The sequence below is a fragment of the Actinoplanes sp. NPDC021490 genome (assembly GCF_055562135.1).
This window is the reverse complement of record NZ_JBVHFW010000001.1, coordinates 113497-228839: the sequence shown is the minus strand read 5'-3', so window position 1 is coordinate 228839 and position 115343 is coordinate 113497. Positions and strand designations below refer to the sequence as shown.

107 protein-coding genes, 1 tRNA gene and 1 pseudogene (2 of these 109 only partly in view) are annotated in these 115343 nt (G+C 70.7%); 36 read left to right on the top strand and 73 right to left on the bottom strand.

The features are described from left to right. From ACZ3I4_RS01075 to ACZ3I4_RS01050, 6 genes are all read right to left on the bottom strand, one after another. Positions 1-726: the 5' portion of an HAD family hydrolase gene (locus ACZ3I4_RS01075; protein WP_465380437.1), read on the bottom strand. Its footprint begins 15 nt before the window's first position; 726 of the gene's 741 nt are visible here — the first part of the coding sequence; it begins with the start codon at positions 724-726; the stop codon falls past the left edge of the window. 90 nt (positions 727-816) lie between these two features. Next, positions 817-1326, bottom strand: a complete 510-nt coding sequence (locus tag ACZ3I4_RS01070; RefSeq protein WP_465379797.1) for an ATP-binding protein — start codon at positions 1324-1326, stop codon at positions 817-819. 69 nt (positions 1327-1395) lie between these two features. Next, complete coding sequence (locus ACZ3I4_RS01065) at positions 1396-2280, bottom strand: hypothetical protein (RefSeq protein WP_465379796.1); 885 nt, start codon at positions 2278-2280, stop codon at positions 1396-1398. 134 nt (positions 2281-2414) lie between these two features. After that, complete coding sequence (locus tag ACZ3I4_RS01060; protein ID WP_465379795.1) at positions 2415-3713, bottom strand: ABC transporter ATP-binding protein; 1299 nt, start codon at positions 3711-3713, stop codon at positions 2415-2417. Positions 3714-3846: 133 nt separating this feature from the next. Then, entirely contained in the window at positions 3847-6000 is a 2154-nt protein-coding gene (locus ACZ3I4_RS01055) for a bifunctional glycosyltransferase/CDP-glycerol:glycerophosphate glycerophosphotransferase (protein ID WP_465379794.1), read from the bottom strand. Next, positions 5997-7907: a DUF5941 domain-containing protein gene (locus tag ACZ3I4_RS01050; protein ID WP_465379793.1), complete on the bottom strand. Its 1911-nt coding sequence runs from the start codon at positions 7905-7907 to the stop codon at positions 5997-5999. Before ACZ3I4_RS01050 ends, ACZ3I4_RS01055 begins: the two co-directional genes overlap by 4 nt. A 212-nt stretch (positions 7908-8119) precedes the next feature. On the opposite strand from ACZ3I4_RS01050, the gene ACZ3I4_RS01045 reads away from it, so the two are divergent. Then, on the top strand, positions 8120-8302 hold the full coding sequence (locus tag ACZ3I4_RS01045; RefSeq protein WP_465379792.1) for a PspC domain-containing protein: 183 nt from the start codon (positions 8120-8122) through the stop codon (positions 8300-8302). 89 nt (positions 8303-8391) lie between these two features. Here the strand turns inward: ACZ3I4_RS01045 and ACZ3I4_RS01040 are convergent, their stop codons facing one another. From ACZ3I4_RS01040 to pdxH, 7 genes are read right to left on the bottom strand one after another with little or no spacing between them, the layout of a single operon-like run. Beyond that, the gene (locus tag ACZ3I4_RS01040; protein ID WP_465379791.1) at positions 8392-9150 is read right to left on the bottom strand and encodes a DUF4230 domain-containing protein; all 759 of its coding nucleotides are present in this window, start codon (positions 9148-9150) and stop codon (positions 8392-8394) included. Positions 9151-9192: 42 nt separating this feature from the next. Next, positions 9193-10359 (bottom strand): acyl-CoA dehydrogenase family protein, encoded by a 1167-nt coding sequence (locus ACZ3I4_RS01035; RefSeq protein ID WP_465379790.1) that lies wholly within the window; start codon positions 10357-10359, stop codon positions 9193-9195. Beyond that, the gene (locus tag ACZ3I4_RS01030; RefSeq protein ID WP_465379789.1) at positions 10359-10652 is read right to left on the bottom strand and encodes a type II toxin-antitoxin system VapB family antitoxin; all 294 of its coding nucleotides are present in this window, start codon (positions 10650-10652) and stop codon (positions 10359-10361) included. Before ACZ3I4_RS01030 ends, ACZ3I4_RS01035 begins: the two co-directional genes overlap by 1 nt. A gap of 53 nt (positions 10653-10705) precedes the next feature. Continuing rightward, positions 10706-11314 (bottom strand): nitroreductase family protein, encoded by a 609-nt coding sequence (locus tag ACZ3I4_RS01025; RefSeq protein WP_465379788.1) that lies wholly within the window; start codon positions 11312-11314, stop codon positions 10706-10708. A gap of 7 nt (positions 11315-11321) precedes the next feature. Next, positions 11322-12242: an aldose 1-epimerase family protein gene (locus ACZ3I4_RS01020; RefSeq protein ID WP_465379787.1), complete on the bottom strand. Its 921-nt coding sequence runs from the start codon at positions 12240-12242 to the stop codon at positions 11322-11324. A gap of 10 nt (positions 12243-12252) precedes the next feature. Beyond that, positions 12253-13554 carry an MFS transporter gene (locus ACZ3I4_RS01015; RefSeq protein WP_465379786.1) on the bottom strand — a complete coding sequence of 434 codons (1302 nt, stop codon included), beginning with the start codon at positions 13552-13554 and terminating at the stop codon, positions 12253-12255. Next, positions 13551-14177, bottom strand: coding sequence for a pyridoxamine 5'-phosphate oxidase (gene pdxH, locus ACZ3I4_RS01010; RefSeq protein WP_465380436.1), 627 nt, complete (start codon positions 14175-14177; stop codon positions 13551-13553). Before pdxH ends, ACZ3I4_RS01015 begins: the two co-directional genes overlap by 4 nt. Before the next feature lie 211 nt (positions 14178-14388). Between pdxH and ACZ3I4_RS01005 the strand changes: the two genes are divergently transcribed. The 4 genes from ACZ3I4_RS01005 (at position 14389) to thpR (ending at position 21782) form a co-directional block, all read left to right on the top strand. Beyond that, complete coding sequence (locus tag ACZ3I4_RS01005; RefSeq protein ID WP_465379785.1) at positions 14389-15495, top strand: citrate synthase 2; 1107 nt, start codon at positions 14389-14391, stop codon at positions 15493-15495. After that, positions 15492-16613 carry a phosphoserine transaminase gene (gene serC, locus ACZ3I4_RS01000; protein ID WP_465380435.1) on the top strand — a complete coding sequence of 374 codons (1122 nt, stop codon included), beginning with the start codon at positions 15492-15494 and terminating at the stop codon, positions 16611-16613. Before ACZ3I4_RS01005 ends, serC begins: the two co-directional genes overlap by 4 nt. Positions 16614-20220: 3607 nt before the next feature. Continuing rightward, positions 20221-21306, top strand: a complete 1086-nt coding sequence (gene sepH, locus ACZ3I4_RS00995; RefSeq protein WP_465379784.1) for a septation protein SepH — start codon at positions 20221-20223, stop codon at positions 21304-21306. Continuing rightward, positions 21255-21782: an RNA 2',3'-cyclic phosphodiesterase gene (gene thpR / locus ACZ3I4_RS00990; RefSeq protein ID WP_465380434.1), complete on the top strand. Its 528-nt coding sequence runs from the start codon at positions 21255-21257 to the stop codon at positions 21780-21782. The genes sepH and thpR overlap by 52 nt, the downstream gene beginning before the upstream one ends. A 49-nt stretch (positions 21783-21831) precedes the next feature. Here the strand turns inward: thpR and ACZ3I4_RS00985 are convergent, their stop codons facing one another. The 5 genes from ACZ3I4_RS00985 to ACZ3I4_RS00965 form a co-directional block, all read right to left on the bottom strand. Beyond that, entirely contained in the window at positions 21832-22629 is a 798-nt protein-coding gene (locus tag ACZ3I4_RS00985; protein ID WP_465379783.1) for a class I SAM-dependent methyltransferase, read from the bottom strand. 34 nt (positions 22630-22663) lie between these two features. Beyond that, entirely contained in the window at positions 22664-23113 is a 450-nt protein-coding gene (locus tag ACZ3I4_RS00980; RefSeq protein WP_465379782.1) for a hypothetical protein, read from the bottom strand. Between the two features lie 59 nt (positions 23114-23172). Beyond that, positions 23173-24486, bottom strand: coding sequence for an MFS transporter (locus ACZ3I4_RS00975; protein WP_465379781.1), 1314 nt, complete (start codon positions 24484-24486; stop codon positions 23173-23175). 68 nt (positions 24487-24554) lie between these two features. Beyond that, positions 24555-25001: a MarR family winged helix-turn-helix transcriptional regulator gene (locus ACZ3I4_RS00970; protein WP_465380433.1), complete on the bottom strand. Its 447-nt coding sequence runs from the start codon at positions 24999-25001 to the stop codon at positions 24555-24557. 68 nt (positions 25002-25069) lie between these two features. Then, positions 25070-26494 (bottom strand): NCS2 family permease, encoded by a 1425-nt coding sequence (locus tag ACZ3I4_RS00965; protein ID WP_465379780.1) that lies wholly within the window; start codon positions 26492-26494, stop codon positions 25070-25072. A gap of 171 nt (positions 26495-26665) precedes the next feature. Between ACZ3I4_RS00965 and ACZ3I4_RS00960 the strand changes: the two genes are divergently transcribed. Next, positions 26666-26878, top strand: coding sequence for a DUF2530 domain-containing protein (locus ACZ3I4_RS00960; RefSeq protein WP_465380432.1), 213 nt, complete (start codon positions 26666-26668; stop codon positions 26876-26878). 8 nt (positions 26879-26886) lie between these two features. On the opposite strand, the gene ACZ3I4_RS00955 is transcribed toward ACZ3I4_RS00960, so the two are convergent. Then, positions 26887-27714, bottom strand: coding sequence for a DUF3027 domain-containing protein (locus ACZ3I4_RS00955; RefSeq protein ID WP_465379779.1), 828 nt, complete (start codon positions 27712-27714; stop codon positions 26887-26889). Positions 27715-27818: 104 nt separating this feature from the next. Here ACZ3I4_RS00955 and ACZ3I4_RS00950 point away from each other — a divergent pair, with 104 nt between their 5' ends. From ACZ3I4_RS00950 to ACZ3I4_RS00940, 3 genes are all read left to right on the top strand, one after another. Further along, positions 27819-29852, top strand: coding sequence for an MFS transporter (locus tag ACZ3I4_RS00950; RefSeq protein WP_465379778.1), 2034 nt, complete (start codon positions 27819-27821; stop codon positions 29850-29852). Then, on the top strand, positions 29849-30475 hold the full coding sequence (locus tag ACZ3I4_RS00945) for a futalosine hydrolase (RefSeq protein ID WP_465379777.1): 627 nt from the start codon (positions 29849-29851) through the stop codon (positions 30473-30475). Before ACZ3I4_RS00950 ends, ACZ3I4_RS00945 begins: the two co-directional genes overlap by 4 nt. A 71-nt stretch (positions 30476-30546) precedes the next feature. Beyond that, entirely contained in the window at positions 30547-31359 is an 813-nt protein-coding gene (locus tag ACZ3I4_RS00940; RefSeq protein ID WP_465379776.1) for a 1,4-dihydroxy-6-naphthoate synthase, read from the top strand. Positions 31360-31362: 3 nt separating this feature from the next. Here the strand turns inward: ACZ3I4_RS00940 and ACZ3I4_RS00935 are convergent, their stop codons facing one another. The 3 genes from ACZ3I4_RS00935 to ACZ3I4_RS00925 are packed head-to-tail and all read right to left on the bottom strand — an operon-like array spanning position 31363 to position 32622. Then, on the bottom strand, positions 31363-31749 hold the full coding sequence (locus ACZ3I4_RS00935; protein ID WP_465379775.1) for a cold-shock protein: 387 nt from the start codon (positions 31747-31749) through the stop codon (positions 31363-31365). Positions 31750-31798: 49 nt separating this feature from the next. Then, positions 31799-32422, bottom strand: coding sequence for an HAD family hydrolase (locus ACZ3I4_RS00930; RefSeq protein ID WP_465379774.1), 624 nt, complete (start codon positions 32420-32422; stop codon positions 31799-31801). After that, positions 32419-32622: a hypothetical protein gene (locus tag ACZ3I4_RS00925; protein ID WP_465379773.1), complete on the bottom strand. Its 204-nt coding sequence runs from the start codon at positions 32620-32622 to the stop codon at positions 32419-32421. The genes ACZ3I4_RS00930 and ACZ3I4_RS00925 overlap by 4 nt, the downstream gene beginning before the upstream one ends. Positions 32623-32710: 88 nt before the next feature. Between ACZ3I4_RS00925 and ACZ3I4_RS00920 the strand changes: the two genes are divergently transcribed. Both ACZ3I4_RS00920 and ACZ3I4_RS00915 read left to right on the top strand, forming a co-directional pair. Next, positions 32711-35140 carry a helicase-associated domain-containing protein gene (locus ACZ3I4_RS00920; RefSeq protein ID WP_465379772.1) on the top strand — a complete coding sequence of 810 codons (2430 nt, stop codon included), beginning with the start codon at positions 32711-32713 and terminating at the stop codon, positions 35138-35140. A 131-nt stretch (positions 35141-35271) separates the two neighbouring features. Continuing rightward, positions 35272-36933, top strand: a complete 1662-nt coding sequence (locus ACZ3I4_RS00915) for a DNA repair helicase XPB (protein ID WP_465379771.1) — start codon at positions 35272-35274, stop codon at positions 36931-36933. A 41-nt stretch (positions 36934-36974) separates the two neighbouring features. On the opposite strand, the gene ACZ3I4_RS00910 is transcribed toward ACZ3I4_RS00915, so the two are convergent. From ACZ3I4_RS00910 to ligD (ACZ3I4_RS00895), 4 genes are all read right to left on the bottom strand, one after another. Continuing rightward, entirely contained in the window at positions 36975-37385 is a 411-nt protein-coding gene (locus tag ACZ3I4_RS00910; RefSeq protein WP_465379770.1) for an HAAS signaling domain-containing protein, read from the bottom strand. After that, a complete protein-coding gene (locus ACZ3I4_RS00905) occupies positions 37382-37726 on the bottom strand; it encodes a PadR family transcriptional regulator (protein WP_465379769.1) in 345 nt (114 codons plus the stop codon). The genes ACZ3I4_RS00910 and ACZ3I4_RS00905 overlap by 4 nt, the downstream gene beginning before the upstream one ends. 73 nt (positions 37727-37799) lie before the next feature. Further along, positions 37800-38711: a non-homologous end-joining DNA ligase gene (gene ligD, locus ACZ3I4_RS00900; protein ID WP_465379768.1), complete on the bottom strand. Its 912-nt coding sequence runs from the start codon at positions 38709-38711 to the stop codon at positions 37800-37802. Next, positions 38701-39651 carry a non-homologous end-joining DNA ligase gene (gene ligD / locus ACZ3I4_RS00895; RefSeq protein ID WP_465379767.1) on the bottom strand — a complete coding sequence of 317 codons (951 nt, stop codon included), beginning with the start codon at positions 39649-39651 and terminating at the stop codon, positions 38701-38703. The genes ligD (ACZ3I4_RS00900) and ligD (ACZ3I4_RS00895) overlap by 11 nt, the downstream gene beginning before the upstream one ends. Positions 39652-39743: 92 nt before the next feature. Here ligD (ACZ3I4_RS00895) and ku point away from each other — a divergent pair, with 92 nt between their 5' ends. The 3 genes from ku to ACZ3I4_RS00880 are packed head-to-tail and all read left to right on the top strand — an operon-like array spanning position 39744 to position 42498. Beyond that, entirely contained in the window at positions 39744-40697 is a 954-nt protein-coding gene (gene ku / locus ACZ3I4_RS00890; protein WP_465379766.1) for a non-homologous end joining protein Ku, read from the top strand. 13 nt (positions 40698-40710) lie between these two features. Beyond that, a complete protein-coding gene (locus tag ACZ3I4_RS00885; protein WP_465379765.1) occupies positions 40711-41199 on the top strand; it encodes an NUDIX domain-containing protein in 489 nt (162 codons plus the stop codon). Positions 41200-41208: 9 nt separating this feature from the next. Continuing rightward, the gene (locus ACZ3I4_RS00880) at positions 41209-42498 is read left to right on the top strand and encodes an MFS transporter (protein WP_465379764.1); all 1290 of its coding nucleotides are present in this window, start codon (positions 41209-41211) and stop codon (positions 42496-42498) included. 5 nt (positions 42499-42503) lie between these two features. Here the strand turns inward: ACZ3I4_RS00880 and ACZ3I4_RS00875 are convergent, their stop codons facing one another. Genes ACZ3I4_RS00875 through ACZ3I4_RS00860 form a run of 4 tightly spaced genes read right to left on the bottom strand, consistent with a single transcriptional unit; the run spans position 42504 to position 45122 of the window. After that, a complete protein-coding gene (locus ACZ3I4_RS00875) occupies positions 42504-42758 on the bottom strand; it encodes a hypothetical protein (protein ID WP_465379763.1) in 255 nt (84 codons plus the stop codon). Continuing rightward, a complete protein-coding gene (locus ACZ3I4_RS00870) occupies positions 42755-43999 on the bottom strand; it encodes an MFS transporter (protein WP_465379762.1) in 1245 nt (414 codons plus the stop codon). The genes ACZ3I4_RS00875 and ACZ3I4_RS00870 overlap by 4 nt, the downstream gene beginning before the upstream one ends. Further along, a complete protein-coding gene (locus tag ACZ3I4_RS00865; protein ID WP_465379761.1) occupies positions 43996-44565 on the bottom strand; it encodes a TetR/AcrR family transcriptional regulator in 570 nt (189 codons plus the stop codon). Before ACZ3I4_RS00865 ends, ACZ3I4_RS00870 begins: the two co-directional genes overlap by 4 nt. Continuing rightward, complete coding sequence (locus tag ACZ3I4_RS00860) at positions 44562-45122, bottom strand: sugar O-acetyltransferase (protein ID WP_465379760.1); 561 nt, start codon at positions 45120-45122, stop codon at positions 44562-44564. Before ACZ3I4_RS00860 ends, ACZ3I4_RS00865 begins: the two co-directional genes overlap by 4 nt. Positions 45123-45161: 39 nt before the next feature. Here ACZ3I4_RS00860 and ACZ3I4_RS00855 point away from each other — a divergent pair, with 39 nt between their 5' ends. Beyond that, positions 45162-46283, top strand: a complete 1122-nt coding sequence (locus tag ACZ3I4_RS00855; RefSeq protein WP_465379759.1) for a geranylgeranyl reductase family protein — start codon at positions 45162-45164, stop codon at positions 46281-46283. On the opposite strand, the gene ACZ3I4_RS00850 is transcribed toward ACZ3I4_RS00855, so the two are convergent. From ACZ3I4_RS00850 to ACZ3I4_RS00830, 5 genes are all read right to left on the bottom strand, one after another. After that, on the bottom strand, positions 46280-46801 hold the full coding sequence (locus ACZ3I4_RS00850; protein WP_465379758.1) for a DUF6226 family protein: 522 nt from the start codon (positions 46799-46801) through the stop codon (positions 46280-46282). The genes ACZ3I4_RS00855 and ACZ3I4_RS00850 overlap by 4 nt on opposite strands. Positions 46802-46858: 57 nt before the next feature. Then, positions 46859-47053, bottom strand: a complete 195-nt coding sequence (locus tag ACZ3I4_RS00845) for a DUF397 domain-containing protein (RefSeq protein WP_465379757.1) — start codon at positions 47051-47053, stop codon at positions 46859-46861. Positions 47054-47337: 284 nt separating this feature from the next. Then, positions 47338-47532 carry a DUF397 domain-containing protein gene (locus tag ACZ3I4_RS00840; protein ID WP_465379756.1) on the bottom strand — a complete coding sequence of 65 codons (195 nt, stop codon included), beginning with the start codon at positions 47530-47532 and terminating at the stop codon, positions 47338-47340. 63 nt (positions 47533-47595) lie between these two features. After that, entirely contained in the window at positions 47596-48585 is a 990-nt protein-coding gene (locus ACZ3I4_RS00835; RefSeq protein ID WP_465379755.1) for a helix-turn-helix domain-containing protein, read from the bottom strand. Positions 48586-48640: 55 nt separating this feature from the next. Further along, positions 48641-49093 carry a DUF6232 family protein gene (locus ACZ3I4_RS00830; protein ID WP_465379754.1) on the bottom strand — a complete coding sequence of 151 codons (453 nt, stop codon included), beginning with the start codon at positions 49091-49093 and terminating at the stop codon, positions 48641-48643. A 672-nt stretch (positions 49094-49765) separates the two neighbouring features. Between ACZ3I4_RS00830 and ACZ3I4_RS00825 the strand changes: the two genes are divergently transcribed. Continuing rightward, positions 49766-50224, top strand: a complete 459-nt coding sequence (locus ACZ3I4_RS00825) for a DUF2231 domain-containing protein (RefSeq protein WP_465379753.1) — start codon at positions 49766-49768, stop codon at positions 50222-50224. A 17-nt stretch (positions 50225-50241) separates the two neighbouring features. Here the strand turns inward: ACZ3I4_RS00825 and ACZ3I4_RS00820 are convergent, their stop codons facing one another. The 7 genes from ACZ3I4_RS00820 to ACZ3I4_RS00790 are packed head-to-tail and all read right to left on the bottom strand — an operon-like array spanning position 50242 to position 56973. Continuing rightward, on the bottom strand, positions 50242-51072 hold the full coding sequence (locus ACZ3I4_RS00820; RefSeq protein ID WP_465379752.1) for a M55 family metallopeptidase: 831 nt from the start codon (positions 51070-51072) through the stop codon (positions 50242-50244). After that, positions 51069-52049: a N(4)-(beta-N-acetylglucosaminyl)-L-asparaginase gene (locus ACZ3I4_RS00815; protein WP_465379751.1), complete on the bottom strand. Its 981-nt coding sequence runs from the start codon at positions 52047-52049 to the stop codon at positions 51069-51071. Before ACZ3I4_RS00815 ends, ACZ3I4_RS00820 begins: the two co-directional genes overlap by 4 nt. A gap of 30 nt (positions 52050-52079) precedes the next feature. After that, positions 52080-53072, bottom strand: a complete 993-nt coding sequence (locus ACZ3I4_RS00810; protein ID WP_465379750.1) for an ABC transporter ATP-binding protein — start codon at positions 53070-53072, stop codon at positions 52080-52082. After that, positions 53069-54112 (bottom strand): ABC transporter ATP-binding protein, encoded by a 1044-nt coding sequence (locus tag ACZ3I4_RS00805; RefSeq protein ID WP_465379749.1) that lies wholly within the window; start codon positions 54110-54112, stop codon positions 53069-53071. The genes ACZ3I4_RS00810 and ACZ3I4_RS00805 overlap by 4 nt, the downstream gene beginning before the upstream one ends. Beyond that, positions 54109-55122, bottom strand: coding sequence for an ABC transporter permease (locus ACZ3I4_RS00800; RefSeq protein ID WP_465379748.1), 1014 nt, complete (start codon positions 55120-55122; stop codon positions 54109-54111). Before ACZ3I4_RS00800 ends, ACZ3I4_RS00805 begins: the two co-directional genes overlap by 4 nt. Before the next feature lie 8 nt (positions 55123-55130). After that, a complete protein-coding gene (locus tag ACZ3I4_RS00795) occupies positions 55131-56141 on the bottom strand; it encodes an ABC transporter permease (protein WP_465379747.1) in 1011 nt (336 codons plus the stop codon). A gap of 1 nt (position 56142) precedes the next feature. Beyond that, positions 56143-56973, bottom strand: coding sequence for a M55 family metallopeptidase (locus ACZ3I4_RS00790; RefSeq protein ID WP_465379746.1), 831 nt, complete (start codon positions 56971-56973; stop codon positions 56143-56145). A 216-nt stretch (positions 56974-57189) separates the two neighbouring features. On the opposite strand from ACZ3I4_RS00790, the gene ACZ3I4_RS00785 reads away from it, so the two are divergent. From ACZ3I4_RS00785 to cuyB, 3 genes are all read left to right on the top strand, one after another. Next, positions 57190-58899, top strand: a complete 1710-nt coding sequence (locus ACZ3I4_RS00785) for an ABC transporter substrate-binding protein (protein ID WP_465379745.1) — start codon at positions 57190-57192, stop codon at positions 58897-58899. A 135-nt stretch (positions 58900-59034) separates the two neighbouring features. After that, on the top strand, positions 59035-60120 hold the full coding sequence (locus tag ACZ3I4_RS00780) for a P1 family peptidase (protein WP_465379744.1): 1086 nt from the start codon (positions 59035-59037) through the stop codon (positions 60118-60120). Next, a complete protein-coding gene (gene cuyB, locus ACZ3I4_RS00775) occupies positions 60120-60896 on the top strand; it encodes a cysteate racemase (RefSeq protein WP_465379743.1) in 777 nt (258 codons plus the stop codon). Before ACZ3I4_RS00780 ends, cuyB begins: the two co-directional genes overlap by 1 nt. Here cuyB and ACZ3I4_RS00770 read toward each other — a convergent pair. Both ACZ3I4_RS00770 and ACZ3I4_RS00765 read right to left on the bottom strand, forming a co-directional pair. Beyond that, positions 60864-62336 (bottom strand): PucR family transcriptional regulator, encoded by a 1473-nt coding sequence (locus ACZ3I4_RS00770; protein WP_465379742.1) that lies wholly within the window; start codon positions 62334-62336, stop codon positions 60864-60866. The two genes, cuyB and ACZ3I4_RS00770, sit on opposite strands and share 33 nt — an antisense overlap. 266 nt (positions 62337-62602) lie before the next feature. Continuing rightward, positions 62603-62676 (bottom strand) — tRNA-Thr (locus tag ACZ3I4_RS00765). A 110-nt stretch (positions 62677-62786) separates the two neighbouring features. Between ACZ3I4_RS00765 and ACZ3I4_RS00760 the strand changes: the two genes are divergently transcribed. Next, positions 62787-64511 (top strand): metallophosphoesterase, encoded by a 1725-nt coding sequence (locus tag ACZ3I4_RS00760; RefSeq protein ID WP_465379741.1) that lies wholly within the window; start codon positions 62787-62789, stop codon positions 64509-64511. A gap of 20 nt (positions 64512-64531) precedes the next feature. Here the strand turns inward: ACZ3I4_RS00760 and ACZ3I4_RS00755 are convergent, their stop codons facing one another. After that, positions 64532-65368: a PSP1 domain-containing protein gene (locus tag ACZ3I4_RS00755; RefSeq protein WP_465379740.1), complete on the bottom strand. Its 837-nt coding sequence runs from the start codon at positions 65366-65368 to the stop codon at positions 64532-64534. A gap of 161 nt (positions 65369-65529) precedes the next feature. Here ACZ3I4_RS00755 and ACZ3I4_RS00750 point away from each other — a divergent pair, with 161 nt between their 5' ends. Further along, positions 65530-67485 (top strand): hypothetical protein, encoded by a 1956-nt coding sequence (locus tag ACZ3I4_RS00750; RefSeq protein ID WP_465379739.1) that lies wholly within the window; start codon positions 65530-65532, stop codon positions 67483-67485. A 339-nt stretch (positions 67486-67824) separates the two neighbouring features. On the opposite strand, the gene ACZ3I4_RS00745 is transcribed toward ACZ3I4_RS00750, so the two are convergent. From ACZ3I4_RS00745 to ACZ3I4_RS00735, 3 genes are read right to left on the bottom strand one after another with little or no spacing between them, the layout of a single operon-like run. Next, entirely contained in the window at positions 67825-68436 is a 612-nt protein-coding gene (locus tag ACZ3I4_RS00745) for a hypothetical protein (protein WP_465379738.1), read from the bottom strand. Continuing rightward, complete coding sequence (locus tag ACZ3I4_RS00740) at positions 68436-68756, bottom strand: hypothetical protein (protein WP_465379737.1); 321 nt, start codon at positions 68754-68756, stop codon at positions 68436-68438. Before ACZ3I4_RS00740 ends, ACZ3I4_RS00745 begins: the two co-directional genes overlap by 1 nt. 1 nt (position 68757) lies before the next feature. Continuing rightward, complete coding sequence (locus tag ACZ3I4_RS00735; RefSeq protein WP_465379736.1) at positions 68758-69084, bottom strand: YbaB/EbfC family nucleoid-associated protein; 327 nt, start codon at positions 69082-69084, stop codon at positions 68758-68760. Positions 69085-69247: 163 nt separating this feature from the next. Here ACZ3I4_RS00735 and ACZ3I4_RS00730 point away from each other — a divergent pair, with 163 nt between their 5' ends. Beyond that, the gene (locus ACZ3I4_RS00730) at positions 69248-70441 is read left to right on the top strand and encodes a DNA polymerase III subunit delta' (RefSeq protein WP_465379735.1); all 1194 of its coding nucleotides are present in this window, start codon (positions 69248-69250) and stop codon (positions 70439-70441) included. Positions 70442-71016: 575 nt separating this feature from the next. Here the strand turns inward: ACZ3I4_RS00730 and tmk are convergent. Then, positions 71017-73203: pseudogene (gene tmk / locus ACZ3I4_RS00725) on the bottom strand (dTMP kinase); the annotation flags it as partial. Positions 73204-73431: 228 nt separating this feature from the next. Here tmk and ACZ3I4_RS00720 point away from each other — a divergent pair. Further along, positions 73432-74637, top strand: coding sequence for an amino acid deaminase/aldolase (locus ACZ3I4_RS00720; protein WP_465379734.1), 1206 nt, complete (start codon positions 73432-73434; stop codon positions 74635-74637). 4 nt (positions 74638-74641) lie between these two features. On the opposite strand, the gene ACZ3I4_RS00715 is transcribed toward ACZ3I4_RS00720, so the two are convergent. Further along, the gene (locus tag ACZ3I4_RS00715) at positions 74642-75271 is read right to left on the bottom strand and encodes a TetR/AcrR family transcriptional regulator (protein ID WP_465379733.1); all 630 of its coding nucleotides are present in this window, start codon (positions 75269-75271) and stop codon (positions 74642-74644) included. A gap of 114 nt (positions 75272-75385) precedes the next feature. Here ACZ3I4_RS00715 and ACZ3I4_RS00710 point away from each other — a divergent pair, with 114 nt between their 5' ends. After that, positions 75386-76687 (top strand): D-arabinono-1,4-lactone oxidase, encoded by a 1302-nt coding sequence (locus ACZ3I4_RS00710; protein ID WP_465379732.1) that lies wholly within the window; start codon positions 75386-75388, stop codon positions 76685-76687. A gap of 6 nt (positions 76688-76693) precedes the next feature. On the opposite strand, the gene topA is transcribed toward ACZ3I4_RS00710, so the two are convergent. From topA to ACZ3I4_RS00680, 6 genes are all read right to left on the bottom strand, one after another. Continuing rightward, a complete protein-coding gene (topA, locus tag ACZ3I4_RS00705) occupies positions 76694-79537 on the bottom strand; it encodes a type I DNA topoisomerase (protein ID WP_465379731.1) in 2844 nt (947 codons plus the stop codon). Between the two features lie 196 nt (positions 79538-79733). Further along, positions 79734-80633 (bottom strand): hypothetical protein, encoded by a 900-nt coding sequence (locus tag ACZ3I4_RS00700; protein WP_465379730.1) that lies wholly within the window; start codon positions 80631-80633, stop codon positions 79734-79736. Position 80634: 1 nt separating this feature from the next. Further along, a complete protein-coding gene (locus ACZ3I4_RS00695; protein WP_465379729.1) occupies positions 80635-81165 on the bottom strand; it encodes a hypothetical protein in 531 nt (176 codons plus the stop codon). Between the two features lie 92 nt (positions 81166-81257). Next, positions 81258-83600, bottom strand: coding sequence for a sodium-translocating pyrophosphatase (locus ACZ3I4_RS00690; RefSeq protein WP_465379728.1), 2343 nt, complete (start codon positions 83598-83600; stop codon positions 81258-81260). A gap of 275 nt (positions 83601-83875) precedes the next feature. After that, positions 83876-84316: an ATP-binding protein gene (locus ACZ3I4_RS00685; RefSeq protein WP_465379727.1), complete on the bottom strand. Its 441-nt coding sequence runs from the start codon at positions 84314-84316 to the stop codon at positions 83876-83878. Continuing rightward, positions 84313-84666 carry an STAS domain-containing protein gene (locus ACZ3I4_RS00680; protein ID WP_465379726.1) on the bottom strand — a complete coding sequence of 118 codons (354 nt, stop codon included), beginning with the start codon at positions 84664-84666 and terminating at the stop codon, positions 84313-84315. The genes ACZ3I4_RS00685 and ACZ3I4_RS00680 overlap by 4 nt, the downstream gene beginning before the upstream one ends. Before the next feature lie 140 nt (positions 84667-84806). Here ACZ3I4_RS00680 and ACZ3I4_RS00675 point away from each other — a divergent pair, with 140 nt between their 5' ends. Continuing rightward, a complete protein-coding gene (locus ACZ3I4_RS00675; protein ID WP_465379725.1) occupies positions 84807-87134 on the top strand; it encodes a DEAD/DEAH box helicase in 2328 nt (775 codons plus the stop codon). Here the strand turns inward: ACZ3I4_RS00675 and ACZ3I4_RS00670 are convergent. From ACZ3I4_RS00670 to ssd, 7 genes are all read right to left on the bottom strand, one after another. Then, the gene (locus tag ACZ3I4_RS00670) at positions 87116-87472 is read right to left on the bottom strand and encodes an Rv3654c family TadE-like protein (protein ID WP_465379724.1); all 357 of its coding nucleotides are present in this window, start codon (positions 87470-87472) and stop codon (positions 87116-87118) included. The two genes, ACZ3I4_RS00675 and ACZ3I4_RS00670, sit on opposite strands and share 19 nt — an antisense overlap. Then, positions 87466-87825, bottom strand: coding sequence for a TadE family type IV pilus minor pilin (locus ACZ3I4_RS00665; protein WP_465379723.1), 360 nt, complete (start codon positions 87823-87825; stop codon positions 87466-87468). The genes ACZ3I4_RS00670 and ACZ3I4_RS00665 overlap by 7 nt, the downstream gene beginning before the upstream one ends. Next, the gene (locus ACZ3I4_RS00660; RefSeq protein WP_465380431.1) at positions 87822-87950 is read right to left on the bottom strand and encodes a DUF4244 domain-containing protein; all 129 of its coding nucleotides are present in this window, start codon (positions 87948-87950) and stop codon (positions 87822-87824) included. Before ACZ3I4_RS00660 ends, ACZ3I4_RS00665 begins: the two co-directional genes overlap by 4 nt. A 116-nt stretch (positions 87951-88066) precedes the next feature. Then, a complete protein-coding gene (locus ACZ3I4_RS00655) occupies positions 88067-88765 on the bottom strand; it encodes a type II secretion system F family protein (RefSeq protein ID WP_465380430.1) in 699 nt (232 codons plus the stop codon). A gap of 5 nt (positions 88766-88770) precedes the next feature. Continuing rightward, the gene (locus ACZ3I4_RS00650) at positions 88771-89478 is read right to left on the bottom strand and encodes a hypothetical protein (RefSeq protein ID WP_465379722.1); all 708 of its coding nucleotides are present in this window, start codon (positions 89476-89478) and stop codon (positions 88771-88773) included. Further along, on the bottom strand, positions 89475-90698 hold the full coding sequence (locus ACZ3I4_RS00645; protein WP_465379721.1) for a TadA family conjugal transfer-associated ATPase: 1224 nt from the start codon (positions 90696-90698) through the stop codon (positions 89475-89477). The genes ACZ3I4_RS00650 and ACZ3I4_RS00645 overlap by 4 nt, the downstream gene beginning before the upstream one ends. After that, the gene (gene ssd, locus ACZ3I4_RS00640) at positions 90695-91768 is read right to left on the bottom strand and encodes a septum site-determining protein Ssd (RefSeq protein ID WP_465379720.1); all 1074 of its coding nucleotides are present in this window, start codon (positions 91766-91768) and stop codon (positions 90695-90697) included. The genes ACZ3I4_RS00645 and ssd overlap by 4 nt, the downstream gene beginning before the upstream one ends. A 213-nt stretch (positions 91769-91981) precedes the next feature. Here ssd and ACZ3I4_RS00635 point away from each other — a divergent pair, with 213 nt between their 5' ends. Both ACZ3I4_RS00635 and ACZ3I4_RS00630 read left to right on the top strand, forming a co-directional pair. After that, entirely contained in the window at positions 91982-92344 is a 363-nt protein-coding gene (locus ACZ3I4_RS00635) for an STAS domain-containing protein (protein ID WP_465379719.1), read from the top strand. Positions 92345-92661: 317 nt separating this feature from the next. Beyond that, a complete protein-coding gene (locus tag ACZ3I4_RS00630; protein WP_465379718.1) occupies positions 92662-93462 on the top strand; it encodes an HAD family hydrolase in 801 nt (266 codons plus the stop codon). A 762-nt stretch (positions 93463-94224) separates the two neighbouring features. On the opposite strand, the gene ACZ3I4_RS00625 is transcribed toward ACZ3I4_RS00630, so the two are convergent. Together ACZ3I4_RS00625 and ACZ3I4_RS00620 are read right to left on the bottom strand one after the other, a co-directional pair. Next, entirely contained in the window at positions 94225-94698 is a 474-nt protein-coding gene (locus tag ACZ3I4_RS00625; RefSeq protein WP_465379717.1) for a PH domain-containing protein, read from the bottom strand. Between the two features lie 69 nt (positions 94699-94767). Beyond that, entirely contained in the window at positions 94768-95499 is a 732-nt protein-coding gene (locus tag ACZ3I4_RS00620; RefSeq protein WP_465379716.1) for a Fic family protein, read from the bottom strand. Positions 95500-95712: 213 nt separating this feature from the next. On the opposite strand from ACZ3I4_RS00620, the gene acs reads away from it, so the two are divergent. The 3 genes from acs (at position 95713) to ACZ3I4_RS00605 (ending at position 99340) form a co-directional block, all read left to right on the top strand. Beyond that, positions 95713-97698 (top strand): acetate--CoA ligase, encoded by a 1986-nt coding sequence (acs, locus tag ACZ3I4_RS00615; protein ID WP_465379715.1) that lies wholly within the window; start codon positions 95713-95715, stop codon positions 97696-97698. Positions 97699-97825: 127 nt separating this feature from the next. Continuing rightward, entirely contained in the window at positions 97826-98323 is a 498-nt protein-coding gene (locus ACZ3I4_RS00610) for a hypothetical protein (protein ID WP_465379714.1), read from the top strand. A 93-nt stretch (positions 98324-98416) separates the two neighbouring features. Further along, positions 98417-99340 carry an alpha/beta fold hydrolase gene (locus ACZ3I4_RS00605; protein WP_465379713.1) on the top strand — a complete coding sequence of 308 codons (924 nt, stop codon included), beginning with the start codon at positions 98417-98419 and terminating at the stop codon, positions 99338-99340. Here ACZ3I4_RS00605 and ACZ3I4_RS00600 read toward each other — a convergent pair. The 4 genes from ACZ3I4_RS00600 to ACZ3I4_RS00585 all read right to left on the bottom strand — a co-directional run bounded on the left by ACZ3I4_RS00600 (position 99337) and on the right by ACZ3I4_RS00585 (position 104137). Beyond that, the gene (locus ACZ3I4_RS00600) at positions 99337-99702 is read right to left on the bottom strand and encodes a hypothetical protein (RefSeq protein WP_465379712.1); all 366 of its coding nucleotides are present in this window, start codon (positions 99700-99702) and stop codon (positions 99337-99339) included. The genes ACZ3I4_RS00605 and ACZ3I4_RS00600 overlap by 4 nt on opposite strands. Further along, positions 99699-103163 carry an SseB family protein gene (locus ACZ3I4_RS00595; RefSeq protein ID WP_465379711.1) on the bottom strand — a complete coding sequence of 1155 codons (3465 nt, stop codon included), beginning with the start codon at positions 103161-103163 and terminating at the stop codon, positions 99699-99701. Before ACZ3I4_RS00595 ends, ACZ3I4_RS00600 begins: the two co-directional genes overlap by 4 nt. A gap of 338 nt (positions 103164-103501) precedes the next feature. Then, entirely contained in the window at positions 103502-103798 is a 297-nt protein-coding gene (locus tag ACZ3I4_RS00590; protein WP_465379710.1) for a WXG100 family type VII secretion target, read from the bottom strand. 18 nt (positions 103799-103816) lie between these two features. Beyond that, a complete protein-coding gene (locus tag ACZ3I4_RS00585; protein ID WP_465379709.1) occupies positions 103817-104137 on the bottom strand; it encodes a WXG100 family type VII secretion target in 321 nt (106 codons plus the stop codon). 313 nt (positions 104138-104450) lie between these two features. On the opposite strand from ACZ3I4_RS00585, the gene eccE reads away from it, so the two are divergent. From eccE to rarD, 4 genes are all read left to right on the top strand, one after another. Then, positions 104451-106304: a type VII secretion protein EccE gene (eccE, locus tag ACZ3I4_RS00580; protein ID WP_465379708.1), complete on the top strand. Its 1854-nt coding sequence runs from the start codon at positions 104451-104453 to the stop codon at positions 106302-106304. Positions 106305-106768: 464 nt separating this feature from the next. After that, positions 106769-107149, top strand: a complete 381-nt coding sequence (locus tag ACZ3I4_RS00575; RefSeq protein WP_465379707.1) for a phage holin family protein — start codon at positions 106769-106771, stop codon at positions 107147-107149. 414 nt (positions 107150-107563) lie between these two features. Continuing rightward, complete coding sequence (locus tag ACZ3I4_RS00570) at positions 107564-108001, top strand: GNAT family N-acetyltransferase (protein ID WP_465379706.1); 438 nt, start codon at positions 107564-107566, stop codon at positions 107999-108001. A 51-nt stretch (positions 108002-108052) separates the two neighbouring features. Then, positions 108053-108994 carry an EamA family transporter RarD gene (rarD, locus tag ACZ3I4_RS00565; RefSeq protein ID WP_465379705.1) on the top strand — a complete coding sequence of 314 codons (942 nt, stop codon included), beginning with the start codon at positions 108053-108055 and terminating at the stop codon, positions 108992-108994. Between the two features lie 15 nt (positions 108995-109009). On the opposite strand, the gene ACZ3I4_RS00560 is transcribed toward rarD, so the two are convergent. Both ACZ3I4_RS00560 and ACZ3I4_RS00555 read right to left on the bottom strand, forming a co-directional pair. Continuing rightward, on the bottom strand, positions 109010-109729 hold the full coding sequence (locus ACZ3I4_RS00560; RefSeq protein WP_465379704.1) for an anti-sigma factor: 720 nt from the start codon (positions 109727-109729) through the stop codon (positions 109010-109012). An 88-nt stretch (positions 109730-109817) separates the two neighbouring features. Continuing rightward, entirely contained in the window at positions 109818-110612 is a 795-nt protein-coding gene (locus ACZ3I4_RS00555; RefSeq protein ID WP_465379703.1) for an IclR family transcriptional regulator, read from the bottom strand. Between the two features lie 152 nt (positions 110613-110764). Here ACZ3I4_RS00555 and ACZ3I4_RS00550 point away from each other — a divergent pair, with 152 nt between their 5' ends. Together ACZ3I4_RS00550 and ACZ3I4_RS00545 are read left to right on the top strand one after the other, a co-directional pair. Further along, positions 110765-111991: an MFS transporter gene (locus ACZ3I4_RS00550; protein WP_465379702.1), complete on the top strand. Its 1227-nt coding sequence runs from the start codon at positions 110765-110767 to the stop codon at positions 111989-111991. 612 nt (positions 111992-112603) lie between these two features. After that, the gene (locus ACZ3I4_RS00545; protein ID WP_465380429.1) at positions 112604-113602 is read left to right on the top strand and encodes a polyprenyl synthetase family protein; all 999 of its coding nucleotides are present in this window, start codon (positions 112604-112606) and stop codon (positions 113600-113602) included. An 81-nt stretch (positions 113603-113683) separates the two neighbouring features. On the opposite strand, the gene ACZ3I4_RS00540 is transcribed toward ACZ3I4_RS00545, so the two are convergent. Both ACZ3I4_RS00540 and nuoN read right to left on the bottom strand, forming a co-directional pair. Continuing rightward, positions 113684-113806 (bottom strand): hypothetical protein, encoded by a 123-nt coding sequence (locus ACZ3I4_RS00540; RefSeq protein ID WP_465379701.1) that lies wholly within the window; start codon positions 113804-113806, stop codon positions 113684-113686. 265 nt (positions 113807-114071) lie between these two features. Then, positions 114072-115343, bottom strand: the 3' portion of a protein-coding gene (gene nuoN / locus ACZ3I4_RS00535; RefSeq protein WP_465379700.1) for an NADH-quinone oxidoreductase subunit NuoN. 261 nt of this gene lie beyond the right edge of the window; the window shows 1272 of its 1533 coding nt (coding positions 262-1533); its start codon lies beyond the right edge, outside the window; the stop codon is at positions 114072-114074.

The window sequence follows — 115343 nt, the reverse complement described above, 5'->3', positions numbered from 1 at the left end:
TTCGGACAGGTCGGTGACGACGATGTCGGCACCGTTGTCCAGAAGGGCCTGAGTTTGGCCCACCCGGTCAACCCCGATCACGATCCCGAACTGGCCCGCACGCCCGGCGGCCACACCAGCCTGGGCGTCCTCGTAGACGGCACAGCTGGCCGGCGGAAGGCCGAGCTGCGCGGCGGCGTAGAGGAACGTGTCGGGAGCGGGCTTGCCCGGCAAGTTTTGCTCGCGGGCGGTCACACCGTCCACGCGTACCTCGATGAGGTCCGCGATGCCGGCCGCCTCCAGAACGTCCTTGCAGTTGGCACTGGCCGACACGACGGCGCGGCGCAGGCCGGCTTCCTTCGCGGCCTTGAGGTAGTCGACCGATCCGTCGTAGACCTGGACGGCGCCCTCTTTGATCTTCTGCAGGACGAGGAGGTTCTTACGGTTGCCGAGGCCGTTCACGGTCTGCAGGTCGGGACCGTCGTCCGGGGTGCCCTCGGGAAGGGTGATGTTCCGAGAGGCCAGGAAGGTGCGAACGCCATCGGCGCGTGGGCGGCCGTCGACATAACTGTGATAGTCGGCGCCGGGGTCGAACGGCACGAACGCTTGCCCGTGCTGCGCCGACCACGCCTCGAGGAAGGTGTCGAACGTCTGCTTCCACGCAGCATTGTGCACGAGAGCGGTCTGCGTGAGCACGCCGTCAAGATCGAAGAGGCATGCTGTTACTTGAGGAGGTAGTCCGAGCACGCGCCCAATGTAGCCGCACCCGGACACCGATGAGTCCCGAAGGGCACCTTCACATTTCGACGGCGCGTTTACCAGCAGTTCAAAGTGCTATTACCGGCTTGTGTCGACCGGCTCGGCGATCAGGATCCGCAACCCGATCGTGGTACCGATCGGGCCGGTCGCCATGGTGACCTCGTCGCAGAGCTGATAGGCCAGCCAGATGCCGCGACCGCCCACCTCGTACGCCTCGGGGATCTCGGGAGTTGTCAGGTAACGCGCGGGAATGCCGGGGCCGGAGTCGGTCACCGAGCACCAGGCCGAACCGCCGGCCAGCCAGACCACCACCCGGCCGCCGCCCCCGGCGTGCAGCACGACGTTGGTGACCACCTCGTTGACCGCGAGGACGAAGCCGGACAGCCGGTCGCCGCCGAGGCCCACCGCATTCAGCCGGGACGACACCTCATGACGCACAAGGGTGATCTCGTCACGGCCGAAACGGCGGTCGAGCAGCCGGCCGGAGACCGCGGACACCGCCTCGGCGAGGACCCCCGGGGAGACACCAGCCTCCGCCGGCTCCGCGCCCGGAGCCGGTCGCACACCCTGTCGCACTCTGTCCTCCACCGTGGTGCAGCCTACGCGGTTGTGCCACCTCAGTGGCACCACGCGTCCACGATATTGGGCAGTCGGCCTTCAGAACAGGTCGGCGATGGTACGGAAGATTTCGGCGTAGAAGTTGCCGTCGATGTCGCGGTACAGGCTGAAGTCCATGTTCGGGCTGCCGAAGAACGGCCGCAGCGTCCAGGCCAGCTGGGTGCCCACGAAGCCGAAGAGCAGGATCCAGATGTAGAGCAGCGTCATGCTGGGCGGCGTCGGCTGGCTGACCGGGCGCGGCTGCGGGCGGAGCGCGTGCGGGTGGTGCCCGTACGCGGGCGGGATCTGCACCGGTGCGGGCGCGGCGCCGTTGGCCGGCGGCGCACCCTCGGCCGGCGCCCCGGCGGTCACGAGCTCCTTGGCCGGTTCGGCCGCGGGGACGGCGGGCGGGGCCGCGGGGGCGGCCACCTCGGCCGCCTTCGGCGCGAGCAGGCCGTGCTCGTTCAGCACCCGCATGCCGCCGGTCAGGAACCGCAGGCCGACCAGCGCCGAAAGGGCGAGGATGACCACGTTGAGCAGCTTGAAGAACGCGTAGTCGGGCGCGGTGATCAGGAAGAACAGGCTGATCGGCGCGAACGCCAGCGCCAGCATGGCGGTCACGGTCAGCGCGACCATCACGAGGGACAACGACTGCCGGATCGACAGCCGGGCCCCGAAGACCAGGTTGAAGAGGTAGAGGGTGGGCAGGCAGATGGTCAGGGTGGCCAGGAAGAGCAGCGGCAGCTTGCCCGCCGAGGTCAGTGCCATCAGCACGCTGTGGAAGGAACCGAGCACCGCGCCGTAGACGGCCAGGGCCACCACCGAGCTGGCCAGCATCTGGCCGGTGAGCCGGGGCAGGTCGCGATCCTCCACGATCTGCTGCCAGATGCCTTGTCGGTCGCGCAGGATGCGTTCGATTACCAGAAGCCCGGACGCGTTCGCCACGTTCCTACCTCCAGAGGTCGGGTCCGTACCGTCGATACGCCATCGCACCGACGTGTGGGCGGAACGGTACGCCATGGAGGCAAACGGGGGAAGGCCCGCGCTTGCGCACGGGCCTTCGGGTCATGCGAACGGGTTCAGCGCCAGCCGATGTCGATCCGGTCGCCGCGCTCGTCGAAGAAGTGCAGCGCGTCCATCTTCACCGCGACCGAGAGCGGGTGCCCCGGCGAGACCGGCGGGTACGGCGCCAGCCGTACCCCCAGCTCGGCCGGTCGGCGGTGGTGGCGCCCGGGGTCGTTGAGCACGCTCGGGCTGTCGGTCTCGCGGGTCTGCACGGCGGTGCCGTTGGCCCGGCCGGTGAGCCGCTGCAGGGCCCCGCCGAACCGCTTGAGCGCCCCGGCCGGCTCCTCGTCCTCGCGCGCACGGCCGCTCATCTCGTCGACGACGATCGCCGTCGCGCCGATGTCCAGATATGCCAGCGACTCGTGCCCGTGGTGCTCCAGATAGCGGATGCGGCCGCGCAGCACGTCACCCGGCTGGTCCGGCGCGACCGGGGTGAGCGCCTCGGCCCGCATCCCGACCACGATCCGCTCGCCGTGGTAGTGCGCCACCGCGCGCGCCCGGATGTCGTTCCAGGGCAGATAGAGCGCCTGCTCGCCGAAGTTGAGCTCGATGTAGCGCTCGAGATGCACGTAGACGGATGCCTCGAGCAGGTTCATCCGCGGCGCACCCAGGAACGCCGCGACATATAGGGTGGCCGGCCGGCCGTACACCTCGGTCGGCGTGCCCACGTCCTGCAGGACGCCCTTGCGCATGATCGCGACCCGGTCGGCCATGGTGAGCGCCTCGGCCTGGTCGTGCGTCACGTACATGGTGGTGACGCCCAGCTCGCGGGTCAGGCTCGAGATCTCGGCGCGCAGCTCGGCGCGCAGGCCGCTGTCCAGGTTGGAGAGGGGCTCGTCCATCAGGAAGAGGCCGGGCCGCCGCACGATCGCGCGTCCCATCGCGACCCGCTGGCGCTGGCCGCCGGAGAGCTGGCTCGGCTTGCGCCTCAGCACATCACCTATGCCGAGCGCGTCGGCGACGTCACCGACCCGCTCGCCGCGCGGCGCCGGCTCGATCCCCGACAGCTTGAGCGGAAAGCCGATGTTGTCGCCGACCGTCATGTGCGGATAAAGGGCGAAATCCTGGAATACCATCGCGATGCTGCGGTCGCGGGGCGCGAGCTCGAGAACCGGGTCGCCGTTGAGGAGAATGTCGCCTTCGGTGGGGTCCTCGAGCCCGGCGATCATGCGCAAAATCGTGGACTTTCCGCAGCCCGACGGTCCGAGGAGGACCAGAAACTCACCGTCGTCGACGTCGAGGCTGACGTTGTTGACGGCTACTGTGCCGTCGGGCCAGACCTTCGTAACGTCCTTGAGCGAGACGGTCGACACCGCCTACCTCCCCTGCCGGGCAACATCAATGTGATCCCGGTCCCACGACGGCCGGCGATCGGCCTAATTTGACGAGGAGTATCGATGTCACGCCATCGGGTGAACGTGCCATTTGCGCTAAGTGACCGCGTAGTTACGGATTTTTGTCAAGAAATACACGCCGAACGATGCGCTCCGCGGCCTGACCATCGTCGAGATAACAGAAACGCTCGCGGAACACCGCCCGGACATTCCCGGACACTTCATCGGCATACGCCCCGCTGCGGAAGACATCGACCAATGACGTGAAGTCCGTGGCGACCGCGCCCGGCGGCGTGGCCAGAAGATCGAAATATGTGCCTCTCAGATCACGATAGACCGGCCAGTCCGGGGCGAACACGACAATCGGCCGATCCAGTACGGCAAAATCGAACATCGCCGATGAGTAGTCGGTGAGCAACACGTCGGCCGCGAGGTACAGATCCTCGACCACCGGATGCTCGGAAACGTCGACGACCCGAACGTCGTCCGACAGTTCGACGTCGGCCGAGAAGTAATGCCGGCGGACCAGCAGCACGGTGTCCGGCCCGAGCGCCTCGGCCAGCCGTTCGACGTCGATCACCTGCTGCCCGGCCGGCAGCCACTCGCGGTGGGTGGGCGTGTAGAGCACGACCCGCCGGTCGGCCGGGATGCCGAGCTGCTCGCGGGCCGCGGCGCTGTCGGCGGCCGTCGCGCGAGCCAGCCGGTCGTTGCGCGGGTAGCCCACCTCGAGCGTCTCGTGCGAGGTCGGATAGGCCGACTCCCAGGCGATCGTGGTGTGCGCGTTGGCGGTCACGCTGAAGTCCCAGCGGTCGGCCCGCCGCATCTGACCGCGGATGTCCTGGTCCCGTACGCCCGCCGGGTGGTCCACCTGGTCGGCGCCCATCTTCTTGAGCGGGGTGCCGTGGTGGGTCATGACGTGCGTGGTGCCGCGCCGCTTGACCATCCGGTTCGGCCAGTTGACGTTGTTGATCAGATAGCGGGCCCGGGCCAGCGCCCGGTAGTACGGCAGCGTGCCGGCCACCACGTGGTCGGTGCCGGGCGGCAGCGACTTCGCGCGGGCCGGGCCGACGACCCAGACGTGGCGCACCTCCGGCGCCAACTCGGCCGCTTTCCGGGCGATCGCGGCCGGGTTGCAGCTGACCCCGCGGTACCAGTACGCGGCGTAGAGCGCGAGCGACCGGTCGACCGGCATCCGCAACTGCACCCGGTAGTAGAGGTGACCGAGGGCCTGGCGGCCGCGGCGCTTGACGAACCCGCCGGCCCGGCGGGCCAGCCTCTTGACGCGGCGCGCCCGGCCCACGGCGAAATCGAACAACCGCATCGACCGGTAGGAGCCGCGGGCCACCATCCGGTAGCGGACCCCTTCACCGCGCGCGGGCATCGGATAACCGGCGGGCGGAAGGTGCTGCCGGTACATCTCGTGCATCCGCCGGAAGAAGCGGGCCCGTGAGCCGCGCGGCACCCGGGCGTCGTGCCGCAGCACCCGCAGGAAGTGCCAGATCATCCGGCGGAACAGCATGCCCCGCACCTCGTCGCCGGGCGAGGCGTACTTGCCGGCCAGGGCCAGCGCGTGGTCCCAGTGGTCGAAGACCTCGAAGTGCCGGTCGCCCACCGTCCGGGTGATCGCGCCGGTGCGCCGCTGCCGGTAGTGCACGCACGTCCGCGACAGGGTGGTGATCCGCGGGGCGGCCAGCATGACCGGGAAGGAGAACGAGACGTCCTCGTACCACCCGGCCTCGAAGACGAACCCGAGACGCAGCAGGAACTCCCGCCGGACGACCTTGTTCCAGGCCACGTGCAGGATGTTGAGCACCCGCGGCCACTGTTCGACCGAGAACACCGTGGGCGCCTCGGCGAAGACCTTGCGGGCCGATCCGGGCTGCACCCGGCCGTCCCAGTGCACCCGATCCCAGCCGACGATCAGCAGGTCGGCCTGGGTCGAGCGGAGCCGGGCGGCCACCGCGGCCAGCGAACCGGGCGCGAGCCAGTCGTCGGAGTCGACGAACCAGACGTACTCGCCGGTGGCATGCTCGAGGCCCAGATTGCGGGCGCGGCCCAGACCGAGATTCTCGGGGGCGGTCACGACCCGTACGCGGGGATCGCGGGCGGCGTATTCGGCCAGGATCGCGCCGCTGTGGTCGGGCGAGCGGTCGTCGACGGCGACCACCTCGAAGTCGGTGAACGACTGGCTCAGCAGCGAGTCGAGACACTGCCGCAGGTATCCCTGCACCTTGTAGACCGGCAGAACGATGCTCAGGAACGTCACGAGCGGGTGCCACCTGTCCGCCAGTCGGCGATCGCCTTGACTCCGAACATGCCGCCGACCAGCACGGCCAGGACGACCACGCCGAGGGTGGGCACCCCGGCCAGGGCGGCCACGGTCAGCAGCAGCACCCGGCCGTCCCAGCCGAGCGGATCGCCACCCGACCGGCCCGCCGGTGCGCCCTTCTCCATCCGCGCGACCAGGTCGTAGTGGTGCAGGGTCAGCATGAAGAGCAGCAGGAAGGTGACCGGGGTCGGCACTGCGCCGGACGCCCCCACGGCCACCACGGTCAGAAACTCGGCCGCGCGCAGGGCGGCCGGGATCAGCCAGTCGAGCGGGCCGCCGTGCCGGGACCGGGCGGGCATTCCGGCCCCGAGCACGAGCACCGCCGACAACGCCACCGCGACCTTGGCCGGCGGGTCGATCCACCCGGCCAGCAGGGCGACCACCAGGGCCAGGGGCGCCACGGCGGCCAGGGCGGCGAAGGGCAGCGGAGCCGGCAGCCCGGCCCGGCTCAGCCCGGCGCGTACGAGAAGGCCGTCGTCACGGAAGCGGGCGGTGTCGACCTTGTCGAGCACGCCGACGCGCATGCTGATCGCCCGCAGCGACCGCAGGGCCAGCGTGTACGCCGCCGCGAAGAGCCCGCAGACCACCATGGCGGCCAGCGCGATCCGCCCGTTCGTGAAGATCGCCAGCACGGCCATCAGCGCCCAGCGCTCCCCGATCGGGAACACCACGATCCGCTTGAGCCAGTACGCCACCGAGCCCGTGTCGCCCTGCACCCGGGTCGACGCCGCGCTCAGCCGGGCGCCCACTCCCCCGGCGGCCTGCGGACGCGGATGGGCGGCGGCCTCGTCGTGCAGCGCGCCGTACCAGGCGTCGGTCATGTGCCGCACGGTCTGCAGCACGATCGCGGTGATGGCCAGCGGCCACGCGTACGGCAGACCGATGCGCTCGGCGCCCGCGGCGAGCCCGGCGTAGGCCGCGTACTCCTTGGCCCGGTCGGCCATCGTGTCGAGCCAGCCGCCGAACGCGCCGAACCGCCGGGTGTACCGGGCCAGCTGGCCGTCCACGCAGTCGAGCACGAAACCCAGGTAGAGCAGGATGCCGCCGGCGATCATGGCGGGGCGCGACGCCTGCCAGAACGCGAGGGCGGCCGCGACCGCGAACAGCACCGAGATGGCCGTGACACCGCTCGGGGTCAGGCGGAGCCGGGCCGAGGCCTTCGTGACCAGCGGCGACCAGGTGCTCACGGCGTACGTGGTGAAGAAGTCGTCCTTCTCCTTCACGGCCATCCGCAGGCGGGCCCGGTCTTCGTCGACCGCCGCGACCTGCTCGCGGGCCCGGGCCAGTTCGGCGGTGTCGTGCACGAGATCGGCCTTGAGTAGCCGCAGCGGGGTCGCGACCGGCACCAGACCGGCCTCGAGCAGCGCGGGCAGCAGCTCCTTCTCGTCGGTCTCGGCCACGGCGGCGAGCAGCGGCAGGTCGGCCGGGGCCACGCAGATCGCGCCGAGGTAGCGCACGTTGCCCGGCCCGTCCGTCGCCGGGAGCAGCTTGCCGCGGTCTTCGCGCAGGTCGCCGGCGGGGTCGGGGACGACCAGCGCGGTGCTGCGCCCGGCCGGCTCGGTGGCCAGCATCCACAGCAGACTGGGATGCGCGACCAGGTTGCCGGCACAGATCAGAACCGGCTCGTGAGCGCGGCGGGCGACGTCGCGCAGGGCGTCGGGGCCGGACTCGACGGAGCTTGCGCCGGCCGCTCGCAGGGCCGCGGACAGCTCGGCGGCGAGCCGTTCCGCGTCGGCGGGGTCGAGGGCGTTGCCGGTGCCGGCGTGCAGGACGGCCAGCGTCACCGGGATGTCACCGACTGCCTCCTCGTCGCCGCACGGCCGCCTCGGGGCGAAACCGTCCATCGGCATAACTCAACCCGCCACGCCTCCGAGGCGGGCGGCTGGAAATCGGACCCAGGTTAACAGCGGGAGGCGTACGGGTACGGGTCACCCTTACGGGAGCTGAGCCGTCCTTCTCCACCTGCGGACCGAGGGCGGACGGTCACCGCGTGCTTACCGTTGAACAGGAAGCCGGTGATCAAGCCGGCTCCCGAAACAGAAGGAGTGAAGTCACTGTGGCTCGCCGCCTCGCTCGCCCCCGGGACAACCGCTGGATCGCCGGTGTCTGCTCCGGCCTGGCCCGCCGCTTCGGCATCTCGCCGAACATCATGCGGCTGATCTTCGTGCTCTCCTGCCTTCTGCCCGGGCCCCAGGTCCTGATCTACATCATCCTCTGGGTGATGCTGCCCAACGAGTGACGCGTTGACCTCCGGCGACCTCTCCTGACGCGCCGATGATCGCCGGACGCCGCCGTCCCCGCCCCCGGGCCGGCGGCGTCCGGTTCCCTTTACGGCGCGCTGAACGTGACCGTCACCGTCTGGTAGCCGAGGCGGGTGAACAGGCTCTCGAGCATTCGCTGGGTGTTCTGCTTGGCGCGCTCGTCGAGGCCGCTGGCCCGGGCCGCCTCGGTGATCCGCTGCTGGGCCAGCGCGTACACCTGTTGCTGTTTGGCCGGATCGCTGCGGAAGGCGTCGCCGATGCGGTTGAACAGACCGCGCTCCTCGGCCACGACGTAGCTCTTCTGCATGTCGAGGTTGGCCGTGCCCTGCTGCGGCGGCGGCAGGCTGATGGTCACCGTGTTCTTCTCGTCGTCGACCTTGAGAGCGTCCTCGGCGAGCGAGCCGAACTCGACGTACTCCTCCACCGTGCCCGAGCCGACGAACAGCGTGCGCCGGTTGACCAGGAAGTCGGGGATGTTCTCCTTGTTCTCCTGCAGGTCGACGATGACCTGGAAGGTGCCGTCGGCCGCCACGTAACGGCTGAGGTCGCGCATCGACTGCAGCAGCACCGGCTGGCTGCGGTCGGTGGTCTTGTCGGAGAACGGGTTGTCGAAGCCGGGGAGCACGTTTACCGCGCGCAGGCCGAGGCAGGCCGCGACCATCAGCGCGAAAACGAAGAACGTGAAGATCAGCAGGCGGGCGAAGCCGCTGACCCGGGACGCGCGCTCCGGCGGGGCCGGGGGCTGTTCCGGCGCGGACGGGTATTCACGCGTCGGGTCGTCGACAGCCGGCGTGACGTCGGAGGAGACGTCCGGTGACTTGGCCATGACATCAAGGTACGAGGCGGGTACGACATTCGCAGCGAACGCTCAGGCGAAAGCGTTCAATCCGGTCAATTTCTGGCCGATGACCAGCTGATGGATCTCGGAAGTTCCCTCGTAGGTCAGGACGCTCTCGAGATTGTTCGCATGGCGCATAACCGGATATTCCCCGCTGATGCCGTTGCCGCCGAGGATCGTCCGGCACGTCCGCGCGATCGCGATCGCCTCGCGCACGTTGTTGAGCTTGCCGATGCTCACCTGCTCGGGCCGCAGCGAGCCGGCCGAGTCGCGCAACCGGCCCAGGTGCAGGGCCAGCAGGAAGCCCTTCTGCAGCTCGAGCGACATGTCGGCCAGCTTGGCCTGGGTCAGCTGGAACCCGCCGATCGGCCGGCCGAACTGCTCCCGCGTGGTCGCGTAGTCGATCGCCACCCGCAGGCAGTCGCGGGCGGCGCCCATCGAGCCCCAGATAATGCCGAACCGGGCCTCGGTCAGGCAGGACAGCGGCGCCTTGAGCCCGCGCGCCTCGGGCAGCCGGGCCGCCTCGGGAAGGCGTACGCCATCGAGGCTGATCTCGCCCGTGCTCGAGGCGCGTAGCGACATCTTGTGCCTGATCTCGCGCGCCGAGAAGCCGGGCGTGTCGGTCGGCACGGCGAACCCGACCACGCCCTCCTCGGCGCGGGCCCAGATCACGGCCACGTCGGCCAGCGGCGCGTTCGTGATCCACATCTTGCCGCCGTCGAGGATCCAGTCGTCGCCGTCGCGGCGGGCGCGGGTCGACATGTTGGCCGGGTCGGAGCCGTGGTCGGGCTCGGTCAGGCCGAAACAACCGATCAGCTCGCCGGCCGCCATGCCGGGCAGCCAGCGTTGCTTCTGCTCCTCGGAGCCGTACTTCCAGATCGCGTACATCGCGAGCGAGCCCTGCACGCTGACCAGCGAGCGGACCCCGGAGTCGGCCGCCTCGAGCTCCATGCAGGCCAGCCCGTAGGACACGGCCGAGGCGCCGGCACAGCCGTACCCCGTCAGGTGCATGCCGAGCAGGCCGAGCTTGCCGAATTCGAGGGCGAGATCGCGGACCGGCGTGGTGCCGGTCTCGTACCAGGTGGCGACGTCGGGGCGCACCCGCTCGTCGGCGACGCGGCGCACCACCTCGCGGATGTCGCGTTCCTCGTCGTTGAGCAGGGTGTCGACGTCGAGAAGGTCGAGCGGGGCGGCCATCAGTCGACCACCAGCACGCGTGCGTGGATCTGGTTGCGCTGCTGCAGGGCCGCCCGCAGCGCGCGGTGCAGGCCGTCCTCCAGATAGAGGTGGCCGTGATATTCGACGACGTGCGGGAAGAGGTCGCCGTAGAACGTCGAGTCCTCGGCGAGCAGCTTGTCCAGCGCGAGCTCGCGTTTCGTGGTGATCAGATCGGCCAGCCGGATCGGCCGCGGCGGGATCTCGGACCACGCCTTGAGCGTGGTGTGATGATCGGGATACGGGGCCCCGTCCCGGACCGCCTTGAAGATCACGGCCGATCCCCCTCTCCGAACCTGTCGTGCCGCACAGCGTTGCCAGCCTAGCCCTATTCCGACGCGGCCCATCGGCCATGATGCACCACATCGTCCACCGGGCGGTGTCCGCGCTTGAGTGACGGAGACCTCTTGTCCGGTGCCCGATAGCCCACGGTGAGCACACCGATCGGGCTGAACTCGGCCGGAACACCGAACGCGTCCTTGAAGCCGGGGATGGCCGGCACCGGGATGCCGAAGAAGCACGATCCCAGTTCCTCGTTGACCGCGCTGAGGTGCATGAGCAGCGCGGCGAAGCCGGTGTCGATGTCCCAGTACGGCACCGGCCAGCGCGCCTCGTCCCGGTCCGTCCAGCCCTTGTCGGGCTGGGCGTAGCGCTCGAGATAGGCCGACTTGTTGGAGAAACAGACGATGATCACCGGCGCGGTGCGCATCCGGGTCAGCCACTCGTCCGGCGCGTCCGGCGACGCGGTCGACGACCAGTAGAGATCGCGGTCCGCCGGCTCGGTCAGGACCAGGAAGCTCCAGCCCTGCGAGAAGCCGGCACTGGGCGCGCGCAACCCGTGCCGCACGATCTTGTCGACGATCTCGGGCGGGACCGGGCGGTCGGGATCGTAGCTGCGCACCATCCGCCGCTTGCGCAGGACGTCATCGAACTCCACGGAGACGTCAGCCCTTGATTCCCCACGAGGCCGCCCAGCGCTCGCCCGGCGCCAGCACGATCAGGTCGCGGCCGGTGCGGAACGAGTCGGGCGGGCAGGTCATCGGCTCGATCGCCACCGACCGGCGGAACCGCTCGCCGGTCAGCGTGTCGCCCGTGAAGACCTGCCAGTACTTGAACTTGTCGTCGGCCCAGACCACCACCTTGCGGTCGGAGGACGGGTCGGCGATGGTCACCTCGGTGAGGCCGTCGGCGCCGTGAGTGATGTCGCCGAACGTGGTGTCGAGCACCAGGTCGCCGATCTTGCGGGGCTCGGTGAAGTCGTATTCCGTGCCGGCTACCGCACTGGCCCCGATCGGCAGCAGGCGGCTGTCGGCCACGATCCGGGCGCGTCCCGGCACGTGCAGCAGGGTGTCGTTGACGGTCACGCCGGGCAGTTGCACGTACGGGTGCACGGAGTAGCCCCACGGCGCGTTCGACGACGAGTTGTTGACAACCTCCTGGTCGCAGCGCAGACCCTCGGCCGAGACCGACCAGGTCGACCGCAGGGTCAGCCACCACGGATAGCCGATCTGCGCGGGCAGGTCGAACTGCAGGGTCACCGACGACGCGGACCGCTCGGCCAGCGTCCAGCGGCTCCAGTTGACCAGGCCGTGGATGGCGTTGTGCCGGGCCGGCTCGGTCAGCGACAGCTGATAGGCCTGCTCCTCGAACGTGTACTGCCCGTCGCGGATGCGGTTGGGCCACGGCGCGAGGATCTGGCCGGCCGAGGCCGGGGACAGCTCGTCGGCCTCGAAGCCGTCGAGCACTGCCACGTCGCCCGCGGAGTAGCCGCGGAGCGAGCCGCCGACCTCCACGACGACGGCGCTCTGCCCGTCCGCCTCGATGGACCACTGGGTGCCGGACTTCGCGGCAACGACACTCGTCATGGCTTGGACATTATCGGTTGGCGTCGTCGTCCGTACCGGCGGCTTGCACTGCGGGCGGGCGGTATTTGAGCAGGGCCGGGAAGGCGGCCGCCAGCACGACGGCCAGACCGGCCGCCGCGAACCCGCCGCCGGCCCACGAGACGGCCGGCGAGGTGAGGTCGGCGGTGGCCCCCGCGCGCAGGTCACCCAGGCGCGGCCCGCCCGCGACCACCACCGTGAACACGCCCTGCAGGCGGCCGCGGAGCCGGTCGGGCGCGTACACCTGCAGGATCGACTGCCGGTAGACGGCGCTGACCAGGTCGGCCGCGCCGCCCACGGCCAGCAGCAGCACCATCAACCACAGGCTGTGGGCCAGGCCGGAGAGCCCGATGGCGATGCCCCAGGCGACCACGGCGATCACCAGCGCCACGCCCTGCCGCTTGACCCGGCCGATCCAGCCCGACGTCAGGCCGCCCACCACCGAGCCGATCGCGATCGCGCTGAACAGCCAGCCCACCGCCCAGTCGCCGCCGAACCGGTCGGCGGCGACCTCGGGGAACAGCGCCCGGGGCATCGCGAAGACCATCGCGATGATGTCGACCCCGAACGACAGCAGCAGCACCGGCTGCGTGACCAGGAACTTCAGGCCGACGGCGATGCCCTTGAACCCGGCCGTGGGCTTGTCCTCGCCGGGCGCGTGCTCGATCGGCGGGATCGCCGGCAGCTTCCAGGTGGCCCAGAACGAGATGGTGAAGAGCACCGCGTCGACCAGGTACGCCGTCGTGATGCCGGCGCCGGTGCCGGAGACCGCGAAGATCAGGCCGGCGGCCAGCGGCCCGAGCACGCCACCGGCCGTGGTGGTCGTATAGGCGAGCGTGTTGGCCGCGGGGACCAGCCCGGCCGGCACGATCCGCGGGATGATCGCCTGCCGGGTCGGCGAGCTGATCGCGAACCCGGCCGACTGCACGGCGGTCAGCGCGAGCAGCAGCCAGGCGCTGTGCACGGCGAACAGCGCCTGCGCGAGCAGCCCGACGGTCGCGATCCAGGCCAGCATCGAGCTGGCCAGCAGCAGTTTGCGCCGGTCGACCACGTCGGCCGCCGCGCCACCCCACAGTCCGAAGATCAGCAGCGGGACCAGACCGGCGATGCCGAGCAGGCCGACCCACCCCGAGGAGCTGGTGATCGCGTACATCTCGACCGGGACGGCCACCGCCGTGAACTGGAACCCGAAGAACGAGACGCCGTTGCCGACCCACATCCGCCGGTACGCGGTGACCCGCAGCGGCCGGATGTCGATCACCCACGACTTGCGCTCGGACACCTGCTGGGTCACGGGGCCAGCCTCTCCACGACCCAGGAGCCTTCCCCCGTACGCCTGTACCGCAGCCGATCGTGCAGGCGGCTGCTCCGCCCCTGCCAGAACTCGACCGTCTCGGGCACGACCAGGAACCCGCCCCAGTGCTCCGGCGGCGGCACCGGCCCCTCGCCGAATCGCTCCTCGACCGCGGCCAGGCCCGCGTCGAGCGTCTCGCGGTCGGGCAGCACCGACGACTGCGGGCTGGCCCAGGCGCCGAGCTGGGAGCCGCGCGGCCGGGTCGCGAAGTATTCCTCGGTCTCGGCCCGGGACACGCGCTCGACCGCCCCGGACACCAGCACCTGGCGCTGCATCGGGAACCACGGGAAGACCAGGCTCGCGTACGGGTTGGCGGCCAGCTCGGACCCCTTGCGCGACCCGTAGTTGGTGAAGAAGACGAAACCGCGCTCGTCGTACTCCTTGAGCAGGACCGTGCGGGCGCTCGGCCGGCCGTCCGGGGTGGCCGTCGACACGATCATCGCGTTGGGCTCGGGCAGGCCGAACCCGGCCGCGTCGGTGAACCAGGCCTCGAACTGGGTGCGCCAGTCCGCCGCCAGCTCGTTCTCGAGCAGCGCGCCACGCGCGGTGTAGTCGCGCCGCATGCCGGCGGGCGACGGCGGTTCGAGGGTCACGAGCGCTCCTGCTTCGTAGATCGACGGATCGTTAGCACCGCAAACGACCCTAAGTCGCTTCGGGCCGTCCGTCAGGTCGGTGAGGATGGGTGTCGCGGAGAGCACATCGCGGTGGGTCGACCTGCCGTTAGCTGACGAGCAAGATGAAACACCTACAGCATTCCGGCAGCAGGGGAGGGTCGTGACCGACTTCAAGCCCGGGCTCGAGGACGTGGTCGCCTTCGAGACCGAGATCGCCGACCCCGACGACGCCGGTGGCGCGCTGCGATACCGCGGCGTCGACATCGAGGACCTGATCGGCCAGGTCTCGTTCGGCAACGTGTGGGGACTGCTCGTCGACGGGCGGTTCGGTCCCGGGCTGCCCCCGGCGGAACCGTTCCCGGTGCCGGTGCACTCCGGCGACATCCGGGTCGACGTGCAGTCGGCGGTCGCGATGCTCGCGCCGTACTGGGGTCTCGACCAGCTGCTCGACATCAGCGACGAGCAGGCCCGGCGCGACCTGGCCCGGGTGTCGGTCACCGCGCTGTCCTTCGTCGCCCAGGCCGCGCGTGGTCTGGGGCTGCCCGCCGTCCCGCAGAAGGACATCGACAAGGCCGAGACGATCGTCGAGCGGTTCATGCGCCGCTGGCGGGGCGAGCCCGACCCACGGCACGTCAAGGCGGTCGACGCGTACTTCATCTCGGCGGCCGAGCACGGCATGAGCGCGTCCACGCTGACCACCCGCGTGGTCGCCTCGACCGGGGCCGACGTGGCCGCCTGCATCTCCTCCGGCATCGGCGCGCTCTCCGGCCCTCTCGACGGCGGCGCCCCGGCCCGGGTGCTCACGATGCTCGAGGACGTCGAACGCAGCGGCGACGCCGAGGGGTACGTCCGCGACGTGCTCGACCGCGGCGAGCGGCTGATGGGCTTCGGCCACCGGCTCTACCGGGCCGAGGACCCGCGGGCCAACGTGCTCAAGCGCACAGCCCGCGAGCTGGGCGCCCCGCGCTACGAGGTGGCGATCGCGCTCGAGCGGGCCGCGCTGGCCGAGCTGCAGGCCCGCAAGCCCGACCGGCCGCTGCCGACCAACGTGGAGTTCTGGTCGGCCGTGGTGCTCGACTTCGCCGAGGTGCCGGGCCACATGTTCAGCTCGATGTTCACCTGCGCGCGGGTCGCCGGGTGGAGCGCGCACGTGCTGGAGCAGAAGCGCCTGGGCCGGGTCGTGCATCCCACCGTCCGCTATGTAGGACCGGCGGCCCGCAAGCCGCAGCAGGTCGAGGGCTACGACATCCTGCCCCATAATGTGTGACCGTGACTGACATCCGGATCCCCGACACGATCAGGCCCGTCGACGGACGCTTCGGCTCCGGCCCGAGCAAGGTGCGCCCCGAGGGCGTCGAGTCGCTGTCCGCGGTGTCCCGCACGTTCCTGGGCACCTCGCACCGGCAGAAGACGGTGAAGGACCAGGTGGCCCGTCTGCGCCGCGGCCTGGCCGAGTTCTTCTCCATCCCCGAGGGCTACGAGGTGATCCTTTCCAACGGCGGCACGAGCGCCTTCTGGGAGACGGCAGCCTTCGGTCTCGTACGGGAAAAGGCGCAGTTCGCCGAGTTCGGCGAGTTCGGGGCCAAGTTCGTCAAGGCCGTCAAGGACGCGCCGTTCCTGGCCGACCCGACCGTGCACCGGGCGCCCGGCGGCGAGGCGGCCTACCTCACGGCCGAGGCCGGCGTCGACGTCTACGCCTCGGTCCACAACGAGACCTCGACCGGCGTGGCCGTTCCGGTCCGCCGGGTCGAGGGCGCCGACGCGGACGCGCTGCTGCTCATCGACGCGACGTCCGGCGGCGGCAGCCTCGACGTCGACCTGCGCCAGACCGACGTCTACTACCTGGCCCCGCAGAAGGCGCTCGGCTCGGACGGCGGCATCTGGCTGGCCGTCATGTCCCCCGCCGCCATCGAGCGCGCCTTCGAGATCAAGCGGAGCGGCCGCTACATCCCCCAGTTCCTCGACCTGGTCACCGCGATCGAGCAGTCCCGCCTCGAGCAGACGTACAACACTCCGGCCCTGGCCACGGTGTTCCTGGCAGCCGAACAACTCGACTGGATGAACTCCCAGGGCGGCCTGGCCTGGGCCGTGAAGCGCAGCGCCGAGAGCGCGGCCGCGATCTACGGCTGGGCCGACCGCTCCGCCTACGCGACCCCGTTCGTCACCGACCCCGCCCTGCGCTCCTCCGCGGTAGCCACGATCGACTTCGAGGGCGTCGACGCCGCGGCCATTGCCAAGATCCTGCGGGCCAACGACGTGGTGGACACCGAGCCGTACCGCAAGCTCGGCCGCAACCAGCTGCGGGTCGCCCTCTATCCCACGGTCGAGCCCTCCGACGTGACCGCCCTGACCGCCTGCATCGACTACATCGTCGAACGCCTCTGACCGGCCTCCACCACGTGGTCGAGGTCGGTCGGCGTTGTCGGGGCGGTGCAGCACGGCGACGATCGCGGCCTCGGGCAGCTGGTCACGCACGAGAGTGAGCAGCTGCCGCTCGGCGGCCGGGGTGAAGGCGCTGGTCGTTTCGTCGATCAGCAGCACGTCGGGCCGGTCGGCGCAGGCTGTGGCCAGCGCGACGAGCTGCCGCTGGGCCGCGTCCATCGAGGCGAGCTGTGCCGATCCGGCGTGCGGCCGGCCCAGGGCGTGGGACCAGCTCCGGGCCAGCGCCCGGGCCTCGGGTGAGCACAATTCGTCGAGCGGCAACGGCAGCGGCGGCGGCTCGTTCTCGACCAGCCGTCCCGGCACGGCCCGCAGCAGCGTGCTCTTGCCGGCCCCGGACGGCCCCCGCACCACGGTCAACCGGCCGGCCACCGGCACCAGCTCCCCCACCGCAAGAGGACCGGCGGAGCGTTCGGCGCCGGTGGGCAGCAGGGCGAAGACGCGGGACAGGATCTGGGTGGTGCCGTCGACCTCCTGGTGGGCCTCGACCACCGAGGCGAACCGCTCCCCGAGCGCGTAGGCGGCGTAGACGGCGACGGCGAGCAGACCGGCCCAGCCGCCGGGCGCCCATGAGGCCGCGGCGACGGTAACCGCGAACAGCAGAACACCGGCCGCCTCGACCGAGGCCACGACGGCCATGCGGGCGGCGTGGGCGGCGTACAGACCGAGGTGTTCCATCGCCAGCAGGTCGCGGAAACGGGCGGCGAACCCGGGGCGCAGCGCCGCGCTGCACCCGAACGATCGGCAGGTCAGGACGGCTCCGGCGTAGGTACGCAGCGGGCCCCGGGTGGCCGCGAGCAGCGCCCGGCCGCGCACGCTCGCCCGGCGCAGCGCCGGATATCGGGCGGTGGCGAGCACGGCCAGGATCACGACGCCGATCGCCGCGACCGGAGCGGCCGGCACCAGCACCGTCACCGCGGCCGCCGTGGCCAGCACCGCCCGCACGCCGCGTAGCAGGATGCCGGGCGACCACAGTTCCGTCGTCGTGAAGTCGTCGGTGAAGCGGCCCGCCGCGGTGGCCGAGCCCTCGGGCAGCCCGCGGTCGAGCAGGCCCGCGAGGATCCGCCGGTGCAGCCGCCGGGTCGCCCGCATCGACCCGCGCACCACCGCGAACCGGTATCCGCCCTCGGCCACCAGCGCGATCACGGTCAGCACGGTCAGCGTCACCACGTTCACCCGTGCCGCGCCCAGCGTCCCGGCCACGGCCAGTTCGGTCCCCACGAGCGCGAGGAGCAACGTCCCGATCAGCGTCAGCATCCAGCGCGAATAGAGATCCGCCAGGCGCGCGCCGGCCTCCCGCAGCCGCGGCGCGGGCACGTCGGTTTCCAGACCGATGCCTTCCAGTACGCCTCGTCCGGCGCGACCCTCGAGCGGTGCTCGCGCCGGTGGGGCGCCGACTTTCGGCCCGGCCGGCGCCCACCGCTCGCCCGTCACGGACCCGGCCAGGGCCGCGCCCCACCGCCGGGCCTCGTCCTCCGGCAGACAGCGGCGCAGCTGCCCGGCCGTCACCTCGGCCCGGGGCCGGACATCGACGCCGTCGGCCCGGCACAGCACGACCGTGTCCGCGTAGGCCGCCGGATCCGGCCGGGTGCCCGCGTAGACCCGGGCCGGCCCGTCGGCCGAGCCGAAGACGCCGGCGCACACCGAGGCCGCGGTAGCCGGGTCGAGGGCGGAGAGGGCATCGTCCACCACCAGGACGTCCGGCGCCGACAGCCAGGCCCGGGCCATGCTCAGCCGGACCGCCTCACCGTCCGAGAGCCGCCGCTGCCCGGTGGCGAGCCACTGACCTGCCCGAGCCGCCAGCAGCCCGCTCAGCCCCGCCCGCTCCGCTGTCGCCCCGAACCACGACGCCTCCGGGCCGCCCGTTTCACCCTCGGCCGGGCGCCACAGGGTGATGTTGTCGGTGAGAGTGCCGTCCAGCTCGGGTTCGTTCCGGGCCACCACGGCGACCCGTCCGGGCAGGTCGTCCAGATAGGCCCGCACCGCGGCCGGATCGCCCAGCACGAAGACGCGCTCGCCCGGGCGCAACGCGGAACCGGACGGCGCCGACAGGGGCGCTTCGCGGAACAGGGCCTCGACGTCGGCAGTCATCGTGGACGCCCAGGCGACCGAGGCGTACGTCGACATGTTCTCGCGTACCGCGGCGACCAGCAGCTGGATGATCAGCAGCAGGGCCAGGCCCTCGGTCAGGTCCCCGGCCAGCACCACGGCGATCAGGCAGACGAGCGCAGTTCCGCCCCCGGCCAGGGCGGCCAGGACTGCGGCCGGGCGGGCAGCCGAGCGCAGGGCCGCGAACTGGCCGTCGCGGGCCCGTTCGGTCGCGTCGAGGACGGGACGGGTCCACTGCTGCCGGGCGATCGGCCCCCAGTGCCGGGTGACCGTGTCGACCAGCGTGACCCGCCGGTGCCCGTGCTCCAGATAGCCGTGCATCGCCCGGGTCTCGGCCCGCACCAGCCGCTGCCATCCGGCGACCAGCACACCGACCAGGACCGCGACCGCCGCACCGACCCAGCCGAAGACGAAGGCCAGGTAGCCGGTCAACGCGAGCACCAGGGCGGTGTTGACGGCGAACTCGGCCACGAACGCGACCTGGGCCACCTGCTGCGGCGCGGTGACCAGATAGGTGCTGACCGAGCGGCCGGTCCAGGCCGGATCGACGCGCTGCAGCCGGTCGAAGATCGCGAGCTTGAGCAGGGTCGTCATCTGACCGAGCAGGGCCCGGACCAGCCAGATCGACAGCCAGCGCAGCAGGGCCGCGAGCGCGGCCGCCCCGACGACGGCACCCGCGAACGACGGAGTCACGTCGCCCGTCCGCAAGCGTCCGGCGAGCCGGGCGACCAGGGCCGGCACCAACGGGCCGAGCGCCACCACCCCCAGGCCGGCGACACAATAGAGGGCGATCCAGCCGCGATGGGCCCGGAGCAGCGACTTCAACGCGCCGCGGGACTCGAGGTCACGCGTGAACTCCTCGACCCGGGCCGGCGTGGGGAACCACAGAGCCTCGGCCTGGGCAACCGTGAGGTCCGCGGGCGCGAGGCGGGCGAGCTTTCCGGCGTGCCGGAGAGCCGTGAGCAATCCCTTCACGAACGGGAGACCCTAGTGCGCCGCGTCCCGTCACCACCCGCCACGGCCGGGGGTCGCGGCACGGGTCCGCACTTGCAGTCGCTCGCGCTGTCGGGCAGGGTTCTGGGCTAGGGCCTGTCCTGCCGATCACGCGGGAGCGAGGCGAGGTCCAGGTGGTGGCTGGCGTCGGCCGCGAAGCGGCCGCATACCGGTGTTGTATGTGGGCGTTTCGCGGACGCCGTCAGGCGCCGCCTGGACCACGCCGTAGCCCCTCGTGATCGGCAGGACAGGCCCTAGTGCTCTTGGTCACCCCACGACGCGTACATCTGCAGTTGACGCTTCTGAATTTTCAAGATCATCGCAGCTCAGCGAACTTGGCTGGCGTGGCATACCACCATTAGGTGACCAAGACGCGTACCGTGTTTCCAAACGCGCCCGGGCGGCTGACTCTCGGGAGCGACAGGCCAACGCGACGGGACGGAGGCAACGCATGCGGCCGGTACGCTTCGTCGCCCTTTCCGAGGACGGCCAGGCCATGGTGCTCGCCGACGAGGTCGGCCGGCTCCTGGCGCTTCCGATCGACGACCGGGTCTCCGGCGCGATCGGTCATGACGGACACCCGGTGTCACCGGGCACGTCCGTCGCCGTCATGGCGCCCGACGCCCAGGCGTCGCTGTCCCCCCGCGACATCCAGGCCCGCATCCGTTGCGGCGAGTCGGCCGAAGAGGTCGCTCGCGTCGCCGGCGTGCCGGTCGACCGGGTTCTGCGTTATGCCGGTCCGGTGCTGCAGGAGCGCGCCATGCTGGCGCAGCACGCGCGCCGCACCCGCCTCAAGACTTCGGATTCCGGGGCCGCGCTGGCCGAGGTGGTCGACAGCCGCCTGTCCCAGCACGGCATCGACACCGAAAAGATCTCGTGGGACGCCTACCGGCGCGAGGACGGCACGTGGCGCATCGTCGCCACCTGGCCGTCCGGCAAGGCGACGGCGCAGGCGATCTGGGATCTCGACAAGGGACGTCAGGTCGTGTCGCCGCACGACGACATGGCTCAGTACCTCTGCGCCGAGCGGCCGACCCAGATTCTCGGTCAGGAACCGGCCCCCGAGCGCGCGTTCACCGAGCGTGGCGGTCACGGCCTTCCCGGCCCCTCGCGCTCGTCCGAGTCCGCTCGCGGTGGCCACGGCCTGCCCGCGGCCGAGACCCAGTCGCCGCGTCAGGTCCGCGACCCGATCCGCGCCGGGCGTGACGCGCTGCTGGCGTCGCTCGACCGGCCGCTCAGCCCGTCCGCGGGCAGCCGCAGCCTCGACGCCGGCCCGTCCGAGTCGCCGCGCCGCCCGGTTGCCGGTGGGGCCGCGGCCCTGCTCGGCGGGGGTTCCGGCTCGGCCTTCGACGAAGACTCCGACCTGCCCAAGGAGGTCCCGGCCGTGCCGTCGCTGGCCGTCCTCCGGCCGCGCCGCACGGTGGGCCAGGGCCAGCAGCAGAACGCCGAGACCGACGAGGCCAAGCCCCGCAAGCGGCTGCCGAGCTGGGACGACGTGCTGTTCGGCGGCGGCCCGGCCGCCCGCGAGTCGTCCTGATCCGGCTTTTCGTCGCCGTCTGTCCACCGCGCTCCGCTCTGGAGCCGCTGCGCGAAGCCCTGCCGTCGTCGTCCCGCCTGACCCCGATCGAGAAGTGGCACCTGACGCTGGTGTTCCTCGGTGACGCCCCGCCGGAGCCGGTCCTCGAGGTCCTGGGTGACGTGCCTTCGCCGGGCCCGTTCGAGCTGCGGCTGTCCGGCGGCGGCCGGTTCGGGTCGGCCTGCTGGGCCGGAGTGGACGGCGACCTGGGCGCCTTGAGCGAACTGCGGGAAGGTTTGCGCGACGCCCTCACGCTGGGTGGCCACCCCAGCGACGACCGGCCGTTCCATCCGCACCTGACGGTGTCGTACCACCCCGACCAGGCCCTGAGACAGGCGCTGGCCGGCCATTCCGGGCCGCCCTGGCCGGTCACCGAGTACGCGCTGATGCGCAGCGCCGACGGCCGTTACGAGCGGCTCGCCGCCTGGCCCCTCTGACCGAGAGCTCTCGGGTTCGCGAATTCTGCGGATCGGTAGCGGAGCCGAGTCACGGCGTCTTGTGGGCGATGGCGAGCCGGGTCCTGTATTGCTTGGTGACTTCTCCGTTGTAGACGTCTTCGATCAGGTGGGTGATGCACGCGAACAGCTCGCTGCGCGGCTGGGGCGCCATGGCTCGATGGCCGGAGTAGGTCATGAGCAGGTTCAGGTATTCCTGGGCCGTGTAGGTCTGTTGCCAGTCGTAGCGGCGGAACTCGACCGGCCCGAAGCGTGCCGATCGCTCGAACTCCGCTGCCTCTTCGGCGGTCTCGTCATCGGTGGTCAGGCGCATGCCCGGCGGTGTTGCCGGGTCGAAGCGTTCGTAGCATCGTTGCGCGTCGGCGAAGAAGGCGTTCGTCCCGCCGGCGATGTGGTGGGTCGAGATGATGCCGAGGGCTCCGCCGGGGCGCAGCAGGTCAGCTGCCTTCATCATGCGCACCTCGGGGTCAAGCCAGTGAAACGCGGTTGCGCAGAGCACCGCGTCGAAAGTTCCGTTCGAGGGTGGCCAGTCCTCGAACGCCGATGCGACGACGGTGACTTTTGGAAACTGTGCGAGATTGCGCCGGGCGACGGCGGCCATGTCGGGGCTGAGATCCATCGCGACGACGGTGCATCCCAGGTGGGCCAGCGGAAGTGTCGCTTGACCGGTGCCGCACCCGATCTCCAAGACCCGAGCGTGCGGGCCGAGACCGGCCAGCGTGGCGAGGTCGGTGAACAGCGGGGGTGGATAGCCGGGACGGCATCGGTCGTAGAGTTCGGCATCCTGGCCGAACGTGGTGCGCAGCATTTCCCGGTCGGTATCGGTCATGGTGGCCGGCAGGTCCCTTTCCCTCGATCGCGAGTCAGCGCAGTTCGAGGCCGGCCGCTTCGAGGGCGCCCTCGACCCGTACGCGCTCGATCTCGCGGTCCATGCCGTCGAGCGGGCGCAGGTTTTCACTCACGCCCAAGCACTCGCAGGCCAGGCAGAGCCGCTCGTCGTAGGCCCGCAGCACCGCCGCCAGCAACATATCGGATTCGAGCGTTATGCCGCCCCGGCGTTGCCGGTCGAGCCGACGCAGGTCACGGGCCAGCCACTCGATCGGCGGCGGGTCGAGGCGGGCCAGGGCGACGGCCGGGTCGATGTGCCGGATGTCCCGGTCGAGGCAGGCCAGGGTGCGGGCCTGGGCGGGGCAGTCGGCCCGCGCGCGCCTGCGGCGGAACTCGTCTCGCCGCAGAGCGACCGCCACCGCGTAGGGGACGGTCAGGGGAAGAACGAGCGCCACCGTGAGCACAGCAACGTGCGCGAGGGCCACGCACTGACGCTAAACGGGAACAGCCTCGAACCGGAATAGCATTTCCTGCCAAATACCCGTCAGGCGGCCGACGGCAACTTGGCCGCCGGGGCCTCCTCGACCGCCACCGGCGGCACCAGAGTGAGCCGCGGGCGGGGTCGCAGGGTCATTTCGATCCGCTCGCCGTTCGAGCGCAATTGCCAGATCAGGGCGGCCACCGCGGCGACGAAGCAGACAATCCCGGCCCCCGAGATGCTGGACGCCACCCCGAAGCGTTCGCCCCACCAACCGGCCAGCGAAGCCCCGATCGGCGTGGTACCCAGGAAGACGAGAACGTAGAGAGCCATCACCCGTCCGCGGTACACCGGGTCGACGCCCATCTGCACGCGGTGGTTGGCGGCCTGGGCCAGATAGATCGAGAAGAACCCGGTCGGGATCAGCACCAGCATCGCGACCACGAAGTTGGGCGCGAAGCCGACCGCGAACTCGAGGGCGCCGAAAGCGATCGCGGCGCCGATCACGACGTGGGCGCTGGGCCGGGCCCGGCGGGCGCTGCCGGCCAGGGCGCCGCCGAGCGCGCCGACCGCGAGCGCGGTGGTGAGCAGCCCGAAGGTGGACGGTCCGGCGTTGAAGTCAATCTTGGCCAGCGCGGCCAGGGTGACCGGGAAGTTGAAGCCGATCATGCCGATCACGAACATCAGGGCGATCGGCAGCACCAGGTCGGGACGCCGTCCGACGTAGCGGAGCCCGTCGAGGATCCGGGCGTCCTTCTTGGCCTGCCGGGCGGCCGGCCTGAGCTCGGACGCGCGCATGCGGGCGTAGCTGAAGATCGGGGCGATCGCGACGACCGTGGAGATCAGGAAGACCGGGCCGGTGCCGAACAGCGCGAGCGCGACGCCGGCCAGGGCCGGTCCGCCGATCCGGGCGGTGTTGAAGGTGGCCGCCGAGAGGGCGAGCGCGTTCGGCAGCAACGGCAGCTCGACCAGTTCGGAGACGAAGGCCTGCCGCACCGGGGTCTCAACGGCGTTGGCGATGCCGAGCAGGCCGGCGAAGAGGTAGACGTGCCACAGCTGTACGTGGCCCGAGGCGACCAGCACGGCGAGGGCAACCGCGGTGACCGCGAACGCGGCGTTGGCCATCACCAGCAGGCGCCGCTTGTCGAAGCGGTCGGCGAGCTTCCCGGCGTACAGGGTCAGCAAGAGAACCGGCAGGAACTGGAGCGACGTCACCAGGCCGAGGGCGCTGGGCGAGTTGCCGGACAGGTCGAGCACCAGCCAGTCCTGGGCGGTGAACATCATCCACACACCGACCAGCTTCACGAGCTGGCCGGTGGCGAAGAGTCGGTAGTTGCGAACCCTGAGGGACCGGAAAGTAGTGCTCAGCACGGACCGCACGCGGTAGTGCCTCCTGTTCGGTCGTACGCGTCATCGTCACGTGACGAAGCGCCGCGTAGCCGAACCCCTCAGGCGCGCGAGATCTTCTGCAGGATCTCGGACGCCCGGGCCAGCGTTTCCCGTTCGTCCGGCGTCAGGTCGGCCAGGTGTGTGGCCAGCCATTCGTTGCGCGCCTTCTCGAACTGGGCATGCACGGCCCGTCCCTGTTCGGTGGCCGACAGGATGACCTGCCGGCCGTCGGTCGGGTGCGGGGTCCGCACGACCAGGCCGCGTTCCTCCAGCTTCCCGACGATCTTGGTCATCGTCGGGGGCTGGACACGTTCGACGTCGGCGAGCTCGCGCGGGGTCAGCGCGCCGGCCAGCTGGAGGCTGGTCAGCGCGGAGAGCTGGCTGAAGGTGAGATCACCGACCGGACGGGCCTGTCGGACCCGCCGGTTCAGCCGCATTATCGACTCGCGCAGGGTCTTGGCCAGCTCGTCGGCTGTGCCTCGATCCGCCACCACGGGCCACTCCATCACGTTTCTTAGCTTAGCTAATGAGCCTGGCTAACGACATTCGAACAGCGCATGACCTCGATCACCGGTCACAGGATCCAAGCCTCGAGCGGGCCGCGCAAGAAGTACAGGACGAAGAGCACGGCCACCCCGTACAGGATGGGGTGGACCTCGCGGGCCTTGCCGGTGACCGCCTTGAGCAGCACGTACGTGATGATCCCGGCGCCGATGCCGTTGGAGATCGAATAGGTGAACGGCATCAGGGTGATCGCCAGGAACGCGGGCACGGCGATCGTGTAGTCGCTCCAATCGATCTGGCGGACCGCGGTCATCATCAGGAAGCCGACCACCACGAGCGCGGTCGACGCCGCCTCGAACGGCACCACCGAGACCAGCGGGGCCAGGAACATCGCGAGCAGGAAGAGCACGCCGGTCACGAGGTTGGCGGCACCCGTGCGAGCACCCTCACCGACACCGGCGGCGCTTTCGATGTACGAGGTGTTGCTGGACACGCCGGCCGCACCACCGGCGGCGGCCGCGACCGAGTCGACGAGCAGGATCTCCCGCGTACGCGGGGGCATGCCCTCGCTGTCGAGCAGGTCACCCTCCTGACCCACGGCGACCATCGTGCCCATGGTGTCGAAGAAGTCGGTGATCAGCAGCGTGAAGATGAACATGACCACGACCAGCCAGCCGGCCCGCGACCACGAGTCGAGCACGTTGAAGTGGCCGAGCAACGACAGGTCGGGCGAGCTGACGATCTTTTCGGGCAGCTTGGGGGTGTTCAGCGACCAGCCCTTGGGGTGGGCGATCGCCTCCACGATGATCGCCAGCACGGTGCTGCCCAGGATGCCGATCAGGATCGCGCCGCGGACCTTGCGGACGAACAGCACCAGCGTGAACAGCAGGCCGACCACGAACACGACGGTGGGCCAGGTGGACAGCTTGCCGCCCAGGCCGAGCTCGACCGGGACGGTGGTGCCGGAGGCGTCCGGGACGCGGCGCACGAAGCCGGCGTCGACCAGACCGATGATCATCAGGAACAGGCCGATGCCCACGCCGATCGCGGTCTTGAGCTGGGTCGGCACGGCCCGGAAGACCATCGTGCGCAGGCCGGTCAGCACGAGGATCGCGATCAGCACGCCCTCGATGACGACCAGGCCCATCGCGTCGGCCCAGGTCATTTCCGGAGCGATCTCGTACGCGACCAGCGCGTTCACGCCCAGACCGGCGGCCAGCGCGAGCGGGAACCGGGCCACGACGCCCATCAGGATGGTCATCACACCGGCGACCAGGGCGGTGCCGGCGGCCAGCGCGGTGATGGCCAGCTGGGCGCCGTCGCCGTCGACCCCGTTGCCGAGGATCAGCGGGTTGAGCACCACGATGTAGGCCATCGTGAAGAAGGTGGCCAGGCCACCACGGACCTCGCGGCCGAGGGTCGAGCCCCGAGCCGAGATCTCAAAGAACCGGTCAAAACCATTCTTGGGCGTACGGGTTTCGGTGGCGGCGGTCATGCGGACACTCCGGATCACGAGTAGTCGAGGGGCGCATGGTCTCAGTCCCCGATGACCTGCGCAAAACGGGGTGATGTCGCCCCGGTCACAAGGGCATCCCCGTGATCGCCGCGGTCCTATCCTGTCCGTGTGAGTGAACCGAAGCCCCGAGTCGAGCCGCTGGACCCACCCATGGTCCCGTTCGCCGCCGGCGGCCTGGCCGCGTTCGCCGTCGCCGCCCTGATCGTGTGGCTCGCGAACGGCCCCGACCGGTGGTTGCAGATCTGCGTCGCCGGTTTTCTGTGCGGCATCCCGGGCCTGATCACGATGATCGTGCACGACCGGCACCGCAAGCGCCGGCGTGCCCTGACTCACCCCGAGTTCAAGGTCACGTCGCAGACCTGACTGAACTTCTAGCTGTGGCCGTAGTCCTCGGCCGGCTCGCTCTCTTCGACCGAGCCGTGGCCGCGGCTGACCGCCACCGACTCGACCTCGCTGTCGTCGTAGACCGTCGGCAGCTCCTCGACCGGCGGCTGCTGACCGACCGGGCTGAGGAGGGTCTCGGAGTGCGCGCCGCAGCCGTGGTCGGCGCTCACCGCGCGGCCGTCGTCGGGCGCGTAGAGGTTGCCGCAGACGCCGAACATCGTGCGCATGGAGCCGGCCAGCGGCAGGTAGAACCCACAGGTGCCGCAGCGGGCGTTGCGCGGAGCGGCCACCGAGATCGGCGCCTCGGGACCGGCCTCGCCGTCATACCACCGCTGGGCGGCGTCGATGCGGCCCTCGCGCGACATCACCCGGGAACGGCCGAGGCCCAGCTCCCAGCTGACCTCCTCGACGGCGGGGTCGTCGCTGAGCACGTAACCCTGGGCCAGGCGCTCGTCGTCGGGGGCGGTCGGCATGAGGTCGCCCACGCCGAGGTCGCCGGGCTGCAGCCGCTCGTTCCACGGCACCCAGCCGGGGGCGAGCAGCGCGTCGGGGCCGGGCAGCAGCACGGTCTCGCAGATGGTGACGTGGCGGCTGCGCGGCACGCGGGTCACGGTGACAGCCCAGCGCCAGCCGCGATAGCCCGCGAGATGGCTCTCGAAGAGGTGGGTCACCACCCGGTCGCCCTCGGCGATGGCCTCGAGGTGATCACCCACGTCGGCCGGGTCCACATCGGTGATCGCACCACGTGCGACACCGACCGCATCGGCACAAACCTGGTCGAGGCGGGCAGCCCGCGTGGTGGTCCGAGTCGTCACGTATCTATTGTCCCCCACCCCTGAGAAGGTTCCGCACCGACTCCCCCGGATCCGACCGTCGCGGATCGGGACAGCGCTGGCCCGGATCAGTCAGGATGGGTTCCATGCCGCTGCTTCCCTCCCTCGGACGCACAGTCGGCACCAGCGTCAAGGCGGCCCGCCTGCTGGTGCGCGGCTCCGTGCGCGGTGGAGCGTGGGCGACCCGCCGGGTCGGCACGGCCCGGGCCCGGGGCGCCGCCAACGAGACCGGCATGATCCGGCTCTTCGATCTGCACGCGCTCTCCTGCGCCGGGGACACCCTGATCGCGATCGGCCTGGCCGGCACGATCTTCTTCAACGTCCCGCTGGGCGAGGCACGCAGCAAGGTCGCGCTCTATCTGCTCATCACCATGGTGCCGTTCGCGCTGCTGGCGCCCGTGGTCGGTCCGCTGCTTGACCATTTCCGGCACGGCCGTCGCTACGCGCTCGCGGTCACCATGCTGGGCCGGGCGTTTCTGGCTTACGTGATCTCCGATCACCTGTTCGGCTGGGGCCTCTATCCGGCGGCCTTCGGGGTGCTCGCGCTTTCCCGGGCGTACGGGGTGGCCCGGTCGGCCGCCGTGCCCCGGCTGCTGCCCGAGGGGGTCGGTCTGTCCCAGGTCGGCGCGCGGGCCAGCGTCTACGGCACCTTCGCCGGAGCCGTGGTCGCGCCGGTGGGCCTGCTCGCGTTCAAGTTCGGCCCGCAGTGGCCGTTGCGAGTCGCCATGATCATCTTCATCGTGGGCATGGTGGTGTCGCTGCGCCTGCCCCCGCGGGCCGACTCCGACCCGCCCGAGGCCGTGCCCCGCCCGTGGCGCACGATGCTGCGCCTGGGCCGCGGAGAAGACCGTCCGCTCTCCGGCCCGCTGGTGGTCTCGACCCTGATCGGCAGCGCCAGCCTGCGGCTCCTGTACGGCTTCATGCTGCTCTTCCTGGCCTTCGTGATCATGGCCGACCAGCTCGACACGACCGTGCTCGGCAACGACATCGGCCGGCGGGGCGCGGTCGGCCTGATCGGCGGCGCGCTGGCCGTGGGCACCTTCCTGTCCACCGCCGTCGGCACCCGTCTGCGCATCCGGCGCCCGCTGGCTCTGCAGTCGGCCGGCCTGGCCGTGGTGGCCGCGGTGGGCGTGCTGGCCACGCTCTTCTACAGCCTGGCCACGGTCACCCTGCTTGCGCTGCTGGTCGCCGTGTTCAGCGGCATCGCCAAGCTGGCCGTCGACGCCAGCATCCAGGAGCGGGTCCCCGAACGCCTGCGGGCCAGCGCCTTCGCCCACTCCGAGACGGTCCTGATGGTCGCCTGGGTCCTGGGCGGCGGCATCGGCATCATCCCGCTTCCCGGCCGCGTCGGCGTGGCCCTGGCCACCTTGCTGGCGGTGATCGCCGCGGCGCGGGCGGGCTACGTCGCGACCCGCCTCCACACCGAACGCCTGAGCGGCCGCGCCGACACCCCGGAGCCGTCCTCCGACGCCCAGACCGAGCCCAGCCCGGCCCATGCCGCCGCGGACGCCTCCGCCGGCCCGTCACGCGGCGCCGCGGGCACACCGGGCACCCGGTCGCGCGAGGCGAGCAGCCCATCGCGCGAGGCGGGCGGCCGATCGCGCGACGCCGACTCGCGGTGGAGCGCCGGCTCGGCCGAGCCCACCGATCCGTGGCCCGAGGCTCCCACCGTGCCCAGCCGGACGCGGGCCAACAACACGCCCCCGAGCCGCCGCAGCACGCCCCCGACGCAGGCAACGCGGGCCGACCGTCCGAGAACTGAGCCACCCACCCGCGTGGACCGGTCGCGAACCGAACCACCCACCCGCGTGGACCGGGCGGGCAGCGAGCCGTCCACGCGCGAGGATCGGCCGGGGAGCGAGCCGCCCACCAGGGTCGACGTCGGCGAGACCAAGAGAGGCTGGTTCGGCCGCCGCAAGGACAAGAAGGCCGCCCCCGAGCCTCCGCCGCCGTCCCCACGGGCCGCCGAGCCGCCCGAGGCGCCCAAGCCCGAGGCGCCCAAGCCCGAGGCGCCCAAGCCCGACGCTGCCCTGGCGCCGCCCGGCTTCCACGTCTATCGCCCGTCGTCGGTCGACCACCCTGCCAACGGCAGCTCCACCGAAGACCAGGGCGACCGATGACCGCACCCCTGCTGGTGGTCACCGCCGTGGCCGCCGAGGCCGAGGCCGTACGGGCCGGGGCCGATCCCGATCATGTGGTTGTCGAGGCGGTCGGCGTGGGTCCCGCGGCCGCCGCGGCCGGCACTGCCCGGCTGCTGGCCACCGGCCGCTTCCGGGCCGTCGTCTCGGCCGGAATCGCGGGTGGCTTCGCCGGCCGCGCGCCCGTCGGCTCGGTGGTGATCGGCGTCCGCAGCATCGCCGCCGACCTCGGTGCCGAGACGCCGGACGGGTTCCTGACGGTCGACGAACTCGGCTTCGGCTCGAACGTCGTCCCGGGCGACCCGGCTCTCGTGAAGTCGCTCACCGAGGCGCTGCCCAGCGCGATCCCCGGCGACATCGTGACCCTCAGCACCGTCACCGGCACGGCGGCCACGGCCGAGCGGCTGGCCGCACGTTATCCACAGGCTGTGGCCGAGGCCATGGAGGGCTACGGGGTGGCCGTCGCGGCCGGCGGCCTTCCCTTCGTCGAGCTGCGCAGCATTTCCAACCCGATCGGCCCGCGGGACCGGGCGGCGTGGCGGCTCAAGGAGGCTTTCGCGGCGTTGTCCACAGCTTCCGGTGCCCTGTGGACAGCCTGTGGATAACTTCACCGTGTGGGATGAGAGACAGCCGTCGTGACCCACGAGGGCCCGTCGACGCGTCTAGCGTTGACGCCGTGGCGCTTTCTCTCGCGGTCTCTCCGTGCCCCAACGACACGTTCGTCTTCCACGCTCTCGTGCACGGGCTCATCCCCGGCGCTCCCGAGGTCAACCTGACCTTCGCCGACGTCGACGTGACCAACACGGCGGCCGAGCGTGGTGAGTTCGACCTGGTCAAGGTCAGTTACGCGGCGCTGCCCTGGCTGCTCGACGACTATGAGCTGCTGCCGACCGGTGGCGCGCTGGGCCGTGGCTGTGGGCCGCTGGTGCTGAGCCGTGAGCCGGGCCTCGATCTGAGCGGCAAGACGGTGGCGGTGCCCGGCGACCGTACGACGGCTTATCTGCTGTTCCGTCTCTGGTCGGCCGACCGCGCGCCGGGCCGCATCGAGGTCGTCCCGTTCCACGAGATCATGCCCGGGGTGGCCGAGGGCAAGTACGACGCCGGCCTGGTGATCCACGAGGCCCGCTTCACCTATCAGCGCTACGGGCTGACCTCGCTGGCCGACCTGGGCGAGTGGTGGGAGTCCGACACCGGCCTGCCGATCCCGCTGGGCGCGATCCTGGCCCGCAAGGGCGTGGTCGATCCGGCCGAGGCGACCGAGTGGATCCGCAACTCGGTCAGCATGGCCTGGGCCAACCCGGATGCGAGCCGCGAGTTCATCCTGGCCAACGCTCAGGAGATGGAGCCCGAGGTGGTCCAGCAGCACATCGACCTCTATGTGAACGAGTTCACGCTGGAACTGGGCCGGGACGGACTCGCCGCCGCCGACGCTCTGTTGCAGCGTGCGGCAGCGGCGGGTCTGACTCCTGCGGTGAAGCCGTTCCTCTAGAACTCAGACTTCGAACTCTTTGGCGACGGCGTGCACCAGTTGCGCGATTTTCTGCGCGACTCGCTTATCGGGGTAGCGACCGCGGCTCAGGCCCGGCTGCACCTGCGACTCCAGCACCTTGATCATGTCTTCGACCATGCTGTGCAGTTCCTCGGCCGGACGGCGCCGCAGCTCCGCCAGCGAGGGCGGCGCGTCGATCAGCTTGACGCCCATCGCCTGCGCGCCCTTACGGCTGTCGACCACACCGAACTCGATGCGCTGACCCGTTTTCAATTCGGCCACCTCGGCCGGCAGCGCGCCCTTGGGCAGGAACACGTCTCCGCCCTCATCGCTGGTGACGAACCCGAATCCCTTCGCCGCGTCGTACCACTTCACTCGACCCGTGGGCACCGCTGACCTCAACTCACTCAATGGTTACAACCGCTCACCGCAAGGCTACTTAAGCGGTGGGCCCGGACCCAACTGCAATCTGGCGCAGCAGCCCGGGCAGGCCGGTGAGATCGTCCAGCACGTACGCCGCCCCGGCGCCGCGCAACTCCGCGGCCGGGCACGGTCCGGTCGCCACCCCGATGCCCGGGACCTGGGCTTTGTTCGCCGCGATCATGTCGCCCACGTGGTCACCGACATACCAGCGCACGCCGTGTTCGGTCAGCGCGGCCGCCTTGCCCTCGGCGAACAGATCGCCGACGAGTTCGTCGGCCACCATGCCCAGGTGTTCGAGGTGCAGCGCGGCCAGCCGGCCCAACTTCGATGTGACAACCACGACACGCAGGCCCAGCTCGCGGACGGCCGCCAGGGCCTCGACCGCGCCCTTCATGGGCACGGTCGGGGTGATCGCGTATTCCGGATAGAGCGTGCGATAGGTCGTGACCGCCTCCTCGACCCGCTCGGCCGGGAACCACTGAGCGATCTCGGTGCGCAGCGGCGGTCCGAGCCGCGAGACGACGAGGTCGGCGTCGACGTGGACGCCGGTCAGCTCGGTCAGCGCCCGGTAGGCGGCGTGGATGCCGGGCCGGGAGTCGATCAGGGTCATGTCCAGGTCGAACCCGACAGCATCGCTCACGCGGGGGTCGACGGGATGTACTTCAGGCTGTCCACCGGCAGCGGAAAAGTCTGGTCGTCACCGAACGGCGACGGGGCCGCGGCACGGTCGGAGAGGATCTCGGAGACCTCGAGGTGACCGGTCATGTCGACCGGCTGGGTCTGGCGGGGGCCCGCGCCACCCTTGACGTCGGTACCCGGCAACTTGTTCTTCGCGGCCACAGATGTCCCCTTCAGCGTCCCTACAGATCAGTGTCGCGGCCAAGCCGGACACCTCAATATCGTCCCACGGCCGCTAGCGTTGAACACGATGGCCACCACATTCGCCGATCAACTCCGGTCGCTGACCGACGAGGCGCTGAGCGCGCTCGTCCAGCTGCGGCCCGACCTCGTCGTGCCCGTTCCCGCCGACATCTCCGCGCTCGCCGTGCGCGCGCAGTCCCGGGGCTCGGTCGCGCGCTGCCTCGACGGCCTCGACGAGTTCACGTTGCACGTGCTCGACGCGGCCCGGCTGAGCCGTTCCCCCGAGACCGCGACGACCTCGGTCGGCGCGATCCTCGAGCTGGCCACCGGCGTCGCCCCCGACGACGTGCGGGTGGCGATCGACCGCCTGCGGGTGCGCTTCCTGCTCTACGGGGACGACGAGACCCTGCAGCTCGTGGGCGCGATAGACGAGGTCACCTCGCCGTATCCGGCCGGTCTGGGCCGCCCCGCCGACTATCTGGACCCGCAAGCGGCCGCGCTCTGTGCCGACAAGGCCAAGCTCCGCCGTACGGTCCTGGCCGCCCCGCCCGGCGCCCGGGCCGTGCTCGAGCGCCTCGCCGAGGGGCCGCCGATCGGCGCGCTGCGGCGTGAGGCGGTGGCCGAGCCGGTGCAGTGGCTGGTCGACAACCACGTTCTGGTGCCGATCAGCGAGGCCGGCCGGGCCCCGCGCGCCGACGGCGAGCTGGTCGAGCTGCCCCGCGAGGTGGGCATGCTGCTGCGGCGCGACACCGGTCCGCTGGGCGCGCTGCGGCCGTTCCCGCCCATCCCCAAGGGCGCGGCCCGTGACCCGAAATCGGTCGACTCGGCCGGTGCGGGTCAGGTCATGGAGGCCGTACGCAGCACCGAGGCCCTGCTCGAGGCGCTCGGAGCCGAGCCCGCTCCGGTGCTGCGGGCCGGTGGTCTGGGCGTACGGGATCTCAAGCGTCTCGCCCGCGCGGCCGGCCTGGACGAGCCCGGGGCGGCGCTCCTGCTCGAGATCGCGTACGCGGCCGGGCTGCTCGGTGAGGCCGACGTCGCGGGCAGCGGGCGTGCGGTGACGGTGAGCCGGGCGAGCGGCGCCGTCGACGAGACTTTCCTGCCCACCGGCATGTACGACCTGTGGCGGGCCCTCAGCATCGCCCAGCGCTGGACGACGCTGGCCCGGGCCTGGCTGGCGATGACGCGGCAGCCGGGCCTGGTCGGCAAGCGCGACGACCGGGACCGCCCGATCAACGCCCTCGCCCCCGACGCCGAGCGCGCCGGCGCCCCGCAGGCTCGCCGGGAGGCGCTGCTCGTGCTGGCCGACCTCAAGCCGGGCACGGCGCCGCAGCCCGACGAGGTGCTGGGCCTGCTGGCCTGGCAGACCCCGCGGCGGGCGCGCGGGCGTGAGGCGGCTCACCGCGACGCCCTGAGCGGGGCGGCCCAGCTCGGCGTCTCGGCGCTCGGGGCCGTCACCTCGTACGGGCGGCTGCTGCTGGAAGACGTGGACGACACCGAGACCGACCCGCTCGGGGTGCGGCCGGGCACGACCGAGCCGCCGAGCGACGCCGTCCGGACGCTGGACGCGCTGCTCCCGGCCCCGGTCGATCACGTGCTCGTGCAGGCCGACCTGTCGGTGGTCGTGCCCGGCCCGCCCGAGCCGGAGCTGGCCGGCGAGCTCGACGTGGTGGCCGAGCCCGAGTCGGCCGGCGGCGCCAGCGTGTTCCGGGTGACGGTGGCCAGCGTGCGGCGGGCGCTCGACGTCGGCTACACGGCGGCCGACCTGCACGCGCTGTTCCGGCGCCGGTCGCGCACCCCAGTGCCGCAGACCCTGACCTACATGATCGACGACGCCGCCCGGAAGCACGGTGGTCTGCGGGCCGGGTCGGCCGGGTCCTATCTGCGCAGCGACGACGAGGCGCTGCTGGCCGAGGTGCTGACCGACAAGCGGATGGGCTCACTGGGGCTGCGTCAGATCGCACCGACCGTGCTGGTCAGCCCGTTGCAGGTGGCGCGGCTGCTGGGCGTCCTGCGGGAGGCGGGGTTCGCGCCGGTGGCCGAGGACGCCGGGGGCGCCGCGGTGCTCAGCCGGCCCAAGGTGCGGCGCGCCCCGACCCGTACGTCGGTCGCCTCCCGCCTGGCCGATCAGGCCGGTCCGCCGATGCTGGCCGGGCCGCGGCTGGCCGGGGTGGTCGAGCAGATCCGCCGCGGTGACATAGCCACGCGCGCGGCCCGCCGGGCCCCGACGACCGTGCGCGCCGCCAACGGGCAGGGCGTGCCGGGGCTGACCCCGGTGCAGCAGCACGGGCAGGCCATGGCGGTGCTGCAACAGGCCGTACGGGAAAAGGTCCGGGTCTGGGTGGGTTATGTCGACTCGCACGGGGCGACGCTGTCGCGGCTGGTGCGGCCGGTCTCGCTGAGCGCGGGTTATCTGCGCGCCGAGGACGAGCGGACCGAGACGTTGCACACGTTCGCGCTGCACCGGATCACCGCCGCGGTCCCCGACGAGGAGGCGTAACGCGGGTCGCACACCCCCGATCTCGTGCGACCCGCCGCCTCCCCGGTGATCAACGCGTCGGCGGGGCGGAAGGTTGCATCGTTTCCGTGTCAGACTGGAGGGTCGGTTTGAGCTCTTCGAAGGGTGTTCAGGTGAGCGGCGGACCTCTGATTGTCCAGTCCGACAAGACTCTTCTGCTGGAGGTGGACCACCCGGACGCGAAGGCCTGCCGGATGGCCATCGCCCCGTTCGCCGAGCTGGAACGGTCGCCGGAGCACGTGCACACGTACCGGTTGACCCCGCTCGGCCTGTGGAACGCCCGCGCCGCGGGCCACGACGCCGAGAGCGTGGTCGACTCGCTGATCAAGTTCTCGCGCTATCCGGTTCCGCACGCGCTGCTGGTCGACGTGGCCGAGACGATGGACCGGTACGGGCGTCTGCAGCTGGCCAACGACCCCACCCACGGGCTGGTGCTGCGCGGCCTCGACAAGATCGTGCTGATCGAGGTGGCGAAGTCCAAGAAACTGGCCGGCATGCTCGGCGCCAAGATCGACGACGAGACGATCGTGGTGCACCCGTCCGAGCGCGGCCGCCTCAAGCAGGCGCTGCTCAAGCTGGGCTGGCCGGCCGAGGACCTCGCGGGCTACGTCGACGGCGAGGCCCACGAGATCGACCTGGCCGAGGACGGCTGGACGCTGCGCTCCTACCAGCAGGAGGCGGTCGACGGCTTCTGGGCGGGCGGCTCGGGCGTGGTGGTGCTGCCCTGCGGCGCCGGCAAGACGCTGGTCGGCGCGGCCGCGATGGCCACGGCCAAGGCCACGACGTTGATCCTGGTGACGAACACGGTGGCCGGGCGGCAGTGGAAGCGCGAGCTGATCGCGCGCACGTCACTGACCGAGGAGGAGATCGGCGAGTACTCCGGCGAGCGCAAGGAGATCCGGGCGGTCACCATCGCGACGTACCAGGTGCTCACCTCCCGCCGGGGCGGCGCGTTCACCCACCTCGACCTGTTCGGCGCGCGCGACTGGGGCCTCGTGATCTACGACGAGGTGCACCTGCTGCCCGCCCCGATCTTCCGGTTCACGGCCGACCTGCAGGCCCGCCGCCGGCTCGGGCTGACCGCCACGCTGGTGCGTGAGGACGGCCGCGAGGGCGACGTGTTCTCGCTGATCGGCCCCAAGCGCTACGACGCCCCGTGGAAGGACATCGAGGCGCAGGGCTGGATCGCGCCCGCCGAGTGCGTCGAGGTGCGGGTCACGCTCACCGACGCCGAGCGGATGGCGTACGCGGTGACCGAGGCCGAGGAGCGCTACCGGGTGGCGGCCACCGCGCGCACCAAGCTGCCGGTGGTGAAGGCGCTGGTCGACAAGCACCCCGGCGAGCCGGTGCTGGTCATCGGCGGCTTCCTCGACCAGCTGCACCAGTTGGGCGAATACCTCGACGCCCCGATCGTGCAGGGCTCGACCACCAACAAGGAGCGGGAACGGCTGTTCGACGCGTTCCGCGCCGGCGAACTGCGCACGCTGGTGCTGTCGAAGGTCGGCAACTTCTCGATCGACCTGCCCGAGGCGGCGGTGGCGATCCAGGTGTCGGGCACGTTCGGCTCACGTCAGGAAGAGGCGCAGCGCCTGGGCCGGGTGCTGCGGCCCAAGGCGGACGGGCGGCAGGCGCACTTCTACACCGTCGTGTCCCGCGACACGATCGACACCGAGTACGCCGCCCACCGGCAGCGCTTCCTGGCCGAGCAGGGCTACGCGTACACGATCGTCGACGCCGACGACATTCTCGGCCCGGCCCTGCCTCAGATCGACTGACGACCTCCAGCGGCGACGGCCGCCTTCGAAATCGTCCGCAGTCAGGACGACTCGACGGCGGGCGTCGCCGGGATCACTGGCGACTCGATCGGCGGGCCGGAGCTGGACCCGGCGAAGAACATCGCAAAGGCACAGACGAACAGCACGACGAGCACGCCGGCGGCGGCCACGATCCAGGGCCAGGGTGGCCGGCGGCGGGACGAGGCGGCCGGTCCCGGCCGGGTGCCCGCCTCCTCATGAGCGGCGGCCGCCACCACTTCGGGGCTGCCGAGCCGCTCGAGCACCTCGATCAGCTCGCCCTCGCTGGCCAGGTTGCGTTCGGCCTGCTCGGCGGCGATGTGCGCCTCGAGGTCGGCCAGCAGTTCGCGGCGCTGCAGGACGGGAATCCCGGCCAGCCGCTGGTCGATTTCGCGCAGGTATTCCGCGACGACATCGTTCGGCCTGGTCTTCATGCTGCCTCCCCGGTTCCCACAAGACGGTCGACGGTCTGCCGGAACGAAACCCATTCGGTGCGGAAGTGGGCGAGCGCGGAACGCCCGTCCACGGTCAATCCGTAGTAGCGCCGCGGCGGACCGCTGGGCGACTCGACCCATTTGCTGTCCAGCCAACCCGACCGGCGCAAGCGCGAGAGCAGCGGATAGATCGTGCCCTCGCCTGCGGCCAGGTTGGGCTCGTCGCCCAGCCTCCGGACGATCTCGTTGCCGTATCTGTCCTCGGTTTCCACCAGGGCCAGGACACAGAACTCGAGCGTGCCGCGGCGCAGACTCGTCGCCAACTGCGAGACATCTGCCATGCGCCACACAGTACCTTGCGTCGCAAGGTAGGTCCACCCGACAAGGCTCCCCCACCGCGGAAGGCGGGGCCGATCAGGATTCGGGCAGGGCCGGGCCCGGGGTGAGCAGCGGTTCCGTCAGGTCGCCGTGCTTCTCGATGCGATCCAGCACCTCGGACGACCGGTACTGGCGCGGCTCCTCGACGCCGGTGGCCACCGCCTCCACCTCGTCCCAGGTCAGCGGGGTCGAGGCGGTCGGCGTCTCCTGGGCCCGCAGCGAGTACGGCGTCACGGTCGTCTTGGCCGCGTTGTTCTGACTCCAGTCGATGAAGATCTTGCCGGGCCGGATCGCCTTGGCCATCTTGGCGGTGATGGACCCGGGCACCATGGCCGCAAGCTCCTCGGCGACCTTCTTCGCGTACGAGGAAACGATCTCGGAATTCTGAGTGCCCGAGATGGGGCAGCACAGTTGCATGCCCTTCTTGCCGGAGGTCTTCGGATAGGCCTCCACACCGTCGTCGGCCAGCCGATCGCGCATCAGAACGGCCACCGCGCTGCACTCCTTGAGGCCGGCCGGCGCGCCCGGATCGAGGTCGACGACGAGCAGGTCGGGGTCGGCGCCGATCCGCCACTGCGGGGTGTGCAGCTCGAGCGCGGCCAGGTTGGCCAGCCAGACCAGGGTCGGCAGGTCGTCCACGACCACAAAGTCGATCGTCTCGCGGCTCTTGGTCGAGCCCGGCACCGGCAGCGTGGCCAGCCGCACCCAGTCCGGTGTGCCGCCCGGCTTGTTCTTCTCGAAGAAGTGCATCCCGTCGACCCCGTTCGGGAACCGGATGCGGGTCACCGCGCGGTCGGCCAGGTGCGGCAGCATGACCGGCGCGATCCGCGTGTAGTAGTCGATGACCTCACCCTTGGTGAACCCGGCGGCGGGGTACATCACCTTGTCGAGGTTGGACAGTTCGAGGTCGCGCCCGTCGATCGAGACGGGCAACCGGCTACCGGCCATCCTCGGCCTCCTCCACGCACTCCTTGGGAGACTTGTCATAACGCAAGCGCAGGAAGCGGGGAAAGCGCAGGCGCCCGTCCGGCGTCCGGTTGCCGTAGCGAACCTCGACGACCAGGTCCGGTCGTACCCAGTGGGCGCCGCGGGAATCCTCCCGGGGCACCGCTCCGGGAACGAACGGCGAGTTCCGCTGGGCCAGCGGCTCGAGCGCGGCCAGCAACTCCCGCTCGGCGGAGGCCCCGATGCCGCCGCCGACCCGCCCGCGGAAGGCCAGCCCGTCGGGGGTCGGCACGCCGACCAGCAGCCCGCCGAGCTTGCGCACGCCGGCCCGCCAGCCACCGATCACGTAGTCGCCCGTACGGTCAAATTTGACCTTGACCCAGTCGGGCGAGCGCAGACCGGGCAGATAGACCGAGTCCTCCCGCTTCGCGACCACGCCCTCGAGGCTGTTCTCCCGGGCCGCGTCCGCGGTCGCCGGGCCGTCGCCGAACGAGGGCGGCACCATCCAGCGCGGCCCGGCCAGCCCCAGCTCCTCGAGCCTCTCGCGGCGGGCCACATAGGGCAGGCCGGTGAGGTCCTCGCCGTCGTAGAACAGCAGATCAAAGATCATGTACGTGACCGGCAGGGTCGCCGCCAAGCGGGCCGCACGGAGCCGTTCGCGGACGTGCATCCGCTCGGCCAGCGCCGTGAACGACGGGCGCCCGGCCTCGTTGAGCACCACCATCTCGCCGTCGAGCAGCGTGCCCTCGGGAAGCTCCAGATCGGCGATCTCCGGGTACGCCGCGGTGACGACCGCTCCGGAGCGCGCGAACAGGTCGGGTGGACCACCGGCGAAGAGCGCGAGAACCCGGACCCCGTCCCACTTGAACTCGTAACTCCACCCCGGCCCGGCCGGCAGCGCGCCCGTGGTCGCAAGCATGGGAGACAGCGGCGCACCGGGCACCCGATCACCATAGGCAGTGGCGAACACCTTACGCAGGAGTCTCAGTGATGCGATCCTGATCAGAGATCTCGTTTTGCGCCACAGGAGGGGACATGAGAGCGATCTGGAAGGGCGCCGTCTCCTTCGGGCTGGTGTCCATCGCGGTGAAGCTGTATTCGGCCACCGAGGAAAAGGACATCCGGTTCCACCAGGTGCACCGCACCGACGGCGGCCGGATCAAATACCAGCGCACCTGCTCGGTCGACGGCGAAGTGGTCAGCTACGACGACATCGCCAAGGGCTACGACATCGGCGGCGGCGAGATGGTCATCCTGACCGACGAGGACTTCGCCGACCTGCCGCTCACCACGTCCCGCGCGATCGACGTGCTGGAGTTCGTGCCGGCCGACGACATCGACCCGATCCTGTTCGCGAAGGCGTATTACCTCGAGCCCGAAGGACAGGCGGCCAAGCCGTACGTGCTGCTCCGCGACGCCCTGCAGGACGCCGACCGGGTGGCCATCGTCAAGATCGCGATCCGGCAGCGGGAGCAGCTGGCCACCCTGCGCGTCCACGACGACGTGCTGGTGCTCAACACGATGCTCTGGCCGGACGAGGTGCGCACCCCCGACTTCGGCTTCCTCGACGAGGACATCGAGACCCGGCCGGCCGAGCTCGCCATGGCCAGCTCGCTGATCGACTCGATGGCCGGCAGCTTCAAGGCCGACGAGTTCACCGACAACTACCGGGCCGCGCTGCAGGAGGTCATCGACGCCAAGGTCGAGGGCCGCGAGATCGTGCAGCCGGAGGAGGCCGAGGAGGCGCCGGCCGCCGCGGTCGACCTGATGGCCGCGCTCAAGGCCTCGGTCGAGCGGGCCAAGAAGGCCCGCGGTGAGGATGCCGCGCCGGCTTCCCCGGCCTCGTCCGCTTCCCCGGCCTCGTCCGCTTCCCCGGCCAAGAAGAGCGCCGCCGCCAAGAAAGCGCCGGCCAAGAAGGCCGCGCCCGCCAAGAAGGCCACCGCGAGCAAGGCCACGCCGGCCAAGAAGGCCGTCAAGAAGTCGGCGTGACTAGAGTTGCGCCGTGGGATTGACGTGGGCTGAGTCTTATCTGGGCAAGGTACGGGCGAGTGTCGGCGACACCGACACGATCCTGTTCGTCGGGGCGCGCGGCGTCATCTTCGACGATCAGAACCGGCTGCTGCTCATCCAGCGCTCCGACAACCGCCGGTGGGCCATCCCGGCCGGCGCCATGGAGCTCGGCGAGAGCATGGAGGAGTGCGCGATCCGGGAGGTGTGGGAGGAGACGGGTCTGCGGGCCACCTCGCTCACGCCGTTCGCCTTCTACACGGCATACACGTACACCAATGATTACGGTCACACCTACCAGCAGATCCTGATGTCGTTCCGGATCCACACCTGGGAGGGCGAACTGCTGCGCGAGACCGACGAATCCGTGGACGCCGGCTTCTTCCCGCTCGACGCCCTGCCCGGCCCGAAGTCGTTCGTCATCGACGAGACCCTGGCCGACCTGGCCGAATTCGAATCGACCGGACGCCTCGTCATGAAGTAAGCAAGGCCCATGAGTTCTCTGGGGATGGACCTCACGCCCCTTCGCACCTCGCGCGACTACCGGCTCGTCTTCATCGGCGGGTCGATCAGCGGCTTCGGTTCCTTCATCACGTACGTCACCATCCCGTTCCAGGTGGCGGCGATCACGAACGACCCGCTGATGGTGGGTCTGCTCGGCGTCTGCGAACTGGTTCCGCTGCTGGTCATGGCGTTTGTCGGCGGAGCCCTGGCCGATTATGTCGACCGCCGCCTGCTGGTGCGGGGCGGTGAGTTCGCCCTGGCCGCGCTCACCGGCGTACTGCTGCTCAACGCTCTTTCCCACGAGCCCCGCCTGTGGCTGCTCTATGTGGTGGCGGCGCTGACCGCGACGGTCGACGGGTTGCAGCGGCCCGCGCTCGAGGCGATGGTGCCCCGCCTCGTACGCCCGGAGGAACTGCCCGCCACGATGGCGCTGCAGTCGCTCGGCATGCAGGTCGCGCAGCTCGGCGGTCCCGCCCTGGCCGGCCTGCTGATCTCGGCCGTCGATCTGGCCTGGGTGTACGCGATCGACCTGCTCACCTTTACGGCGTCGTTGCTCTGCCTGACCCTCGTACGGGCGGTGCCGCCCCCACCCGACGCCGACCGTCCGTCGATCCGCGGGGTGATCACCGGCCTGCGCTACGCGAAGTCGCGTCCCGAACTGCTCGGCACATATCTGGTCGACATCAACGCCATGTTCTTCGGCATGCCGCAGGCGCTGTACCCGTTCCTGGCCACCCAGCTGGGCGGGCCGAAAGTGCTCGGCTTGCTCTACGCGGCGCCCGCCGTGGGTTCGCTGCTCGCGACGCTGGGCAGCGGCTGGACCGGCCGGGTCCACCGGCACGGCCTGATGGTGGTGATCGCGGCCGCGTTGTGGGGCGTGGGCATCGTCGGCGTGGGCCTGTCCCACTGGCTCTGGCTGACACTGCTGTGCCTGGCCTTCGCGGGCGCCGCCGACATGGTCTCCGGCATCTTCCGCTCGATCATCTGGAGCCAGACCATCCCCGACCACCTGCGGGGGCGTCTGGCCGGGATCGAGATGCTGTCGTACACGACCGGCCCGCTGCTCGGTCAGCTGCGCTCGGGTCTGATGGCCCGCACCCGGCTCGGGGTGGGCGGCTCGATCTGGATCGGCGGCGTGCTCTGCGTCGCCGGCACGGTCGCGCTGGCCGCGGCCCTTCCCCGGTTCGTCCGCTACGACGGCAAGGACGGCATCGCCCTCAAGCAGGCGGCCGACGAGGCGTGGCGGACCGCGGCCCGGGCTCGAACAGGTACGCCGTGAGCCGGTCAGACGGTACGGACCGGTCGGGTGAAGTCGTGGCCGCACGGCAGCACCACGAACACCACCGACAGGGTGATCATGGTGCCGTCCGGGCGTTCCTCGTAGTCGAGGGGTTCCGCGTTGACGTCGGTGACCACCTTGCCGCAGGCCGGGCAGCGCCCGTCGGCGGTCACCACGCCGAACGCCCGGGCCGGCATCCGGTCGCCCGGCTCGGCGCTCTGGTCGTCCCCGCCGGTCGGCATGTTCATCTGGGGCTTCAACGCAGCTCCTCCACACTCGGTTCCGGCAGGGGCTTGACCGCACCCGCCAGGGTCAACGAGACGATCAGCAGCACGGCCACCGCCACCAGGGCATTCTTGACCGTCATGTGGTCGCCCAGGAACCCGATCAGCGGCGGTCCGCCCAGGAACGCGCAGTAGCCGATCGAGGCCACCACGCTCACCCGCGACGCCGCGTGGGCGGGATCGTCGGCGGCCGCGCTCATGCCGACGGGGAAACCCAGCGAGGCACCGAGGCCCCAGAACAGCGCGCCCACGAAGGCGAACGGCGTGTCCGGGCCGAGGATGTAGAGGGCCAGGCCACCGAGGCTGACCGCGGCCAGCACGCGGACGACCGGCACGCGGCCGTAGCGGTCGAGCAGGGCCGGACCGAACCAGCGCCCGGCGGTCATGGCGCTCAGGAACAGCGCGAAGGCCAGCGTTCCGACCGCGGCCGAGGTGCCGTAGCTGTCGATCATCGAGATGCTGATCCAGTCGATGCCGGCGCCCTCGGTGAAGGCGAAGGCCAGCACGAACACGCCGACCAGCAGCGTGCGCGGCTCCCGCCAGGTCGCGACCGCGTTCGAGAAGCGGTTGCGTTTGGTGACGACCGGAGCGTTGGAGCCGATCATCGTGGGGTCGGAGGGTGTCACCGTGGGCACCGGACCGGCGTCGTCGGGGACGAAGGCCCGCACCGAGACGACGACCACGACGGCGATCAGCACCGCGGTCACGGCCAGGTGCGCGGTGACCGAGATGCCGAGCGCCACGGCGCCCGCTCCGACCAGGGCGCCCGCGACCGTGCCGACGCTGAATCCGGCGTGGAACCGCGGCATGATCGATTTGCCCAGGCGCCGCTCGACGATCGCGCCCTGCACGTTCATGGCCACGTCCCAGGCGCCGTTGGCGAACCCGAAGACGAACAGCGCCGCCACGACGGGCAGCACCCCGAACTCGTAGCCGAACGAGATCGAGAACAGGGCCACGCCGAGAAGCACGCCCATCGTGGCGACCGTGCGGCTGGAGCCGAAGCGCGCGACGATCTGGCCCGCGATGAGCAGCGAGATGATCGAGCCGGCGGCCAGCGAGAGGAGCACGAGGCCGAGGCGGGACGGCGTCAGCCCGAGCTCGTCGCGGACCTGCGGGATCCGCGAGGCCCAGCTGGCGGCGGCGACACCGGCCAGGATGAACGCGGCGTAGACGGCACGGGTGGCCGCGCGGACCTCGGGGACGACGATGGTCACTCCGCGACTCCGAGGAAACGGCCGACGATCGTACGGGTGTCCGCGCGGTCGAACGTGGCGGTGGACAGGATCAGATGCATGACGAGCCCCTCGTTGAGCGCATCGACGGCGCGGGCGGTGACCGGGTCGACGAACCTTTCCAGCACCGCGCGTGACCGGCGCATCCAGGCCTCGGTCACGTTGCGCAGCGCCGGGTCGCGCAGGGCGGCCAGATAGAGCTCGTACGCCACCGCCCAGTCCCGGTGATCCGCGCCCGCGCCGTCGTGGATGAGGTCGGTGACCGCGTCGGCGAACCCGGCCAGGTCGGTGACGTTCGCGAAGTGGGCCTCGTAGCGGGGCGACGCCTGTTCGGCATGCCGCCGGAAGGCCTGTTCGAGCAGGTCCTCGACGCTGTCGAAGTGGTAGGTGATCGAGCCGAGGGGCACGTCGGCGGCGGACGCGATGCGCCGGCTGGTCGTCCCGGCGACACCGTGGTCGGCGATCACCTCGATGGCCGCGTCGATGATCCGGCTCTTGCGGTCGGGGTCGTAGCGCCGCGGCGAGCGGGCGGCGGGGACGGCGGTCACGGCTCGACCGTCCGGACGATCCGGGCCGGGTTGCCCACGGCGACCACGTTCGGTGGCAGATCCTTGGTGACCACCGCACCGGCGCCGACGACGGTGTTGTCACCGATGGTCACGCCGGGCAGGACGATCACGCCGCCGCCGAGCCAGACGTTGTCACCGATCACGATGGGCGACGCCGCTTCCCACTTGTCGCGGCGCGGACCGGCGGCGACCGGGTGCCAGGCGGTGAGCAGCTGCACGTTCGGCCCGATCTGCACGTCGTCGCCGATCGTGACGGTGGCCACATCGAGGCTGACGAGCCCGAAGTTCACGAACGTCCGGGCCCCGACGAACGTCTGGTAGCCGTAGTCGCAGCGGAACGGCGGCCGGATCTCGCTGTCTTCGCCGAGACGGCCGAGCAGCTCGGTCAGCAGCTCACGCCGCAGCGCGTGGTCGGACGGATCGGCCAGGTTGAATCGATGGGACAGCGTCGCGGCCCGCTCCATGTCGCGGAACAGGGCCGGATCGTCGGCCCGGTAGAACTCACCCGCGAGCATCCGTTCGCGCATCGTGGTCATGCGTACGAGCGTACATAACATCGTGGCTAGAATCCGCCCGTGACTGTTGAGCCGGCCTGGGACGTGGCGATCGTCGGTGGCGGACCGGCGGGGTTGTCGGCGGCGCGCGCGGCGGCCGTGGCGGGGGCTCGCACGATCGTTCTCGAGCGCGCCGAGCATCCGCGCTACAAGACCTGCGGTGGCGGTCTCATCGGCACCTCCCTCGCGTACGCCTCGGCGCACATCTCCGTGCCGGCCCGCGATCGGATCACCTCGCTGACCTTCACCCGCGACGGCCGGCGCTCCTTCACCCGTCATGCCTCCGGGCGGCCGTTCCTCACGCTGGTCCGGCGGGACGACTTCGACCACGCGTGGTTCGTGGCGGCGGTCGAGGCGGGCGCGACCGTGCGGCAGAACACGCAGGTCCGTTCGATCGACCAGAACGACGCGTACGCGACGGTCACGCTGGCCGGCGGCGAGGAGATCACGGCCGGCGTGGTGATCGGCGCCGACGGCTCGGCCGGGATCACGTCGCGGTACGTCGGCGTGACCTTCGAGCAGCAGGACCTGGGCCTCGAGGTGGAACTGGCCGCGAGCGAGGCCGACCGGGAGGCGTGGCGCGGGCGGGTCCTGCTCGACTGGGGCCCGTTCCCCGGGTCGTACGGGTGGGTCTTTCCCAAGGACGACGAGCTCACGGTCGGTGTGATCATGGCCAAGGGCAACGGTGCGGCGACGAAGCAATATCTGAACGACTTCGTGCAGCGGCTCGGCCTCAACGATCGTCCGGTCGTGCGCGATTCCGGGCACCTGACACGCTGCCGCCGGCCGGACGCGCCGTTGCGGAGGGGCCGCGTGGTGGTGACCGGCGACGCCGCGGGCCTGCTCGAACCGTGGACCCGCGAGGGCATCAGTTACGCGCTGCGGTCCGGCGACTGGGCGGGCGCCTCTTTCCAAGACCTTTCCGCGTACGAACGTCGCGTGACCGCCGAGCTGGTGCCCGAGATGACGGCGGGCCGGCGGCTGCTGGGCGGCTTCTCCCGCCTGCCCGGCGTCGTCCACCTCGCGATGGCGACCCCGTTGGGCTGGCGCGCGTTCGAGACGTTCTGCCGCGGCGACCTGTCGATGGCCCGCGTGATCAGGCGCCCCGGCGTACGGGCCCTGCTCGCTCTCTTCCGGGCCTAATCCTTGGGTGGGCGATGCGGCCAGGGCGCCCACTGCACGGCCGCGGCGAACCCGCTGCGGCGCGCCTCACGCGCGTCCCACCTGGTCAGCGGGCCCTCGCGGCGCGCCTCGACGCCCACGCCGATGAGCCGGCTCTCGTACCACGAGCCGCCGACGCCTCGCCGCACGCGCTCCCACAGGCCGCCCTCGACCAGGGCGTACGCCTGTGTCCGGAGCGCGTCGACGAGCCGCGCCGGGTCTTCGTCGCAGACCTCGCAGGCACACATCGGCAAGGTCTCCACCCACCACCGCCCGAGACGCAGGGCCAGGCCCGGTGTCTCGGTGAACGCGATGGCCAGGGGCGCGGCCGCGGGCGTACGCGGCATGAGCCGTTCCATCCGCACCAGCGCGTCGGCCGGCCCCAGGAGCTCTTTGCTCTCCCGGCGGTCGACCACGTAACGCTCCGCCAATTCGTCCAGCAGCGCCTCGGCCGCGTCATGCAGGACGGCGAAGCGAGCAACGTGCGGGTCAGCCCTCACCAGCGCAGTATGCCGCCCTCGGCCGGCAGCCCACCAGCGCTTCGGCCGGCTTCTCCCTCATCCGAAGGAGAATTCCCCCGACTTGACTCCCTCGACGAACGCCCGCCATTCCCCCTCGGAGAAGGACAGCTCGACCTCGGGGGTTCTCGAGTTCCGCACCAGGTAGCTGTCGTCGACCTTGGCCACTTCGACGCAGTTGCCACCGGTGCACCGCCTGGCTCTGAGCCATTTTCGTTCTGATCCGCTGATCATATTTGCACCTCCGTGCCGGTTCCCGAACTCCACGGTAGGCGACGGTAGAAACTCCGGGCAGGAATGAATGCCTGAGTCATTAAGTGATTTACACATATATCAGCGGATATGTGCCGACCATCTGCCTGGTCTGCAAGTAAAAGGTCGGTTTTGCGGAGCACGCGCGGCGCCCGGCGGGTCGAACCCGAAACCCCTTCCGCGGCCGTCCATAGCGGCGCGGGAAATCTTTTACCGCCCTGCGCGTACGAGCACGCAGGCGCAGGGCGGGCACTGCCCTGCGGGACTCAGAGAACGAACTCGCCGTTCCGGACGCCGGCCAGGAACGCGAGCCATTCCTCCTCGGAGAACGAGTGCGCCGCCAACTGCGGGTTCTTGCCGTCCCGAACAAGATAGTTGCCGTCGACCTTGGCAACCTCGACACAGGTGCCGCCGCTGCACTTACTGCTGCGGTGCCATTTTGGCGTCTCGTTATCGTTCATTGCGGACTACGCTCCTGTAGTGAAATGGTTAACATCATTTGCGCTACCTTGCGACTCTCAGCGTTAAGGAAGGTTGCCTTCCAGAACGTTTATGCGTTGCCTGATGAATTCGATCGTGTCGTTTTCATCCTTGGCCGCCTGCCAGAGTTGTTCGAAACGGTTGCGATGTCTCGCGGTCTCGGCCCGGTTCTCGACGACCTCGTCGTAAACGCCGTTCTCGCGATACATGATTTCCCGCTGATCGCGGCCGCCGCCGACCGTCATGAGGTCGAAGCTGCCATTGTTGGCGATCGGAACGGAAAGATTGTAGGGAAGCATACGAATCACGGTCAGCCCGCGCTCGGACATGTCCACGAGCCGGCGGAGCTGGTTGCGGAAGGTCTCGGTGCCGCCGATGGGCCGCTGGAACACCGACTCATCGGCCACGACGAACACCTTGACCGAGCCGAGCCGGCCGATCAGGGCCTCATGCCGCAGCCGGCGCGCTTCGACCAGCGCCTCGATCTTCCCGTGCGGCATCTCGTCGCCCCACATGCCGGTGAGGGCGTTGCCGTACTCGGGGGTCTGAAGCGGGCCGGGAACGTACAGGATCGTGAAGCAACGGATTTCCGCGGCCTCGTTCTCGTACTCGATGAACCGGCGCAGCGGATCCGAGAGGTGCTCACGAAAAGCAGCCTGTTCCCACCACACGCGTTTGGCCCGCGCCCGCATACGCGCGACCCGGGCATCGGCGAGAAGAGAAGCGATGAGGTCTTTGTCGGTGACCTTCAACAGCGTCAGCAAAGTGCGTAGATCGTTGATCGAGATGGTGTTGTCGCCATTCTCGATCCGGATCACCTTGCTGTGGGACCACTCCATGGCCTCGGCGACCTGAGCCTGCGTCAGACCGGCCGCCTCGCGTGCCTCGCGAATAGCGATGCGTACACGGAGGCGCGCGATCGTAGGCGAATCGCCCTCGGCCATCGGTCCTTCATCGTTGAAGTGATGTATCACGGCGCGGATTGAAGCTGCTACCTCGCGGATTGCCAGATGGCAGTCCGCGAGGTCGCGCACATCCTAACGTCCGTAGTACCAGACGACCGACCGGGGGTCAGGTGATTGTTGAAGATCAAGCAACGGCCAGGTCGACACCTTTGCCGGGCGGCCGCGCGTTTTCAATGGCTCGCCCGAGGGCCCGTTTGACCTGGTTGAACTCACGTTCATCGAAGCTTGCGTACAGCACAACGTCGGATCCCCGATAGATCGCGTGGAGCTCCCACCCGCGACCGGCGCGTCGCACCATCGAGGGAACGGTGAAGGCCAGCGGAACCATCACGACCAGCAGGCCGATCGCGTACGCGGTGGGCGGTTGCAGCACCGTCCAGCCGATCCCGACGGCCGCGACCGTGCCGCCCGCCGCGGTCAGGACGGCGGTCGGAGAGGCCGGCGCCGAGCTCGCGCGCATCACTCCGACGTTGTGCAGATCGCGGACGGCGTAGCTTCTCAACGGCGTGCCGCGCAGGATGAAGAGTTCGTCGGTCACTACGGCACCACGGCCGCGGTAATAGATGCGTTTGATCATGGCGCACTCCTCTCCCTCGATGACGAGAGGCTCCGCCCTCGCTCGTTCGGAAGATCGTCGGCGTCAACGAAAGACGTTCCCGAGACGGATACGGCACCCGGTTGCCGCCGGGCACCGCTCCCCCAACTCGCCCTTGTTGCTTACCGTGAGTACAACACGTCGTCGCACGAAGTGGCTACCCATCACTCTGCTATATGGCAGATTACGAACAAGGCCGCGCAGCCCATCACGTACGCGTGAAGCGTTTACCGATGGCGCGATCCTGGCCCCACATTGTTGCGGGGAGGACGCTGCCGAGTTCAGGATGGCGCTAGAGGGAGACGTTGCCCGGTCTCGTTCGTTCAACAGCAGAGTGAACGCAACATCAGAACGAACGCAACATCAGAGTGAACGCCCGCAGAGGCAGGAACGGCACCCGGTTGCCGCCGGGTGCCGTTGATAGGTCTCCCCTCGACTCCGCCTTGTTGCCCTACTTGTAGTAGAGCATGCCTCCAAGCTGTCCGCTACGCATCAATCTGCCATGTTGCAGACTGCGTAGAAGCTGAGTAGGCATGGGTAGCGTGCGCCACTTGACCAGCTTGTGGCGTTTCATTGACGAACCGACCGGGTAGCTCACCGTCGGATGCCAACCTCGAATCTGTGATTCCGGCAGGTAGAAGGGCGATAAGCCGCATGGAGAGCCGACTCAAGATCGCGAACCAGGCGGTCCAACCCATCCTCGTGATGTTCCCGCTGGGCCTGTTCGCGATGGCCGTCATATTCGACGTGGGCACCCTCCTCGGTGCACCGGCGATCGTCGGATCGCTGGCCTACTGGAACATCGTCGCCGGGCTGGTGGGCGGCGTGGCCGCGGCCATCGCGGGCGCGATCGACATGGCGTTCGTGTGCCGCCCCGACGCGAAGCGCATCGGAGTGCTGCGCGTCCTGCTCAACATGGGCGTGCTGTTCCTGTTCGCCGTGATCCTCATGGTCCGCGTCGGCGACCCGAACCGGCAGGCCGGCGTCGGCCTGTTCCTGCTCGAGCTGCTGGCCCTGGCCATCTCCGGATTCGGCGCGTGGTTCGGCGGCGAACTGGCCAACGGCCGTACGCCCGCGTTTGCCCGCGCCGCGGTGGGGAACCGCGGCTACTAGCCCCGGTTCCTCCGCCGTCAGACGTCGGCCGAGATCCCGCGGGTCAGCAGAACGCTCGTGATGAACGTCCGGAACAGCTCCAGGTGATCGGTCTCCGTGGTCCGGGTGACCCGGGCCGACACCCGTTCCGTGCCGCGGATCCAGGTGGACATCTCCGCCATGTCCGCGGTTCGCCAGCTCACCTCGAGCGTCGACGGACTCGGCAGGTCGGGGGCCTTGATTCCGGCGAGGTTCTTCAGCGCCTCGGTCGCGGTGGCCTGGATGAGCTCGCGGGCGGCGTGGGGATGCATGCTGCTCGCGGCGAAGCGGGAGACCGACTCCTTGACCACGGCGGTGTGCACGTCGGGCAACACCGACCTGGTCTCCGCGCAAGCGGTCTGGTCGCCGGTGACCAGCGCGACGGGAACCCCGAAATGGGCGGCCACGAGCGCATTGATGCCCGACTCGCCGACCACTTCCCCGTTGAGGCGCACCTCGGTGACGGCCCGCGGGTTGTAGGTGTGCGACAGGACAGCCGGGTCTCCGCCCATCGAGCCGTGATACGAGACGAAGAAGATCGCGTCGAAGGACGCGTCGAGCCCCTGCATCATGTACAGCGGCTTGTGCCGGCCCGCGATGTAGGTGGCCTTGCCGTGCAGCCGTTCGGGCGGCAGGTTACGCATCACGGAGTGCGAGTCGTTGACGACGATCTCGGTCGCCCCGGCGGCGAGCGCGCCGTCGATCGCCGCGTTGACCTCGGCCAGGAGAAGCTCGCGCCCCGCCATCGCCTCGGGGCCGTCGCCGACGCACTGCGCCCAGTCGACGATGCCCGCGGTTCCCTCCATGTCCGTGGACAGGTAGATCTTCACGGCTGACTCCCTGTTTCGATACCGGTGTGGTTGCTGATGACGGCCCGGGGCAGGAACTCCGGCTCGGTGTGGTCGCCGGTCATCAGGCCGTACGTCGATCCGCTCACCGTGGCCGCGCCGGCGTGCCGGCCGTCGGCGGTGAGGCAGAGCGTGCGGACCTGGGCGCGGTACGGGTCGGCGAGGGCCATCGTCCTCTCCAGCGCGCTCACGCAGGCCTGTTCCGGGGACAGGCCGTCGCGCAGGCCGTCGACGACCGTCCGCGCGGTGCCCGCGCGCATGGCCAGTTCCCCGCGGCCGGTGCAGGCGGCCCCACCGTAACGACCGTCGCAGTAGTTGCCCGCCCCGATCACCGCGGAGTCGCCCACCCGTCCCGGGTACTTCCACGGGTAGCCACTCGTGCTGACGCCGGTGCAGAGTCGTCCCGCGCTGTCCAGCGCGACCACGTTGATCGTGCCCCAGGGGTGCCGGTGCGGCGGCTCCATCGACTGGATGCGCGCGAGCGCGGAGCGCCGGAACGCCACCTCTCCGGCGCCCTGGGTGCGTTCGGCCTCCTCCAGGCTGTCGGGCATGAGCCCCTCTTTCCACAGCCGGATCGCCTCATCGGTCAGCGTCGTCCCCCGGGGGATTCCGCATTCGTCGGCGAACCGCTCCGCACCCCGGCCGACCAGCATGACGTGCTGCGGAAGCTGGTCCATGACCGCGCGCGCGACGGTGATCGGGTGCGGGAAGCCGGTCACGGCACCCACGGCGCCCGCCGCCATCGTGGAGCCGTCCATGATGGAAGCGTCGAGCTCCACCTCACCGAGCAGGTTCGGCAGGCCGCCGACCCCCACGTAGTGGTCGGCCTCGTTGGCTTCCGCGACGCGCAGAGCGATCTCGACCGCGTCCATGGCGCTGCCCCCGTCTCGCAGGACCCGCATGGCCTCGACGAGACCGACCTCCCCTCGTTCGCTGGCGATGATGACGGGAGACCCCATTCGCACGTGCTTTTCCTCTCCTTGGTGCTGTCAGGCAGCGAGTTGCTGGTGTCCCGGGAAATGGCACGCGAGCCAGTGGCCGGGCGTGTGCTCGGTGTAATCCGGTGTCACGTCGGCACAGACCTGCTGCGCTATCGGGCAGCGGGTACGGAACACGCATCCCGACGGCGGGTCGGACGGGCTGGGCAGGTCACCCTGGAGCACGATCTTGTCGCGGGCGCGCTGCTCGACCGGGTCCGGCAGCGGGGCGGCCGACAGCAGAGCATTCGTGTACGGGTGCAGCGGACGCTGGTACAGCTCGTCGCTTGTCGCGCTCTCCATGACCTTGCCGAGGTACATGACGGCGACCCGGTCCGAGATGTGCCGGACCACCGACAGGTCGTGCGCGACGAAGACGTACGCGATGCCGGTCTCGGCCTGGATGTCCTGGAGCAAGTTGATGATCTCGGCCTGGATGGATACGTCCAGGGCCGACACGGGCTCGTCGCAGACGATCAGCCTGGGCTGCACGGCCAGCGCGCGGGCAATACCGATGCGCTGACGCTGGCCGCCGGAGAACTCGTGCGGGTACCGGTTGTAGTGCTCCGGGCTGAGCCCGACGCGGCTGAGCAGATCGCGCACCGCGGCCTTGACCCCGTTCGGCGCCTTGATCCCCTGGATCTCGAGCGGCGCGGCGAGGATCGTGCCGACCGTGTGCCGGGGGTTCAGCGACGAGAACGGGTCCTGGAAGATCATCTGCATCTCCCGGCGCAGCTTCCGTAGCTCCTCGCGCCCGATGCCGGTGATGTCCCGGCCTTCGAACTCGATGCGGCCGCTCGTCGGCTCCAGCGCCCGGAGCATCGTGCGCCCCGTCGTGGACTTGCCGCAGCCGGACTCGCCCACGAGGCCGAGGGTTTCGCCGCGGGCCACCTCGAGGCTCACACCGTCGACCGCCTTCACCACCGACCGCTTTCGGCTCAGCAGCCCGCCTTTCGTGGGGAAGTGCTTGCGCAATCCGGTGACGCGCAGAAGCGGCTCGGTCATCGCTCCCCCTTCGAATCGCTTGTGGTCAGCTCCAGCCGTACGCGCTCCCGCGCACCCGGCTCGAGGTGGCATCGCGCCCGGTGGCCCGCCCCGTCGGCGACGAGCCGGGGCGGGGTGGTGACGCACGCGTCCCCCTCGACCAGCCCCCGGTACGCGCAGCGCGGGTGGAACCGGCAGCCGGACGGGGGCCTGATGAGCGACGGCGGCGAGCCGGCGATGGTCGCCAGGCGCTGTCCGCGCGGGCTGCCGATGCGGGGCATCGACGAGAGCAGGCCCCAGGTGTACGGCATGTCCGGCCGGTAGAAGACTTCGTTGACCGCGCCCTGCTCGACGGCATGACCCGCGTACATCACCAGTACGTCGTCGGCGATGTCGGCCACGACGCCCAAGTCGTGCGTGATGATGATGATCGCGGAGCCGAACTCCCGCTGGAGCTTTTTCATCAGCTCGAGGATCTGGGCCTGCACCGTCACGTCCAGAGCCGTGGTCGGCTCGTCGGCGATGAGCAGACGGGGATCGTTGATCAGCGCCATCGCGATCATCGCGCGCTGGCGCATGCCACCGGAGAACTGGTGCGGGTACTCGTGCACCCGGCGTCCGGCGTTGGGAATCCCGACCAGTTCGAGCATCTCTTCCGCCCGGGCCAGCGCCTGGCGTTTGCTCACCGAGTGGTGCACCCGGTACGCCTCGGCGACCTGTTTCCCGATGGAGTAGTACGGGTGCAGGGCCGAGAGCGGGTCCTGGAAGATCATCGAGATGGCGTTGCCCCGGAGCCGGCGCAGGTCCTTGATCGGCAGGTCGAGCAGCTCGACTCCGTTGAAGCGGACCCGGCCGGAGACCTTCGCCCGGGTGCCCCGGTGCAGGCCGAGAATCGCCTGGCTGGTGACGGATTTGCCGGAGCCGGACTCGCCGACAATGCCCAGGGTGCGCCCGGACGCCAGGGAGAACGTGAGCCCGTCGACGGACCGGACGAGCCCATCGGCGGTCGGGAAGTGAACCTTGAGGTCGTCGACTTCCAGCAGGCGTGCTTGCTCATTCATCGCAGTGTCACCCTCGGATCGAGGAACGCGTACAGCAGGTCGACCAGGAAGTTGAAGAGGACGATGACGAAGGCGGACAACAGCACCACCGCCACGATCACCGGCAGATCGAGCTGCTGGATCGCATACACGCCGATCTTGCCGATTCCGTTGAGGTTGAACACTGTCTCGGTGATCGCTGCGCCGGCCAGCACGCCGCCGAGGTCCAACCCGGCGATCGTGACGATGGGCGTCAGGGCGGCGCGCATGGCATGCCGGACGATGACCGCCCACTCCGGTACGCCCTTGGCCCGGGCCGTACGGATGTAGTCCTCCGACAGCGTCTCGAGCATGTTCGCGCGGGTCAGCCGGACGTAGAGGGCGGCGAAGACCATCGCCAGCGTGATCCAAGGCAGGATCATCCCCTTGGCCCACGCCACCGGGTCGTCGATGAACGGCGTGTACCCCGCGGAGGGCGCAAGCCCGTACTTGATCGACACGATGTCCAGCAACAGAAGCCCGATGAAGAACGTGGGCAGGGAGTACGCGACCAGCGACGCGCCGACGAGTCCCCGTTCGAGGAGGCTGCCTCGCTTGAGCGCGGACAGGACGCCGATCCCGATGCCGCCCACGATCCACAGGACAAACGCGCCGACTGCGATGGACGCCGTGATCGGGAACGCCTGCTTGACCATCGTGGACACCAACTGGCCCTGGGTGGCCGAGTAGCCGAGGCAGGGCGCGGGGCAGTGCGTGATGGACTGCGGGCTGTTCTTCGCGATCACCGGGTCGTCGGGGAAGTCGCGCTCGCTCACCAGTCCCTTCATGAAATCGAAGTACTGGACGACGATCGGCTTGTCGTAGCCGAGCGCGTGCCGGTTCGCCTCGATGATCGCCGGCGTGCAGTTCTTCCCGCAGGTGAGGCGGGCCGGGTCGGCCGGCACCGCGAAGAACAGCGCGAAGACGGAGATGCTGATGAGGACGAGCATGCCGACGATGGAGACCACCCGCTTGAGGATGTACTGGAACATGTCGGCGCTCACCTCCCTCCGGCTCGGTCGGAACGCGGATCCAGCGCGTCCCGGAGTCCGTCGCCGAACAGGTTGAAGGCGAGGACGACGATGAACAGGGTCAGCCCGGGAGCGAGGAAGTACGTCGGATCGGCCGTGGCGTAGTTGACCGAGTCCTGCAGCACGTTGCCGAGGGTCGGCGTGGGCGGCACGATCCCGACCCCGAGGAAGGACATCGCCGCCTCGGCGGAGACGTACGTGGGCAGCACGATGGTGGAGTACACGAGGATCGGCGCCCACAGGTTGGGCAGCAGTTCCTTGAAGTTGATCCGGCTGCGCCGGGCGCCGAGCATCTCGGCTGCCTCGACGAACTCGCGTTCCCGCAGCGAGAGCACCTGGGCCCGGATGATCCGGGCGAAGTAGGGCCAGCCGAAGAAACCCAGGACCGCGATGATGTACATGACTTTCGAGGGGTTGCCCGAGGGCATACCCGCGTCGGTGATGCGCTCCACGAGCACGGGTGAGAGCGCGATGAGCATCAGCAGTTGCGGGAAGGCGAGGATGAGGTCGATCAGTCGCCCGATCGACCAGTCGGCGGCGCCCCGGTAGAAGCCGGCGACCAGGCCGAGGACGACACCGAGACCGACGCTGATGATCGTGGCCGCGACCGCGATGGCCGTGTCCAGCGTGATCCCGAGCAGGATCCGGGAAAACAGGTCCCGGCCAGTCTGCGGCTCGACCCCCAGCGGGTGCTGCCAGCTCATGCCGCCGAACGCACCCGTCGGCATCGCGCCCGGCCCCTGGACGAGGTCCGCGTGCAGGGTTGTGGCATCGATGATGCCGACCGCTTGCAGGATCGGTGCGGTGACGGCGATGACCGCGAAGACCACGATCGCGACGAACGCCACCATCGCCACCCGGTTGGACCGCAGGCGGGTCCGCGCGATCTGCCACGGCGAGCGGCCCGCGACCGAGACCTCGTCCTCTTCGACTGTTGTGGGGAGCGGTTCGGCCGCGAACTCCCCGGCGGAAAGCGTCACCCTAGACGTCCTCGGCTACGACCCTGGTGAGGGTGATGGCGGCGATGAACCTGCGGTAGAGGGACAGCAGGTCGCTGTCGGTGATCTCGGTCGACCGCGGCCCCGTACGTTCGATCCCGCGCACCCAGGTCGCCATCTCCGCCATGTCGGGGGTGCGCCAATGGACCTCCAACGTGGACGGAATCGGGAACGGGCGGCCCGCCACGCGGTCCAGCGTCTTCAGGGAGTGCTCGGCGGCGTCCCGGATCACCGCACAGGCGCGGCGAGGGTGCAGGCTGGCGGCGGCGACCCGGGTGATGGAGTCCTTCACCACCGCGGTGGTGATCTCGGGCAGCACGTCCACCGTCTCGGCGCAGCCGGTCTGGTCGCCGGTCACCAGCACGACCGGAACGCCGTAGTGGGCGGCGACGAGGGCGTTGATGACGGATTCGCCCACCACCTGCCCGTTGAGCCGGGTCTCGGCGACGGCTCTGGGGTTGAAGGAATGGGACATGTTGCCCAGCTCCGAACCCATCGACCCGTGGTAGGAGACGAGGAAGGCAGCGTCGAAGCTGTCGTCGATGCCCTCCATCATGTCGATGGGCCGGTGCCAGCCGGTGATGAGCGTGGCGTCGCCGTGCAGTTCGTCCGGCGCGAGGTTGCGCATCGCCGCGTGGCCGTCGTTGACCAGGAAGTCGGTCGCCCCCGCGGCCATGGCGCCGTCGATCGCGGCGTTGACCTCGCCCAGGAGCAGCCGACGGCCGGCCATGGCCTCGGGACCGTCGCCGACGCACTGCGCCCAGTCCACGACCCCGGCAGTGCCTTCCATATCTACTGAGATGAAGACTCGCATCGGCCCCTCGCATCGCGCTCATGCCACTTGACCTGCGCAGATTAGCGGCCGGCGGGTGGCCGTTCGTTGTGTTCGGCACCGATTCGGACGGCTCCGGATTGGATGAGCTCACAAATACCGGGGGCGGTTTCCGGACCTAGCATTCCGCCATCCCTGGACGCGCCGGGCATATGGCCCGACCTCCGAGGACACCCAGTCGTGAACAGGAGCGTGCACGTGGGAAACGCAAAATATCGACGGTTGGCCGCGGCGGGCGCGATTGCTCTCAGCGCGCTGACCGCTGTGGCCGGCTGCGGCGGCGGAAGCTCGCAGAAGAGCGCTGACAACGGAAGCACCGGCGCCAAGGGCGGCACCCTTCACCTGGTGAACTTCGCCGCCATGACGCACCTTGACCCGCAGCGGATCTACCCGAACCGCACCATGGCCTTCTCGGGCCGGACCTTCATCCGGACGCTGACGACGTTCAAGGCCGGCACCGCCGATCTCGTGGGTGACGTGGCCACCGACACCGGCAAGGCGAGCGACGGCGCCAAGACCTGGACGTTCGGGCTGAAGGACGGCGTGAAGTGGCAGGACGGCAAGGCGGTCACCTGCGAGGACTTCAAGTACGGCATCTCGCGGACCTTCGCCACGGACACGATCACGGCCGGCCCGCTGTTCGCGATCGCGTACCTCGACATCCCGAGCAACCCGGACGGGTCGTCGCAGTACGAAGGCCCGTACAAGAAGACCGGCCAGGAGCTGTACGACAAGGCCGTGCAGTGCACCGACGCCAAGACCATCGTCTTCCACACCAAGCACCCGGTCGCTGACCTCAACAACGTCCTGGCCCTCCCCGGCTACGGAGCCGTCCGCCAGGACAAGGACACCGGGGCGAAGTTCGACTTCACCCTGTTCTCGGACGGGCCCTACATGCTCGAGGGCACGTGGAACCCCCAGACCGGGGGCACGATGGTCCGCAACCCCAACTGGGACCCGTCCACCGACCCGGTCCGCAAGGCGCTGCCCGACAAGATCGTCGTCGAGCAGGGGGTGAACGCCCAGACCGTGTCGCAGCGGATGGTCTCCGAGGGCGGCAACGACAAGTACGCGTACACCAACACCCGGCTCGACCCCTCGGTCATCCCCCAGGTGCTGAGCAACCCGGCGCTCAAGAAGCGCTCGGTCAACGACGTCGGTGGCTTCGTCGACTACCTCTCGGTCAACGTCAAGCACATGCCCGACCTCAAGGTCCGGCAGGCGCTGGCCCTGGCCACCGACAAGACCACGTACCGGGTGGCGATGGGCGGCGACACCTACGGCGAGTACGCCACCACCGTCATGAGCAAGACCATCGCGGGGTGGAAGGACTTCAACGTTCTCAACGCCCCGCCGGAGGGCGACCTCGCCCGGGCCAAGGCCCTGCTCCAGGAGGCCGGAGCGCCCCAGCCCTACCCGATCACGTACGGGTACCAGCAGACGCCGGTGCAGGACAAGGTCGCCGCGGCGCTCCAGGCGTCGTGGGAGAAGGCCGGATTCAAGGTCACGCTCAAGCCGATGGGTGACAACTACTACGACGTCCTCGCCAACCCGACCGAGAACCCGGACGTCGCGTGGGTCAGCTGGGTCGCGGACTGGCCGTCGGGCTCCACCGACATCCCGGCGCTGTTCGACTCCCGGGTCAACATCTCGAAGAACAACCTGGGTAACGACTACAGCGAGCTGGCTGACCCAGAGCTGAACGCCAACATCGACAAGGCGTGGGCCATCGCCGACAAGGCACAGCAGGACAAGGCATGGGGTGACCTGGACGAGCAGGTGGTCAAGACCGGCGCCGTGATCCCGCTGGTGTACCAGAGGTACTTCTACCTGCAGGGGTCCGGTGTCAAGGGGATGAAGTACTTCTTCGGTGGCTTCCCCGACATCGCCGAGGTCTCGGTCCGGTAGTCACGGGTCACGCCGGATGGTCCCGGCCGGCGGTCGTCACGGCGGCCGGCACGGGACCCTCCGGCGGATCAGATCCGACGAAGGTCCGTTCGTACCGATGCCGGCGCCGACGCCGGCGAGGAGGGTCCACTTCGCATGAGTCTCGTCGAGGGCGGCGGCCGCCAGCACCCGACAGCCGAGTTGCGTCGGCTGATGGGGCCGGCCTGGAGGTTCGCGCCCGGCGCCGGCAACGGGATCACCGACGTGCCGGGGGTGACCGTGGGCCACTCCACGCTCTACTCCCCCGAGCTGGGCACCTGCACGGGTGTCACGGTCGTCAACCCGTGTCGCGACGTGGTCCGCCACCCCGTACCCGCTGCGGTCCATGTCATCAACGGCTACGGCAAGTCGGTCGGCCTCATGCAGATCGAGGAGCTGGGCGAGCTCGAGTCGCCCATCGCGCTCACGGGCGTGTTCGGCGTACCCGACGTTCTCCGGGCGCTCGTGGACCACCTGCTGGTCGAAGAGCCCGACCTCGGCAGCGAGGAGTCCGGGCGATCCGTCAACGCCGTGGTGATGGAGTGCAACGACAGCCGGATGAACGACCCGCGGGTGGCCAGGCCGGGCGCGGCCGAGGTCGCCGAGGCCATCCGAGAAGCCGCCGGTGGGCCGGTGCCACAGGGTCCGGTGGGCGCCGGCGTCGGGATGAGCACCTTCGGCTTCGCCGGCGGGATCGGCAGCGCGTCGCGGGTCCTGCCGCTCAACGGCGGAAGCCACCACGTCGGGGCCCTTGTCCTCACGAACTTCGGCCGTCGTGAAGACCTGGTCATCGCCGGTCGGCCGGTCGGTCAGCGGCTGCCGGAGAACGTCACCGCGCCCAGCCTCGGCGGCTCCGTCATCGTCATCCTCGCCACCGACCTGCCGGCCAACTGCGCGCAGTTGAAACGGCTGGCGCGCCGGGCGCAGAACGGGCTCGCCCGCACCGGTTGCAGCACCTCCGGCTCCAGCGGCGAGGTGGTGCTCGCGTTCTCGACGGAGCGCGGGCCGGACCTGGCGAAGGAGACGCTCGACCTGGCGTTCACCGCGACCGCCGAGTGCGTCGAAGAGGCCGTGCTCAACTCGGTGTGCCACAGCGTTCAGATCGGCGGCCGCGCCGGTCGTTCCCGCGAGCCGTTCCCGGCCGACCGCCTCCCTGAGCTGCTTGGCCCGGCCGGGCCGGCCGTGGTGGACGGCGAGCGCTGATGTCCATCGGAGTTATCCGCTCCGGCGGCCGGCGCCACCCGGTGCTGGGAGTCATGGGCGGGATGGGGCCGGCGGCAACGGCCGAGTTCCTCCGCCGCCTGATCGAGGCCACTCCGGCCGGGCGCGACCAGGACCACCTGCATGTCCTCGTCGACAACGACCCGTCCGTGCCCGACCGCACCGCGGCCCTCCTCGGCCTGGGGCCCGACCCGACGCCGTACCTGGTGACCATGGCCCGGCGGCTGTCCGCCGCCGGCGCCGAATTCCTGGTGATGCCCTGCAACACCGCCTCGGCCTTCGCGGCCGGCCTGGCCGCCGACATCCCGGCACCGCTGCTGCGCTGGGACGCCGCCGTCGCGGCGGGTGTGACCGAACACCGCCCCGGGATCAGACGGCTGGGCCTGCTGGCCACATCGGGAACGATCGCGTCGGGCTTCTACCGCCAGGTCTTCGCCCGCGTCGGGGTCGAGGTGGTGGAACCGGAGGCGGTCGCGCAGGAGCGGGTGATGGACCTGATCCGGGCGCGCAAGAGCGGCGTTCCCGGCCGCCGGCTGCTCACCGACCTTCACGACGCCGCGACCGACCTGCGCTCAACGGGGGCGGAAGAGGTCCTCCTCGCTTGCACCGAGCTCTCCGACATCGCGCAGGCCTCGGGTCCGCTCTGGCTGGACGCCATGGACCTCGTCGTCGAACGGGTCCTTCAGGTCGCCGACGCCTGGGCAGCCGGCGGGCGGCCACCGTTCTCAGCCGCGCCAGGCATTCTCACCGGCGAGTAGCCGCAGCTGGAGCCAGACCACCAGGCGGTCGTCGGGGTTGGCCAGGTCCATCCCGAGCAGCTCCTGGATCTTCTGCAGCCGGTACCGGACGGTGTTGGCGTGCACACCGCAGACGCTCGCGGCCTTCGCCGTGTCGCCGAGGGCGTCCAGGTATGCCCATAGGGTGCTCACGTAGGCCTGGCCGGAAGGTCGTTCCGACTCGAGCAGGCGGTGCAGCCGGGCGTCGTCGAGCAGCCGGAGCGCCTCTTTGCTCTCGGCCAGCCGGTGCAGCAGCACCTCGCTGGCGAGGTCCGCGTAGGTCGCGATCCGCGGCAGGTCCGGCCGGCGTTGCAGGAGGCTCAGCAGCTCATCGGCGGACTGCCGGGACCGCGGGATCTCCTCGACGCCCGGCACGACCGTACCGACCGCCGCGACCACGTCGGCCCGCAGACTCTGCCGCAGGTGCTCGACCACGCCCTGCAGAACCCGGTCCAGGTCGGTGGTGCGCTCGCGGCCAAGGCCGAGAATGAGGTACAGGCGGCCGTCCTCCACCGTGATCGCGTACTGCTGGCGGAAGGCGCTGAGGTAGACGCTCAAGGACGATCGGGCCCGGCCGGCCCAGTGGACGGAGTCCGCGCCCTTCTCCTGGGCGGGCACCAGCACCACCGCCACGCTCGAGCCCGCCCGCCGCGCCCACTCGGCGTTCGAGGCGACGTCACCCGCCCCGCGCAGGAGCTGGCTCGCCATCGTGTCGGACGCCGACGCCCCGAGCGCCCGCCGCGTCCGTTCCTTCAGGATGTACAGCGAGGCCAGCTCGGCCGAGTCGGCCAGCAGTTGCAGCGCGTCGGATGGGGCCTGACCGTCGACGTCGACGACCCACATGGAGCCCAGCAGCTCACCGCCGGCCCGGATGGCGACCGCGAGCCGGCCATGCCGGTCGTTGAGCGGAGGGAATCGAACCGGACCGGGGCTGAGCGCCACGTCCCGGTAGGCCCGGTCGGTCTGGTCGGTGTGCGGAACCCGCCGCTGGAGGATGCCCCGCTGGCGCACCCAGTCGATCTCCTGGTCCTCCACCGTCGAGTACGCGAGGATGTTCTTGGCCGCGTCCTCCACCAGCACCGCGCCCTGCGCCGCCATCGCGACCACGTTGGCCAGGTCGAACAGGTCCGACTCGATGTCGACACCCGGCACCCGCACACCGGAGGCCTGGATCGCGGCCCGCACCAGCGCGTGCACGTGCCCCCAGTCGACGTCGTGCGTGGACTCCAGCACCGCGACCTCGCCGAGGGGAAGGCCGTCGCAGACTCCGGCCCGGAACACCACCCCCGCGGCGTGCCGCTGCTCGACCTCCGACAGCACCGCCCGGCCCGATTCGCGGTCTGCCACCCCGAGGGCCAGCAGGAGGCAGCCTGGGCCGATCGCCGAGACGTCCGCCCAGTCGAAAAACCGGACGCTGGTCACGTCGACATGCTCTTGGCCGACATGGTGGAGCCGCACGTTCTGACCGAGTTGGGCAACGAGATCCGGCAACAACACGACGCGACTCCTTCCCCGTGACCTGGGAACTCCTGCGATGAGAGTAACCGCGCCCCGCAGACCATGATCCGCGCTAGGTGTCACGTCTTCGCTGAGAAGGGCGACCCCGGGAAGTTTTCGGGGGTCACTCGAAGCCCCATCAATGAAAAAATGCCCTGACCAGCGTCTCCGCTGGTCAGGGCATCAATCTGAGCCGCCTGACGGAATCGAACCGTCGACCTACGCATTACGAGTGCGTCGCTCTAGCCGACTGAGCTAAGGCGGCAACGAGAGTCAAGTGTACGGTATCGGCCCCGGACGCCACGCCGGGGTGGGTCCCTCAGCCCGCGGCAATCGGACAGGCTTCTGTCGGAGGGCGGGACTAATGTGCCTGACGTGACCGACGATCACCCCCCACCTGTCCCCACGGGTCAGGTCGTGCCGCGCCGGCCCAGCAGCATGGAACCGCAGGAGCTCGGCTTCACACCGCAGCGGCCGGTCGGCTGGCTGGCCCCGCTTCTGCTGCTCAACACCGGCCTTCGCGCCCTGCTGGCCACCCTCTTCGGGGCCTATCTCGACAAGCGTGAGCTGCAGAACGCCCTCGACGGCGGCTGGTTCGACCACTCGCAGACCGAGGACGGCGAGCTCTGGCTCGACTATGTGGCCGACCTGGGCGACGGTTTCGACGCGACCTATTCGGTGGCCTACCTGCTGGCCCAGCCCGCTCTGCAGCTCGACGGCGACACCCTGCCCCGGGGCCGGCTGCTGCTGATGGGTGGCGATCAGGTCTATCCGCTGGCCAGCGGCGACGGCTACGAGAGCCGGATGAAGGGGCCCTATCGCGCGGCCCTGCCCGAGCCGCCGACCGGCTCGCCGCAGCCCACGCTGTTCGCGTTGCCCGGCAACCACGACTGGTACGACGGTCTGACCGCGTTCATCCGGCTCTTCGCCCGCCGCAAGGACGGCCACATCGGCGGCTGGCGCACCGAGCAGCGCCGGTCCTATTTCGCGGTCAAGCTGCCGGCCAACTGGTGGTTGTTCGCGATCGACGAGCAGTTCGGGGCGTACATCGACGATCCCCAGCTGCTGTATTTCGAGCAGGCGGCCCATCAGCTCGGCCCGGACGATCGCGTGATCCTCATGATGCCGTCGCCTAAGTGGGTCAAGTCCGCCGACCGCCCCGAGGACTACGACGCGATCGACTACTTCATCCGCAAGATCCTCGACCCGACCGGCGCGACCACGCGGGTGCTCGTCTCCGGCGACCTCCACCACTACGCGCGTTACAGCGACCCCGGGCGCGAGCTGATCACGTGCGGGGGCGGCGGGGCCTATCTGGTCGGCACGCAACAGCTGCCGGAGGAACTGGTCGTCCCCCCGCCCGACACGTTGACCCGCAATCGCAGCGTCAGCCGCCCGTACGGGTTGCAAGAGTCCTATCCGGACGCCAAGAGCTCGCGGCGACTCGGGTGGGGCGTGTTCCGGCGGGTGCCCACGCGCAACCCGGGCTTCGTCACGATGCTCGGCATCATCCACGTGCTGACCATGCTGGCCATGGCCGGGGCGTCGGCCGGCAACACGGGCATCATCACGCGGCTGTTCAGCATCCCGCTGACCGTCATGCTGGTGCTGATCATCGCGGGGTCGGTGGCGTTCGCCCAGCCGCCCAAGGCCGACCGGCCCAAACACGCACGACACTGGATAGCCGGGCTGCTGCACGGTTTCGCCCACATCGGGCTGGCGGTCGTCGGCACGTGGCTCTGGCTGGTGCTGCCGTTCCATGACTGGGCGTGGCCCAGCCCGCTGGTCGTGGCCGCGGTACTCTACGGCCCGGTCATCGGCTTCGTCGCCACCCAGCTGACGGCGCTCTACCTGCTGATCGCGTCGTATGCCGGGGTCAACGTCAACGAACTGTTCGCGGGCCAGGGCATCGAGGACCACAAGAGCTTCCTGCGTATGCACATCGCGCAGGACGGCAGCCTGACCATCCACCCGATCGCCGTCGACAAGGTCAGTCGCAAGTGGACCCCCGACCCCGACGGCGCCGCCGACAGCCCGTGGCTGCACCCACGCGACCCCCTGACGCCCCGACGAATCGAGGACCCGATCAAGGTGAGCTGAGCCCTGGTTGTATTGCTCGTCTAGTTGTATTGCTCGTCGTGGGCCTGGCGGGGGCCGCAGACCGAGGCCCGGCTGCATGAGCAGCGGGAACCGTCGGCGTCCATGCGGACCACGACCGCGTCCTTGGGGACGCTGTGGGCCACGACCCGGCCGTCGCCCTCGGGGGTCGACACCCGGCTGCCGACGGCGGGGGCCGTGGCCTGGAACTTCTGGTAGAGCGGGTGCTCGTATTTGAGGCAGCACATGAGCCGGCCGCAGGCGCCCGAGATGCGTAGCGGGTTGAGGGGCAGGTCCTGGTCCTTGGCCATGCGGATGGTGACCGGCTCGAAGTCGGTCAGGAACGTCGCGCAGCACAGGTCGCGGCCGCAGGAACCGATGCCGCCCTGCACGCGGGCGGAGTCACGCGCGGAGAGCTGCCGCAATTCCACGCGGCAGTGCAGGGTCGCACCAAGATCCCGTACGAGGGAACGAAAGTCGACTCGATGCGGGGCCGTGAAGTAGATCGTCGTGCGGGCACTGCCGGCGCCGGCCTGATCGAGCACGTGATCGACGGCGACGACCTTCATCGGCAGCTCGTGCGCCTTGATCAGCTTTTTGGCGGCGACCTTGGCCTCCGCCTTGCGCTTCCGCAGCAGCTCGTCGCGCCGCAGATCGGTGTCGTCGGCGAGCCCGGCGACCTTCGGGAAGCCCGACGTCTCCTCGCTCACCCACTGCGCCGCCCAGACGCACTCCGCCACCTCGGGGCCGTCATCCGTGGGCACCAGCACACGGTCGCCGACCTGGGGCGAGAACTCGCCCGGATCAAGGTAGTAGAGGCGGCCGTACCGATTGAAGCTGACCGCGCACAGCATGCCCATGCTCTCCACCCTACGACGCCAACAGGCCCGCACCAAATGCCTGTTTTGGGGTACCCATCGGGGTTGTCGCATAGATGCATCGCAACCGCCCGAATCGACCGTCGTTGGCCAGACCCGTAGACGCCGCTCGTTCGCGGCCCATCTCCGGAGGGAACTGCCACATGACGTCCGCCAGGTCGCTGGCCGCAAGTGTCGTCGCGCTCGGTTTCGCGAGCGCTTTCACCGCACCGCAGCCCGCACTCGCGGCGCCCGGGTCCTGCGAACGGGCCGAGAACTTCGCGGCGCAGTCCGGCGCCGAGATCGCACGGATCACCAAGCTCCAGGTGAGCGCACCCGTCACGGAGCGGGCCGAAATTCCGGACGGACGGGACGAAAAGGCAGGTGGTGGCCGGGCCGCCGGGGTGCTGAGCAGTGGCGCCGACGCGGTCATTCCCGACCCCGAGGACAGCGACACGCCGAGCGAGGGCATCGGCATGACCGGCATGGGGGCGCTCGGCTATCTGGGTATTGCCCCGAAGTCGGGAACCGGGACCAACGGGGTGCCGGCGGCCGAGGGTGGGCCGCTGGGCCGAATCGCCGATCGGGGCGGCGAGGTCGTAGGTGGCCTGACCAGGGGCGCGGGCGGCGGAAAGCCGATCGACAAGGTCGCGGGCGGGCCGACCGCGGGTGTGGGAGGCCCGCTCACCGGCAAGCTCGTGGACGGCCTGACCGGGGGCGCAGGCGGCGGGGAGCCGGTCGGCGAGGACATGGATGGCCTGACCGAGCGCGTGGGCGGCCTGGCCGAGGGCGTGGGCGGCGGGGAGCCGGTCGGTGAGGACAACGACTCGGACGGCGGAGACTCCAGCAGTGACGGCTCGGACAGCGACGGGTCCGGCAACGACGGGTCGGACACCGCCGAGCCGGGGGCGAAGGATGCCCGTGAGCCCGGGGCGCAGGATGCCCGTGAGCCCGGGGCGGAGGATGCCCGGGGTGACGGCGGCGAGGTTTCGAACAAGCGGGCCAGGAGCGCGACGCTCGCCGGCATCGGGGTCGGCGAGGCCCGTACGGCGATGATCGCCCCGGCCAAGGTCGCGTCGGCCGCGTACGCCCGGATGCTCGACGGCCGTTCCGGCAATGAGGCGATCGCGAAGCCGCTGCTGCAGAAGGCGCCGCCGACCAACGCCAATGGGGCCAAGCGCTCGATCCCCGCGTCGAAGGCGGGACCGCTGCGCCTCGGCAAGGGCCGGATCGGCACGCACGCCCAGTGGGAAGCCGGCATGGCGTGCGGCCGCACCGCGGGCGAGACGGGCCGCGCCGAGACCTCCCTCACGAGCATGACCCTGCTGGGCAGCGGCCGTGGTGCGCTGGTCCGGGTGCCGGGCACGATGACGAGCCGGGGCACGACCGCGATCGAACACCACGACCAGGCCCGTACGGTGGCCCGGTCGACCGTCACCGCGGGGCGCATCGAACTGGCGGGCGGCAAGGTCACCGTCCGGGTGCTGCGGGCGCCCACCCTCGAGGCGGCCATGTCGGCCACGGCCGGCGGCAAGGTCAGCTACCGTCCCGCGATCGTCGAGGTTTCCGGCGAGGGCATGCCGACCAAGCGTCTGCAGGCCGCGGGCGAGCACGTCGACTTCGCGCTCACTCCCGGCCAGCGGGCGCTGGAGTCGGCGCCGCTGACCGACCTGGGCAGCCTCACCAGGGGCGGGCCGTTGCCCGTGCCCAGCATCCCGGGTCTGCCGCCGGTGGCCACGCCGGAACCGGAGTCGGCCACCCTGCCCGCGAAGGGCGTGAGGGTGCGTGTCTCGCTCGGCGACGTGCGGCACGCCATCAAGGGCAACGCGATCGCCGCCCGGGCCGCCGCGATCAAGGTCGCGCTGAGCCAGGCGCCGGACTCGGAGGGGCGCGGCCAGGGCGGCTACGGCAAGCCCGCGGTCTCGCTGAGCATGTCGTTCGGCGTGCTGGAGGCGGCCGCGGTGTCGCCCGAGACCCCCGAGGCGCCGTCCGGCTCGGGCGGCGGTCTTCCGGTGACGGGCCCGAGGCTCGACCGGGTCGCCATGATCGGCGGCGGTCTGCTGCTGGCCGGAATCGGGGCCGTGCTGTTCGGCCTGCGGCGGCGGCGCTCCCACTCGTGATCACTCGGGTGTGATCACGTGCGGGCGGCCTTCCGGCTCTCGGTGGGGAGGCCGCCCGTTCCCTCGTACGCGTAACCGGAGTCGAAGTCACGGTTACCGGAACCGGGGTCGTCCGGATGGAGAGATGTCGATCTCCTGACGGATGAGTCGGACCCGAACGGTTGTCTCCTCCTGGTCCACCGAGTGGCCCGAAGGCTCCCGGAGACCGAGACATCCATCGATCAGTAGCGTTGAGTAGTCCCCAGACCTGCGGGGGGTGCAGGAGGACGCGGCGTCGCATTCGGAATTCTTTCCGGTTATCCGAATGCGGCGCCACGTCCATGCTCACAGCCCTCCCGCTTACAGGGGGACCGACACGGCCAGCGGCTGCGACCCGTCCAGCAGATCTTCGGCCTCGGCGTAGTCGTCGGCGACCGTACGCAGGACGTGGGCCACCAAGTTGGCGGCGGCCTCGGCCTCGGCGGCAGTGGGCGGGAAGCTGGCCGGAGCGGTCAGGGTCAGCGCCTCGGCCGAGGTCAGAACCTCGGTCAGCGCGGACGCCAGGTGATCGCGCGCACCAACCATCCAGTCATGCAGGGCCGCAGCCAGGTCGGCGGTCGCCTCGAAGCGCTCGTCGAGACCGTCGTGGCCACCCGAGAGATGCGTGGCGGCACGTCGGCGCTGATCGTCGTAAGCCTCGGCGGCCTCGCCCTCCCACTCGCCGGGCGGCGGCAGCGCGGCGGCGGCCTCGACGCAGACCCGGGCGCCGGCGCGGAGTTCCGGCTCGGCCTCGACCAGCGCCGCCGGGCGCAACTCGGCCACCGCTCGGGTGGCATCGACGGGCAGGAGACGTACGCGTCGAAGGTGCCCCCAGACAGCATGACCCGGCGGAGCACCGGCCAACTCGAACACTTCTTCGGCCCGGCGCAGCAGCGGGGTCGCGGAGTCGAGCACCTCGTCGAGCCGGTCCATCACATCTCCCGGGTGAAGCGGCCCTGGACCGCCTCGTCGGTCTCGGCATAGTCACGCCGGGTCGCTCGCACCGAGCCGGCCATCGCGGTCAGGCGCGCGGCCGACGCGGACGCCTCGTGCGCTCGGGCTTCGAGCACCGCGACCCAGTGGTCGTGGAGCGCGCGCCCCACCCGGCCCGGCAGACCGGCGCCGCCCCCTTCGCTCGCGCCGACGGGCAGCGTGACGAACGCACGCGAGGCGGTCCGCAACGAGGGGACCTCGCGGGACAGCGCGGTCAGCGCGTCGGCGGCCTGGTCGAGGCGGTCGGCCAAGCGGTCCATCTCAGGCCTCGCCCAGCGAGCGCCGCTTACCGAAGATCTCGTCATGGAGCTTGTCGCGGGCCCAGCCGGCCGCCTCGGCCGCGTTGGCGACCGTGGCCTGAAGCTCGCGGGAGAACTCGGCCGGCCGGCGATGCTGCAGCCCGCCGTGGATCTGGATGTCGGTTATCTGGCCGGAGGCGGTCACCGTGACCTCGATCGAATCGTCGGGTGAGTGGACCGAGACGTGGTGAGACTCGACCGCTCGTTCGTAATCACCGCGCAACTGCTCAACGCGTCGATGCCTCTCGATGGCTTCGCTGATCCACGCCTCGTCGATCTCCCGCGCCATGCCGAGGCTCCTCACCGTGTGTCAATACGCCGTCGCGCACCGGGACCAGAACGTACCCGGAAGAGTGACTCCTTCGCTACGCCGGGTTTTCCACTGTGGATAACTCCCGAGCCTGTGGATGACGGATGAGGTTTTGTCGGAGGTGCGCAATACCATCAGTGCCGTGAGTGACGTCTTCGCCGATCTGGTGGGCCAGAAAGAGCCCGTCGCCACGCTGCGACAGGCAGCGGCGGCCGCGGCCCGGGTCGTCGCCGGTGAGCAGGTGGGCGCCGGCGCGATGACCCACGCCTGGATCTTCACGGGCCCGCCGGGCAGTGGGCGCTCGGTGGCTGCGCGGGCTTTCGCGGCGGCGCTCGAGTGCCTGCGTGACGGGGCCGGTTGCGGTGAGTGCCACGGCTGCCACACCACTCTGGGCAAGACCCATGCCGACGTACGGTTCGTGGTCCCCGAGGGCCTGTCGATCGGCGTCAACGAGATGCGCGCCCTGGTGCTGCGGGCGGCGAGCGCCCCCTCGGGCGGCCGGTGGCAGGTCGTCGTCATCGAGGATGCCGACCGGCTCACCGAGCAGGCGGGAAACGCGCTGCTCAAGGCGATCGAGGAGCCGCCGCCGCGCACGGTCTTCCTGCTGTGCACGCCGTCGACCCATCCCGACGACATCTCGGTGACGATCCGCTCGCGCTGCCGGGTGGTGGCGTTGCGGCAGCCGCCGGCCGATGCGGTGGCCGAGGTCCTCGTTCGTCGTGACGGCATCGCGCCCGACGTCGCCGCGTGGGCCGCGGCCGCGGCGCAGGGGCACGTCGGGCGGGCCAAGCGGCTGGCCAACGACACCGAGGCCCGCGGGCGGCGCGAGGCCGTGCTGTCGGTGCCGCGCCGACTGACCGGGGTGGGCGCGTGCTTCGAGGCGGCGAGCGCGCTGATCAAGGCGGCCGAGGCCGAGGCGGCGGAGCAGTTGGTCGAGACCGACGCGTCCGAGCGTTCGGCCCTCGAGCAGGCCCTGGGTGCGGGCGGCACGGGCCGCGGCGCGGCCGGGGCCATGCGCGGCGCGGCCGGCCAGCTCAAAGACCTGGAGCGCCGGCAGAAGTCGCGGGCCACGCGCTCGAAACGCGACGCCCTGGACCGCGCGCTGGTCGACCTGGCCGGTTTTTACCGAGACGTCCTGATCACCAACCTGCGCGCCCCGGTCGGCGTGGTGCACACCGACGTGGCCGGCCAGTCCGAGGCCGCGGCGGGCAAGTGGTCCCCCGAGAGCGCCCTGCGCCGTCTCGAGGCGGTGCTGGCCTGCCGTCAGGCCATCGACGAAAACGTCAAGCCCGAGATCGCCGTGGAAGCCATGATGCTGAACCTCTGGCGCGGCTGAGGTCAGCGGCGGCTGTAGGGGCCGTCCGGAGTCTCGTCGTCGTTGATCCCGAGCAGCTCGGCCATCTCCTCCAGCGGTTCCTCGCTGTGCCCCCTGTCCCGGCGCTCGGCGGCAACCGGCCGCGCGATCGGCTCCGTGACGTCGGCACCATCCGCCGCCGGCCGACTCGCGACCGGCTGTGCCAGATCCGCGCCATCCGCAGCCGACCGGCTCGCGATCGGTTGGGTGAGGTCGACGCTGTCCGCCGCCGAACGGCTCGGGATCGACTGCGTAACGTCGCCCGCATCCGCGGTCGGCGTGGACCCGATGGGCTGCGTGAAGTCGGCGCCATCGGCCACCGAACGGCCCGGGATCGACTGCGTCGCGTCGCCGGCATCCGAGGTCGGCGTGGGCCCGACGGGCTGCGTGAAGTCGGTGCCATCGGCCACCGAACGGCTCGCGATCGACTGCGTCGCGTCGCCGGCACCCGCAGACGGCGTAGGCGCGATCCGCTGAGTGGCGTCACCGGCATCCGCAGACGGCGTGGGCGCGATCCGCTGAGTGGCCTCGGCCGGGATCGGCTCGGTCGGTGCAGCCAGATCGGCGGTGGACAGCTCGGAATCAGCGGCGGACCCCGGCCCCGAAGCCACGGAGGCGGGTTCCGGCGCCGCGCTGGCGGGCTCCGAGGACCCGGCCTCCGGCGATGCGGTGGATCGCCGGTCGAGGGGGCCTACCCGGCGTTCCGAGGCGGCGGTCAGGTCGGGGGCCTGGAAGTCGGGACCCGGGGGCAGGTCGGTCGAGGCGGGAGCCGGGTGGGGCGTTTCGGTGCCGCCCAGCAGGGCGGACAGGCGGTCGCCCACGGCGGTGGTGATTTCGTCGATCGGGCGGGCCGCGTCGAGGACCAGGTAGCGCTTCGGGTCGGCGGCGGCCAGGTCGAGGAAGGCGTACCGCACCCGCTCGTGGAACGGACGGGACTCGCTCTCCAGGCGGTCGGTGCCCTCGCCGCGGGAGTCGACCCGGTTGAGGCCGACGCCGGGGTCGACGTCGAGCAGAACGACCAGGTCGGGCTTCAAGCCGCCGGTGGCCCAGGAGGACAGCCATGAGATCTCGGCGACCGGCAGTGTGCGACCGGCGCCCTGGTAGGCCAGGGACGAGTCGACGTAGCGGTCGCTGATCACCACGGCGCCCCGGGCCAGGGCCGGGCGGACGACGGTGGCCACGTGGTGGGCGCGGTCGGCCGCGTAGAGCAGGGCCTCGGCCCGGGGCGACGGCGCCTCGCTCTTGTCGAGCACCAGCTGACGGATGCGGGCCCCGACATCCGTCGCGCCGGGCTCCCGGGTGACCACCACGTCATGGCCCTCGGCCTGCAGACGGTCGGCCAGCCGGGTCACCTGGGTCGACTTGCCCGCGCCCTCGCCGCCTTCGAAGACCACGAAGATGCCGCTGCGCACGAACTGCTCGCCGGGCGCGAGCGGGCGTCCGCGCAGGGAGCCCCACAGGTCGGCCAGCACCGGCACGCCGCGCTTGTCGTCCATCTGGCGGAACGAGCTGATGCCGACGAAGACGCCGATCGCGCCGGCGACCAGCAGCAGCACGCGGGTCGAGGAGACGTCGAAGTGCACCGCGCCGAGTTCGACGCGGCGGGAGCTGCCCAGGCCGACCAGGAATCCGGACAGCGTGATGGCCAGCAGCAGCACCATCCGCACGCCGATCTGGACGACGGCGAAGACCCTTCCCCGTACGGCGTCGTCGACCTCGCCGTAGAGAAGTGTCGTGCCGGCCAGGAAGGCCATGCCCGCGCCCGCGCCGACGAGCAGCGCGCCGACCAGGGCCATCGAGAGGTGGAAGGCGACACCGAGGAACATCACCGAGCCGCTGGCCAGCACGATGCTCATGCCGAACCAGCGACGACGGGACAGATCGCGGATGATCATGGGGCCGAGGCCGATGCCGACCGCCAGACCCATGAAGATGGTGCCGAAGAGCAGGTAGAACGCCGCTTCACCGGCGCCCAGCGAGGTCGCGAAGGTCTTGGCCGCGCCGATCACCACGCCGCCGGCCGCGAACGCGCCGAAGATGCCGAGCACCAGACCCCGTACGAGGGGGGTGGTCCCGATGTATTTCCAGCCGTCGAGGAACTGGCGGGTCATGCTCTGCTGCTGGGCGGCCTCCTGGCGTTCCGCGCTCTTGCCGCCGATCTCCTTGATGCCGAAGAAGACGGTGATCGCCGTGACCAGCCGGGAGATCGCGTTGAGATAGAGCGCGATCTGCACGGGCTGGGCCCAGTCGGGCAGGCTCGCGCCGGACTGCTGGATGCCCGCGGTGAGGGCCGACAGCGCCAGCGCGGCCAGGATCGGCGTGATGCCGTACGTGGTGACCAGCGTGAGCTGGTTCGAGACCTCGATCCGCGACTTCGGGATGAGGTTGGGCACCGCGGCTTCCTTGGCCGGGATCCAGATCAGCGTGATCGTCTCGCCGATGAACGTGGCGATGGTCGCCCAGGCCACGGTGACCGCCGGGGACCCGCCGAACAGCGGGACGAGCGGGATCGACCCGTAGAACACAAACCGGATGAGGTCGGTGATGACCATCGTGTAGCGCCGGTCGAACCGGTCGGCGAACACGCCCGCGATCGGGCCCAGCAGCAGGGCGGGGAGCAGGCGCACGGCGATCGTGCCACCGAAGGCGGCGCCCTGGCCGGCGCTGCTCTCGAACTGGGCCGCGGCGAAGATGCCGGTGGCCAGCAGGCCGATCCAGTCGCCGAACGAGGCGAGGCCGAGCACGAGCCAGAGGCGGCGGAACGGCCGGATGCGAAGCACCGAGCGCAGCGCCGCCGCGCCCGACAAGTCGACCGGGCCGGATTCCCGCTTTTCGGTGTCGATGGCCGTACCTCCCGTGATTACCGCAGGGTGCACTCTATCGGGCGGCTCGAAGCCACCGGGTTACCCACGTTCGGGTAGCGAATAAGTGAAGAGCTTTCGCATTGATGGGAACGGAGATACGGTGCGGGCGTGATCGAGGAGCGCAAGGCCTTGCAGACGCGGCTCGACCGGGCCACCGCCCACCTCGAGACGCCGGTGGCGGCGGTCGACCTCGCGGCCTTCGACGACAACGCCGCCCGGCTGTCCGAGCGCGCCGGAGGCAAGCCGCTGCGCGTGGCCAGCAAGTCGGTGCGCTGCCGTACGCTGCTGGAACGCGTCCTCGCCCGCCCCGGCTGGCACGGCGTGATGGCCTACACGCTGCCCGAGGCGATCTGGCTCGTCCGCACCGGCCTGACCGACGACGTCCTGGTGGCCTATCCGACGGCCGACCGCGCCGCGCTGCGCGAGCTGACCTCCGACGCCAAGCTGGCCGACGCCATCTCGATCATGGTGGACCACCCGTCGCACCTCGATCTGGTCGACCAGGTCACCCCGCCCGGCGCCCGCCCCGCCGTACGGCTGTGTCTGGATCTCGACTCTTCCTGGCGCCCCACCGCCGCCCTGCACGTCGGCGTGCGCCGCTCCCCCATCCACTCGGCCGGTCAGGCGTCGGCCCTCGCCCGCCGGATCACCGCCCGCCCCGGCTTCAAGCTGGTCGGGATGATGTCGTACGAGGCCCAGATCGCCGGGCTGGGTGACCTGCCACCCGGGCAGGCGCTGCGGGGCCGCGCGATCCGCCTGATGCAGTCGCGCTCGTTCCCCGAGATCGTCCGGCGGCGAGGCGAGGCGGTGGCGGCCGTACGGGAGCACACGGACCTCGAATTCGTGAACGCCGGCGGCACCGGCAGCGTGGCCGCGACCGGCGCCGACCCCGTGGTCACCGAGGTCACCGCCGGTTCGGGCCTGTACGGGCCGACGCTGTTCGACGCCTATTCGGCGTGGCGCCCGACCCCGGCCGCGTTCTTCGCGCTCAGCGTCGTGCGCCGCCCGGCACCGAGGATCGCGACCGTGCTCGGCGGCGGCTGGATCGCGTCGGGACCGGCCGAGACGTCCCGGCAGCCGACGCCGTGGCTGCCTGAGGGCCTGAAGTTCAAGCCCGACGAGGGGCCGGGCGAGGTGCAGACGCCGCTGGTCGGGGCGGTGGCCGACACGCTGCGGCCCGGCGACCGCGTCTGGTTCCGTCACGCCAAGGCCGGCGAGCTGTGCGAGCACGTCAACGAGCTTCAGCTGGTCGACGGCGAGTCAGCGACGCCGGCCCCGACGTACCGGGGGGAGGGTCATGCTTTCCTGGGCTGACCCGTCAGTTCGTGACGTGGCGATGCAGGTATTCCCGGATCAGGGCCTTGGCCTCGGTCAGCACGGCCTCGTCACCGCCCTGGTCGCGCCGGAAGGCCAGCTTGATCAGCGCGTCCGCCGCCTCGACCGAGATCTCGAGCGAGAACCGCAGCCGCTGACGATCCATGAGCTGGAACTGGTCGACCAGAAGCTCGGCCAGGCGCTCGGCGATGACCGCGTTGTTGTCGCGCTCGACGTCGAGCAGGTGCACGTCGACCACGTCGCCGAAGTGCAGCGTGCGGAAGCCGGGCACGGAGCGGTGCATGTGGATGAAGATGTCTATCGCCGCGTCGACGCCGTCCCACCAGTGGGCGAACGTCTCGTTGCCGAATCGGTCGGACAGACCCTGCAGGTACGCATCCATGTTGCGCATGGCCAGCGCCTGGACGATCGCCCGCTTGTCCGGGAAGAACTGGTAGACCGAGCCGATGGCGACCTCGGCGCGCTCGGCCAGAAGCGTCGTGGTCAGGCCCTCATAGCCGACCTCGTCCACGAGCTCGGCGCAGGCGTCGAGCATGCGCTGGACCCGGGCAACGCTTCTGCCCTGCACCGGGACACGCCGCAGCGGCCCGGTGGTGACGGTTGGTGTCGACACGCGTCGCCACTCCCTCTCAGCAGTGATAATCGGAACGTTACTCGGATCAACGAGCGAGGGGCATCGACGGGACGCGCGGTGCGGCTGTCCGCTCGTACGGAGGACAAAGCCTGAATGACTACCCCTCGGAATGCGCGCCGCTGGATCAACTGGGGCGGCAACCAGCAGTCACTCGCCGTCGACGTCCTGACCCCTGGCACTGTCGACGAGGTCGTCGGCCACGTCAAGGAGGCGTCGGGAACCGGACGCCGGGTCAAGGTCGTCGGCAGCGGCCATTCGTTCACCGATATCGCGGTCGCCAACGACCAGCGGATGCTCATGCACCGGCTGACCGATCTCGTCTCGGTCGATGGACCGCTGGTCACCGTGCAGGCCGGGATGCCGCTCTGGAAACTCAACGAGATCCTGGCCACGCACGGGCTGGCCATGCCCAACCTGGGCGACATCGACGCGCAGACGATCTCCGGCGCCATTTCCACCGGGACGCACGGCACCGGCGCCGACCACTGCACCCTGGCCACCTGTGTCGAGGCCGTCAAGCTGGTCACCGCCTCCGGTGAAGTGCTCGAGATCGGCAAGAACGACGAGATCTTTCCCGCCGTACGCCTCGGGATCGGCGCCCTGGGCATCCTGGTCGAGGTGACGCTGCGTTGTGTCCCGGCGTTCACGCTGCTGGCCGACGAGCGGCCGATGGCCCTGACCGACGTGCTGGCCGGCCTGGACGAGTGGATCCCGTCCAACGATCACGTCGAGTTCTACTGGTATCCGTACACCGACCGGGCGCAGCTCAAGCGCAACAACCGGGTCGCCGAGAACGACCGTCCGCTGTCCGGCTTCCGCGGCTGGATGGACGACGAGTTCCTGGCCAACACCGTCTGGCAGGGCGTCTGCGAGGTCGGCCGCCGGGTTCCGGCCATCGTCCCCACCGTGCAGTCGATCGCCGCCCGGGCCCTCACCGCCCGGACGTACACCGAGCGCTCGGACCGGGTCTTCTGCACGCCGCGGCGGGTGCACTTCACCGAGATGGAGTACGAGATCCCGCGTGAGGCGCTGCCCGAGGTGCTGGGCGCGCTGCCGCGGATCATCGACGGGCTGCCGTTCAAGATCCAGTTCCCGGTCGAGGTGCGGTTCACCGGCCCCGACGATGTGTGGCTCTCGCACGGCTACGGCCGGGATTCGGCGTACGTGGCGGTGCACCAGTTCACCGGCGCGCCCTACGAGCCCTACTTCCGGGCGTTCGAGGCCGTCTGCCAGCCGCTCGGCGGGCGGCCGCACTGGGGCAAACTGCACTACCGTACGGCCGAAGATCTGCGCCCGGTCTATCCGAAGTTCGACGACTTCGTGGCCGTGCGCGACCGGCTCGACCCGGCCCGGGTGTTCACCAACGAATACCTGGACCGGGTGCTCGGAGCCTAGGGCGTCCTATTCCGCGTTCGCCGCGGCCTTGGCCGGCGCCGTCTTCTTGGCGGCGACCGGCGCGCCGTTCGCGGCCTTCTTGGCCGGGGCCGCCTTCTTGGCCGCGGTCTTCTTGGCCGGCGTGGCCTTCTTCGCCGCTGCCTTCTTGGCCGGCGCCTTCTTGGCCGCCGTGTCGCCCGCGGCCTTGGCCGGCGCCTTCTTGGCCGTGCGCTTCTTGGGGGCCGGACCCTTGGCCCGCTTCTCGGCCAGCATCTCCGACGCCTGCTCGATGGTCAGGTTCTCGGGGGTCTGGTCGCCGCGCAGCGACGCGTTGTATTCGCCGTCGGTCACGTACGGCCCGAACCGGCCGTCCTTGATGACCATCGCCAGCTCGGTCACCGGGTCGGGACCCATCTCGCGAAGCGGCGGCTTGGCCGCGCCCCGCCCGCGGGTCTTCGGGGCGGCCAGCAACGCCAGCGCCTCGTCGAGGGTGACCGTGAACAGCTGCTCCTCGGTCGCCAGCGAACGCGAGTCGGTGCCGCGCTGCACGTACGGGCCGTAGCGGCCGTTCTTCGCAGTGATCTCGTTGCCCTCGGGGTCCTTGCCGACCACGCGGGGCAGGGTCAGCAGCTGGAGCGCCTGCTCGAGGGTGAGCGTCTCGGGGGTCTGCGACCGGAACAGCGAACCACGCCGCTCGCCGCTCTGCACGTACGCCCCGAACCGGCCCGACTTGATCAGCACCGGCTCCTTGGTCTGCGGGTCGTCACCCAGGCTGCGCTCGCCGCCACCGCCGAGGAACAGCTCCTTGACCTTCTCGGGGGTCAGCTCGTCGGGCGCGACCCCCTCGGGGATCGAGACGCGGTTCGACTTGTCGTTCGCCTGCTCGTCGGTCGCGTCCTGGGGCTGACGTTGCAGGTACGGCCCGAAACGACCGACCCGCACCACGATGCGCCTCCCTTCTTCGTCATCGAAGAGGGGGATCGAGTTGATCAGGCGAGCGTCGATGGCGCTCAGGTTCTCGGTGACCATCTTGCGCAGGCCACCGGCCCGGGCGATCTCGTCGTCCGCCCCGGCGGTCTGGCTGCCGAAGTAGAAGGAGGTCAGGAAGTCGAGCGAGGCGTGGTCACCGCCCGCGATGCCGTCGAGGTCGTTCTCCATCGCGGCCGTGAAGCCGTAGTCGACCAGCCGCGGGTAGTGCTGCTCCATCAGGTTGATCACCGCGAACGCGATGAACGTCGGGATCAGCGCCTGTCCGCGCTTCTCGACGTAACCGCGGTCCTGGATCGTCTGCATGATCGACGAGTACGTGGAGGGGCGGCCGATGCCCAGCTCCTCCATCGCCTTGACCAGCGACGCCTCGGTGTAACGAGCCGGCGGGCTGGTGTGGTGACCCGCGGGGTTCAGCTCGTCGGCGTCGAGCGGCTGGTCCTTGACGAGGTTGGGCAGGCGGCGCTCGGCGTCCTCGGCCTCCGCGTTCTCGTCGTCGGACGACTCGACGTACGCCTTCAGGAAGCCCGGCTCGGTGATCGTCTTACCGGTGGCGCCGAAGTCGACCTCTTCCTGCGCGGTGGAGACGGCCCGGATGCGCACCGAGATCGAGTTGCCGACCGCGTCGGTCATCTGCGACGCGACCGTGCGGCGCCAGATCAGCTCGTAGAGCCGGAACCCGTCGCCGGAAAGCTCCCCGGCCAGCTCGGCAGGAGTGCGGAAGGTGTCACCGGCGGGCCGGATGGCCTCGTGCGCCTCCTGCGCGTTCTTGACCTTGCCCTTGTAGTGGCGGGGCTCCGGCGGGACGCTGCGCTCGCCGTAGAGCTCGGCGATCTGCCGGCGGGCGGCCGCGATGGCCGTCTCCGACAGGTTGACCGAGTCGGTACGCATGTAAGTGATGTAGCCCTCTTCGTAGAGGCGCTGGGCCGTGCGCATCGCCTGGGCCGACGACATGCGCAGCTTGCGGGCGGCCTCCTGCTGCAGCGTCGAGGTGATGAACGGCGGATAGGGCCGGCGGCGGTACGGCTTCTCCTCGACCCGGTTGACCGTGAAGTTCTGCCCCTCGAGCCGGGCCGCGAGACCCCGGGCGCCGCTCTCGTCGAGCTGCACCACGGCCGCGCCGGGCTTGAGACGGCCGGTCGTGGGCTCGAAGTCCTTGCCGGTCGCGATCCGGTCGCCGTTGAGCGCGATCAGCGTGGCGCCGAACTGGCGCGGACCCTCGACCTGGCCCTGGACGGCCAGCAGGGCGTTGATGTCCCAGTACTCCGCCGTGCGGAACGCCATGCGCTGACGCTCACGCTCGACCACGATGCGGGTCGCCACCGACTGGACGCGGCCGGCCGAGAGCTTCGGCATGACCTTCTTCCAGAGCACCGGGCTGACCTCGTAGCCGTACAGCCGGTCGAGGATGCGGCGGGCCTCCTGCGCGTCGACCAGGTTCTTGTCGATCTCGCGCGGGTTGGCCACGGCGGCCTGGATCGCGGGCCGGGTGATCTCGTGGAAGACCATCCGGTGCACGGGGACCTTGGGCTTGATCGTCTCGAGGAGGTGCCACGCGATGGCCTCGCCCTCGCGGTCCTCATCGGTAGCCAGGAAGATCTCGTCGACCTCTTTGGCCAGCTTCTTCAGCTTGGCGATCTGCTGCTTGCGATCGGCCGAGATCACATAGAGCGGGTGGAAGCCGTTGTCGACGTCGACGCCCAGCCGAGCCCACGACTCACCCTTGTACTGCTCGGGCACCTCGTCGGCGTTCTTGGGCAGATCGCGGACATGGCCGATGGAGGCCTCGACAAGATAGTCGGGGCCCAGATAACCGGCGATCGTCTTGGCCTTCGACGGGGATTCGACGATGACCAGACGGGTCGTCCTGGCTTCACTCGGCACGGCACTCCCAAACTTCGCAACTCAGCATTCCGCTCTTCGGCGCAGCGGATCACAGACTTTCAACGTAACGCGCCGGATGAGTCTGCATTCCCGGGGAACCCCGGAGTCGGATGGTAACGGTCCGGCCACCGTATGCCTCCAACGGCGACACCGTACACCGGGACCATGCTGTCGTGTCGCACACAATCCAGGAAGATCATGCAGCCGCGCCGCCGGGCCAGAGTCGTTCCGGCGCGGCGGCGGGCCGGTCTCCGACCAGCTCAGCGAGCCGGGCGACCCGCCGCTTGCCCAGGATCCGATAGTGCCGGCCGTCCTCCGACACGCGCCCGGCGAGACCGGCCCGGACCAGCGCGGCATCGATCTCGGCCACGTCCTTGGCCGGGTCGAGCCCGAGCGCGTAGCCGCCGGGAATCGGCTCGCCGGCGGCGGCCACCCACAGGCGCAGTCGCGGACCGCTCAGGAAAAGCTGCGCGGCTGCCTGGGGCCAGGCCTGAGCAAGACCGTTCAACCTCCGGGAGTACGCCGTGAGCACCTCGAACCTGGGACCGGCGGGCTGGGGCTCAGGCTCGGGCTCGGGCTCCCCCTCGGCCTGCGGCTCCTCCCCGCCGGCGAGCTCCTCCGGCTCGACGACGTCGATCTCCGCTGGAGCCATATCACCAGGTTTTTCCGGCATTTCCGTTTTATTGGGTTGCGCCGGAGCTTCAGCAATCACGTCGAGATCCGGAACCGAATCATCCTCGAACGGCGCATACACGACATCGCGTACGTCGGAATCCTGCTCTTGATCTTGAATGGGACGCCAGTTGACCACCAAGCCGCGGATGACCAGCTCGGCCACCAGCACGTGCACCCGCCAGGCGGCGTCGACCGGCACCAGCACGCGCGCCGTGCCACCCATCCGCCCGAGCACGCCCGGCCCGGCCAGCAGGCCCGTGAGATCGGCCGGCGACGGCTCGGTGGTCTCGGCGCCGAAAAACGGCAACTGGCGACCGGCGTCATGCGGCGGGACGGCACGGGGATGAGCGGGGCGCTTGGCAGCCGGAACCGGCGCGGGGAGCACCTCGCGCGGGATCAGCGGCCACCCCGTCTCGGTCATCTCACCGGCACTCGGGCACTTCGTCGAAGGCGGCCTTCAGTTCGGTCGAGCCGAGCTTGCTGGTGTCGAGGCCGCTCGCCTGATAATCCGTCTGCAACTGCTGCACGACCTGGGTCACCTGTTGATAGAAGGTCTGCGCGGGAGCGGTCGGAAGCGCCTCGATGCCGCTCTGAGCGCGCGAATAGGCGTCGCGCGTGGCCGCCAGCGAACCGGTGAAGCCGTCGGCGATCCGGGCGCCGTCGTCCACGTCGGGCACTCCGGCCTTGGCCACCCCGGCCCGCGCCTTCTCGCTCGCGTCGGCCGCCCCGCCGAACAGCCGCATCAGGTTTTCCTTGGCCTGACGCGGAGTGGTGGCGGTGTCCATCTGCTGCTGGGTGCGCGTCGTGAGCGAGCCGATCTCGCTGCGCCACGGCTCGAGAGTGGTGCACACCGAGGCCGCCCAGGCGCGGGCACTGTGCGCCCCGGAACAGGCGGCGAGGGGTGTGGTGAGCGCGAGAAGAACAAGTAGAACGAGGGGTCGGGCCGGGCGCATGGGAAGCAGCGTACGGGCAAGGTCCGACAACCTCATCTATGGTGCGGGGCACCCGGCGTCGCCGAGTGCCCCGCGTGTGCCCTTGACGATGCTCAGGCGGTGACCTTCGCGGTCGGCGTGCTGTCGCCGGCCGACGGGGTCGGGGTGTCGTCGCCCATCGAGATCGGCTTGCGCTTGCTCCACACCACCGCGCCCGCGATGAGCGCCGCGGCGACGATCGCGATGGTGATGCGCAGCGGGTCGTTCTGGTCGTTGCCGATGCTCCAGGCCACGACGGCCGGGGCGATCAGCAGCGAGACCAGGTTCATGACCTTGAGCAGCGGGTTGATGGCCGGGCCCGCGGTGTCCTTGAACGGGTCACCGACCGTGTCACCGATGATCGTCGCCTCGTGCGCCTCGGAGCCCTTGCCGCCGAAGTTGCCGTCCTCGACCAGCTTCTTGGCGTTGTCCCAGGCCCCACCGGAGTTGGACAGGAACACCGCCATCAGCGTGCCGGTGCCGATCGCACCGGCCAGGTAGGACGCCAGCGCGCCGGCGCCGAGGCCGAAGCCGACGGCGATCGGCGCCATGATCGCCAGCAGACCGGGGGTGAGCAGCTCGCGCTGCGCGTCCCGGGTGCAGATGTCGACCACGCGGCCGTACTCGGGCCGCTGGGTGCGGTCCATGATGCCGGGGAACTCGCGGAACTGACGGCGGACCTCCATGACGACCGCGCCCGCCGAGCGGGACACGGCGTTGATGGCCAGGCCGGAGAAGAGGAACACCACGGCCGAGCCGATCAGCAGACCGACCAGGTTGCGCGGGTTCGAGATGTTCAGCAGACCGAGGATCTCGGCGCCGACCGCGTCCGGCGTGATGCCGGCGTCGGCCAGCGACGTGGCCAGGCTGTTGGTGTACGAGCCGAACAGCGCGGTGGCGGCGAGCACGGCCGTCGCGATCGCGATGCCCTTGGTGATCGCCTTGGTGGTGTTGCCGACCGCGTCGAGCTCGGTCAGGATCTGCGCGCCCTTCTCGTCGACGTCACCGGACATCTCGGCGATGCCCTGCGCGTTGTCGGAGATCGGGCCGAACGTGTCCATGGCGACGATGACGCCGACCGTGGTCAGCAGGCCGGTGCCGGCCAGCGCGACGGCGAACAGCGACAGGGTGAGCGACGAGCCACCTAGCAGGAACGCGCCGAACACACCCGCGCCGAGCAGCAGCGCCGAGTAGACCGCGGACTCGAGGCCGACGCTGATGCCGGCCAGCACGACGGTGGCCGCACCGGTCTGCGACGACTTGCCGATGTCCTGCACCGGACGGCGGTTGGTCTCGGTGAAGTAGCCGGTCAGCGCCTGGATGGCGGCGGCCAGCACGATGCCGATGACGACCGCGCCGATCGCGATCCAGCGCGGGTCACGGCCACTGGCCACGACCTCCGGCGAGATGCCCTCGTCGTTGAAGCCGGCGAACGTGGACGGCAGGTAGAGGAAGCTCACCACGGCGACGATGACCGCGGAGATGACGGCGGAGATGTAGAACGCCCGGTTGATCGCGGTCAGGCCGTTGCGGTCGCTCGGCCGCAGCCGGGTGATGAACACACCGAGGATGGCGATCACGACGCCGACGGTCGACACGATCAGCGGGAAGATCAGGCCGTCCTGGCCGAACGCGACCTGGCCCAGGATCAGGGCGGCGACCAGGGTCACCGCGTACGACTCGAACAGGTCGGCCGCCATACCGGCGCAGTCACCGACGTTGTCGCCCACGTTGTCGGCGATGGTCGCGGCGTTGCGCGGGTCGTCCTCGGGGATACCCTGCTCGACCTTGCCGACCAGGTCGGCGCCGACGTCCGCGGCCTTGGTGAAGATGCCGCCACCGACGCGCATGAACATGGCGAGCAGCGCCGCGCCGAAGCCGAAGCCCTCGAGCACCGTCGGGGCGTCGCTCCGGAAGATCAGCACGACCAGCGCGCCGCCGAACAGGCCCAGGCCGACCGTGAGGAAGCCGACCACACCGCCGGTGCGGAAGGCGATGCCCATCGCGGTCTCGCGGCCGCCGTTCTCGCTCGCCGCCGCGGCCACCCGCAGGTTGGCCCGGGTCGCGAGGGCCATGCCCGCGCCACCGATGAACGAGCTGAACACCGCGCCGACGATGAAGAACAGCGAGCGTCCGATCTTGACCCATACCTCGTTGTCGGTGTCGTGCACCGGCAGGAGGAAGAGCAGGACGACCGCGATCACCACGAAGATGGCGAGGGTCTTGAACTGGCGGAACAGGTAGGCCGACGCGCCCTCTTGGACGGCCCCGGCGATCTCCTGCATGTTCTTGGTGCCCCGGCCGGCCTTGAGAACCGACTGGACGAACATCGCCGCAAAGCCCAGCGCGACAAGCGCGAAGACCAGGGCGACGATGACAAATGTGACGTTAGAACCACTTAATGAGGTCCCGGACATCAATGTCCTCCTGTACACCGACCGCGCCCGGGTTCCGGCGGACGAAACCGCCCGGGCGCACCCCCTCGCGAGGGGAAACGACAACTGGGCCCCGCGGCGCGAGACCAGGAGCAGTAGCTGATAACTCGCGTACTGTATCGGCCGATGGTGGTGCTGGTCACACCTGAGTTCAGCCGTGTCGTGGTGATGTTTGCCGCTGTGTTAGCAGCCGGGTGACGGGGTATGGATGCAGGTTGATATCGTCGCGGATTTGTCCAGTTTGTTGAGAAGGCCGATCAGCGCCTGCGAACCGGCCACACCATCCGGACCTCGGTGCCCGGACCATCCTCGACCGGGCGTACCTGCAGGTCATCGACAAATCCGGCGAGAAGCGCGAAACCCACACCGGTAGTGAGCGCCTCGTCGGTCAGCGACTCGTCGGCCAACTCGTCCGGCGGCAACTTGGCCAGACCGACGCTCGCCTCGATCGGCGCGTGGTCGATGACGCGAACCGCATAGGAGTCCGAATCAGACATCTCGACCGTCACCAGGTCGGGCAGACCGTACTGGACATGCAGGGCGACGGCGCGCGTGCAGGCCTCACCGATCGCCAGCCGGACCTCGTCCAGCAGTTCCTCGGCGACTCCAGCGCGCCGGGCGACGGCAACTCCGACCAACCGTGCTGTTCGAACATGCACGGGGGCCGGCGAGAAAGACAGCCGAACCGTTGCCATCACGAAGTCGCGCTGTCGCTGTCCGCGGTCGCCGCCTCGATCGAGGGGAAGATCGGGAACACCTGATCGAGCGCCGTGATGCGGAAAATTTTGAGAAGGGCTTCCTTGGAGCAGACGAGGCTGAAACGCCCGTTCGCCACGCGCAGCCGCTTCATCGCGCCGACCAGCACACCAAGGCCGGTCGAGTCGAGGAACTCGACACCGCCGAGGTCGACGACGACGCTGCGCACCCCGGAGTCGATCAGCTCCACGAGGCGCTCACGCAGCCTCGGGGCGGTGTAGACGTCGACCTCGCCGCCGACTTCGAGCACCGTGTGCTCGGCGACGGTCCGGGTAGCAAGGGACAGCTCCATCGTTCCTCCTCCCTGCGGGGCATGCTGACTGGCGGCGATCTCCCCAGCGAATCTAACCACCGACGGGTTAGGGCCCGCCGTCCGGCTCCACCGTCGTACCCGTTTGAGGTTGCCGCCATTCGGGTGTCACAGTGGCCGGCGTGACGTCGACCGCCCCGAGCCCCGCCGAACTGCTGCACCGGCTGCGGGCCCGCACCCCGGCGGCCGACTCCCCCATTACCCACATCGAGGAGATTCCCGCCCGTACGGGGAAAGTTGCTCCTTGGCCCGCGTGGGCGGCGCCGGATGTGGTCGCCGCCCTGACCGCTCGCGGCATCGCTCAGCCGTGGGAACACCAGGCCACCGCGGCTTCGCTGGCCGCCGGGGGCACGCACGTCGTGGTGGCGACCGGCACGGCGTCGGGCAAGTCGCTCGCCTACCAGCTGCCGATGCTGACGCGGCTGTCCGAGGACCCGCGGGCGACGGCCCTCTACCTCTCCCCGACCAAGGCGCTCGCGGCCGACCAGCTGCGCGCGCTGACCGAACTCGGCCTCGACGGGGTGCGGCCGGCCACGTACGACGGCGACACCTCGCGCGAGGAACGGGAGTGGATCCGGCAGCACTCCCGGCTGGTGCTGACCAATCCCGACATGCTGCACCACGGCATGCTGCCCGGCCACGCGCGCTGGGCCACGTTCCTGCGCCGCCTCTCCTACGTCGTGGTCGACGAGTGCCACGCCTACCGCGGGGTGTTCGGCTCGCACGTCGCGCATGTGCTGCGCCGGCTGCGGCGGCTGGCCGCCCGGTACGGCGGTTCACCCACGTTCGTCCTGGCCTCGGCCACGTCGGGTGATCCGGCCGACGCCGCGTCCCGCCTGATCGGCCTGCCCGTGACCGCGGTGACCGAGGACTCGTCGCCGCGCGGATCGACCACGTTCGCGCTGTGGGAGCCGCCGCTGCTTCCGCCGGAAGAGCCGGACCTTCCCCCCGTACGCCGGTCCGCCCTGAGCGAGACCTCCGATCTGCTGACCGACGCGGTGGTGGCGGGAACGCGGACGCTCGCGTTCATCCGTTCGCGCCGCGGGGCCGAGGTGGTCGCGACGATGACCCGGCGCTCGCTCGACGAGGCGGTGCCCGGCCTGGGCGACCGCGTGGCGGCGTACCGCGCGGGTTATCTCAAGGAGGACCGCCGCCGGATCGAGCGCGCCCTCCTGTCGGGCGAGCTGCTCGCGCTGGCCTCGACCAACGCGCTCGAACTGGGCGTCGACCTGGTCGGGCTGGACGCGGTGCTGATCTGCGGCTACCCGGGAACCCGGGCGTCGCTCTGGCAGCAGGCCGGCCGGGCCGGGCGCGACGGCGGTTCGGCGCTGGCCGTGCTGATCGCGCGGGACGATCCGCTCGACACCTACCTCGTGCACCATCCGTCGGCGCTGTTCGGCCGGCCGGTCGAGATGACCGTGCTCGACCCCACCAACCCGTACGTTCTCGGCCCGCAACTGTGCTGTGCGGCCTCCGAGGCGCCTCTGACCGCGGCCGACATGTCGCTCTTCGGCGAGGCCGCGCTTCCCGCCGTCGAGGGGCTGACCGCATCCGGCGCCCTGCGCAAGCGGCCGTCGGGCTGGTACTGGACCCATCCCGGCCGTCCCGACGTCGACCTGCGCGGCGCGGGCGGCGCCCCGGTCTCGGTCGTCGAGTCGTCGACCGGCCGCCTGCTGGGCACGGTCGACCAGACGTCGTCGCACGTCATGCTGCACACCGGGGCGGTCTATCTGCACCAGGGCGTGACCTATCTGGTCGACCAGCTCGACCTCGACGACGCGATCGCGCTGGTGCACCACGAGGAACCCGACTGGACGACCAATGCCCGCGACGTCACCGACGTGGAGGTGCTGGGCATCCGCTCGCACGTGGACGCGGGCCCGGTCGGACTGTTCCTCGGCGACGTCGAGGTGACGAGCCAGGTCGTGTCCTACCAGCGCCGGCGCATCTCGACCGGCGAGGTGATCGACACCAAGCCCCTCGACCTGCCGGTCCGCAACCTGCGTACGGTGGCCGTCTGGTTCACGATCTCGCCCCGGGCTCTCGACCTCGCCGGCGTCGAACCCCCCGACGTGCCTGGGGCGCTGCACGCCGCCGAGCACGCCGCGATCGGCCTGCTGCCGCTGATGGCCACGTGCGACCGCTGGGACATCGGCGGCCTGTCCACGGCCAACCACGTCGACACCGAGGCCCCCACGGTCTTCGTCTACGACGGCCACCCCGGAGGCGCCGGTTTCGCCGAACGCGCCTACGCCGTGGCCGCCGCCTGGCTCTCGGCCACCCGCGAGGCCATCGCCGCCTGCGCGTGCGAGGCCGGCTGCCCGGCCTGCGTCCAGTCCCCCAAGTGCGGCAACGGCAACAATCCCCTCCACAAACCCGGCGCCGTGCGGGTCCTCGACACCGTCCTGACCGCCCTCGACGCCGGCACCGGTCACTCCGGACGGGCATAGACCGGCCCCGCCCGGGCCGTGGCCACGGCCCGGCCGCCCAGCCCGAAGGCCAGGCGCACCTCGACCTCGGCCCGCACGACGATTTCCAGGCCCTCGACGACACACGACGTCATGCGGCCACGGTTGGCCGCCACGAACTCGGCGGCCCGCGCGCACGCGACTTCCGAGCCGAAGACGGCCCGCACGCCACCGGCCAGGGCGCCCAGGTCGGCCGCCGTGCGAGCCTGATGACGGCCGACGCGCGCCGCTCCCACGCTCGCGCCGAACACGCCCGCCATGACCAGGAGCAGGCCCATGGCCAGGACGAGGATGGTGGCCGCCCCACGGTCCCTCACCACACCGCCTCCGGCTCGCGGGCGGCGGTCGCCGAGCCCTCGATGCCGACCGACGGCAACGGCGCGCCCAGCACCCGCAGGGTCATCCACACGCGGGCGGTCACGATCTCGGTGTCGCCGCCCAGTTCGACCGCGGCGCCCGGCGGGGCCACCCGGGCGCCCGCCGCAGCGCCCGAGTCGCCGCGGGCCTCGGCCAGGGCCGCCTCCCGGGCCGCGTCCAGGCATTGCCCCTTGGCCACCACCGCCGACACCGCCGCCAGCCCCGCGAAGAGCAGAAGCATGAGCGCCGGCAGCCCGGCCGCCAGTTCGGCGGTGAACGCTCCCCGGTCGCGGCCGGGCCGCCGGCGCCGGATCACTTCAGCGCCCGGCCGATGATGCCGGTCAGGGCGGCCGTCACGCTTCCGCCGGTCACGACCTTGTAGAGGATGCCGGCGAACGCGACCGCCGCCAGGGTCCCGACGGCGTACTCGGCCGTGTTCATGCCGGCGTCCGCCGCCTCGGCCCGCAGCCGCGCGAAGTTCGCGATCAGTTTGCGCACGTAGTTCTCCTTCAATTGGGATGAATGACCGGCCCGCGGCCGGTCCTGGTGGTCCCGGGTCAGAGCACGTCCCCGAGGACCGCGATCAGCACCGGGACGAGCCCGGCCAGCAGAAAGGCGGGCAGGAAACACAGCCCGAGCGGAAGCACGATCAGCACGTTCGCGCGCTGCGCCGCCTTCTCGACCGCGACCGCCCGATCGGCCCGCAGGTCGTCGGCGAGCCGGCCCAGCGCCCCGGCCAGCGCGCCGCCGCTCGCGCTGGTGCGTACGGCCGCCGCCACCAGCCGGTCAGCGCCCGGCACCCCGTCGAGGTGCCCCCACGCCTCGGCCGGGGCCGCGCCCAGCGCCAGCGACCGGGCCGTCCGGCGCAGCCGTGTCCCCAGCGGACCGGCGAGCGCGTCGGCCACCGCGGCCGCGGCCCCGTCGATCGGCGCGCCGGCTCGCAACGCCGCCGCCAGCAGGTCAGCCCCGAGCGGCAGGTCGGCCGCGGCGGCCCGGCGTTCCTGTCGCACCCGGGCCGGTTCCCGCCGCCGCAGGAAGCGCTCGGCCCCCACCCCGGCGGCGATGCCCAGCCCGGCGCCCCACCACGTCCCGAGGAACCCGGTGACGGTCAGCCCGGCCACGACCGCGAGCAGAATCCGCAGCCGCCGCGCCCCGGAGGCCGAAGGCCCGGCCGGTGCCGGGCGCAGGAACCCCAGCCGCCGCCGGCCGGCCACCGGCGAGACGATCAGGGCCAGCGCCGCCGCGACGATCAACAGGGCGGTCACCGGGCCACCCCGCCGATCAGACGCTCCGACCAGAGCAGACCGGCCGTCTGGAGCACCACCGCGACCAGCCCGCAGGCCGAGCCCAGCGGAGTGTGCAGCAGCACCCGCAACGGGTCGGCCCCCATCAGGGCGCCGAGGCCGAGCCCGGCCACCGGCAGCGTGGCCAGCATCAGGGCCGTGGCGTGCGCCCCGGCCGCCTGCGCCGAGGCCGCCGCGCCGGCCCGATCGGCGGCGCGCGCGTCGGCCTCGATCCGCTCGACCAGATCGGCCGCCGGCGCGCCCGTCCGCTCGGCCAGGTGCCAGACCGAGGACGTCAGCCGCCGGAGCCGATCGCCCGCGGCGGCCGACTGCGCGGCGACCGGTGGCAGCCCGGCCCGCAGATCCGCCGCCAGGGTGGCCAGCGCGTCCAGCGCCCCGGCCCGCTCGATCACCGATCGTCGGCGCAGCGACCGCCGCCGCAGCGCGCGGCCGGTGAGCGCGGCATAGGCCCCGGCGATCGCCCCGGCCACCGGGCCGCCCGCGAGCAGGGCCAGCACCGTTGCGACCGCGACGCCACCCACCAAGGTGCGCCGCGGCGATCGTCCGGCGGCGACGGCGACCCGGCGGCCGTGCGCCACAAAGGACACCTGCGGCAGCCGCACCGGGTCCAGCGGCAGGACGACGACCAGCGCGCCGGCCACCAGGAGCAGCGGTCCCCAGATCACGGCGCCACCACCGGCGGCGTGAGCACGGCGGGCACGGGGACCCCGCGTACGGCCAGCATGCGGGCCAGCGCTCCGGAACCCGGTCCGGCGCCGCGGAGCCGCCGCCAGGCCGGCACCACGGTGGCGAGCCGTTGCTCGCCCGAGGGCAGCAGCACGCTCACCGACTCGAGCACACGTCCCCGGTCCGTACGCCGGACCTGCAGCACGACCTGCAGAGCGGCCACCACCTGGGCGTGCAGCGCCGCCCGGGGCAACCCGCCGAGCAGCCCGAGCGCCTCGAGCCGGGCCGGCACGTCCGCGGGCGTGTTCGCGTGCAGCGTCCCCGCCCCGCCCTCGTGGCCGGTGTTGAGCGCCCCGAGCAGGTCGGCGATCTCGGCGCCGCGGCACTCCCCTACGACCAGCCGGTCGGGTCGCATCCGCAGGGCCTGCCGCACCAGGTCGGTCAGCCCGATCGCGCCCGCACCCTCGACGTTCGCGGTGCGGGCCTGCAGGGCGACCACGTGCGGGTGCAGGGGCCGCAGCTCGGCCGCGTCCTCGACCAGCACGATCCGCTCGGTCGGCGGCACCATGCCCAGCAGCGTGGCCAGCAGGGTCGTCTTGCCGCTACCGGTGCCGCCGACAACCAGATAGGCCAGCCGGGCCGCGACGACGGCCTCGAGCACCGGGGCGACCGTGGGCGGCACGGTGCCGTGCTCGACCAGATCGGCCAGGCGGAACGGCCGCTGGCGGAAGGTGCGCAGCGACAGATAGGGGCCGTCGGTCGCGACCGGGGGCAGGACGGCGTGCAGCCGGGTGCCGTCGGGCAGGCGGGCGTCCGCGTACGGCTGACCGTCGTCGAGCCGTCGTCCGCAGGCCGCCGCGAGTCGCTGGGCCAACCGGCGGACCTCCTCGAGGTTGCCCAGCACGATCGGCGCCCGCTGCAGGCCGGCTCCCCGGTCGACCCATACGGCGAGCCCGTTGACCAGCACGTCGGTCACCCGCTGGTCGGCCAGCAGCGGCGCCAGCGGCCCGGCCCCCACCAGTTGGTCGTGCACCCGGTCGGCCAGGCGCAGCACCGCAGTGTCGCCCAGCGCCGCGGCGTCGGACTCGCTGCGGACGGCATGCACGACAGCCGCGGGCGTCGCCTCTCCGCCGTCGACCGCGAACCGGTGCCGGACCCGGTCGGCCACCGCGGGGGCCGAGGCCGCGAGCCGGCTGCCCAGCCCGGAATACGCCGTCACGCCGCCACCGCCGGCGCCGTGTCACCAAGCAGGTCGCTGAGCAGCCGCCGGCACAGCTCGGCCAGCGGTCCCTTGCCCTCGGCGGCCGGCGGATGCCCGCGCTCTGCGCCCTGACTGATCGCCGGCTCGGGTCGCAACGTGCCGATCAGCGGCAGGCCGAGCGCGGCCGAGATCTCGCGCGGTTTGAGCTTGCCCGGGGACGGCCCGCGCACCACCAGCGACAGCTCACGACGATGGGCCTGCACCATGCGCGCGATCCGGGCCGCGGCCGCCGAGGCCCGCACCTCGGCCGGCACGATCAGTACCGCCTGGTCGGCGCACTCCAGCGCCAGCACCCCGGCCTCGTCGAGCCGGCGCGGCAGATCGACCACGATCACGTCGCGGGCCCGGCGACCGGCGTCGATGGTCGCCCCCATCGCCTCGGCCGGCACGAGCGTCGTCGCCTCACGGTCGAACGACAGCACCACCAGATCGCCGTGGTGCGGCAGCGCCTCGAGCAGGGCCGGCGGATCGACCCGCCCGCCCGCCTCGGCCAGCGCCGACCAGCGCAGGCCGTCGCGGCGCTCCCACCCGAACATGAGGTCGAGCCCGCCGCCGAGCGGGTCGGCGTCGATCAGCAGGGTGCGGCGCCGGGCGCCGATCGCCGTCGTCGCCAGCCCGGCGGCCAGTGTGCTGGCACCCGCACCGCCGCGCCCGCCGATCACGGCCAGCACCCGGCCGACCGGCTGGTCGAGCTGCTCGGCGAAGCGGTCGACCACCCACGCCTCGGCCGTGGGCAGTTCGGCGATGTGTTCGACACCGTGCCTGTTCGCGGTGTTCCACATCGTCTCGGTGACCTCGCCCCGGGCCACGACGGCGACCCGGGAGCGGCGGGGCAGACGGGACCGCAGGCAGGCGTCGAGCTGGTCGGCGCCGATCATGACGAGCGGGGCGGTGCCGTAGCGGGGGCGGGCCGAGGCCGGATCGGGCGCCACGTCGATCTCGGTGCCACCGGCGGCGGCGAGGCGCAGCAGATCGTCGAGCAGGTCGGGGTCGGAGGTGACGACGAGGGGCAGGCGGGCAGCGGGCATCTGCGGTCTCCAGCACGGGCGGCGGTTGTGGCGCACACCTTCGCGGCCCGGGGGCGGGGCCGGCCAGGGCCGCCGTCCGGGCTGTGGACAACTTCGGGGCCTGTGGATATCGCACGGTCGTCCGATCGATCTGCTATGCGGGCCGGGCCTCCGCTACGAGTGGGGCGGGCGGCCGTTGGGTATGTTGGTCAGACACGGACCGATGGGGTTGGCATGGAAAGTTCGATCCACCGTTCGCTCGGCGCTGAGGGCGCCGCCATCGTGACCGTTGATGGCGAGATCGACTTCTCGAACGCGGACGAGCTGGCAGACTGCGTGCGCGCGGCCGTCGCCGAGTGGTCCCCGGCGGTCGTGCGGGTCGACGTGTGCGGAGCCAGCTTCATCGACTCCACCGGTCTGGGCGCCCTCATCGAGGGTTACCGCGCCGCCACCGAGATCGAGTCCACCTTCGTCGTGGTCAACCCGACTTCCAGGTTCCGGCGCGTGCTCGACGTCACCGGTCTCTGCGAGTTCTTCGGGCTGGGCGAGACGGCCGAGGCCGAGTCGGCCGGGCAGACCCGGGCAACCGGAGCCTGAAGATAGGGAACGACCCCCGTCGGGGGAGACGGGGGCCGTCCGAGGATTCGGCTCCGGGGGGGTCGAGCCGAATCGACTCGGTGATCGCGGGGGGCGCAATCACCGAGGGTTCTTGAGTGGTGGGGCGCGACCGTCACAACATGAATCCCGATCGCAACAGCACAAGCATGCCTCACGGAAGCAGCGCAGTCGAGTACCGATTGTCGCTCAGTGCGATACTGCTGCCCGTCTGCCCGATTTAACGGGCTGTCACGGCCGGGCCCGCGGGCGCGCCGAGGGCGACAGCGGTGAACCACTTGCGACTACACTTGCCGCCCGTGGGCCTGAGTGCCGCGTTTTTCGACCTCGACAAGACGGTCATCGCCAAGTCCAGCGCGCTGGCTTTCGGCCGGCCGTTCTACCGTGACGGCCTGATCAGCCGGCGTGACATGGTCAAATCCGCTTACGCACAGCTGATGTTCCGGCTGGGCGGCGGCTCCGACGAACAGGCCATGGCCCGCACCCGCGACTATCTGGCCACGCTCTGCAAGGGCTGGCGCGTCGAGCAGGTGCAGCAGATCGTCGCCGAGACCCTCGACGAGCTGATCAATCCCTATGTCTACGCCGAGGCCGCGACGCTGATCGCCGAGCATCAGGCGGCCGGCCGCGACGTCGTGCTGGTGTCCGCCTCGGGCGACGAGATGGTGCGCCCAATCGGTGCGCTGCTCGGCATCACCGACATCATCGCCACCCGCATGGGCATCGTCGACGGGCGGTACAGCGGCGAGGTCGAGTTCTATGCGGCCGGTCCGAGCAAGGTCGTCGGCGTGCGCGAGCTGGCCGTCGAACGCGGTTACGACCTCGGCGACTGCTATGCGTATTCCGATTCCAGCAGCGACCTTCCCCTGCTCGAGTCGGTCGGCCGCCCCAGCGTGGTCAATCCCGACCGCGCTCTGCGCCGCGCCGCCGTCGAGAACGAGTGGCCCATCCTCGAGTTCCGCCACCCCATTCCGCTGGGCCGGCGTCTGCGCGACCGTCCCGCGGTGCCGGTTGCCGCCGCGGCGTTGGGGGTCGGTGTCGGCGCCGCCATCGGACTGGCGATCTACGCACGCCATCGGCGGACCAAGACCCCGGCCTGACATTTTTCGTACGGGCATGGATGAGTCCCGGATTTCCCGGATGCGCTTGGCGTTGCCTCACCCTCCGCACCCGCTTCCGGGTGGGCCCGGCCCCTTACACGACGGCCGCGACGCCGCCGGCGATGCGTATCGCTGCGCGCTCCTCCCGATGATCGCGCGGCTCTGCGCAAGGCCAATGAGCTGCGCGAATGGCTTTGGTCTGACTAATGCCGAAAGTGAGATTTGCCGGGTCGAAGCCCTGGCGATCAAGCCACGACGGGCGTAGAAAGAACTGGCGAGGTTCGAAGCGGAAGACCGGGTTTCCGGTCGTCAAGCAGCGGATTTCGTGCACGGCCACCGGGAACCCACGCGCGATCAGCCACGGCAGGCACGTTGCGACGGGACCACGGCCCCCTGGGCTCCATTTGAGGAGCCGCGAGGCTTGTGGACTGTCGACAACGACCCAGGTGCACGCTTGATAACCCGGTCTGGACGCGCAGCAGCCGGCGCCCCGTTGCGGGACGCCGGCTCTAAACTTTCCGGCCGCCGGCCGCCAGCCGCCGCTCCCCGGTCGCCGCTCGCTGCTCGCCCGTCGCCGCCCCCCGGTCGCTGCTCGCCGGTCGCCGCTTCCCGGTCGCCGCTCCCCGGTCGCTGGTCCCCGGTCGCCGGTCGCCGGTCGCCGGCGCCTGTAGACCATGCCGATCGGCTTTGGCCGGCCTCGGTGACGGCAAGTCGTCGTACGGGCAGCTCAGTCCTCGACGATGGGATGCGGGGCGGTCGGCCTCAGGGGTTCTGGGCGGCCAGGTGGCGCTTGCGCAGCTCGTGGAAGACGGCGCGGAAAAGTTTGGGCCGCGAGTGGAAGTCGACTCCCTGCGCCCACAGCTCGGTGTCGACGGTCGAGCCGTCCCGCCGCTCGATCAGCACGGTCAGCCCGCTCGGGATGGTCCACCGGCCGATCCGGTGACTGACCTCGTGCAGCCGTACGTGGGCGATCTTGTCCCAGGGAATCGTCCGGGAACGCAGCAACCCGTGGATGCGCAGCCCGTCGGGGCTCACGTAGGCGCCCATCTGCAGGATCCGGTAGGCGCCGATCACCCAGATCACGGTCAGCGCGCAGGTCACGAGCCGCACCCCGTGCCAGCCCAGCCCGAACGTCTCGATCGAGCTCCAGGCCAGTAGGGCCAGGGCGAAGGCTTCCCATCCGATGATCAGCCAGCGTCCGGCGCCGGGCGTGTAAGGCCGCTCCCACGTCTCCACGACATAGAAGTCTAGGAGCGATCAGTCACCGTCTCAGCTGTAAGCAAAAACGCACAGTTCGACGGTCGGTCATACGGTCGCCAGCACATTGTCACCGATCGTGGTGATCTCGTCGGCGGCGACGGTGACCGCGGCGGCGTAGTGCCGCAGCCACGACCGGACCCCGTCGGGCGTCCCGGTGGCGTAGGCGCCGGCCGAACCGACGTACTCGGGCTCGCGGCTCTGGTGCCCGACCTCGACGGCGACCAAACCCCGCGGATCGAATCCCCGGCTGATCAGGGTCAGGCGGGCCGCGGCCCGGGCCACCACCCCGGCCGGGCCGGCGAACGGGCGCAGCGTGATCAGTTCGGCGTGCACGATCGCCGCGAGCAGCAGCGGAGGCGTACGGTCGTTGCCCGCGACCAGGCCGGCCAGCATGTCCACGCGTTCCGCCGCACCGGTGAGCCGGCCCAGGTCGGCCGCGGGCACGACACCGCGGGCGGCCAGCACGTGCAGCTTGGCGAGCACCTGACGCGGCGCGCGGGGCCAAAGGTCGACCAGCCCGCCGACGCCCTCCGCGACCCGCAGGGCGCCCTGCACGACCGGGTCGGTGACGGTCCCCCCGCGTACGTCGTCATGGTCGTGAACGCTGCCCTCGAGCGCGGCACTCGCCACGGCCGCGCGCAGACTCGCCTCGGCCGCGACCTGGCCACCGTGCCGCCGCAGAGCACGGTGCCGCATCGCCGCGTCGACCCGCTCACGGGCCTCGGCCAGGGCGGGGGCGACATCGGCAAGGTCGAGAAGCGGGGCCAGGGGATCCACGAGAACACGGTAGCCGGTAAACCCGGCGAAACATGGGCTGCACAAACGGGCTCAGAACTGGCAAGATTCGCGCAGTATCAATCAGCTGATGGTCATCCGGCGCGCGTGCCAGGCGTTCTGGCGCGCTGAGGCGCCCAACCCTCGCCGGTATCCACCAGCGGAACTAGTGTGCAACGAAGAAGCCTGGGCCTGCAGTGAAGAGGAGCCGCCCTCATGAGTGAGACGTTGGAGAACCTGTCTTCGGAGACGCGGCAGTTTCCGCCGCCCGAGGCCCTGGCCGCGAACGCCAATGTGAAGGCGGACGCGTACGAGGAGGCGCAGGCCGATCGGCTCGCCTTCTGGGCGAAGCAGGCCGACCGCCTCACCTGGGCCAAGAAGTGGGACGACGTCCTCGACTGGTCCAACCCGCCGTTCGCCAAGTGGTTCCTCGGCGGCGAGCTCAACATCGCGTACAACTGTGTCGACCGGCACGTCGAGGCCGGCCGGGGCGACAAGGTGGCCATCCACTGGGAGGGCGAGCCCGGCGACACCCGCGCCATCACCTACGCGGAGCTGCTGAAGCTGGTCAGCCAGGCCGCGAACACGCTCACCGACCTGGGTGTGACGGCCGGTGACCGGGTCGCCATCTACATGCCGATGATCCCCGAGGCCGCGGTCGCGATGCTGGCCTGCGCCCGGGTCGGCGCCACGCACAGCGTGGTCTTCGGTGGCTTCTCGGTCGACGCGCTCTCGACCCGCATCAAGGACGCCGACGCCAAGCTGGTGATCACCGCGGACGGCGGATATCGGCGGGGCAAGCCGTCGGCGCTCAAGCCGACCGTCGACGAGGCCGTCGCGCAGTGCCCGAGCATCGAGAACGTGCTCGTCGTGCGCCGCACCGGCCAGGACGTCGCGTGGACCGACAAGGACAAGTGGTGGCACGAGACCGTCGAGCAGGCCAGCCCGGAGCACCAGGCGCAGCCGTTCGACTCCGAGCACCCGCTCTTCATCCTGTACACCTCGGGCACGACCGGTAAGCCGAAGGGCATTCTGCACACCACCGGCGGCTATCTGACCCAGGTCTCGTACACGCACAACGCGGTCTTCGACCTCAAGCCCGACACCGACGTCTATTGGTGCACGGCCGACATCGGCTGGGTCACCGGCCACTCCTACATCGTCTACGGCCCGCTCTCCAACGGCGCCACCCAGGTGATGTACGAGGGCACGCCGGACACCCCGGGACGCGACCGGTTCTGGCAGATCGTCGACAAGTACAAGGTGTCGATCCTCTACACCGCGCCCACCCTCATCCGCACGATGATGAAGTGGGGCGACGACATCCCCGCCGGGTACGACCTGTCCTCGCTGCGTGTCCTGGGCAGCGTGGGCGAGCCGATCAACCCCGAGGCGTGGATGTGGTACCGCGAGCACATCGGCCACGACCGCACCCCGGTCGTGGACACCTGGTGGCAGACCGAGACCGGCGGCGTGATGATCTCGCCGCTGCCCGGCGTGACCGCGACCAAGCCCGGATCGGCCATGACCGCGCTGCCCGGCATCACCGCCGACGTGGTCGACGACCAGGCGCAGTCGGTGCCCAACGGCGGCGGCGGATTCCTGGTGCTGCGTGACCCGTGGCCGTCGATGCTCCGCACGATCTGGGGCGACGACAAGCGCTTCCTCGACACGTACTGGTCGCGGTTCGGCGCGGGCGCCGGCACGGGCGACGAGTGGATCTACTTCGCCGGTGACGGCGCCAAAAAGGACGAGGACGGCGCGCTCTGGCTGCTCGGCCGGGTCGACGACGTCATGCTCGTCTCGGGTCACAACATCTCGACCACCGAGGTGGAGTCGGCGCTGGTCTCGCATCCGTCGGTGGCCGAGGCGGCGGTGGTCGGCGCGACCGACCCGACGACCGGTCAGGCCATCGTGGCGTTCGTGATCCCCCGCGGCCACGTCGACAGCGAGGGCGACGCGGGCGAGCAGCTCAACGTCGACCTGCGCAACCACGTGGCCAAGACGCTCGGCCCGATCGCCAAGCCCCGCCAGATCATGCTCGTTCCCGAGCTGCCGAAGACCCGCTCCGGCAAGATCATGCGCCGCCTGCTCAAGGACGTGGCCGAGCGCCGCTCGCTGGGTGACGTCACCACGCTGCAGGACTCCGCGGTGATGGACCTGATCTCGAAGGGCATGAACACCGGCAAGTCCGAGGACTGACGACGACCTCGACGGAGCCCGGGGGCAAACCCTCCGGGCTCCGGACCCCCGTACGGGAAGTGAAACCGTTACGCTTTGCGCCGCGGTCCCGCACGACCGCGAGTACGGGTCACGGGGGTGCAGGTTCATGGTCAGGTCCACCGCAGGCGCCATCGGCGCGCTGGCGCTGGCGTTGCTGCTGGTCGGCGGCTGTTCACGCGACGAAGACGAGCCTGTCGCGGCGGGCGATTCCACGGTGGCGCCGGGCGCGTCCTCGGCCTCCGTCGCTCCGGGCGCCTCCCCACAGCCGGCCGCCCCCGGCGACAATTCCGTACCGGCCGGGCAGCCCGCCGACAGCGACGCCTCGCCGCTGCCGCCGCCGAGCCGTCCGGCCAGTGTCACCGCCCCCGACCTCTCGTCGCTGCGCGTCGGCTCGATCACCGCGACGGTCACCAAGGGCGGCTCCGGCCCCTGCTACGGCCTCAAGAGCTCCGACGGCGTGGCCTGGTCGGTCTACTCCAAGAAGGCCGTGCCGATCGCCAAGGGCGACCGCGTGCAGGCCCGCATCACGCCCGGCAAAACGCCGGTCGACTGCGGCTCCGGCAAACCGGCCATCCTCGACCGCGTGATGATCGGCAGCGACTGAGTTTCGTCCCGGTTACCCCCGCCGCGCGTTCGTCGCGGGGTGGTTGCCGCCGCGGCGCGTTCCGGCTCGACCCCAACGCCTAGGCTGAAGGCCATGGGCGGTCGGGTGGACGAGTCGTGCGTGCTGGTGGACGGGCCCTGGACCCATCGCTTCGTCGGCGCCAACGGCAGCCGCTTCCACGTCGTCGAGGCCGGCACCGGCCCGCTCGTGCTCTTCCTGCACGGCTTCCCGGAATTCTGGTGGGCCTGGCACGACATCCTGCCCCGCATCGCCGACTCGGGCTTCCGGGCGGTCGCGATCGACCTGCGCGGTTACGGCGCCAGCGACAAACCGCCGCGCGGCTACGACGGCTACACGATGGCGGCCGACGTCACCGGGCTGATCCGGGCCCTCGGCGAGCGCAACGCGACAATCGTCGGGGCCGGCGCCGGCGGCATGATCGGCTGGGCGGCCGCCGCCTTCCACCCCAAGCTGGTCAACCGGCTCGTCGTGCTCGGCGCGGCCCACCCGCTGCGTTTGCGGGCGGCCCTGTTCGCCGACCCGCGCGGCCAGTTCGCCGCCTCCTCGTCCGCGTTGCGCTTCCAGGTGCCGCGCTACGAACACGTCCTCACCCGCGACGAGGCCGCGATGGTGGGCGAGCTGATGACCCGGTGGACGAGTCCGCAGTGGAGAGAGACACCGGATTTCGAGGACTACGTGGCCCGCTGCCGGGAGGCCATGCAGATTCCGCAGGCGGCGTTCTGCGCGCTGGAGGCGTACCGCTGGGTCTTCCGCAGTGCCCTTCGCCTGCAGGGCTACCGGTTCGTCAAGCTGATGCAGAAGCCGCTCATCACGCCCACGCTGCAGCTGCACGGCGGGCTCGACACAGCCACCCTGCCCCGCACGGCGCAGGGCTCGGGACGTTACGTGCTCGCGCCGTACGAGTGGCGGCTGATCCCCGAGGTGGGGCACTTCCTGCACCAGGAGGCGACCGACGTGGTCACCGGCGAAGTGCTGCGCTGGCTCAAATCCAACTAGATGCGCTGCTCGTTGAGGTCGGAGACCTCGTGCAGCGGCGCCCAGCCCTGGTAGACGCCGAAGTCGAACTCCTCGAGGCCCATCTGGCGGGCGATCGGCGAGCGGCCGCCGGTGTATTCCACCCGCAGCCACGAGTTCGCCTCGGCCAGCACGATGAACGGGGCGCCGCGCCACGTGCACGTGGTGCGGACGTAGACCAGCTCGTCGTACTCCTCCGGGGTCAGCACCCGCACATAGCGGCCCGGGCGTACCTCGTCGAAACCGTCGGCCGGGTCGGAACGGTAGATCCGCACGTTGTCGCCGTCGGGCGCGGCGTCGTACTCCCGGCCCTGCCAGGCGACCACGTAACCGTCACGCATCACTGCTCACCCACCCGGCGCCACAGCGGACCGTCGTTGTCGAAGATCGCGACCATGCGCTCGCTGCCGTCCGCGTCGATGCGCCACAGCTGCGCGCCGTGCGGCAGCCGGACACTGTCCACCTTGAACTCGGCGATGACGTCGCGACCCTCGCCGGGCGCGAAACCGTTGCCACGGAACGGCGCGCGCTCGATCACCCAGCCGTCCATCGCCCGCAGGGCCTGCTCGTTCTGACCCCCGTACGGGATGCGGTAGAGGCTCGGACGATACGCCGGCCACCTCAGGACGTACGCCTCCTTGGCGTCGTGCTGATGCGGCGAGGTGTCGTAGCTCAGGCCCAGGGCGCCGAGGAGCTCGGAGGGCGTACGCAGATGCTCGACCTCGGTCGCTCGGTGCACGAAGCCGGCCACCCGGTCGTAACCGCGCTCGAGGTAGTAGTCGACCTGGTCGGGCGGCAGCGTCTTCTGCATCACCGTGGCGTGCTGCTTGTCGTCGCTGGCCGGCTCGGGCGGGGGCACCGGGGCCACTTCCTCGATCGGGCCGTCCGGGTCGTTGCCCAGACCGGACTCCGCGGCCCAGTTAGCCAGCGCGATCACCTGCGGACCGGGGTACTTCGCGCCGATCGGGCCGTCCGGGTTGACCGCGAACGACCAGGCCGGGTCGGGCCAGTTGCGGATCAGCTCGACGAAGCGGACCCCGACCGTACGGGTGGGCTCGGAGTAATGCTCGGCGAGCTGGTCGCGGCTGGTGAAGACAACCAGGAAGGTGTCGCCCTCGACCTGCTCGGTGCGGAACGCGAACCCGGACTCGCCGGGCGAACTGCCCGGACGCGAATGGTCGGCCACCGGAACGAGGATCGTGGCCAGCAGCAGCGTGGACAGGAACGTGTCGGTGTTGTGGGCGCTCGCGGCGTCGAACAGATCCTGCTCGACCTCGTTGGCCGGCACGAACGCGACGGGCGGCGGACCCTGCGGGGCGGGCGATGCCGGCCGGGCCTCCAGCGGCGGCTGGGCGCCGAGCCGGGCCGGGCGGTCGCTGCCGGGCGAGCCGGGAATGACCGGCGGGGTCATCGACTGCGCCGGGGCGGCCTCGGACTTGGTCTGGAACGCCGGGAACGACGTGAGACCGGCGGGCTCGGACGACGAGGCGGCCTGCCGGCGCGGCAGCGGGGTGCCGAACCCGGGGCTCGGCTCGCCCGGCATGCCGGGCGCGGCCATGGGCGACCTGGTGGGCGCTGTCGCGGCGGCCGGAGCCGGGGCCGGGGGTGCAGAAATCGGGGGCAACGCGGACGGCGGCTCAGGGGCCGCCTGCGGGGAGGCGGGGCCCTGCGGGAATCCGGCGCCGCCGGTGGGCTGGCGACGGGGCAGTTCGCTCAGCGCGCTCGGACCGGGCCGCGAGGGCGGGGCCGACGTAGACCAGTTCGGGTTGAACGGGGTCTCGTCGGGATCGTGCGGACTGAAGTTGTCGGGCGGCGGCGGGGTCTGCGCCATGGGGGTGCGGACCGGAAGCGCGGAGCCCGGCTCGGGCACGGGGCCGCGCGCGTTCTCGTCGACGGACGCGGGACGACCGGCCGGCGGCACGGACGGCGTCTGATAGGCCGGAGGCACCATCGGCGACGACTGGGCGGGCGGGGCGGAGGCGGGCATGGCGCTGGACGCGGGCCGGCCATAGGCGGGCGGAGCACTCGCCGGGGACTGACCGTAAGCCGGTGGGGCGCTGGACGCGGGCCGGCCGAACGCGGGCGGGGCGCTCGCCGGGGACTGGCCGTAGGCCGGTGGGGCGCTGGCCGGAGCGGCCGATGCCGCCGGAGAACCGGAGGGCAGGCCAGAAGTGGGTGGGGCGCTCGGGGTGCGGACGGGCAGGCCGCTCGGCAGCACGGTGCCGGGGGTGCGGACCGGCAGACCGCCGGGGCCGACCTGCTCGCCGACCGGCTCGGCAGACGCCGGTGCCTGGGGCTGACCGAAGCCTGCGGCCGGAGGCTGACCGAAGCCGGCCGCGGCTGGGGGCTGCCCGTAGCCGCCCGAGGCCGGGCGCTGGCCGAACGCGTCGACCGCGCTGGAGGGCTGGCCGGGGCGGGGCGCGGCGTTGCCGGGGGCGGCGGGGCTGGTGGGCCGGCCGTAAGTCTGTGGTGCGCCAGCGGGTTGACCGGAGGCCGGAGGAGGGCTCGCGGGACGGCCGTACGCGGGCGGCGAGCTGACCGGCGGGCCGTCGGCGGGCGGGGCACTGGCCGGCGCGTTGGCCGCGGGCCGGCCGTACGCCGCAGGCTGACCGCGCGTCGGCAGACCGCCAGCGGGCTGACCGGCGGACTGGCCGAAGACGGCCGGCGCCCGGGTGGGCAGACCACCACCGGGCTGATCCGTGGGCTGACCGTAGGCCGGAGCACGGGTTGGCGGCGCCTGCTCAGGGGTTTGACCGTAGGCCGGAGCACGGGTCGGCGGCGCCTGCTCAGGGGTTTGACCGTAGGCCGGAGCACGGGTCGGCGGCGCCTGCTCAGAGGTTTGACCGTAGGCGGGCGTACGGGTCGGCAGACCGCCCGCGGGCGCTTGCTCCGCAGCCTCGCCGTAGGCGGGAGCGCGAGAGGGCAGACCACCGGCAGCGGACTGATCGGCGGACTGGCCGAAACCGGGTGCGCGGCTCGGCAGGGCGGCGGCGGGCTGCTCCGCGGGCTGGCCGTAAGGGGCCGCCGGCGTGCGGGTGGGAAGTTCGTTCGCGGGCGGCTCGCCCGGCGTGTGCGCGTAAGCCCCGCCGTACGTGTTCGCGGCGGCCTGACCGTACGCGGCAGGTGCCTGGCCGTAGCCGGTGGAGGCGGGCGTTTGACCGTAGCCGGTGGCTGCGGGCGCCTGGCCGTAGCCGGCGGGCGCCTGGCCGTAGCCGGTGGTGGTGGCCGCGGCCGGATACTGCGGATACGACCCCGTGGCGGCGGTCATGGGCGCGTCTTCGTGGGTGGGGCCGCCGGGACGGCCCGATTCCTCGTCCTTGCGGGCGGCGGCCGCGTTGGCCGCCAGCGCCGCGGCCTGCAGATCCTGCATCTTGCCGGAGGTGCTGGCCGACTCGGCCCGGCTCGGGCCGCGGGTCGGAAGCCTCAGGTCGCCCCGGGACAGCTGTGCCACGAACCAGGCCGGAAGGTAACCCTCGATCGGCAGGCCGGGGTTGACCGCGAGCCACCACTCGAGATTGGGCCAGGTGTTGGCCAGCTCGGCATAGGGGACGCGACGGGCAGAACCGGTGTAATCCGCCAGGCACGACTGCAGGGACGCCGTTGACGTGAACGCCAGCACGTGAGTGCGGCCGCCCGTGCTCCAGGTGCCCCAGCCGAGCGGGGCGAGGCCCGCCAACGCGTCGGCAGACACCGGTAGAAGCAGGTCAACGCCGGAGAGAATACGAAAATACGACTCTTGGTCGTCGGTGCGCAGCGCATCGCGCATTGCCACCTCGGCGTCCGTAGCCGGCTCCCACTCGGACACGTCCACCTCTCCCCACCGCGCGACGAGGCCATCTCAACGCGTACAACCTACAAGGTCAGGCCACGATCACAATGGGCGGCAGTACGCAGAAGAGTAAAGCGGGTGGTCGAAGCCCTAAGTATGCGTCCGAACGCACTCCGGAACGCGGTTTCGGTCGCTTGAGGCGATCAAACAACAACCGATCGTAGCCGGATCGCCCAGACACACCAGTACGCGTTCGAGGGACAACAAGCTTCGCAAGAACGGACCAAACGGACGGTAGCGTACGCCGGGACAGCGAAACGGCCGGGACAGTCGCATGACTGGTCCGGCCGTTCACGAGTGCGGCGATGCCGCGATCACTGGAAGCGGGCGGTCGCCTGCTTCTCGGTGTTCACGTAGTCGTCGGCCGACTGAGTGACGGCGGACTGGATGTTCTGCAGGATGCTGGTCAGGTCGCTGGCCGACTGACGCCACGTCTCCTGACGGGCGTAGTAGGCCTCCTGCGCCTGGCCGTCCCAGGAGTCGACGAGTCGTTTCGAGTCGCGCTCGAGGTCAGCGAGCTGCTGCTGCAGCGAGCTGATGGCCTTGGAGATGTGGTCGCCCGCTCCGCGCAGCGACTCGAAGTTGACGAGAAGCATTCCGTCACTAGCCATGTCTTTGTCTCCCCCGAATCAGAGCGGAAGCGAGAAGCTGCCGCCGGAGTTGGTCACACGGCTAGCAGCGTCGGTGTCGGTCGAGGTGTAGTTGGTGCCGGACACCCGGATGGACTCCGCGGTGTCGGCCAGAGCCGCGTTGAGCTTCTTGAGGTCGGTCTCGTACTGCACCTTGACCTGCTCGAACGCCACCGCGCCCATGCCCTTCCACGTGCCGCTCAGCTGCGAGAGCTCGCCCATCAGCTTGCTCAGCATCTGCTGAAGCCCCTGATTGACGGTGTCGAAGTTGGTGGCGGCGGCCGCCATCTCATCCGACGTAACTTGCGTTTTTCCGGCCACTCGGAGTCACCCCGCTTTCTCGTTGGGTCGCCGACCTGTCGTGATCCGTAGTGGACGGACGGTGATCATTCACCTGCGACATATCGACGCTGGCCACCAGGCTAACCCCTGACCACAAGCCTCGGGGGGCGGGCCGTGAGCGGCCGACTACTCTTTTCTGACGTCGCCGACCGTAGCGAAACTCGTCAAGCGGCGACAGCCCCGGATCGGGGCCTGTGGATAACTTCCGCTTGTCCACAGGGCACCCCGCCGCTGGTCCGCAGCCCATACGATGGGCGCCTCACAAGGACAGACGCGGGAAGGGTGGTGTGTCGTGACGGTCGGTGTGGCAGGCGATCGGGATTACCGCGACCTCTCCGGTTCCGCCAAACCACTACCCAAGGTCAGCGCGCTGCCGCTCCGACGTGGACGGTTCTTCGGCATCCGGGTCGGCCAGCTCGTTTCCACCCAGGTCGCTGCCGTGGCGGTGGCGCTGGGCGCGGTCAACGGCCCGATCGGGCTGGTCGCCGGGGTCGCCCTGGGCCTGGCCATCCTGGCTCTGACCTGGCTGCGCCTGCGCCGGCGCTGGGCGTTCGAGTGGCTCGGCATCGGTCTCCGCTTCGGCGGCCGTCGTCACTCCGCCGCGGTCGACAACGAGCCGGCCGCACTGCTGCGGTTCCTGTCTCCGGGCGCCCGCGTCGAGCAGACAGAGCTCGCCGGCGACCCGGCGGCGGTCGTCGTCGACGGGCACGGCCTGACCGCCGTGCTCGAGCTCGGCGATCCGGCCGGCCTGCTGGCCGAGGAAGCACCTGACCTGCCCTCCCCGGCCACGCTGCTGCCCTCCGCCGAGGCCGAGCTGCCGCCGGTGCTGATCCAGCTGCTGCTCACCGGGGCGCCTGCACCATCGCTGCGCGCCGGGGCGGGCACGCCGGCCAACTCGTATCGCCAGCTCACCGAGGGCCGCCTGCTCGGGCACAGCCGGGCGCTGCTCGCCGTGCGCGTGCTGCGAGCCGAGGGCTGGTCCGAGGCCGAGCTGCGGCGCTCACTGTCCGGCCTGGTGCGCAAGCTGGTGCGGCGGCTGTCCGCGGTGCCCGCGCGCCCGCTGGGCGAGGCGGCCGCGCTGCGGGTCATCGCCGAGCTCGCCCACGACGACGGCGTCGGCTCCGCCCAGGAGGCGTGGCCCGCCCTGCGGGTCGGCGGCCTGGCCCAGACCACGTTCCGGTTGCGGCGCTGGCCCGATCCGCGGGTCGAGACGTCCCGGCGGCTCGTGTCCCGCCTGCTCACGCTGCCCGCCGCGGCCACGACCGTGTCGCTGATTGCCGGGCCGCAAGCGGCGCACGGTCCCGTTCCGCTCGACATGACCGTCCGGCTGGCCGCGCCCGAGCCCCAGTCGCTGGGCGTCGCCACCCAGGCGTTGCGCAAGCTGTTGTCCGGCGAGCAGGCAAGCGCGCAGCGCCTCGACGGTGAACACCTGCAGGGCCTCTTCGCCACGCTGCCGCTGGGTGGCCGGCCGAGTGCCGTGCCCGGCCTCCCCGCCGACGGCGTGCAGCCGGCCGAGCTGCTCGAGGGCCTCCAGCTGCCGGTCGGCACGTCGGGCCTGATGCTGGGCCGCAACCGCCACGGCAGCCCCGTCGTGATCCGCCTGTTCCGACCCGAGCCGACGCGGGCCCTGTTGATCGGTGGCGTTCGGGCCGCCCAGCTGGTGGCACTGCGCGCGATGGCCCTGGGCGCCCGCGTGGTGGTGCAGACGGCTCGGCCCCGGTCGTGGGAGCCGTTCGTCCGCGGGGCCGCCGTCCCCGGCGAGTCGATCGCCGTCGTGCCACCAGGCCGCCCCATCGAGATAGCTCCCGGCTCCGCCCTGCACCCGCTGCTGATCGTCGTCGACATCGGCCCAGTGGGCGCCGACAACCGCCCTGGCGACGGCTGGCAGGCCACGCTCGTGGTCCGTGACGAGTTCTCGGGCGTCGACGTCGACGTCGCGTCCCGGGCCGACCTCCTGATCCTCCAGCCGCTGCGCCCCGAGGAAGCAACCCTCATCGGCGGCGCCCTCGGCCTGGGCGAGGTCGCCCAGTGGATGACCCGCATCCGCCCCGACATGGTCGGCGTGGTCAACCGCCGCGCGGTCCGCTGGGCAGCGCTGGCCCACACCCCCATCGAGGCCCAGCTGATCGGCCCTCCGGGCCGCTGACCCGTCGACCCCGCTGACCGGCCGCTTACGGACCGGGAACAGCGTTGCCAGCCACCGACCGGCGGCTGCGGCCGTGGCCTGCCTCGCCGCTGCCGCTACGGCGACCGGCGGCGACCGGCAGCGGCTACGGCTTAACCAGCAAGCCACGGCCCCGTGACTGGGTGGCCGGGGCCGGCGGCGGCTGGCCGGTCGACAGCTACATCTGTGACCAGCAGACCGCGGCTGGCGACCGGCGGCTACGGCTGTGACCTGCAGGCCGCGGCCCGTGACCGGCGGCTGACGGCTGCAATGGTGGTGGCCTGTCATCCATCCCCGGCGCCTCCGCAACCAGTCGTGGCGCTCGGGCACGGCGGATCGCTCAAGTCAGCGAAGCCGATCGATATGCGCTGTTTGGGGCAACGACATGGGCAAGATCGGGGAGTGTTGCGGCTGCGGGTGGCGTGATCGTGGCACCATTCCGGGCCATGGGCCTCATCATTCGGCTTCTTATCACGGCGTTCTCGCTGTGGCTGGCCACCGTCCTGATCGACGGCATCGAACTGACCACCGACAAAGTGTCGGAACAGATCATCACGCTGTTGATCGTGGCGGTCATCTTCGGCGTGATCAACGCGGTGCTGCGGCCGATCATCAAGGTCGTGGGCTGCGGCTTCTACGTGGTCACGCTCGGGCTGATCGCGCTGGTCGTCAACGGTGCGCTGTTCATGCTGACCAGCTGGATCGCCGGCCGGTTCGAGCTGCCGTTCCACGTCGACGAGTTCTGGCCTAGCGCCGTACTCGGCGCGCTGCTCGTCGGCGTCGTCAGCTGGCTGCTCAACATGCTCGTCCCCGACGGCGACGACTGATCGCCGCGACCCCAACCGGGCGGCGGCCGCTCCGCAGACCGTCGGCAACCCGGCGTCGCCCCAGACCGTCAGCAACCCGCAGCTCGGCAATCCCTCAGCGACCCGCGGCTCCGCAGACGGCGGCACCCCGCGGCTGCCCCGGCCGTCAGTAACGCGCGGCTGCCCAGACCGCCGGCAACCCGCGGCTGCCCAGACCGCTGGAAACCCGTTGCTGCGCGTACCGCCGTAGGCGACGGCAACCCGCGAGCTGCGACCGGGTGGGTGCCTGACGCTGGCGCGGACTGCGCAGGCGACCGGGTCGGGCTCATTCTTCGTGCCACTGCGGGCGGTGAGGGCCATCGGCGCGGCGACACCGTACGGCGGGTTGCGGGAATGGGCTGGCGGGCGGGGGATCTTGCGGCTTGACTCGGCTGCGTGCTGCACGAACTTCGCGATGACGGGTATGAGCTGAGCTCCGCGCGGGAGCGAATTGACCTTTTGAGAGTGCACCGATGGCTTTCCACCGATGCGTACTGGGCCATGGGACGGACCCTCGAACTCATGCGGGCCGCCCTCGACGGGTCTGAGGCGTACGGGATCTACGACCGTGACGGGCAGCAGGTGGCCGTGGCCCGCGTGGTGACTGACGGGGCCGTCTTTGCTTATCTCTGTGACGTCTACGTTGATCGGGCACACCGGGGGCGCGGGCTTGGCGGGTGGCTCGTTCGGCATCTGCGCGACCACTACGCGTCCCGTGGGCTCAGTCGGTTCCTGCTGGTCACCCGGGACGCGCACGCCGTCTATGCGCCGTACGGATTCAGCGAGGTGGAGCCGGGCCGCTGGATGGAGTGCAACCTGCGGGCGCGGTCGTGAGGTGGGCCATAAGCAAGGACCGAAACACGGCCGGGACCTTACGGTGAGGGCATGAGCGACGAACGGCGCGGATTCCTCTACGGCCTCGCGGCGTACGGGCTGTGGGGGTTCTTCCCGATCTATTTCAAGCACCTGCAGCCGGCTTCACCGCTGGAGATCCTCGCGCACCGGGTCATCTGGTCGGTGCTGTTCGTCAGTCTGCTGCTTGCGGCCATGCGGAACTGGGTCTTCCTCAAACGGCTGCTCCGCTCGCCCAAGCTGCTTGGCGGCCTGGTGCTCGCGGCCCTGCTCATCGGCGTGAACTGGGGCGCCTACATTTATGGCGTCAACTCGGAGCGGGTTGTCGAGACGGCGCTCGGCTACTTCATCACGCCGCTGGTCATCGTGCTGCTGGGCGTGACCGTGCAGCGCGAGCGGGTGCACCTGTTGCAGTGGGTGGCGGTCGGTGTCGGCATGGTCGCCGTGGCCGTGCTGACCGTCGACTACGGTCACCTGCCGTACATCGCCCTCATTCTGGCGGCCAGCTTCGGCACCTACAGCCTGGTCAAGAAGCGTATGTCGCTACCGCCGGCCGAGGGGTTGTTCGTCGAGTCGTCGGTGCTGGCGTTGCCGGCGCTGGCGTACGTCGCGTGGCTGACGGCGGCCGGCGACGCCGAGTTCGGGCACGTCTCGGCCACGCACACCGCGCTCATGATCTTTTCGGGGCTGGCCACCGCGCTGCCGTTGCTGCTGTTCGCGGCCGCGGCCAACCGGGTGCCGATGGTGCAGATCGGGATTCTGCAGTACGTGGCGCCGATCCTTCAGCTCGCCGTCGGCCTGCTGATCTATCACGAGCCGATGCCGCCGGCCCGCCTCGCCGGATTCGCCCTCGTGTGGGTCGCGCTGATCATCTTTACGGTCGACGCGCTGCGCCGCCGCCCCCGCCGGAAAGGGACGGCGGCCGATCCGACGGCCGCCACCGTCGAACCGGCCACCACCCTGCCACCCCGCTGACCAGGAATCAGAAGGTCAGGGGACGTCGTAGGCGAGCAGCGCCTTTCCGTCGAACTGCACCAATTCGAGCCGGGAAAGGGTGTCACTCCCGAAATGGGTGACGCTGTTCATCGTGAACTCCGCGCCGGGCGTCGCCTGCCAGGAGCCGATCTGCTCCTTCTGCTCGTCGGGACCGTAGGCGATCATGCGGAACGTGTACGGCCGGGAGGCGGTAGCGCTGTAGGAACAGAGCAGGTCCACTTTGGTGCCACCGGGAGTGCTGGTCAGGCGGACCGAGGCGGTGACCGGCGACGACCTCTGCATCGCGGTCATCGCGACGGCGGGACCGGTGGGCGGGGCGGCCGGAGCGGCGTTGTCACGCGTCCAGGCGAAGACCCCGATGCCGATCAGCGCCACCAGCACCACGGCCGCGGCGCTGCTCAGGACCCGTACGCGGAAAGCTTTGCCGTTCTTCCGACGCTTGGCATCGGGGGCCAGGGTCTGCCACTCGCTGGTCGCCCAGTCGCGGAAAGCGGCTCCCGGGTGACCCTCACCGCTGGTCAGCGACGGGTCGAGGAGCTTGGCGAACTCCTTGGCGTCGAGCCGGGACAACAGGTCGGGCAGGGCCGAGATGTCGGCAACCGCCTCGCGGCAGAACGAGCATGTGGCGAGATGCCCCTCGTACGCCGCCCGTTCGGCCGGCGACAGAGCGCCCAGCACATACGCCCCGTCGTCGTGCTCGTGCTCGCAGTGCACCCGTCACCACCCTCCGCCGATGCCCCCCTTGCACCCTGTCTTACGGGGCGGAGCGGCCTGAGGTTCAACGGAGTCTTAGGTACGCATGTCAGGCCGTGGCCGACTCGCCCGCGGAGAGCGCTTCGGCGACATTTCGGGCGGCCGCGGTCAGCTTCGCCCGTACGACGCGCGCCGAAGTGAGCATCTCGGCCGCCGGCAAGGCGCACGCGAGCACCAGGCGGCGTTCGATGTCGCGGTCGGAGATGACCAGAACCGAAGCACAAGCCAGGCCCTGACGGAACTGGCCCATCTCGAGCTGCATGCCCCGTCGTTCACCGGCCGCGAGATCGGCCTCGAGCGCCTCGGCGGTGGTGAGCGTGGCCGGGGTGAAGGCGCGCATGCCGTAGTCGCGCAGGTAACGCGCCCGCTGATCGGGGGTGAGCGTGGCCAGCAGCGCCTTGCCGAGCGCGGTGGCGTGGCCGCCCTCGTCGAAGCCGGGCGACATGTCGTCGATGAACGGCGATCGGGCGCCCTCGGCCGACGCGGTCACCGCTATGCGACCGCCGACGAAGCGACCCAGATAGTGGCTGTAACCGCTGTCGAGCGCGGCCCGCCGCAACGCCTCCCCCACCGCGGGCGGCCCCCGGAAGGCGGAGACCAGCTCCCGATACCTGTCCGCGATCTCCAGACCCACGATGTACGTGCCGTCCTCACGGCGGATCACGTAACCCTCATAGGCCAGGGTGCGCACAAGGTGGTACGTCGTCGCGACGGTCAACTCGCACCGTCGCGCTATCTGCTTCACGGTGAGTCCGCGGGGGGCCCGGCCGACCGACTCGAGCACGCGCAAGGCGCGTGACACGCTCCGAATCAGGTCGGACGGCTCCGCCAGGGGGTCGCGCACAGCTACCTCCGACGCCAGGGACTTACACCATATGAATAATCTTCCTCCGAGGGAATGCCAAAAGCATGTGGATCACGATCGATTTGCACGACGCGTGTGGTCATTAGCACTCTGAGCGCACGGATGCATTCTGTCGGCCTAGTCTGCGATTGATGGCGAAGCTCGGGATCGTTACTTCAGCGAGCACGCCGACCAGCGCGTTCCGTGCCTCCGCGGGCGCGCTGACGACGACGATCGCGGTGAGCGTCCCGGTCTTCCTCGTCGGCGGGCTCGCGGTGCAGATCGGCGACGAGCTCGAGTTCTCCCCGGCCGGACTCGGGCTGGCGGTGTCGGCGTACTTCGGCGCGAGCGCACTCGCTTCCATTCCCGCCGGCCGTCTCGTCGAGCGCTACGGGGCAACCCCGGTGTTGCGGGCCGGAATCGGGCTCGCGGTGGCCTCGTTGCTGGGCGTAGCCGCCTTCGCGAATACATTGTGGAGTCTCATCGCGATCCTGGCCCTCGGCGCCGGTGCGAACGCGATGGGTCAGCTCGCCAGCAACACGACCCTGTCCCGGCACGTGCCGCCGCGCCGGCAGGGACTCTCGTTCGGCATCAAGCAGGCGGCCATCCCGGTGGCGACGCTTCTCTCCGGGGCGGCGGTGCCGGCCGTCGCGCTGACCCTGGGCTGGCGGTGGGCGTTCGTCTTCGTGGCGGTGCTCGCGGCGTCCGCCCTCCTGCTCGTACCGGCCGAACCGGCCACCTCACGACGTACGGCCACCAAGCCCGCGAAACGGGCCACGGGAGCGCTGATCGTCGTCGGCATCGCAGCCACGCTCGCCGCCGCGGCAGCCAACGCGTTGGGCACGTTCCTCGTCGATTCGGCGGTAGCTCGCGGTATTTCTCCGGGTCCGGCCGGTCTGTCCCTCACCCTCGGTAGTGCCGTCTGCGTGATGGCGCGCATCCTCGGCGGCTGGCTCGCCGACCGTCGGCCGGACCGGACGATCGCGGTCATCGCCGGCCTGCTGCTGACCGGAGCCGCGGGCTTGGGCTTGCTCGCCGTGCCGGGCAACGTGCCGCTGGTCGCGGGTGTGGTGCTCGGCTTCGGTTTCGGCTGGTCGTGGCCCGGGCTGATGAACTTCGCGGTGGTCCGGCTGCACCCGCAGGCTCCGGCGGCGGCCACGTCGATCACACAGACCGGGGTGTACGCCGGGGGCTGCATCGGCCCGCTCGGGTTGGGCACGCTGGCTACGGCCACGAACTACCCGACGATGTGGTTCGTCGCCGCGGTCGCCATGCTGGCCGCAGCCGGTGCCATGCTGCTGGGTAGCCATCTGTTGCGTCGTCACGCCCCACAGCCGACCGACGCCGGGGCGGGCACGGCCGACGCGCATAACGCGTAGCCCCGGTCTTGCCAGTGCACGCCTGACACCGGCTGTGGGCTGGCTCGCCGCCCGATCCCGCTGCGCCGGGCCACGTGCGACACCGCGCTACTGACTCGTCGCGCCGGCCTGCTGGGACGCACACATCGTCCGGAGCGGCGGCCACGAGCTCGGAGTACTCATTACGCACCGCCCGCTCGGACCGCGACGTCACGGGCTTGTGAGGACCGTCAGGTGCAGCGGGCCGGTCGGCCCGGGTGACCGCCCACCACGGCCGGAGGGCGCGCTGCGGCCCGGTGACTCACGCACGTCGCGAGGCACCCCGCGAGCCGCCCCGATGCGGTTGTGGGAGCCGGCGAGGCGTACGTCATCGGCGTTGATCTTGGTAGTTGTTTCAAGATCGCTGTTCAGCCACCGCCTCCCCCGCCCGCCCATGGGAAACGTGGGGGGACTCTATCGCTTGGAAGGGGTCGCCGGCCGGTTGTCCACAGGCGGGAGCGGGTTATCCACAGGGCGGTTCCGGCAAATGGCGTACGTGTGCCAGATCTTGATTTTGATCTTGCTGCCGCGACCCCTGGGGCCGTGACTGTCGAACCCATGTGGCATCGTGAAAGCGTGGTGAGCACCGGTGACATGACGCTGTCGTCGCTCGGCCTCGACATCGATCCCGCGGTCGATGCGTCGGTGTCGGCGACGCTGACCGCCGTCGAGGAAGCGCTGAGGGCGAATGTGGCCAGCGCCGATCCGCTGGTGGCGGAGGCTGCGCGGCATCTCGCCGATGCGGGCGGCAAGCGGTTCCGCCCGATGCTGGTGGCGTTGGGGGCGCAGTTCGGCGATGCGACCACGCCAGAGATCGTCGCGGCGGCAAATGTGGTCGAGCTGACCCACCTGGCCACGCTCTATCACGACGACGTCATGGACGAGGCGCCCGTGCGGCGCGGCGCCCCGAGCGCGAATTCGCGTTGGGGCAACTCGGTGGCGATTCTTGTCGGCGATTATCTGTTCGCGCAGGCGGCCGATCTGGCCGCCTCACTCGGGCCCGAGGCGGTGCACCTGCAGGCGCGCACGTTCGCGCGGCTCGTGCACGGGCAGATCGCCGAGACGGTGGGCCCGCGCGGCAGCGACCCCATCGAGCACTACCTGCACGTGATCACGGAGAAGACGGCCTCGCTGATCGCCACGTCGGCGCGGTTCGGCGGTCTGTTTTCGGGGGCCCCGGCCGCATACGTCGAGGCCCTGGCGGGCTATGGCGAGACCATCGGCATCGCGTTCCAGCTCTCCGACGACCTGCTCGACATCGCTTCCGAGTCGGTGCAGTCGGGCAAGACCCCGGGCACCGACCTGCGTGAGGGCGTTCCGACGCTGCCGGTGCTCTACGCGCTGGCCGGCGACGACACCGACGCGTCCGCGGTTCGGCTGCGCGAGCTGCTCGCCAGCGGCCCGATCACCGATGACGGCCTGCACGCCGAGGCGTTGACGCTGCTGCGCGAGTCGGCCGCGATGAAAAGGGCGCGCGAGACCGTGCGCACCTATGCCGAGGAGGCGCGCGCCCAGCTGGCGCCGCTGCCCGACGGTGACGCGAAGCGCGCGCTCGAGGGCCTGTGCAACTTCATCGCCGACCGCACGAGCTGAACCACGCCGACTGCACCGGCTGCATTTGAGGGGTGGCCTTGCGGGGCCGGCAGTTCACCGGCCCCGCAGACACGACGGTGACTAGCGCCAGATGCCGAGCTCGTGCAGCGTGCTGACGACGGTCGTGAGGCCGGTAATGATCTGCATCGCCCACGCAGCGACCTGCATGCGGTGAGGACGCTCGTTCTTCTTGTTCTGATCCATCCTGACTCCCCTTCACTCTGCTACCTCGACAGCCGGCCCATCGGGTGATGGGCACAGATCTCCTGCGGAGACCGGTTCGAGGCAGTGGTGAGGGAGTTAGGTCACGACGGAACTCCTGTCGGTCAATGTGGATCAGAAGCGCGGTTGCGCCGGATCAGATTGGCATCGCCGCCTCAAGATCACAAGAACTTCTCGCCCGATAGTGGGACGAGGAAACGAGAGAGCCCCGGGCCGTGACGGCCCGGGGCTACCAAAATCAGGCTGGTCAGCGGACGAACTGGGCCGCGTCTCGGGTCAGGTCGATCAGCGGGGCCGGGACGACGCCCAGGGCGATCGTGGCGGCCACGCCGATGACCAGGGCGGCCGACGTGAGGAAGCCCGGGATGGACACCGTCGGCGTCGACTCGTTGGGCTCGGAGAGCCACATCATGACGACCACCCGCAGGTACGGGAACGCCAGCAGCATGCTGGTGATCACGCCGAAGATGACCAGCCACGTCTGGCCGCCCTCGATCGCCGCCCCGAAGACCGCGAACTTGCTGGTGAAGCCGCTGGTCAGTGGGATACCGGCGAAGGCCAGCAGGATGAAGGTGAAGGTCGCGGCGAACAGCGGGCTCTTGCGGCCCAGCCCGGCCCAGCGGGCGAGGTGGGTGGCCTCCCCGTCGGCGTCGCGCACCAGGGTGACGATGCCGAAGGCGGCGAGGACCGAGAAGCCGTACGCCACCAGGTAGAACATCGTGCTGCTGAGGCCCTCCTCGTTGAGCGCGAGGACGCCGACCAGCAGGTAGCCGGCGTTCGCGACCGAGGAGTAGGCCAGCAGGCGCTTCATGTCGGTCTGGGTGACCGCCAGGATCGCGCCGGTCAGCATCGTGAGCACCGCGATCACGCCCAGCACGGGCTGGAAGTCCCAGCGTACGCCGTCGAAGGCGACGTACAGGATCCGCAGCAGCGCGCCGAACGCGGCGACCTTGGTGCAGGCGGCCATCAGCGCGGTGACCGGAGTCGGAGCGCCCTGGTAGACGTCCGGCGTCCAGACGTGGAACGGCGCCAGGGCCGCCTTGAAGAGCAGACCGATCGAGATCAGCGCCAGGCCCGCGTAGAGGAGGATCTGGCTGCGCTGCGGGTCGACCACGGCCGCGTGCACCTGGCCGAGCGAGATGCCGCCGGCGAAGCCGTAGACGAGCGCCACGCCGAACAGGAAGAACGCCGAGGCGTACGAGCCGAGCAGGAAGTACTTGAGCGCGGCTTCCTGGCTGAGCAGGCGACGACGGCGGGCGAGCGCGCACATCAGGTACAGCGGCAGCGAGAACACCTCGAGCGCGATGAACATGGTGAGCAGGTCGTTCGCGGCGACGAAGAGCATCATGCCGCCGAGCGCGAACATGGTCAGCGGGTAGACCTCGGTCATGCCGGGCTGGTCGCCGGCCTGCTTGAGGTCCTTCTGCGAGCCCACCGTGATGGCCGCCTGCGACACGAACGGGCCGCCGCGCTCGATCGAACGCTCGCCGATCAGCATCAGCGAGACCAGACCCAGCAC

Excerpts from the sequence above, each read along its gene's own strand:
- ACZ3I4_RS01050 (WP_465379793.1), bottom strand. The coding sequence starts at position 7,907 with ATGGACGGTTTCGCCCCGAGGCGGCCGTGCGGCGACGAGGAGGCAGTC.
- ACZ3I4_RS01040 (WP_465379791.1), bottom strand. The coding sequence starts at position 9,150 with ATGGCCAAGTCACCGGACGTCTCCTCCGACGTCACGCCGGCTGTCGAC.
- ACZ3I4_RS01035 (WP_465379790.1), bottom strand. The coding sequence starts at position 10,359 with ATGGCCGCCCCGCTCGACCTTCTCGACGTCGACACCCTGCTCAACGAC.
- ACZ3I4_RS01020 (WP_465379787.1), bottom strand. The coding sequence starts at position 12,242 with ATGACGAGTGTCGTTGCCGCGAAGTCCGGCACCCAGTGGTCCATCGAG.
- pdxH (WP_465380436.1), bottom strand. The coding sequence starts at position 14,177 with ATGCGGCGCGACTACACCGCGCGTGGCGCGCTGCTCGAGAACGAGCTG.
- sepH (WP_465379784.1), top strand. The coding sequence starts at position 20,221 with ATGCGGCCGGTACGCTTCGTCGCCCTTTCCGAGGACGGCCAGGCCATG.
- ACZ3I4_RS00985 (WP_465379783.1), bottom strand. The coding sequence starts at position 22,629 with ATGACCGATACCGACCGGGAAATGCTGCGCACCACGTTCGGCCAGGAT.
- ACZ3I4_RS00970 (WP_465380433.1), bottom strand. The coding sequence starts at position 25,001 with ATGGAGTGGCCCGTGGTGGCGGATCGAGGCACAGCCGACGAGCTGGCC.
- ACZ3I4_RS00965 (WP_465379780.1), bottom strand. The coding sequence starts at position 26,494 with ATGACCGCCGCCACCGAAACCCGTACGCCCAAGAATGGTTTTGACCGG.
- ACZ3I4_RS00960 (WP_465380432.1), top strand. The coding sequence starts at position 26,666 with ATGGTCCCGTTCGCCGCCGGCGGCCTGGCCGCGTTCGCCGTCGCCGCC.
- ACZ3I4_RS00950 (WP_465379778.1), top strand. The coding sequence starts at position 27,819 with ATGCCGCTGCTTCCCTCCCTCGGACGCACAGTCGGCACCAGCGTCAAG.
- ACZ3I4_RS00945 (WP_465379777.1), top strand. The coding sequence starts at position 29,849 with ATGACCGCACCCCTGCTGGTGGTCACCGCCGTGGCCGCCGAGGCCGAG.
- ACZ3I4_RS00920 (WP_465379772.1), top strand. The coding sequence starts at position 32,711 with ATGGCCACCACATTCGCCGATCAACTCCGGTCGCTGACCGACGAGGCG.
- ACZ3I4_RS00910 (WP_465379770.1), bottom strand. The coding sequence starts at position 37,385 with ATGAAGACCAGGCCGAACGATGTCGTCGCGGAATACCTGCGCGAAATC.
- ACZ3I4_RS00905 (WP_465379769.1), bottom strand. The coding sequence starts at position 37,726 with ATGGCAGATGTCTCGCAGTTGGCGACGAGTCTGCGCCGCGGCACGCTC.
- ligD (WP_465379768.1), bottom strand. The coding sequence starts at position 38,711 with ATGGCCGGTAGCCGGTTGCCCGTCTCGATCGACGGGCGCGACCTCGAA.
- ku (WP_465379766.1), top strand. The coding sequence starts at position 39,744 with ATGAGAGCGATCTGGAAGGGCGCCGTCTCCTTCGGGCTGGTGTCCATC.
- ACZ3I4_RS00880 (WP_465379764.1), top strand. The coding sequence starts at position 41,209 with ATGAGTTCTCTGGGGATGGACCTCACGCCCCTTCGCACCTCGCGCGAC.
- ACZ3I4_RS00860 (WP_465379760.1), bottom strand. The coding sequence starts at position 45,122 with ATGACCACGATGCGCGAACGGATGCTCGCGGGTGAGTTCTACCGGGCC.
- ACZ3I4_RS00845 (WP_465379757.1), bottom strand. The coding sequence starts at position 47,053 with ATGATCAGCGGATCAGAACGAAAATGGCTCAGAGCCAGGCGGTGCACC.
- ACZ3I4_RS00840 (WP_465379756.1), bottom strand. The coding sequence starts at position 47,532 with ATGAACGATAACGAGACGCCAAAATGGCACCGCAGCAGTAAGTGCAGC.
- ACZ3I4_RS00830 (WP_465379754.1), bottom strand. The coding sequence starts at position 49,093 with ATGATCAAACGCATCTATTACCGCGGCCGTGGTGCCGTAGTGACCGAC.
- ACZ3I4_RS00825 (WP_465379753.1), top strand. The coding sequence starts at position 49,766 with ATGGAGAGCCGACTCAAGATCGCGAACCAGGCGGTCCAACCCATCCTC.
- ACZ3I4_RS00815 (WP_465379751.1), bottom strand. The coding sequence starts at position 52,049 with ATGGGGTCTCCCGTCATCATCGCCAGCGAACGAGGGGAGGTCGGTCTC.
- ACZ3I4_RS00810 (WP_465379750.1), bottom strand. The coding sequence starts at position 53,072 with ATGACCGAGCCGCTTCTGCGCGTCACCGGATTGCGCAAGCACTTCCCC.
- ACZ3I4_RS00805 (WP_465379749.1), bottom strand. The coding sequence starts at position 54,112 with ATGAATGAGCAAGCACGCCTGCTGGAAGTCGACGACCTCAAGGTTCAC.
- ACZ3I4_RS00800 (WP_465379748.1), bottom strand. The coding sequence starts at position 55,122 with ATGTTCCAGTACATCCTCAAGCGGGTGGTCTCCATCGTCGGCATGCTC.
- ACZ3I4_RS00790 (WP_465379746.1), bottom strand. The coding sequence starts at position 56,973 with ATGCGAGTCTTCATCTCAGTAGATATGGAAGGCACTGCCGGGGTCGTG.
- ACZ3I4_RS00780 (WP_465379744.1), top strand. The coding sequence starts at position 59,035 with ATGAGTCTCGTCGAGGGCGGCGGCCGCCAGCACCCGACAGCCGAGTTG.
- cuyB (WP_465379743.1), top strand. The coding sequence starts at position 60,120 with ATGTCCATCGGAGTTATCCGCTCCGGCGGCCGGCGCCACCCGGTGCTG.
- ACZ3I4_RS00755 (WP_465379740.1), bottom strand. The coding sequence starts at position 65,368 with ATGGGCATGCTGTGCGCGGTCAGCTTCAATCGGTACGGCCGCCTCTAC.
- ACZ3I4_RS00750 (WP_465379739.1), top strand. The coding sequence starts at position 65,530 with ATGACGTCCGCCAGGTCGCTGGCCGCAAGTGTCGTCGCGCTCGGTTTC.
- ACZ3I4_RS00745 (WP_465379738.1), bottom strand. The coding sequence starts at position 68,436 with ATGGACCGGCTCGACGAGGTGCTCGACTCCGCGACCCCGCTGCTGCGC.
- ACZ3I4_RS00740 (WP_465379737.1), bottom strand. The coding sequence starts at position 68,756 with ATGGACCGCTTGGCCGACCGCCTCGACCAGGCCGCCGACGCGCTGACC.
- ACZ3I4_RS00735 (WP_465379736.1), bottom strand. The coding sequence starts at position 69,084 with ATGGCGCGGGAGATCGACGAGGCGTGGATCAGCGAAGCCATCGAGAGG.
- ACZ3I4_RS00710 (WP_465379732.1), top strand. The coding sequence starts at position 75,386 with ATGACTACCCCTCGGAATGCGCGCCGCTGGATCAACTGGGGCGGCAAC.
- ACZ3I4_RS00700 (WP_465379730.1), bottom strand. The coding sequence starts at position 80,633 with ATGACCGAGACGGGGTGGCCGCTGATCCCGCGCGAGGTGCTCCCCGCG.
- ACZ3I4_RS00695 (WP_465379729.1), bottom strand. The coding sequence starts at position 81,165 with ATGCGCCCGGCCCGACCCCTCGTTCTACTTGTTCTTCTCGCGCTCACC.
- ACZ3I4_RS00690 (WP_465379728.1), bottom strand. The coding sequence starts at position 83,600 with ATGTCCGGGACCTCATTAAGTGGTTCTAACGTCACATTTGTCATCGTC.
- ACZ3I4_RS00680 (WP_465379726.1), bottom strand. The coding sequence starts at position 84,666 with ATGGAGCTGTCCCTTGCTACCCGGACCGTCGCCGAGCACACGGTGCTC.
- ACZ3I4_RS00660 (WP_465380431.1), bottom strand. The coding sequence starts at position 87,950 with ATGAACACGGCCGAGTACGCCGTCGGGACCCTGGCGGCGGTCGCGTTC.
- ssd (WP_465379720.1), bottom strand. The coding sequence starts at position 91,768 with ATGCCCGCTGCCCGCCTGCCCCTCGTCGTCACCTCCGACCCCGACCTG.
- ACZ3I4_RS00635 (WP_465379719.1), top strand. The coding sequence starts at position 91,982 with ATGGAAAGTTCGATCCACCGTTCGCTCGGCGCTGAGGGCGCCGCCATC.
- acs (WP_465379715.1), top strand. The coding sequence starts at position 95,713 with ATGAGTGAGACGTTGGAGAACCTGTCTTCGGAGACGCGGCAGTTTCCG.
- ACZ3I4_RS00610 (WP_465379714.1), top strand. The coding sequence starts at position 97,826 with ATGGTCAGGTCCACCGCAGGCGCCATCGGCGCGCTGGCGCTGGCGTTG.
- ACZ3I4_RS00605 (WP_465379713.1), top strand. The coding sequence starts at position 98,417 with ATGGGCGGTCGGGTGGACGAGTCGTGCGTGCTGGTGGACGGGCCCTGG.
- ACZ3I4_RS00590 (WP_465379710.1), bottom strand. The coding sequence starts at position 103,798 with ATGGCTAGTGACGGAATGCTTCTCGTCAACTTCGAGTCGCTGCGCGGA.
- ACZ3I4_RS00575 (WP_465379707.1), top strand. The coding sequence starts at position 106,769 with ATGGGCCTCATCATTCGGCTTCTTATCACGGCGTTCTCGCTGTGGCTG.
- rarD (WP_465379705.1), top strand. The coding sequence starts at position 108,053 with ATGAGCGACGAACGGCGCGGATTCCTCTACGGCCTCGCGGCGTACGGG.
- ACZ3I4_RS00550 (WP_465379702.1), top strand. The coding sequence starts at position 110,765 with ATGGCGAAGCTCGGGATCGTTACTTCAGCGAGCACGCCGACCAGCGCG.
- ACZ3I4_RS00545 (WP_465380429.1), top strand. The coding sequence starts at position 112,604 with ATGACGCTGTCGTCGCTCGGCCTCGACATCGATCCCGCGGTCGATGCG.
- ACZ3I4_RS00540 (WP_465379701.1), bottom strand. The coding sequence starts at position 113,806 with ATGGATCAGAACAAGAAGAACGAGCGTCCTCACCGCATGCAGGTCGCT.